This is a genomic window from Streptomyces sp. NPDC050164, from assembly GCF_044459945.1.
GTDB lineage: Bacteria > Actinomycetota > Actinomycetes > Streptomycetales > Streptomycetaceae > Streptomyces > Streptomyces coeruleorubidus_A.
In genome coordinates this window covers 55,317-165,705 of sequence record NZ_JBITJK010000018.1, presented here as the reverse complement: position 1 = coordinate 165,705, position 110,389 = coordinate 55,317, and the positions used below count along the sequence as shown (strand labels likewise).

The window sequence follows — 110,389 nt, the reverse complement described above, 5'->3', positions numbered from 1 at the left end:
CCTGGATGCCGGTCGTAGGTGTCGCAATCCACACCGAAACCAGGGGCCCTCACCCCGTTCAAGGACCACTCAAGGCGTGTCGCCCGTCACCAACGTCCCGGGACAGCACACCTAGGGCGTGAGTGCCGCCGCGGTGGCCTTTGTGAAAGCTTCCGGGTTGTCCAGCATGACGTTGTGGCCGCAGTCGGGGATGGGGACGACCGATACCCCCGCCTCGGTGAGGGCGTCTGTGCCCGGGAGAGGGCCGTCCGCCTCGGGGAACAGGAAGGTGCGGGGCGTCTTCAGCTCCTGGAGGAGTTCGCGCATGGTGGGGGTCGTGCCGCGGGTGAGGTGGTACGCGCTGCGGTGGAGGGCCTCGCGGCCGGCCAGACGCATGGTGGACCACCAGTGGGTGCCGGCCCGGTCGCGGACCTCCTCCCATCCGCCCGCCAGGAACTCCTGCTCCGAGTAGGCGGCGATGCCGCTGCTGCCCGACGCGCCCGGCCTGCGCGGGATCGGGTCCAGGTTGGCGTCGATGAGCACCAGCCGGGAGACCAGGTGGGGGTGGCGTGCGGCCAGGACGATCGCGACCGAGCCGCCCATGCTGTGGGCTATCAGCTCGGCGCCCGAGACGCCCGCGGAGGTCAGGGCACCGGCGAGCGCGTCGGCGTGGGATTCCAGGGTGTAGTCGAAGCCCGTCGGGCGGTCGCTGATGCCGTGGCCCAGGAGGTCGATCAGCAGTGAACGGCGTCCGGCCAGCCGGGGATCGACCGCGACTTCCGTGAAGTAGGCGGGCGATGTGGCGCCCAGCCCGTGCACGTAGACGCGCGGCGGTTCCTGCCCCGGCAGTTCGACCCAGCGGATCTGATCACCATCGGGCGTTACGGCGACGCTGCGCACTGTCGGCTCTCCTGCGGTCATGATGACGGGAGAGACGAGAGTAGCCACCCGGGACGGATACGCCATGGAGTTCTTCTGCTATCACCGCGATCGACCCGGCTCCCTGCCGTTGCGTGAGGGGCTGGGGGAAGCGCACTGGGCCTATATGGACCACTACGCCGCGGGTTGATCGCCCGTGGACCCACCTTCGGCAGTGACGGGGAAACGCCCACCGGCAGCGTGCACATCGTCGACCTCCCGGATGCCGCCGCCGCTCGCGCGTTCGCCTTCGACGAGCCCAACTACCAGGCCGGCGTGTACCGGGACGTGCTGCTGCGGCGCTGGCGCAACCTGCTGGGCCGCACCATGTGGGACTTCCCCGGCGGCCCGACGACCGGCAACCGCTACCTCGTCCTCGGGCTGGGCCCGGACCCGGCGGCCGACATCGGCACACCGCCCGACTCGGACGACCTGATCGCCTACGGCCCCCTGCTGTCCGACGACGGCTCCGCCTGGCTGGGCACGGCAGCGCTGGTCCGGGCCCCGGACGGGGAGACGGCGCGCGGTGTCCTGACGCGGGGGCGGTATGCCGACGTGGAGGTGCACGCCTGGGAGTTCGGCGGACGACGGTGACGAGCGGGACCCCGGCGCTCAACGTTTCCTCAATCCCCGTTCCACGCCGGCGCAGAAGACTCCCCGCGCATGAGCAAGTCATCGACCGATGCCCGCGGAATGTCCTTCGACGAGGTGTTCTGTGGGCTGTTGCCCAAGCTGTACGCCCGGGCGGCCGCCCTCACCGGGGCCGCGCAAGGGGGTGAGGACGCCGTTCACGAGGTGTATCTGAAACTGGCCTCGCGGCCGCGACGGTTCCTTGAGCATCCGGAACCGGCCGCGTACGCCTTCGCCGCGCTGGCGAGCACGACCCGCGACACCTGGCGTCGGGAGCGGAGGCAGGTGCCGACCGCGGAGGGGACGGCAGCCGTCTGGGACGGCGGCGTGGAGCGACGTACCGCCGAGATCGAGGCCGTCCGGCTGCTGGACCAACTGCCGCGTCAGCAGGCCGGCGTGGTGATCCTCGTCGACCTGGACGGCTACACGACCGAGCAGGCGGCGCGGATCCTGGGGATAGGGCGGGGGACCGCCGCCCGGTACCGGACGCGGGCCGTGCGCCGGCTGCGTCGTCTTCTCGGTCGCGACGCCGACACCGGCGGCGAGCCCACGAGTGACGCGCGTCACAGGAGCGCCGGACATGCGGGGCGGCGGCCTCGGACGTGTACGCGGTGAAAGCCCGAAACGACCACGGGGAGTTGAACATGATCAAGCGTCGGATGATGACCGGAGCCCTCGCCACCGTCGCGGTGGCCGGCCTCGCGACGCCGGTGGCCGCAGCCGCGCCGGCCTCCGCACCGCAGACGAACGCGAAGGCGAAGGCCTGTGAGCTGTACGCCGACAACGTCGTGCAGAACGGAAACGAGCTCTCCGGCGCTGGTGGCCGCCGGGGCTGTGCCGGTGACGACTCCCAGACCGTCACGGTGACGGTCTACAAGTGGGTCGACATCGGCCGCGACGAGAAGGTCGGTTCCGCCACCCGGTCCGCCGCCAACGTCGACCTGACCGCCCGCGGCGCCTGCCAGGGCAAGGGTTTCTACTACACCTACACGCAGGACAGCGCGGGCGGTGAGAAGTACAGCCCTCGCGTCGAGATGTGCTGACCGGCTGAGATCGGCGCGACGCGGCATACGTGCGGAGGTGGCGGCCGGGCTGTCACCTCCGCACGGGTCCGGGCCGGCTTTCACGTCAGGTCCTCAGGCGGTCGGGCACCGGTGTCGAGGCAGATGGCCCGGGCCCGCCTCCGAACCGGCCCGGCAGTGGGGTCGTCGAGGGCGTGCAGGGCGCGGCCGAGGGCGGCCAGGGCTCTGGCTTCGCCCAAGCGGTGGCCGGTGCGGCGGTGGAGGGCGACGGCAAAGTGGGCGCGGGCGCGTGCCGCGGACGGGCGTCCGCGCGCGATGTGGATCGCCGCCAGCTCCGTCAGGGCACGGGCCTTGACGACGTCGAAGCCGCCTCGGTGGGCGAGGGCGAGGGCGTGGCGGGCGTGAGCCAGGGCTTCGTGGTGGTGTCGCCGTACGCGATGAGCCTCGGCGAGGCCGAGCAGGGTCTCGGCCTCGGTGCGCTGGTTGCCCACCTCGCGGGCGATGGACAGGGCGCGTTCGTGGGTGCGGGCGGCATCCTCGGCCCGGCCCATGCGGAGGCGGGCGTCGGCCAGCGTCGTCAGGGCGATCGCGAGCAGTCGGCGGCGCCCGGTGTTCTCGGCGAGGCGCAGGGAGCGTTCGGCGTACTCCAGCGCCTCCTCGTAGTGGCCGAGGTCCAGTTCGATCCTGGCCGTGATGTCGAGGGTGGTGGGATTGGCGCTCCGGGGCTCGGGCCCTTTCGCCTCTGCCCTGCCCGCCCGCAGCGCCTCAGCCGCCTCCTCCAGCCTGCCCTGCTCCCAGTACACCGCGCTGAGCGCCGGCAGCCGGTGGGTCTCGTCACCCGCTCCGGCCCTGCGCAGTATGCGCAGCGCCTGCTCCAGGTGGCCGGCGGACAGCTCCAGCCGGCCCCGGTCCCGGTACGCCAGGCCCAGACCGATCAGGGCCTGCGCCTCGGCGTCCGGGCGGCGGGCCTCGCGGGACAGTCGTAGCGCCTCGGTGAAGTGCTCCAGGGCGTCGTCGAGGCGGGCCGCCTCCGTGTCCACCAGGCCGAGTCCGTTCAGGGCCAGGCCCTGGCCCAGCGGGTCGCCGGTCTCGCGGTGCAGTCGCAGTACGCGGGTGTGGTGATGGACGGCCTGGGTGTGGTGGCCCATGTCCCAGTGGGCGATGCCCAGGCTGCGGTGCATGGCCGCCTGACCGCGCTTGTCCCCGTCGGCCTCAGCCGCGTGCAGGGCTGCCCGGGCAGCGGTCTGCCAGGCGCCGCGTGGCAGGCCGAGCCAGCAGTAGCGCAGCAGTGCGGCGGTCAGGCGCCAGGCGAAGTGCCGTGGGCCGGAGCCGGCGGTGTGCTCGATGGCGGCCAGGAGGTTGGCCTGCTCCGAGTCCAGTCGGGTGAGGGCGGTGGTGACCTCGTCCGGGGTGGCGGGTGTGCCGGCGGGGCCTGCCGGGTCCCGCGGGAGCTGTGGGTACTGCCAGGGCAGGGCGCCGCCGGCGGTCTCGGCGGTGCGCAGGTAAGAGGCGAGCAGTCGTTCCTCGGCAGCCGCCCGCCGCGGCGGTGGCTCCTCGGCCGCGGCCCGCTCGCGGGCGTAGTCGCGCAGGAGGTCGTGGAAGCGGTACCGGTCGGGTGCGGGGGACTCGATCAGGTGGGCCGTCGCCAGGGTGGTGAGCAGGGTGCCCGCGCGGGACTCGGAGGTGTCGAGGAGCGCCGCCGCGGCAGGGCGGGTGATGTCCGGGCCGGGGATCAGGCCGAGCAGGCGGAAGAGCCTGCGGGCGTCCGGGGCCAGGGCCCGGTAGGAGAGGCCGAAGGCGGCGCTGACGGCGGAGGAGCGGTCGTCGTCCAGTTCCAGTGCCGCCAGCCGGTCGCCGTCCGCCAACTCGGCGGCCAGGCCGGCGATGCGCCGGTGCCGGTCGCCGAGCAGTTGCGCTGCGGCCACCCGCAGCGCCAGGGGCAGGTGGCCGCAGCGGCGGGCCAGTTCCTCGGCCGCCTCCGGTTCGGCGGCCACGCGCCGCTCGCCCAGGACGGCGGCCAGCAGTGCCCGCGCTTCCTGCGGGGCGAGGACGTCGAGGCGCAGCGGCTCGGCGCCGTTCCGGGCGACCAGGCCGGTCAGGCGGTGGCGGCTGGTGACCAGGACGCGGCAGGTCGGGCTGCCGGGCAGCAGCGGGCGGACCTGCGGGACGCAGGCGGCGTCGTCCAGCACGATCAGCATCCGCCGCCCGTCCAGCAGGGAGCGGTAGCGGCGGGCCTGCTCGTCCGGGTCGGAGGGGATCTGCCGAGGTGTCAGGCCCAGGCTGCGCAGCAGCTGGCCCAGGGCCTCCCGCGGGGCCACGGGGGCGCTCTCGTGATCGTAGCCGCGCAGGTCGACGTACAACTGGCCGTCGGGGAAGCGATCGCGTACCCGGTGGGCCACGTGCATGGCCAGCGCGGTCTTGCCGACTCCCGCCGCGCCGCTGATCACCGAGATCATGGCTGGCTCCCCGGCAGACGTGTCGAGCAGTGTGCTCAGACGGGCCGTCGCCTCCGCGCGGCCGCTGAATCCGGCCACGTCGTGCGGGAGTTCGGCGGGTACGACGGGTGGGCCGGTGCCGGGTGCCCGGGCGGGCGAGCCCCGCAGGATCTGCTGGTGCAGGGATCGCAGTTCGGGGCCGGGGTCGACGCCCAGTTCCTCGGCGAGCCGACGGCGGGTCTCCTCGTACGTCTCCAGCGCCTCGGCCTGGCGGTCGCCGTGCCAGAGTGCGGTCATCAGGTGCCGTACGACCCGCTCGTCCAGGGGATGGGCCGTGGCCAGTTGCCGCAGTCGCTCCAACGCCTGGTCGTGACGGTCCAGCCGTAATCCGACTTCGTGGTAGCGGAGTTCGGCTGTGAGGTGCTCGTCGCCCAGCCCGGCCCGGGTCTCCTCCGCCCAGGCGCCGGTCAGGCCGGACAGGGCCTCCCCCTGCCACAGGGCGAGGGCGTCGCGCAGCAGGTCGGCGGCCTGCCGGTCCTCGGCTGTCCTACGGGCCTCGGCCACGAGTCGGCGGAAGCGGTGGACGTCGACCGACTCGGGGTCCGCGTCGAGCAGGTAGCCGCCGGAGCCGCGCACCAGAGGCACGCCGTGGGCTCCTGCGGAACGCAGGGCGGTGCGCAGCCGGCCGACATACCCCGACAGGATGTTGCGGACCGAGCCCGGCGGGTTCTCGCCCCACACCCGGTCGATCAGCCGCTCCGCCGGGACGACGCGGCCGGCCTCGCACAACAGCACCGCCAGTACGCACCGCTGCTTCGCGTGCCCGAGAGCCACCGGGTGCGCACCGGCACGCGCATCCACAGCTCCGAGCACACGGAACTCCACAGGGCCACCCACCCCCTTCGTGACGAGCCCGGGGTCACCCCTCAGCCTCGATCGTCCGGCGCGGGCCTAAACGGCCCCTCAACGGATCTTCAACGGATCTCCCCTGCCGGTCACAGTTGTTGCTGCGCGAACCATTGACGCGCAAGAAGTTCGATTCTACGGTCCGTTCGAACTTGCGATCGCTGTTCGAGATACCGGCCAGCTGTCACCCCCACCGCAAGGAGGACCGTATGAGCCGCTCCATCCTGCGCAAGAGAACCGCCCTGCTCGCCCTCCCCGCCGCCGCACTGCTCGCCCTGATGCCGAGTGCGGCGTCCGCGTACCCCAACCCCGGCCGGGTCACCGGCGACATCGTCACCCACGACCCGTCGATGATCCGCACCTCGTCCGGCCAGTACCTGCTCTACGCCACCGGCGGCGGCATCGCCAGCAAGACGTCCGGTGACCGCACCGCCTTCCGGAACGGCGGCGACGCCTTCTCCAGCAGGCCCGGCTGGTGGCGGAACTACTCCTCCGTCCCGGAGGCCTGGGCGCCGGACATCTCGTACCACGGCGGCAAGTACCTGATGTACTACTCCGTCTCGAAGTTCGGCTCGAACACGTCCGCCATCGGCCTCGCGACCTCCAGCACCGGCCAGCCGGGCAGCTGGACCGACCAGGGGACGGTCTACACGTCGAACTCCTCCAGCGACTTCAACGCCATCGACCCGAACCTCTTCGTGAACGACGACGGCAAGTGGTGGCTGTCCTTCGGCAGTTGGTGGACCGGGATCAAGATGATCCAGATCAACCCGTCCACCGGGAAGCAGCTCTCCTCCAACACCACCCGCTATTCGCTCGCCTCTCGCCCCACCGGTACCAAGGCCGTCGAGGCGCCCTTCATCGTCAAGCGGGGCGGGTACTACTACCTCTTCGCCTCGTACGACACCTGCTGCAGCGGCACGAGCTCGACGTACAAGGTCAAGGTCGGGCGCGCCTCCAGCATCACCGGGCCGTACCGCGACAAGAACGGCGTCGACCTGATGAAGAACGGCGGCACGCCCGTGCTCGAGTCGCACGGCAACGTCATCGGCCCGGGCGGGCAGTCGATCACCAAGGACTCCGACGGCGACCTGATCGTCTACCACTACTACGACGGCAACGCGGGCGGCACGCCCAAGCTTGGCGTCAACCTCCTGAACTGGAGCAGCGGATGGCCCGTCGCCTACTGACCCTGCTGGCCGTACTGCTGCTCGCCCTCAGCCTCGGCCAGCCCACCGCGAGCGCCGCCTCGTTCGCCAACCCGGTCAAGTCCGTCAAGGGCGCCGACCCCTGGATCTCGTACCACGACGGCAACTACTACATGGTGACGACCAGTTGGACCGACGTCATCACCATCCGCAAGTCCGCCACCCTCGCCGGGCTCTCCACCGCGCCCAGCGTCCAGGTGTGGAAGGGCGACGCCGCCTCCCGGTGCTGCAACATCTGGGCACCGGAGCTGCACTTCGTGGGCGGTCGCTGGTACCTGTACTACGTCGCCGGGCAGAACGTGTCCGACTACAACCCCACGCAGCGCAGCCACGTGCTGGAGAGCACCGGGTCCGACCCCATGGGCCCCTACACCTACAAGGGGCAGCTCAACTCCGCCTGGATGCTGGACCCGAGCCTGATGAACGTGGGCGGCCGGTTGTACATGCTGGGCAGCGCGATCACGGGCGGGACGCAGAACCTCGTCATCGCGCCGATGTCCAACCCGTACACCGTCAGCGGCTCCTACTCGACGATCTCGACGCCGACGCACGCCTGGGAACGGCAGGGCGGCACCGTCAACGAGGGCGCGGAGGTGCTGCAGCGCGGTGGCCGGACCTTCCTGATCTACTCCGCGAGCGGCTGCTGGACGCCCGACTACAAACTCGGGCAACTGGAGCTGACCGGCTCCAACCCGCTGTCCGCCTCCTCCTGGACGAAGAAGTCCACGCCCGTCTTCCAGCGCAGTGACGCAAACGGGGTGTACGGGCCCGGCCACAACGGCTTCTTCACCTCACCCGACGGCCGCGAGAACTGGATCGTCTACCACGCCAACGACTCCGCCTCCGAGGGCTGCGACAACGGCCGTACGACCCGGGCCCAGAAGTTCACCTGGAACTCCGACGGCACCCCGAACTTCGGCACGCCCGTCCGGCTCGGGGCGAGCATGCCAGGGCCGTCCGGCGAACCGGCGTCCGCCTCGACGACCTACACCGTCTCCAACCGCAACAGCGGCAAGTGCCTGGATGTCGCCGGCAGCTCGTCGGCCGACGGCGCGGGCGTCGTGCAGTACACCTGCAACGGCGGGACCAAGCAGCGCTGGCGCCTGGAGGACCTGGGCGACGACACCCACAGGCTCGTGAACGTCGCCACCGGCAAGGTCCTCGACACCGCCGACTGCTCAACTGCCGACGGCGCCGACCTGCGCCAATGGTCCTGGCTGAACAACACCTGCCAGCGCTTCCAGTTCGTGGCCACGGACGCCGGCTACGTCCGCATCGTGAACAAGGCCACCGGCAAGGTGGCCGACGTGGCGAACTGCTCGACGGCGGACAGCGCGGACGTACGCCAGTGGTCGTGGCTCAACAACGCTTGCCAACAATGGAGGTTGAACCCGGCTTAGTACGACGTCCCTAGGGGTGCGGGGCTGTGTTTGATCTGCGGCTGCGCCGCGTGGGCGCGACAAGCCACAACGGACCCGCACCCGCCGCGCACGGAAACCAGCTACGGCGAGAAGGCGCTACCCGGCCTGCCCCATCCCCGCCGCGTTGGGCCAGGCCTGAGCCCCCGGCCACCCGGTAGCCGGCGCAGGCGACAACCCGTTGGTCCCCCTGACCTGCGCGGCGGTCAACCCACCCCGCGCGGGAACCCCCGGCGGGGTGGGCCCGGTAGCGGCCGGCATGGGAACCGGCGCCGGAGCAGGGACCGGCGCCGGTGCCGGGACCGGTGCCGGTGCCGGGACCGGTGCCTGCGCCGCGGGCGCCAGCGGTGGCGCGGGCGCGGCCATGGGCTGCGGTGCCGGCTGCGGCACCGGCTGGGGCGCGGGCTGAGGGACAGGCTGGGGCACAGACTGAGGCATCTGCTGCTGCCCCATCTGGCCAATCTGCCCCATCTGGCCCTGCCCCACCTGGCCCAACTGCCCAACATGCCCCATCTGCCCAACCTGCGCAGCCGTCGGCATCGGCATCCCCACACCCGCCCCCGCCGGCACGGCCGACGCGGCGGCGGGAAGCGGCACCCCGGTACCGGTGCCCGGGGCCGACGGCCCCGGCCCACCCGCACCGACGGCCTGAGCGGCAAGGCCCCGCATACCGGATCCGTTGGTCTCGCTCACCAGACGGTCCACTGCCGCCGTACCCGAGCTGTAGCTGGTCCCGTTGCCCAGCTCGGGTACGGCGGCTCCCCTCCTGGACGTCCCGTAGAGCACCTGTTCCAGGCCGGACACCAGGCGACGCACGTCCACCTGGGGGCGCACCACGAGACGCAGGAAGCGGCTGGACGAACCGATCTTGTTGCCGCACTCGCGGACCAGGATCCGGTGCTCGGTGAGCATCCGGTCCCGGACCACGGTGCCCTCGGCGCCCACGGGGAGGCGCACGAAGAGGAAGTTGCCCTGCGACGGGTAAACCGTCAGCCCGGGCAGGGAGGAAAGCTGGCTGGCCATGTCGAGGCGGTCGCGGCGCACCTGCTGGAGGCTCTGCGCGTACTCGGCGCCGTGCTCCTTGAGCATGAACACCACGTGCTCGGCGAAGGAGTTGAGGTTCCACTTCGGGAGCATCGACCGCACCCGCCCGGCGAGGGCCGGGTTGGCGACGAGGTAGCCGAAGCGGATGCCGTGCAGGCCGAAGTTCTTGCCGAGGCTGCGCAGCACGATGACGTTGGGCCGCAGCATCGCCTCCTGGACGACGGACGGTTCCGCCTCGGCGTCCGCGAACTCCAGGAACGACTCGTCGATGACGATCAGGTCGAGGTCGGCCATCGCGTCCATGAACTGGACGATGGCGTGCTTGTGCAGGAAGCCGCCGTCGGGGTTGTTGGGGTTGCAGATGACGGCGACGCGCGTGCCCCGCGCGCGGATGAACTCGGCGTACTGCGCGAGGTCGAGGGCGAAGCCGCTGGACTCCTGGAGCGGGAACATGTCGACCCGCTTGCCGGTCTCCATGGGCTGGTCGGTCCAGCGGCCGAAGGTGGGGACGGGGATGGCGAGGGACTCGCGGACGAGCAGGTGGTCGATCCAGGTGATGAGCTCGGTGGAGCCGTTGCCCATCGCCACGCACTGCGGCGGCAGCTGGAGCAGGCTGCACAGCTCGGCCGTGATGGTGTCGGCGCTGCTCGGGTAGTACGTGATGATGTCGCGCAGTCTGGCCGACATGTCGTCGAACATGGCCGGGGTGGGGAAGTACGGGTTGCAGGGGATGCAGAAGTCCACCGGCCCGGCGCCGTCGCCGCCCTCACGTGTCAACGCCGCCATCGACGGGCTGTGCGCCGCGGTGCTGCGGAACAGCGACGTGACGTTGTCGGCCATGGAACCTCCGTATAGGGCGGGTCCGTTGGGGACGGCCGGACCCGGCGTTCAAAGGCGGCCCGCGCGGGGGAGCGCGGGCCGCCCTTACATACGGAGGCTGCGGTGGTGCTGTTCAACCGCTGAGGCTTCCCTCAGAAAATTGTGTGCCACCTGTGAAGGCGGTCAGCAGCCGAACGTGTGGACCGTCGTCGTCCGGTACGTCCGCCCGGGCCGCAGCACCGTCGACGGGAACGACGGCTTGTTCGGCGAGTCCGGGAAGTGCTGCGTCTCCAGGCAGAGCGCGTCGCCCTGCCGGTAGATGCGGCCGGACGGGCCGGTCAGCGTGCCGTCGAGGAAGTTGCCGGAGTAGAACTGCAGGCCCGGCTCGTTCGTGGCGATCTTCATCGTGCGGCCGGAGGCCGGGTCGCGCAGGGTCGCGACGTGCTCGGGGCGGGCGGTGATGCCCTTGTCGAGGACCCAGTTGTGGTCGAAGCCCTTGGCGGTCACCAGCTGGGGGTGCGAGACGCGGATGTCCCGGCCGATCGGCTTGGCCTTGCGGAAGTCGAAGGGGGTGCCCGCGACCTTGGCCAGCTCACCCGTGGGGATCAGGCCCGAGTCGGTGGGCGTGTAGCGGGAGGCCGCGAGCTGGAGCTCGTGGTCCTCGATCGTGCCGCTGCCCTCGCCGGCCAGGTTCCAGTAGACGTGGCTGGTGAGGTTGACGACGGTGGCCTTGTCCGTGGTGGCCTCGTAGTCGATGCGCCAGTCGCCGTGCCGGGTGAGGGTGTACGTCACCTTCGTCTTGAGCGTGCCCGGGTAGCCCATCTCGCCGTCGACGCTCGTGTAGTACAGGTACAGGCCGACGTCGGAGCCCTTGGTGAACGGCTCGATGTCCCACACGCGCTTGTCGAAGCCCTTGGCGCCGCCGTGCAGGCTCTGCTCGCCGTCGTTGACGGAGAGCTGGTGGTCCTTGCCGTCGAGGGTGAACTTGCCCTTGCCGATGCGGTTGCCGTAGCGGCCGATCAGGGCGCCGAAGTACGGGCTCTTGGCGACGTAGTCGTCGATGTTGTCGAAGCCCGCCGAGACGTTGGCGTAGCGGCCGCGGCGGTCGGGGATCTCCAGCGACTGGACGATGCCGCCGTAGGAGAGCACCTTCAGACGGGTGCCGCCGTTCTCCAGGGACCAGCTGTAGATCTTGGTGCCGTCGGCGAGCTTGCCGAAGAGCGTCTTCACCGGCTTCCTGCCTCCCGTGGCGTGCGCCGTGCCGCCGAGCGTGGTCGCGGCTATGCCCGCCGCCGCGGCTCCCGCGATGACGGTGCGTCTGTTCAGTTCCATGAGTGCGCCTCCCCCATAAGGAGTGGGCCCCGCCTTCCGGCGGGGCCCCAGGTGACTTACGAACCGACCTTGCGCTTGTTCCACACGTCGAACCCGACCGCCGCCAGGAGCACCAGGCCCTTGATGACCTGCTGCCAGTCGGTGCCGATGCCGACGAGGTTCATACCGTTGTTCAGCACGCCCAGGACCAGGCCACCGATGATCGCGCCGAGGACGGTGCCGACACCGCCGCTCATCGACGCGCCGCCGATGAACGAGGCCGCGATCGCCTCCAGTTCGAAGTTGAGGCCGGCCTTGGGAGAGGCCGCGTTGAAGCGGGCGGCGAAGACCAGGCCCGCCAGGGCCGCGAGCATGCCCATGTTCAGGAAGACCAGGAAGGTGACCTTCTTGTCCTTCACGCCCGACAGCTTGGCCGCCGGGAGGTTGCCGCCGATCGCGTAGATGTGGCGGCCGATGATCGCGTTGCGCATCACGTAGCCGAAGCCGACGAGCAGCACGCCCAGGACGAGCAGCACGATCGGGGCGCCCTTGTAGCTGGCCAGCAGCATGGTCAGCGTCAGCACGGCGGCGGAGATCGCGACCAGCTTCAGCAGGAACAGCTTGGTGGGCGGGACGTCGAGCGAGAACTCCTGCTGCCGCCTGCGGTCACGGACCTCCTGGAAGATCACCAAGGCGATCATCGCGAAGCCCAGCAGCAGCGTGAGGTTGTGGTAGTTGGTGTTCGGGCCGACCTCGGGCAGGAAGCCGTTGGCGGCCTTCTGGAGGCCCTCCGGGAACGGGCCGAGGGTCTGGCCCTCCAGGAAGATCTCGGTCAGACCGCGGAAGATCAGCATGCCCGCCAGGGTCACGATGAACGACGGTATGCCGCCGTACGCGATGAAGAACCCTTGGATGGCACCCGCGACCGCGCCCACGGCCAGGCACAGCACCACGGCGAGCGGCCAGGGAATGTCCTGTTTGACCATGAACACGGCGGCCATCGAGCCGACGAACGCCGTCAGCGAGCCGACCGACAGGTCGATGTGGCCCGCGATGATGACCAGCATCATGCCGATCGCGAGGATCAGGATGTAGCTGTTCTGGAGGACCAGGTTGGAGACGTTGCGCGGCAGCAGCAGGTCGCCGTCGGTCCACACGGCGAACAGCGCCACGATCAGGCCGAGCGCGATCAGCATGCCGTACTGGCGCATGTTGCGTCGCATGCCGTCCAGCACCAGCTGCAGGAGTCCGTCGCCGGTGGCCGCCCCTCCCTTGCCGGGCGGCGCGGGGGCCGGCGTCTTGGCGGTCACGTCCGTGCTCATCGGGTTACCTCTTTGTCCTTCGTCATCTGACGCATCAGCGATTCCTGTGAGGCCTCGGCCCGCGAGAACTCACCGGTCAGCCGCCCGGCGGCCATCGTGTAGATGCGGTCGCACATACCGAGCAGTTCGGGCAGCTCGGAGGAGATGAAGACGACCGCCTTGCCCTGGGCGGCCAGCTGGTCGATGACCGTGTAGATCTCGTACTTGGCACCGACGTCGATACCGCGCGTCGGCTCGTCCAGGATCAGCACGTCCGGACCCGAGAAGATCCACTTGCTGAGGACGACCTTCTGCTGGTTGCCGCCGGACAGCTTGCCCACCGGCTCGAAGACGGTCGGCGCCTTGATGTTCATCGACTTGCGGAAGCCCTCGGCGACCTGCCGCTCCTCGTGCTCGTCGACCACACCGCGCTTGGCGACCTTGCCCAGGGCGGTCAGCGAGATGTTCCGGTTGATGGTGTCGATGAGGTTGAGGCCGTAGTGCTTGCGGTCCTCGGTGACGTACGCGATCCCGTGCTTGACCGCCTCGGGGACGGACTTCGTACGGATCTCCTCGCCGTCCTTGAGGACCGTGCCGCCCGCGTACCGGCCGTACGTCCGCCCGAAGACGCTCATCGCGAGTTCGGTGCGGCCGGCGCCCATCAGGCCCGCGATGCCGACGATCTCGCCGCGCCGCACCGCCAGGGACACGTCGTCGACGACCTTGCGCTGCTGGTCGATCGGGTGGAACACGGTCCAGCCCCGGATCTCCAGGGCGGGCGCCACGCCCTCCTCGGGCTGGTGCGGCGACCGCTCCGGGAAGCGGTGCTCCAGGTCGCGGCCGACCATGCCGCTGATGATCCGGTCCTCGGTCGTCTCCGGGGCCTTCACGTCGAGCGTCTCGATGGTCTGGCCGTCGCGGAGGATCGTCACCGAGTCGGCGACCTTGCGGATCTCGTTGAGCTTGTGGGAGATGATGATCGAGGTGATGCCCTGCTTCTTCAACTCCAGGATGAGATCCAGGAGTTTGTCGCTGTCCTCGTCGTTCAGGGCCGCGGTCGGCTCATCCAGGATGAGCAGCTTCACCTTCTTCGACAGGGCCTTGGCGATCTCCACGAGCTGCTGCTTGCCCACGCCGATGTCGGTGACGCGGGTGTCGGGGTGGTCGCTGAGCCCGACCCGCCGCAGCAGCTCGGTGGCGTGCCGCAGCGTCTCCCTCCAGTCGATGAACCCGCCCTTGGCGTGCTCGTTGCCGAGGAAGATGTTCTCCGCGAGGGAGAGGTACGGCGACAGCGCCAGCTCCTGGTGGATGATGACGATGCCGCGCTCTTCGCTGGCCCGGATGTCCTTGAACTCGCAGACCTCACCTTCGAAGAGGATGTCCCCCTCGTAGGTGCCGTGCGGGTGGACGCCGGAGAGGACCTTCATCAGGGTCGACTTACCGGCGCCGTTCTCCCCGCAGATGGCGTGGACCTCGCCCTGCTGGACGGTCAGCGTGACGTCCGACAGCGCCTTGACGCCGGGAAAGGTCTTGACGATCGAGCGCATTTCCAGGACGGGTCCCGCCATGGTCGTGCCTTCCAATCAGAGTGTGCCGGCGGTTCTTAGAGGTCGCTTGCCTTGATGTAGCCGGAGTCGACGACTTCCTTCTGGTAGTTGGTCTTGTCGACGGCGACCGGCTCGAGCAGGTAGGCCGGGACGACCTTCGAGCCGTTGTCGTAGGTCTTGGTGTCGTTGACCTCGGGCTTCTTGTCGTTCAGCAGCGCGTCGACCATGTTCGAGGCGACCTTGGCGAGCTGGCGGGTGTCCTTGTAGACGGTCATCGACTGCTGGTCGGCGATGATCGACTTCACCGAGGCGAGCTCGGCGTCCTGGCCGGTGACGATCGGCAGCGGCTTGCTCTTGGAGCCGTAGTCGTCCGACTTCAGCGCCGAGAGGATGCCGATGGAGATGCCGTCGTAGGGGGAGAGGACCGCGTCGACGCGGTCGCGCTTGTAGGCCGAGGTCAGGATGTCGTCCATGCGCTTCTGGGCGGTGCCGCCGTCCCAGCGCAGGGTGGTGACCTGGTTCAGCTTGGTCTGCTTGGAGCGGACGACGAGCTGCTTCTTCTCGATGTAGGGCTGCAGGACGTTCATCGCGCCCTGGAAGAAGTAGCGGGTGTTGTTGTCGTCGTTGGAGCCGGCGAACAGCTCGATGTTGAAGGGGCCCTTCTTGGAGCCGTCCTTCAGGCCGAGCTTCTCGACGATGTAGTTGCCCTGGAGCTCGCCGACCTTCTCGTTGTCGAACGACGCGTAGTAGTCGACGTTCTGCGTGCCGAGGATCAGGCGGTCGTAGGAGATGACCGGGATGTTGGCGTCCTTGGCCTGCTGGAGCACGTTGTTCATCGACTTGTTGTCGATGGCCGCGATGATCAGCGCCTTGACACCCTGCGTGATCAGGTTCTCGACCTGTGAGACCTGCTGGTCCGGGTCGTCCTCGCCGTAGACCAGCTGGGTCTTGTAGCCCTTGGACTCCAGGTCCTTCTTGACGTTGTTGCCGTCGGCGATCCAGCGCTCGGAGGACTTGGTGGGCATCGCGATGCCGATGGTGCCGCCCTTGGCGCTGTCCCCGCCCTCCTCGCTGCCGCCCTCGCTGTTCTGGCCGCAGGCGGACAGGGTCAGGGCGAGGGACGCGGCTCCGGCTATGGCGGCGAGGGCGGCTCTGCGGTTACGCATGATCATCATCCTTGATGTGTGTGCAGGGCTCGGTCTGGGGGTGCGAAGTCGCTCCGGGGGGTCGGGCCGGAAAGACCGAGAAGAGATGTGTCGGATTGTGGTCGGCTGTGTCTTCTTTTGTGAAGGCGAGTATCCGGAACGTTATGACGAGATTTCGAACCGTTGTAGATCGCCAGGCAGCCGCGAACCGAGCGGCGCCATGTCGCCGTCGGCCCCGTGGCGGGCCAGAAGATCCAGAGCGAGCCGGCCGCGCCGCACGCGTTCCTTGGCCGTGGCCAGGGTCAGCTCCCGCATGTGGTGCCCGTAGGGGTAGATTCCGGGCGCCTTCGACAGGCCGAACTTCAGGTAGAGCGGTGCGCCGCGCCGGATGAGCTCGGCGACCTCGTACATCCGGACGTAGCCGCCGAGGTCGTCGGGGGCCTCGATGTACATGTCCATCGGAGCGCCGGAAACCCGGCGGATCTCGGTGAGGTGATCGAGCGTCAGGTCGCTCGGCACGTTGACCGAGTCGGCGCCGAGCCGCTCGTACACCGCGTACGCCGCCGGGTTGACCGGACCGATGAGCGCACTCACCTTGAGGGTCGTGTCGGCCGGGATGATCCCGGCGGCTCTCGCCCGGTGCAGCGTCCACAGCACGCCCTCGTCGGCGACGAGCAGGCACTTGACGCCCAACTCCGTTGCGCGGACGGCGTCTTCGACGCATCCGGCGACGGCGTCGTGGCCGCGGGCACGCAGCCCGGCCCCCCGCGAGTCGGTGCGCGTCGAGCCGCCGATGTCCCACGTGCCGCGCGGGCCGGTGAACAGGCAGAGTTCGATGTCGCGCTCGCCGGTCGCCTCGACCATCTCGGTGATCTCGGCGTCGGTCAGCATCCACACGCCGCTGCCCTGGCTGATCCGGTGGATCGGCACGTCCAGCCGCGAGGCCTCCTTCAGGACCACCGCCAGCGCCTCGGGACCCTCGCACGAGGGGATCTCGGTGCGCCAGCGGCCGCCGCCGGGGAAGGAGTGCGGCGAGGCGTCGGCGGGGTCGAGGGCGGGCGTGTTCAGGCCCAGCGTGGTGAGCGCCTGCTCACCGGGCCTGCGGGCTGCCGTGACGGAAGCGTCGGTCACAGGAATGTCCTTTGGTTCGATATTTCGGACGAGGTTCGCGGCTCTGGGTAGGGCAAGGCTGGGTGTACGCCGGTACGGGAGCCGTCAGGTTGCCCCCGTACCGGCGTACGTCTAGGGGCGGAGCAAGACCTTGCCCACCTTCGGATCGCCGGCTCCCACCAGCTCGATGGCCTGCGAGAACTCGGCGAGCGGCAGCTCGTGCGTCACCAGCGGCAGCGGGTCGAGCAGACCGGCGGCGAACACCCGCACCGTGTGCGCCCAGGCGTCCGGCGGAGCACCGAAGACGGTGTGCACCTCCAGCTGCCGTACGACCAGATCGGTCGGGTCGAGACCGTCGGCACCCGGCGCCGGGATACCGGTCAGGACCAGCCGGCCGCCGCGCCGGAGCAGGGCGGCGGAGATCCGGGCGGCGTCCGCGGACCCGGCCGTCTCGATCACCACGTCGAAGTCGTCCGGAAGCTCCTGGTCCTTCGTCCGGAAGTCCGTCGCGCCGTACTGCCGCGACAGCGCCTCACGGTCCCGGCGGGTGCCGACGACCAGCAGCTCCGCCGGCGAGTTCGCCTTCAGGAACTGCACGGCGAACATGCCGAGCGTGCCGGTGCCCACCACGGCGACGCGCTCGCCGGGCTGCGCGTTCCCCTTCAGCGCGGCCGCCGCGATGCACGCGGCGGGCTCCAGGAGGGCCGCGGCCGTGAGGTCGCAGTCGTCCGGGAGGGCGTGCAGGAGACGGGCGGGGAGCGTCAGCGTGGTCGCCATCGCACCCGGCTGGGTGAACCCGGTCTCCTCGTAACCGGCCGTGCACAGGGTCGTGTCGCCCGCGTGGCAGCGGTCGCAGACCTGGCAGTTGCGGAAGCCCTCACCGACGACCTTGCGGCCGACGAGGGACCCGGGGACACCGGCGCCCACGGCCTCGACGGTCCCGGACCACTCGTGGCCCGGGGTGAGCGGGTAGCGCACGTAGCCCTCGGGGCGGTTGCCCTGGTAGACCTCGCGGTCGCTGCCGCAGATGCCGGAGGCGTGGACGCGCACCAGTGCCTCGCCGGCCCCGGGCTGCCGGGGCTCGTGCGGGACGAGGCGGTGCTCGCCCGGGGCGTCGATCACTACGGCGGTGCTCACGTCGCTCCTGAAGGTTTCGAAGCTTTCGGTTGCCGGTTCCGGGTTTCCGGGGGCCGGACGGTCACTGGGCGCCCTTGGGCTTGCGCTGCTCCCAGCCGTCCGCCCACAGGTCGAAGCGGGCCTGCTGCTGCGGGAACTCGGCGGCGGCGTCGACGTCCAGTTCCACGCCGAGCCCCGGGGCGTCGGAGAGGTGGAAGCAGCCGTCCTCCGGGTTCACCTGCGGAGCACCCTTGACCACCTTCTTGATCTCCGCGTCCGCGAAGTCGTTGAAATGCTCAAGGATCTTGAAGTTCGGGGACGTGAACCCGACCTGGAGGGACGCGGCGGTCAGCACCGAGCCACCCACATTGTGGGGAGCCACCAGCATGTAGTGGGTCTCGGCCGTCGCGGCGAGCTTCCGGGTCTCCCAGATTCCACCGATATGGCCGACGTCCGGCTGGATGATGTCCACGGCCTGGCTCTCGAACAGCTCGCGGAACTCGATCCGGTCGTGGATGCGCTCGCCGGTGGCGACCGGCATGTCGACCTTGGCGGCGACCTTCTCCAGGGCCTTGAGGTTCTCCGGCGGGACCGGCTCCTCCAGCCACGCCGGCTTGAACGGCGCGAGCTCCTTGGCCAGGCGGACGGCCGTGGCGGGGGAGAAGCGGCCGTGCATCTCCAGCATCAGCTCGGCCTCGGGGCCGATGGCGTCCCGGACCGCCTCGATCAGGGAGACGGCGTACAGGGTGTCCTTGTGGTCCAGCTCGAAGTGGCCGGTGCCGAAGGGGTCGATCTTGAGCGCTCGGTAGCCGCGCTCCATGACCCCCTGGGCCGCCTTGTGGTACGCCTCCGGGGTGCGTTCCGTGGTGTACCAGCCGTTGGCGTACGCCTTGACCTTGTCGGTGACCTTGCCGCCCAGCAGCTGCCAGACGGGGACGCCGAGGGCCTTGCCCTTGATGTCCCAGCAGGCCATCTCGATCACGGCGATGCCGGACATCACGATCTCGCCCGCGCGGCCGTAGTCGCCGTACTTCATCCGCTTGACGAGGTCCTCGACAGCGAAGGGGTCGGAGCCGAGAATGTGATTGGCCTCGGCCTCCTTCAGGTAACCGAGAAGGGCGTCGGTGTGTCCCAGCATCCGGGTCTCGCCGACTCCAGTGATCCCCTCGTCGGTGTGCACCTGGACGTACGTCAGGTTGCGCCACGGCGTCCCGACCACGTGTGTGCTGATTCCGGTGATGCGCACGGCGGTTTTCCCTCGCAGCTTCGTCGGCTCGGTTCTGTCAGTCGCTCAGTTCGACGTGTTCGAGATTTCGGCACACGTTCGAAATGCTGGCGTGACAGTAAGGATGCGGCGGTGGGGGTGTCAATGGGTCGCACGCATAACGGTTTCGACAGTTTCGAAACCATGGTGGCGGCATGTCCCTACAGAACCTTCACAGCTGGATCTAGGAACGTGACCGGCGCGGAACTTAATCTTCCCGCGTCATGGACTACTGCGACCCGTGCCGACGGCACCTCAACGGCGCGCTCGCCTGCCCCGGGTGTGGCACCTCGGCCGATGCGCTGCGCTGGCGTGAGCCGGACTACGGCGGGTACGAGGCTGTTCCCGAGGGTCGCGAGGGCGATCACGACGGCTCGGACGGGTCGGACATGTCGGACCGGTCTGACGATGATGGCGACGACGGTGAGCCGTTGGGGCGTGCTACCCGACGGCGTGAGCGTGGGCGTGGACGTGAGCATGGCCCGGTCGCCGATGGCCCGGGTGGCGGGACGAGCAGGCGGGACCGGAAGGCCGCGGCGCATCGTCGGCGGCGGCGCCGGACGCTGTTCGTCGCGGCGGGGTTCGTGCTGGCGGCGGGTGGACTGAGCCTCGCGGAGCTCGGCATGGACGCGCCCAAGTCGACGCCGAAGCCGGCGGCGGCCGGAGGTGAGTCGGCGGACGGCGACGCGTCGGTGGAGGCGGGCGAGACGGGCAGCCTCCCGAGTGACGAGGCGTCAAGCTCTCCCTCTCCGGCTGCGTCTGATTCCCCGTCGGCTTCCAAGTCCCCGAAGGCCGACAAGTCCAAGGACGCCAAGGACGCCGAGACGCCGAAGGACTCCGACTCGACCTCGGCGGACACGCCCCCGGCCCGTCCGACATCGGCCCCTACGGCCGCCCGGCCGGCCCCGGCCCCGACGCGAACCCCGGATCCGACGACCGCACCCCCAAAACCGGAGCCGTCCCCCACAAAGACCTGCAACCGCTTCCTGTGGTGGTGCACGTAGCGCCTGCGCGGTGGTGGTGGGTCGGGGCCGCGCCGGGGGTGTCCGCTCAGCTGCGGGCAGTCGTGCCGCTGGGGCGATGGGGGCCCCCTCTGCTCGAGCGAAGCCGAGAGCTTTGGGGGAGGGCGGGCGCAGCGGCACCTCGCTCCGCCGGGCTGCGGACCCACCCGGCCTCAGTGACAACGCCGAGCACCCCGCAACGCCCCGCACCACCCCGACCTCACCCCAGCATCCCCCGCAGCGCATCCCGCAAAGCCACCCTCTCCCCCTCGGAAAGCCCGGCCAACGGCTCCCGAGCGAACCGCAGCGACTCCCGCAGGCTCCGAGCCACCCGCCGCCCCTCACCCGTCGCCGCCGCCACCTTCACCCTCCGGTCCGCAGGATCCGGCCGCCGCTCCACCAGCCCCCGAGCCTCCAGCCGGTCCACGATCCCCGTGACATTCGACGGCTCGCACTTCAACTTCTGCGCAAGCCTCCGCATCGGCAGCGGCTCAAGGCACAGCAGACTCAGCAACCGCGCCTGCGCCCCGGTCAGCGCATGTTCCGCCGCCGCGTCCTCGTAGTCCTGATGGAACCGCGCCACGACCTCCCCGATGAGCTCGACGACCTCAAGGGTCAGCGGATCGGGGCGATGGCTGTTCTGGGAGGTGGATGTGGTGGAGGCCATGAAATCGAGGGTACCCGGTTATTTGACAACCTGAAATTTTCAGGAGCATGGTTGTTTCAGGTACTGAAACAACCGCATCGAGCCAATCGAGTCAGTGGAAAGGCGCATCATGACCGACACCTCCGCCCTCCCCGCCGTCAGCCGCGAGTGGCACCTCGCCAGCCGCCCCGTCGGCTGGCCGAAGCCCGAGGACTTCGCCTTCGTCGAGGCGGAGGTTCCGCAGCCGGGTGAGGGGCAGGTCCTCGTGCGGAACAAGTACCTCTCCGTGGACCCGTACATGCGTGGCCGTATGAGCGACGCGAAGTCCTACGTCGCCCCGTTCGAGCTCGGCAAGGTCATGCAGGGCGGTGCCGTCGGCGAGGTCGTGGCCTCCAACGCGGAGGGGCTGGCCGTGGGTGACCACGTGCTGCACTTCCTCGGATGGCGCGAGTACGCCGTCGTGGCCGCGAAGAACGCCGTCAAGGTGGACCCTGACGCCGCGCCGCTGTCGACGTACCTCGGCGTGCTGGGCATGACCGGCCTCACCGCCTACGCGGGGCTGCTGCGCGTGGCCTCCTTCAAGGAGGGCGACACCGTGTTCGTGTCCGGTGCCGCCGGTGCCGTGGGTGGCCAGGTCGGGCAGATAGCCCGGCTGAAGGGTGCCTCGCGGGTCATCGGGTCCGCCGGGTCGGAGGAGAAGGTGAAGCTGCTCGTCGACGAGTACGGCTTCGACGCCGCCTTCAACTACAAGGACGGCCCCGTGAGCAAGCAGCTGCGCGCTGCCGCTCCCGACGGGATCGACGTCTACTTCGACAATGTGGGTGGCGATCACCTGGAGGCCGCCCTCGGCGCGCTCAACGAGGGCGGGCGGATCGCCATCTGCGGGATGATCTCCGTCTACAACAACACCGAGCCCGTTCCCGGCCCGAAGAACCTCCCCCGGCTGATCGCGACCCGTGGCCGTATGGAGGGCTTCCTCGTGAGCGACCACTACGACCTTCAGCCGCAGTTCGTGCAGGAGGTCGCCCCCTGGGTCGCCTCCGGTGAGCTGAAGTACCGCGAGACCGTCGTCGAGGGCATCGAGAACAACCTCGAGGCGTTCCTGGGGGTGCTGCGCGGCGACAACACCGGGAAGATGATCGTCAAGCTCTGACACCTTCTGTCGATTTCCGGTATGCGGTAAGTTTTTTCCGAATCCGCTCGGCCCGGGCGCGAGCCGCGGCGGGCGACAGAAGGAACACAACCGCATGCCCATCCAGCAGTCCGACGTCCTGTACACCGCCGTCGCCACCGCCGAGGGCGGGCGCGACGGGCGGGTCGCCACCGATGACGGCAAGCTCGAGGTCGTCGTCAACCCGCCGCAGGAGATGGGCGGCAGTGGCGCCGGGACCAACCCGGAACAGCTGTTCGCCGCCGGCTACAGCGCCTGCTTCCAGGGCGCTCTCGGCGTCGTCGCCCGCCAGGAGGGGGCCGACCTCACCGGGTCAACTGTCACCGCGAAGGTCGGCCTCGGCAAGAACGGGGACGGGTTCGGGATCATCGTGGAGATCTCCGCCGACATCCCCAAGGTGGACCGGGGTACCGCGCGGTCGCTCGTCGAGAAGGCCCATGACGTGTGTCCCTACTCGAAGGCGACCCGCGGGAACATCACCGTGACGCTGGTCTGACGACAGTCGTTGCGTACGCGGAGGCCGCACCCTTGGACGTGGGGTGCGGCCTTCGCCCGTGCCCGGGGGTCACAGGGCGAGCGCCGCCCTGTGGATCGCCAGCGCCAGGCGGTCGTTCTCCGGGGCCGCACCGCCCGGGAAGGCGAAACGGCGGCGTGTGTAGCCGTACGCGAGGCCGCTCCACGGGTCCGCGAAGGCCTGCGAGCCGCTCGCGCCGCTGTGCCCGATCGTCCCGGCGCCGAGGAACGGGTGCCACGCGTCGGCCGTGATCTGGAAGCCGAGGCCGAACGACTTGTGGGCACGTGCCACCAGGTCGTAGCCGACCGAGTGGAACTGGCCGAACTCCGCCACCGTGTCCGGCTTCAGCAGCGGCGCCTGCCCGCCCACCTCGCTGATCGCCGCCGCGTACATCCCGGCCAGGCCCCGCGCCGACGCCACTGCGCCCACCGAGGCCGGGCCCTTGGCGCGGATCAGCGGCATGTTGGGCAGCGAGGCGAGGTCGGTCGGTTCCGTGGCGTTGCGGTTGAAGGCGATCGAGGTGAGCGTGTGCGGACCCGTGGGCTCGGCGTCGAGGAGGGCCTGCTGGCCCGGGGTCGGGGCCATCGGCTGGGTGGTGCGGAAGCGGGGCTCGTGGGGCGCGGGCAGGCCGAGGTGGAAGTCCAGGGCGTACGGGGTCCTGATCCGCTCCTGGTAGACCTCCTGGAGCGTGCGGCCCGTGGCACGGCGCACGACCTCGCCCACCAGGGCCCCGCTGACCAGCGCGTGATAGCCGAAGGCCGTGCCGGGACGCCAGAACGGCCGCTGGTCGGCGAGGCGTTCGGCGAGCTGGCGGTCGTCGGCCAGCTCCGCGAGAGTGAAGCCGCTGTCCGTGCCGACCACGCCGGCCCGGTGCGCGAGCAGATCGCGCAGGGTCAGGGCGCCCTTGCCCTCGGCCGCGAACTCCGGCCAGTAGTAGGTCACCTTGCGGTCCAGTTCGAGCGTGCCGTCCTGGACGAGGAGGGCCACGACCAGGTAGGCGGCGCCCTTCGTGGACGAGAACACCCCGTAGAGGGCGTCCGCGTCGGTCCCCGCCCACAGGTCGACCACCCTGCGGCCGTGGACGTAGGCGCACAGCTGGCCCTCGTAGTCGGGGCGCTCCCCGGCCACGAACGCGGCGAACTCCTCGCGCACCCCCTGGAAGCCGTCGGCCACCGTGCCGTGGATCTCCTGCGTCATCCGCTCTCCTCAACTGAACCGCTGTGTGCCACTGTGAACAATGCCATCGCCACCTGCGGGAATTCCCCCTTGGGGTGGTCCCGGAAGAGCGGTTCGGTGCCGAACAGGACCGTCCGGCCACCGCTGACCACCGAGGCCTGTCCCGCTGCCGCCGCGGGCCCGCCGGTGCCGTCCCGGAGCGGGCGCCAGTGCCCGGAGACGAGCGGGTTCCCGGTCGCGTACGACTGCTCCACCCGCACGCCGGGGCCGAGGTCGGTGAACCACAGCGGGGCGTAGACGAAGGCGTGCGCGGGAGCGTCGTGCGTGACGCTGCCCGTGTTCTGCGTTCGCACGACACCGTTCGCGTCCGTGTTGCCCTCGACCGGCTTGACGGCCAGCCGGTCCGCCGCCACGTTCAGGGCCGCTCCCCTCGCGCCCCGGCCGACCAGGCCGTGGTCGTCGAGGAAGGCGTCCAGGGCCCTGCGCGCGGGGGCGGTCAGGGCGGCGTGGTCCAGGCCGGCGGACACGAACAGCACGTCCGTGCCGGACCAGTCGAAGCCCGCGTTCAGGACGGCCGTCGAGACCGGCGTGACATCGAAGTTCATCTCCCGCAGGGCGAACAGCTCACCCGGCGTGACGGCGGCGGCGACCCGGAGACGGTGCAGGGGTGTGCCGCCGGTGAGGCGCGTCGCCGTGAAGGAGACGTCGTGCGTGCGGGCGGCCGCGACCGCCTCGCGGCGGGCCGACGCCGGGACGATCGCGCTGCCGTCCGGCCCCTGGCGTACCGCAACGCCCTGCCGGAGAAGGGCGTTGAGGGCCGCGATCTCGCGCGGATCCGTCAGGCGCAGACGGAGGTTGCCGACCGCAGCCGTGTGGGCGACGGGGGCCGCCTCGGTGACCGGGCGCAGGGACGCGCCCCGCAGGCTGCCCGAGGGCACCTGCTCGACCGTGGCGCCCCACAGGCGGCCCAGGCTCCAGCCCGAGATGTCGTACATCACCGAGACCTTGCCGCTGATGTCCCGCCCGTCGGCCAGCAGCGCGTTCGCCATGCCGCGCTTGGGCTGGTGCATGTCGACGACGTACGAGCCCTGGGGGTACGTCCGTCCGGCGAGCCGGAAGGGGCGCGTGGCGCGGCTGACGCGGACGTCGTTGGCGAGGAGGTGGTCGACGAGACGGGCCGCCGCCGGGGCCGAGCGCTGGGCGCGGGAGTCGCCGGGCGGGATGACGTAGGCGCGCGGGAAGGTGGTCGTGTAGACGTCCTCCGGGCCGATGCCGGGGACGCCGGGTACCGTCCGCGGTGACACCGGTACCTGCGGGGCGCCGGCCGCGCCGCGGCGGAAGGCCTCGATCTGGTCGGTGAGGAGCGAAGTGCGGTGTTCCCGGACGTGGTTCAGGGTCGCGCGGATCGCCGCGCCGGCCACGGCCGTGTTGACCGCCGAGCGGCGGCGCAGCTCCGGGACGGGGAGTTCGTCGTACTCCTCGTTGTTCACCGCCAGCGGGATCTCCACCGTGTGCGCGGCGACCGTGCCGTGGAAGGCCGCGTACTGCGGGGTGAAGATCGGCGGCCAGTCGTCCCAGCCCTCCTCCTGGTCGCGGAAGGGGATCTGGACCGGTTCCACGCCGTCCTTCGCCGGTGTGTAGCCGAGGGCGTTGACCGCCGACTCCATGCCGAGGGCGCCCGCGTAGCTGTTCTTCAGGAACAGGTCGTACTCGTAGTTCTCGCCGTGCGGGGGAGTGGTGGGCTCGATGAGCGTGCCGTTCACGTAGCCGTGCAGGTCGAGCAGGACGGCCGGCTGCTTGTCCAGCTCGATCTGCCGCATCGCGCGGGTCTCGGGCTGCGAGGCGGTGACGAAGTCGCGGTTCAGGTCGAAGCCGTTCGCGTTCGCGCGGGTACCGGCGATACGGCCGTCCGGATTGGCCGTGATGTTGAAATACAGGCGGCTGTGCGCGAGGAGGTCGCGGGTCCTGGCGTCCTTCGCCGTCGCGAGCTTCTCGACGATCTTCAGGGAGGCGTCCGTGCCCTCCCACTCGTTGCCGTGGATGTTGCTGTTGACGAAGACCGGCGTCTTGTAAGAGTGCTTGATCCCAGGGGACTTCGCGGCCGCCGCGGGCGCGTTCTCGATCAGCTCGCGCATGCGCTCCTGGGCGCGGGCCTGGCGGGTGGTCTCCGGGGCGGTGACGGTGACGAGGTAGAGGCGGTGGCCGCCGGCCGAGCGGCCGGTCACCTCCACGCTCACCCGGTCGCCGAGGCGTTGCAGGGCGTTCAGCTTCGGGGCGATCGCGTGGTACGGAGTCAGGCCCAGCTTCAGGGACTTGTCGCCCAGGTTCTCCGGGGCGGGGGAGAGGAACTGGCGGCGGGGATAGCCGCGGGCGGGCGCTGCGGTGGAGGTCTCGCCCGGTGTCTTCGCGGTCAGTGCGCGCCGGGCCGCGCTCGCGGGAGCCTCGGCCGCGCGGTCGTCCACGGCGGCGCCCTCGCGGGTGACGGGCTTCGGGTCCGCGCGGGCGGCGTCGGGGCCCAGCAGAAGCGAACCCGCCGTGGCGAGCGTGAGCATGACGATCAGTACAGGTCTCGCAGGAACGGTTCTCGTGGTGCGCACGCGTACCTCCAACGGGGCTTCCTGAGATCGGTACGGCGAGGTGTACCGGTTCGACTCAACGGCAACAAGGCCGCCTTGGTGTCACCGGTGACCCGTACGGCCCTGTCGGGGAGTGTCCCGGCCTGCCCCGATAGGGTTTTCCCATGCGCGATCTCGGGGTGGGTTTCCGGTACCTGCTGCAGGGCCAGCGATGGGTGGCCCGGCACGGCAGGAGTTTCGGCTTCGGGCTGCTCCCGGGCCTGATCACCCTCGTCCTGTACGCGGCGGCGCTCGTCGCGCTGGCGCTGTGGGGCGAGGACGCCGTCGCCTGGGCGACTCCGTTCGCCGACGACTGGTCGAGCCCCTGGCTCGGGCTCTTCCGCGGCTTCCTGACCGCCGTGCTGTTCGCCCTCGCCCTGCTCCTCGCCGTCGTGACGTTCACCGCGGTGACGCTGCTGGTCGGGCAGCCCTTCTACGAGAACCTCTCCGAGAAGGTCGACCGGGACGTGTCCCCGGACGGCCACGCCCCCGAGTCGGGCCTGCCGCTGTGGCGCGAGTTGTGGATCTCCGCCCGGGACAGCCTCCGGATCGTCGTACGGGCCGCCGTGTGGGGCGTGCTGTTGTTCGCGTGCGGTTTCATCCCCGTCGTCGGTCAGACGGCCGTACCGGTGATCGGGTTCTTCGTCACCGGGTTCTTCCTCACCGAGGAACTGACCGCCGTCGCCCTCCAGCGCCGCAGTGTCGAACTGCGCACCCGCCTCGGCCTGCTCCGCTCTCGCAAGACCCTGGTCTGGGGCTTCGGGACGCCGCTGGCCGTGGCCTTCCTGGTCCCGTTCGTCGCGGTGTTCCTGATGCCGGGCGCGGTCGCCGGCGCCACCCTCATGGCGCGGGAACTGCTCGGTGAGGAGATCCGGGAGGACGGCGAGGAGGGCGACGGGGCCGTCACGACTCTTCCGCAGCCACCCTCAGGATCGTCCTCACCTGCGCGATGATGTCCAGCCGGTTGCGCACGAACTCCGGGTCGGTGACCTCGGTGGTGTTCCCGGCGCCGAACTGGAGCACGGGCGTGTGCACATGCCCGCCCGGCAGGACGTCGTGCAGCCCCAGCCGGTCCCGCAGCAGCGTCGCCCGGTAGGCGATCTCGTTGGACAGGTAGTCACCGCCGCCGCCCGCGCGAGCGGTCGAGCCGGGGGTCGGGCCCTCCGGGCGTACGACCGGCTCGGTGCCGCCCGCCGGGATCTCGGTGACACTGGTGTTGTCGTACACCGGGAAACGGCCGGTGTCCGCGGCCACGATCGCCCGGAACGGCAGCGTGGTCGTCGTCCACTGGGGCTGTGAGGCCGGGTCGGTGACGGGGATCGTCTCGGTGCGGCCGACGTTGTCGTTGTCCCCGAAGCCGCCGCGCCAGGCCCCGTTGGTCCGCTCGATGTCGAACCGGCCGACCCGGCCCTGGCTCACGGTCATGAACAGATCCACCTTCTCGAGATGGGGCCGCAGGATCCGCTCCACCGTCCCTCCCCCAGTGCCGAAAGCCTGGGAGGTGCCCCCAGTGAAGTCCCGCCAGCGCACCGGGAACACGGCCGTCTCGATCCGGGCCGGGCCGTCCGCCGTCTCGATCACCGTGCCGTCGAGGGCGAGCGCGGTGGCGCCGGACGGGTTGGAGATGCGGATGTCGCGGTCCAGGGTGAACGGGTCGAAGCCGGTGACCAGGATTCGCTTCAGGCCCTTGCCCTGGGGGTAGCTGACGGCCGTCTGGCCGCGCGAGGTGCGCTCCAGTTCGTCCAGCAGCGCGGCCCGCTGCCGGTCCGTCAGACCGAACTCCGGCTCCCACATGCGCACTTCACGCGTCATGCCGAGCCGCGCCCAGTACAGCGGCCGGTCGTCGTCCCGGCTGAGGCCCGCCCGTCGCCCGCCACCACCCTCCCCAGGAAGCGCTTCGCGCCCTTCATGTTCCGCCGGGCCGCGTCCCTGCGCCCGGTCGACGGCCCGCCGCCACAGCGCCGATCCTTCGCGTACTACGATCCGACGGGCCTCGGCATAGGAGCGGGCCGCGGTGAGGGTCCTCGCGAACTTCCCCACCGTTGCGTCGAATCCGGAACGTCTGAGGATCTCCTGGGGCACGGCCCGGTCGAGCCGCCGCTCCTCGACGGTGGGCGAAGGAGCGGTGTCGGCCGTCGCCGTGGTCGTCGGCGCCGCCAGCCCCGCCAGCAGGGCCAGCCCGAGCACGCCGATCCGAACGCGTATGGAAGTCAAGGCAGTTCAGGTCCTTCTGTCGCCGTGGGGAAGCGCTGATACCGAACGGCGGCAGTATCGCGTGACAGAAGTGGTCTACGCCATGGGGTGTGGGCTCAGGACGGCGACATCAACATGGCGAACATGAGCGACGGAACCACCTGGAACGCCGCGGCTCCACGCAGCCTGGCCCGCCACAGCCCGACACCGATGGCCGCCACCACCCCGCAGGTCGTGCCCAGTTCGGCCGGCGGCGGCTCGTACGGCTCGTCGAGGGCCGTTCACTCCTCGCCCAGCAACCCCAGAAAGTCCCGGAACGCCCCCGCCATGTCCACCGACTCCGGGTCCAGCAACCACTGGTACTGCAGCCCGTCCATCACCGCGACCAGCAGGGGAGCCGCGCGCTCGGGCGTGAGGCCGTTCGGCAGCCGGTCGCCGTACTCGGTGCGCAGGACCGTCGCCATCGACTCCCGCACCCGGCCGTACCGCTCGGTGAAGTACGCCCGCGCCGGATGCCCCTCCGTCACGCTCTCGCCGAGCAGCGCCGAGAAGGTCTGGATGATGCCGGGCCGCATGGCGTTGTACTCGACGAGTGACGCGAGCAGGTCGGTCCGCCACGGCCCGACGGGCACCGCGTCCCACTTGTCCCGCTCCTCCAGGACGGCCACGAGCAGCGCGTCCTTCGTCGGGAAGTAGTGCAGCAGGCCCTGTTGGGTCAGCCCGACCCGTTCCGCCACGGCGGCCAGGCTCGCCCCCCGGTAGCCGCGCTCGGCGATGACCTCCAGGGCGGCTCCGACGATCTCGGCGCGTCGTTCCGCACTCCTGGTCCTGGCGTTCATGGCGTCACCGTACGGCACTGCGAACAGCAAAACATAACGCCAAGATAACGAAACCTACCGACCTACAAGCAGCAAGTGCACGATGGGTAGGGCACCGAACGGACTTCAACGAGGAGGCACCGATGGCGGCACCGCAGGAAACGGCCGACGAGACCCGCGAGGCGGCCGTCGAGGCCGCCCTCCGCAAGCTCGACCTGGACGCCAAGGCCCGGTTGCTGGCCGGCCAGGACATGTGGTCCCTGCCCGCACTCCCGGAGATCGGCCTGAAGTCCCTCGTCATGTCCGACGGCCCGATCGGCGTCCGCGGGGTGCACTGGAGCGCCGACGACCCGTCCGTCGCCCTGCCCTCACCGACCGCCCTCGCCGCCACCTGGGACCCGGGGCTCGCCCACCGGGCCGGCGTGCTGCTGGCCCAGGAGGCCCGCCGCAAGGGCGTCCACGTCCTGCTCGCCCCCACGGTCAACCTGCACCGCTCCCCGCTCGGCGGCCGCCACTTCGAGGCCTACAGCGAGGACCCGCACCTCACCGGGCGGATCGGCACCGAGTACGTCCGGGGGGTCCAGTCCGGCGGCGTCGGCACCACCGTCAAGCACTTCGTCGCCAACGACGCCGAGACCGACCGCCTCACAGTGAACAACCTCCTGAGCGAACGCGCCCTGCGCGAGCTGTACCTGGCCCCCTTCGAGGCGATCGTCGAGAACGCCCACCCCTGGGGCATCATGACGGCCTACAACACGGTCAACGGCACGACGATGACCGAGCACCACCACCTGGTCAACGAGGTCCTGCGCGGCGAGTGGGGCTTCGACGGGATCAACGTCTCCGACTGGACCGCCGCCCGCTCCACCACCGGCGCCCTCGCCGGCGGCCTCGACATCGCCATGCCCGGCCCGCAGACCGTCTACGGCGAGGCCCTCGCGCAGGCCGTACGGGACGGCCGGGCCGACGAGACCCAGGTCGACGAGGCGGTCCGCCGGGTCCTGCGCCTCGCCGCCCGCGTCGGCGTCCTGGAGGGCGCCGAACCGGCCGTCACCGACCTGCCCGGGCCCGTCCACGGCGAGTCGCTCGCCCGCGAGATCGCCCGCCGCTCCTTCGTCCTCGTCCGCAACGACAACGGCGCGCTGCCGCTGAAGCCCGGCAGGATCGCGCTGATCGGCGCCGCCGCCCGCGACGCCCGCGTCCTCGGCGGCGGCTCCGCCACCGTCTTCCCGGCCCGGGTCGTCTCCCCGCTCGACGGCCTCACCGCCGCCCTCCCCGACGGCAGCCTCACGTATGCCCTCGGCGCCGACCCGAACACCGAACTGCCCGTCGCCGACCAGGGCTTCGAACTGCGCGCCGTCTGCCGCGACAGCGAGGGCACCGTCATCGGCACCCGCTCGGCCCCCAGCGGCCACATCCAGTGGATGGGCGACGACCTCCCAGGCGGCGTCACCCACGAAACCCTGGCGACCGTCGAGCTGACGGGCAGCTTCACCCCGCGCGAGACCGGCACGCACACCTTCGGCATCAAGGGCCTCGGCCCCTTCCGGCTGACCGTCGCGGGCACCACGTACTTCGACGACGTCCAGCGCCCCGCCGAGGACGGCGACCCCTTCGCGGCGTTCTCCGGCGCCCCGGTGCCCCACGCCCGGGTCGAACTGACCACGGGCGAACCGGTCGAGGTCTCCCTGACCTACGCCGTCCCGCCGCCCAGCGACCACCCCATGCGGACCATCGGCTTCACCCTCGCCCACCAGGACCCGCAGCGCGACCCCGACGAACTGATCGCCGAGGCCGCCGCGGCCGCCCGGGCCGCCGACACGGCCGTCGTCGTGGTCGCCACCACCGACCGCGTCGAGTCCGAGGGCTTCGACCGCACGGACCTGCGCCTGCCCGGCCGCCAGGACGACCTGGTCCGCGCCGTCGCCGCCGCCAACCCCGACACCGTCGTGGTCGTCAACTCCGGCTCCCCGGTGGAAATGCCGTGGCACGACGAGGTCGCCGCCGTGCTCCTCACCTGGTTCCCCGGCCAGGAGGGCGGCGCGGCCCTCGCGGACGTGCTCACCGGCGCCCACGAGCCCGGCGGCCGCCTGCCCACCACCTGGGGCTCCCTGACCGACGCCCCGGTCACCCAGGTCGTCCCGGTGGATGGCGAACTCCCCTACGACGAGGACGTCTTCATCGGCTACCGCGCCTGGGAGAAGCACGGCCGCACCCCCGCCCACCCCTTCGGCCACGGCCTCGGCTACACCGACTGGACCTACCAGTCGGTCGAGGTCGAGGGCGCCGCCGACGGGGCCACCGCCAAGGTCCGCCTCCGCAACACCGGCGACCGCCCCGGCCACGAGGTCGTCCAGCTCTACCTCGCCCCGAGCGAGCCCGGCCCCATCCGTCCGGCCCGCTGGCTGGCCGGCTTCGCGGGCGTGGACGCCGGACCCGGCGAGAGCGTCGAGGCGACCGTCGAACTGCCGCGCCGGGCCTTCGAGATCTGGGACGATACGACCAAGTCGTGGTCGTTTGTGAAGGGTTCGTACGAGATCCAGGTGGGGCGCTCGATCACGGACCGCAGGATCACTGCGACGATTAACGTCTGATCCGGGACGAGTTCCCCACCGAGCAGCCCCGGTCCGGGACCTGACCCCTGGACCGGGGCTCGTGATCCGCCCACCCGCGGGCGCTCAGCGCGTGCCGAACCCGTACACCGTCTCCGAGCGGTACACCTCGCCCGGCCGCAGCACCGTGCTCGGGAACTCCGGCCGGTTCGGGGAGTCGGGGAAGTGCTGGGTCTCCAGCGCGATGCCGTCGCCGGGCGCGAAGGGCTCGCCCAGATGGTCGGCGGTGTACAGCTGGAGTCCGGGCTCGGTGGTCGCCACCGTCAGCACCCGCCCGGACGCCGGGTCGTGCAGCTCCGCGACCTCGGCCGGAACGTCCGTCAGACCCTTGTCGAGCACGAAGTTGTGGTCGTAGCCGGCACCGACCTTGCGGGCCTCGCGGAAGTCGAAGCGCGTGCCGGTCACGTCGTCCAGGCTGCCGGTCGGGATCAGGTCCGCGTCCACCGGCGTGTACCGGGAGGCGGCCAGCCGCAGCTCGTGGCCGCCGGCGTCGCCGGCACCGGCCAGGTTGAAGTAGCTGTGGTTCGTCAGGTTCACCACGGTCGGCGCGTCCGTCACGGCCTCGTACACGATTCGCAGCGCCCCGCTCTCCAGGAGCGTGTACGTCGCCGAGACCTCCAGCCGCCCCGGGAAGCCCTCCTCCCCGTGCGGACTGACCCGCTCGAGCCGCACACCGTGCTCGACGGGCGTCCCCTCCCACACCCGCTTGTCGAACCCGCGCACTCCACCGTGCAGCGCGTTCGGCCCGTTGTTCGGTTCGAGTGCGTACGTCAGTCCGTCCAGCGGGAACCGGGCACCGGCGATGCGGTTGGCGTACCGCCCGACCAGGGCGCCGAGGTACGGATCCGGGTGAGTGAGATAGCCGTCGAGGTCGCAGAACCCCAGCACCACGTTCCCGGCCCGCGTGTCCCGGTCCGGCACCTCGACGGACTGCACGATTCCGCCGTACGACAGGATCCGCACCCGCACGCCCGCCCGTTCCAGGGTCCAGCGGTGCACCGCAGTGCCGTCGGAAAGTGTGCCGAAGAGTTCGTTCATGTGCGGAACTCTAAGTCAGGCCCTGGGTCAGGGGCGTTCCGCCGTGACGGTCCGGTACGCGATCTCCGCCAACCGGGCCTGTCCGTTCACGCTCGGGTGGAAGTAGTCCCAGCGGCTCAACTGGGCGGTGCCGAAGCGGTAGTCGTACACCGCGCCCCCGTCGTAACGGCACCGCTTGTCCTCGGCGCAGACCTCCTTCAGGACCTTGTTGTAGTCCTCCACCCGCTTCTGCACCGTGTTCCGCCGCAGGTTCGCCGCCGAGTCCAGGGCGTCCGCGTCACCCAGCATCGACGGGCAGATGCCGAGCTGCCAGACCTGCTTGCCCATCGGGCTGGTGCGGCCCTCGGACCACAGCCGCTTCAGGTTCGGCACGCTCGCCACGAACACCTGGGCCTTGGGCAGCGCCTTGCGCAGGCTGCGCAGGGAGTCCTCGAAGTCGGCACGGAACTCGGTGACCGGGGTCATCGCCGAGGGGGTGGCCCGGCAGGCGTCGTTCGCCCCGACCATCACCGTCACCAGCTGGGGCTTTTGCCGTACCGCCTGGGCGATCTGCCCGGGCAGGTCCGCCATCCGCGCCCCGGTCACGGCGTAGTTCCAGCTCCGCTCCGCGGCCCCGGCCCGCCCCAGCAGCCGGACGGCGAGGGAGCCCACCTCGGGGCTCGCACCGGTCGCCCAGGACGCCTCGGGGCAGTCCTGCAGCACGTCACAGGCGTCGAAACCCCGCGTGATGGAGTCGCCCACGGCCGCGAGGGAACTCGGGCTGCGGTCCCACAGGGGTGTGGGCTTGGGGGACGGCTTGGCGGTGCCGGACGGGGCGGGGGAGTCGCCCCCGACCGCATCACACCCGGCGACACCCAGGGCAGCCGCCACGGCCACGGCAAGAACGACGCGTGAGCGGTGGCTTCGCTTCCGCATCCCTGGTCCTTCCCCTCGCCGCGCCGTGCCTGTCTCCCCAACCAATAACAACGCACGCGGGTTCCCGACCGATCAGGTGCAACGGCTCACACCCGTACAAGCGTCCCCCTGGGTGAATGGCGGGCGTTTCCCGGCACCGGGAGCGACCGTACGTCACACTCCTTGCGTCACCGCACGGTAGCCTCGCCATCAACGTGACCCGCCCGGTCACAGCCGTTCCGTCCGTTTCCAAGATGTCCCGCTCTGCCCGGAGGTTCCGGTGACGACACGTGGAGTTCTGTACGTGCACTCGGCGCCGCGCGCGCTGTGCCCGCACGTCGAGTGGGCCGTCGCCGGGGTGCTCGGTACGCGCGTCAGCCTGGACTGGATCCGTCAGCCCGCCTCCCCGGGCACCTGGCGCTCGGAGTTCTCCTGGCAGGGCCAGGTGGGCACGGCGTCGAAGCTGGCGTCGGCGCTGCGCGGCTGGCACCTCCTGCGCTTCGAGGTCACTGCGGAACCCTGTCCCACCGCCGAGGGCGAACGCTACAGCTGCACTCCCGACCTGGGCATCTTCCACGCCGTCACCGGCATCCACGGCGACATCCTCATCCCCGAGGACCGCCTGCGCGCCGCCCTGCAACGCAGCCAGGGCGGCGAAACGGACCTGGAGGCCGAGCTCAACAAGCTCCTGGGCAAGCCCTGGGACGACGAGCTGGAGCCCTTCCGCTACGCGGGCGAAGGCGCCCCGGTCCGCTGGCTCCACCAGGTGGTCTGATGACTTTTCAGCACGCGTGAAGGGCCCTCACCGAGCGGTGAGGGCCCTTCACGTCGTATGGGTGGACAGCAGGCCTTCTCAGATCGTCCGGAACGCCAGCACCACGTTGTGCCCGCCGAACCCGAACGAGTCGTTCAGCGCCGCGATACGCCCGTCGACCGACAGCTTCCGAGCCTCGCCCCGGACGACGTCGGCGTTCGCCTCGGCCTCGGGGTCGAGGTTCTCCACGTTGATCGTGGGCGGAGCCACCCGGTGGTACAGCGCGAGCACGGTCGCGACCGTCTCGACACCACCCGCACCACCCAGCAGATGCCCGGTCATCGACTTCGTCGCGGACACCGCGAAGTGGTCGGTGTCGTCACCGAACACCTTCCGCAGCGCCTTCAACTCGGCGATGTCACCGGCCGGCGTCGACGTCGCGTGCGCGTTGACATGCACGATCTCCGCCGGATCCAGGTCGGTCCGCTCCAGCAGGTTCTGCAGGGCGTGCGAGATGCCCCGCCCCTCCGGCTCCGGCTGCACGATGTCGTGGCTGTCGGCGGAGATGCCCTGCCCGACGGCCTCGGCGTACACCCGGGCACCGCGCTTGGCGGCGTGCTCGGCGGACTCCAGGACGACGACACCGGCGCCCTCGCCGAGGACGAAGCCGTCGCGGGCCACGTCGTAGGGACGCGACGCACCCTGCGGGTCGTCGTTGTTCTTGGACATCGCCATCATGTTGCCGAACGCGGCGATGGGCAGCGGGTGGATCGCCGCCTCCGTACCACCCGCGACGACGACGTCGGCGCGGCCGGTGCGGATCATCTCGATGGCGTAGCCGATGGCCTCGGCGCCCGAGGCGCAGGCGGAGACCGGCGTGTGCACGCCCGCCCGGGCACCCACGGCCAACCCCACGTTGGCCGACGGGCTGTTGGGCATCAGCATGGGCACGGTGTGCGGGGAGACGCGGCGGACGCCCTTCTCCTTGAGCACGTCGTACTGGTCGAGGAGCGTCGTCACGCCGCCGATGCCGGAGGCGATGACGGCGCCGAGCCGGTCCGGGTCGACGGCCGGGTCCTCGCCGGCCTTCGCCTCGAAACCGGCGTCCGCCCATGCCTCCTTGGCCGCGACCAGCGCGAACTGCGCCGAGCGGTCCAGTCGGCGGGCCTGCGGCCGGGGGATGACCTCGGTCGGCTCCACGGCGACCGAGGCGGCGATCCGGACCGCCTGCTCGGCGGCCCAGTCCTGCTCCAGGGGCTTGACGCCGGAACGTCCGGCGACCAGGCCCTCCCAGGTAGAGGCTACGTCGCCACCCAGCGGTGTGGTTGCGCCGATACCGGTGACGACCACGGTGCGATTGGTCGAGCTCACGGGAATTCTTTCTCCAACGGATACGAGGATTAAGCGGCGCCACCGCCGGGTGGCGGGGCAGTCAGCCAGGCGGCCTGATCGGTCGATCAGCCCTGGTGCTTGAGGATGTAGTCGGTCGCGTCGCCGACGGTCTTGAGGTTCTTGACGTCCTCGTCCGGGATCTTGACGTCGAAGCGCTCTTCGGCGGCGACGACGACCTCGACCATGGACAGCGAGTCGACGTCCAGGTCGTCGGTGAAGGACTTGTCCAGCTGGACGTCCTCAACCGGGATGCCGGCGATCTCGTTCACGATCTCGGCGAGACCGGCGACGATCTCTTCCTGAGTGGCGGCCATGTCGGCGCTCCTTCGTAGATGTTCCAGAGGGTGTGGCAGGTGTTGCTCCCGTACCGGACCGCATGATCCGGCACGGAGTGCCTAGGGGAGGGTAACGACAGTCGCGGCGTAGACGAGACCCGCCCCGAAGCCGATGACGAGCGCGGTGTCGCCGCTCTTCGCCTCACCGGTCGCCAGGAGCCGCTCCATCGCGAGCGGGATCGAGGCGGCCGAGGTGTTGCCGGTGGTGCGGATGTCACGGGCGACCGTGACGTGCTCCGGCAGTTTCAGCGTCTTCACCATCGAGTCGATGATCCGCACGTTGGCCTGGTGCGGGATGAAGACATCCAGGTCGTCCACGGTGATCCCGGCCGCGTCCAGCGCCTGCTGGGCGACCTTCGCCATCTCGAACACGGCCCAGCGGAACACCGCCTGGCCTTCCTGGGTGATCGCGGGGAACTTCCCGACCGTCCCGTCGCGGTAGTCCGTCCACGGCACGGTCTGCTTGATGGTGTCCGACTTGTCGCCCTCGGAGCCCCACACGGTCGGGCCGATCTCGGGCTCCTGGGACGGGCCGACCACGACCGCGCCGGCACCGTCGCCGAACAGGAAGGCCGTGGCCCGGTCCTCCAGGTCGGTCAGGTCGCTCAGCCGCTCGACACCGATCACCAGGACGTACTCCGCCGAGCCCTCGACGATCATGCCCTTGGCGAGCGTGAGGCCGTAGCCGAAGCCCGCGCAGCCCGCCGAGATGTCGAAGGCGGCGGCCTTGTCGGTGCCCAGCTTGTCGGCGATCTCGGTGGCGACGGCCGGGGTCTGCTTGAAGTGCGAGACGGTCGAGACGATCACGCCGCCGATCTGCTCGACGGAGATGCCCGCGTCCGCGATGGCCTTCCCGGAGGCCTCCAGCGACATCGCGGCGACGGTCTCCTCGTCCGAGGCCCAGTGCCGCGTCTCGATGCCGGAGCGCGAGCGGATCCACTCGTCGGACGACTCGATCGTCTCCAGGATCACCTCGTTCGGCACGACACGGGTCGGGCGGTAGCCGCCGACGCCGAGGATGCGCGCGTACGGGGCGCCCTTGCTGGGCTTGATCTTCGCCATGCTCTCGGGCTCCTTGTCAGGCACTGTGCTCGGCGATGAGCTCGCGAGCCGCGTCGAGGTCGGCGGGGGACTTCAGGGCCAGCGTCTTCACACCGGGCAGGGCCCGCTTGGCCAGACCGGTGAGGGTCCCGCCGGGGCACACCTCGATCAGGGCGGTGACGCCGAGCTCCTTGAAGGTCTCCATGCACAGGTCCCAGCGCACCGGGTTGGCGACCTGGCCGACCAGACGGTCCAGCACCTCGGTGCCGGCGGCGACGGCCTGCCCGTCGCTGTTCGAGACGTAGGTGACCTTCGGGTCGCCGGGCGTGAGGGCTTCGGCGGCCTTCGCCAGCGTGTCGACCGCGGGGGCCATGTGGTGGGTGTGGAAGGCGCCGGCGACCTTCAGCGCGACGACCTTGCGCACGCCCTCGGGTTTGTCCGCCTCCAGCGCGGCGAGCTGCTCCCTGGTGCCGGCCGCGACGATCTGGCCCGCGCCGTTGATGTTCGCCGGGGTCAGGCCCAGCTTCGTCAGATGCGGAACCGTCACGTCTGGGTCGCCGCCGAGGAGGGCGGCCATGCCGGTCTCGGTGACGGCGGCGGCCTCGGCCATGGCGAGTCCGCGGGTGCGGACCAGGCGGAGCGCCTCCTCGTGGGGGAGCACCCCGGCGAGCGAGGCCGCGGTGAACTCGCCGACGCTGTGACCGGCGATGGCGCCGACCTTCCGCGGGAAGTCGGCCGGGTCCTCGAAGAGCATGGACGCGGACGCCAGTCCGGCCGCGACCAGCAGCGGCTGGGCCACCGCGGTGTCGCGGATCTCCTCCGCGTCGGCCTCGGTGCCGTAACGGATCAGGTCGAGTCCCGCGGCGTCCGACCAGGCCTCTAGGGCATCGCGGACACCGGGGAAGTCGAGCCATGCAGTCAGGAAGCCGGGCGTCTGGGCGCCCTGGCCGGGAGCGACGAGTACGAGCACTCTCACACTCTCTCTTGGGGACGGGCGCGGCCGCCCGTGGGGACAGGGACGAAGAACACGAGGGGGTTTTGTCGAGCCCCGACAAAACCTTAGGGCTGGAGATCTCCATCGACCAGACGCCCCAGGATCAGCGCGATCCGCAGTGTGAACGCAGAGCGTACATCGGAGGGTGACCAGCCGGTGACGTCAGTCACACGTCGAAGCCGGTAGCGGACGGTGTTGGGATGGACGAACAGCATCCGGGCGGCGCCTTCGAGGCTGCTCGCCTGTTCGAGATAGACGCTGAGGGTCTCCAGGAGCGCGGCCCCGGCCTCCTCCAGTGGTCTGTAGATCTCCTCCACCAGTTGCTCACGGGCCGAGGGGTCACCGGCCATCGCCCGCTCCGGGAGCAGGTCGTCGGCCAGGACCGGGCGCGGGGCGTCCTGCCAGGCGGAACACGCCTTCAGCCCCGCCGCGGCGGCCTGCGCGGACCGGGTCGCGGCCTGCAGGTCCGGCACCACCGGGCCCGCCACGACCGGCCCGGCCGCGAACGGGCCGATGAGCGACTTGGCGACGGCCAGAGGGTTGTCGCTGCCGCCCGCGATGACGACCAGCCGCTCGCCGAGCACCCCGGTGAGCACCTGGAGCTTGGCGTGCCGGGCGGCGCGCCGTATGGCCTCGACGGTCAACTCGCTGTCCCCGTCGGGCGCCGTCCCGAGCACGACACACACGTGCTCGGGCGAGTTCCACCCGAGGGCGGCGGCCCGAGACACGGCACCCTCGTCGGCCTCGCCGCTGAGCACGGCGTTCACGACCAGGGACTCCAGCCGGGCGTCCCAGGCACCGCGAGCCTCGGCGGCCTGCGCGTACACCTGGGCGGTGGCGAAGGCGATCTCCCGGGCGTACACGAGCAGGGCCTCGCGCAGCACGCTCTCGTCGCCCGGGGCCGCGACCTCGTCGATCGCGGACTCCATGACCTCGATGGTGGTGCGCACCATCTCCACGGTCTGCCGCAGCGTGATCGCCCGGGTCAGCTCGCGCGGCGCGGTTCCGAACACGTCGGTGGAGATGGCCTGCGGGGCGTCCGGGCGCCGGAACCACTCGGTGAACGCGGCGATACCCGCCTGCGCGACCAGACCGATCCAGGAACGGTTCTCCGGGGGCATGGCCCGGTACCAGGGCAGCGTCTCGTCCATCCGCGCGATGGCCTGCGCGGCGAGCGAGCCGGACGACTTCTCCAGCCGCTTCAGCGTCGCGGCATGCGGATGGACGTCGTGGGCTGCGGCCTGGCTCTTGCTGGTTTCGGGTTCGGGCACGGGACAAGACTGCCTTATCCGGACGGGAAGGTGCGTCGCCGGGTCTACGGTGGACTCCGTGATGGATATTCGGCGCGCCGAAGAGCGCTACCAGGGCGGTGACCCGGCGGCCGGAATCGAGAGCTGGCACGCCTTCTCCTTCGGGCCTCACTACGACCCGGACAACCTCCGTTTCGGCGCGGTGATCGCCTGCAACGAGGAGCACCTGGCGCCCGGCGCCGGCTTCGACGAGCACCCGCACAGCCACACCGAGATCGTGACGTGGGTGGTCGAGGGCGAGCTGACGCACCGGGACTCCACCGGGCACGAGTCGGTGGTGCGCCATGGAGACGTGCAGCGGCTCAGCTCGGCGGGCGGGGTGCGCCACGTGGAGCGCAACGACGGCCCCGGCCCCCTCACCTTCGTCCAGATGTGGCTGGCCCCGCTCCGGCCCGGCGGCGACCCGTACTACGAAGTCGTCCACGGCATCGCCGACTCGACGCCCTACGCCGTCCCGGAGGCCGGCGCGATGCTGCACGTACGGCGCCTGGGGGCGGGGGAGCGGACGGCGGTACCGGACGCGGCGTACGCGTACGTGCACGTCGTACGCGGTGATGTACGCCTGGACGGCGAGACGCTGGGCGCCGGCGACGCGGCCCGGATCACCGACGCCAAGGGCCTGGAGGCGGAGGGCGTGACGGAGGCGGAGCTGCTGGTCTGGGAGATGGCCTGAGCTATAGGTCGGCCAGTACCGCGTCCGTGAACACCGGCCACGCCTCGATCGCCCACGGCCCGAACGCCCGGTCCGTCAGCGCGACGCACGCGGCCCGCGCGTCGGGGTCGATCCACAGGAACGTCCCGGACTGCCCGAAGTGCCCGAACGTGCGCGGCGAGGACGTCGAGCCCGTCCAGTGCGGCGACTTGGAGTCGCGGATCTCGAAGCCGAGCCCCCAGTCGTTGGGGTTCTGGTGGCCGTAGCCCGGCAGGACGCCCTTCGTGCCCGGGTAGTGCACGGTCATCGCCTCGGCGACCGTACGGGGGTCCAGCAGGCGCGGGGCCTGCACCTCGGCCGCGAACCGCAGCAGGTCCTCGACCGTGGACACCCCGTCCTTGGCCGGAGAGCCGTCGAGGGTCGTCGAGGCCATCCCCAGCGGCTCCAGCACGGCCTGGCGCAGGTACTCCCCGAACGGGATGTCGGTCGCCTTCGCGACGTGGTCGCCCAGCTGCTCGAAGCCGGCGTTCGAGTACAGCCGCCGTTCCCCGGGCGGGGCCGTGACCTTGTGCTCGTCGAAGGCGAGGCCCGAGGTGTGCGCGAGCAGGTGCCGGACCGTCGACCCGGCCGGACCGGCGGGTTCGTCGAGCTCGACGGCCCCCTCCTCGTACGCGACGAGCACCGCGTAGGCGGCGAGCGGCTTGGTCACCGACGCGAGCGGGAACCGCTGTCCGGCCGCTCCGTGGGTGCCGAGGACGGTGCCGTCGGCTCGTACGACACCCGCCGCGGCGGTGGGAACCGGCCAGTTCTCGATCAACGCGAGGCTCTTCAACGACATGCGTTCGAGCCTATGCGCTCAGAGCGTCAGCTCCAGCAAGGGGTCGGGCTTGGGCCGGAAACCGAGGGAGACGTACAGCGGCTCGGCCTCCGGCGAGGCGGTGAGCTGCACGCGCCGGGCGCCGCGCTCGCGGAACCACTCCAGCAGCGTGGTCATGCACGCGCGCGCGTACCCACGGCGCCGGGCGTCCGGGTCGGTGGCGACACTGAAGACGAAGCCCACCATGCCCTGCGGGTCGCCCGACTTCCCGATGCGGTAGTCGATCGTCCCGGCCACCAGCGACGCCAACGCCCCCGGCCGCTCGGGGTGGTCCACGACGAATGCCGTGAAGTCCCCTTCCGATTCGCCCAGTTTGGCTCTCAGTGTGGGGAGGGACTCCCCGTGCCAGGCGGTGGCGGGATCATTGAACAACGAGTCGATCATGATCTGGCGCAGGCGGAGGACTTCCTCGGCGTCCTCGGGCAGGGCGCGACGTACGACACTCATGACGCCCCACGCTAACCAGCCGGGTCAAGAAGTGTCCTGCCGATTTCTTACCGTCGGCGCTTGCTTGGAGTGCACTCCAAGGTTCTAGCGTTGGGGTCATGACGGTGATGGAGACCACGGGGACCAGTGCCGACACCTGCGCCGGCCCGCCGCAGCAGAACCGGCGCCCGGACGGCCAGGACAGGTACACGATCAGCGAGGTCGTCGCCCTGACCGGCCTGACGGCACACACCCTGCGCTGGTACGAGCGCATCGGCCTGATGCCGCACATCGACCGGTCCCACACCGGCCAGCGCCGCTACACCAACCGCGACCTCGACTGGCTCGACCTCGTGGGCAAGCTCCGCCTGACGGGCATGCCGGTCGCCGACATGGTCCGGTACGCGGAACTCGTACGTGAGGGTGACCACACCTACGGCGAGCGCTTCGAGTTGCTGAAGACGACCCGCGAGGACGTGCTGGCCAGGATCGACGAACTCCGGGGCACGCTCGCCGTGCTCGACCGGAAGATCAGTTTCTACGCGGACGCCGGGCGTGCACTGGCGTCGGAGAGGTCCCGATGACGGACGGCAGGATCACGACGGCGAAGCTCGGCGACCACGGCCCCGAGGTGGGTGTCCAGGGCCTCGGCTGCATGGGCATGAGCTTCGCCTACGGCCCCGTGGACGCGGACGCGTCCCGGGCCACTCTCGAACGGGCGCTCGAACTGGGCGTCACCTTCTACGACACGGCCGACGCGTACGGCGCCGGCGAGAACGAGCGGTTCCTGTCGCCGTTCTTCAAGGCCCACCGCGACGAGGTCGTCATCGCGACCAAGTTCGCCCTGTCGATCCCCCCGGACGACCCGACGCGACGCGTCATCCGCAACGACCCGCCCTACATCCGCCAGGCCGTCGAGGCCAGCCTGAAGCGCCTCGACGTCGACGTCATCGACCTCTACTACATGCACCGGCGCGATGTGAACGTGCCGATCGAGGAGAGCGTCGGCACCATGGCCGACCTGGTCCGCGAGGGCAAGGTCAAGCACCTGGGCCTGAGCGAGGTCACGGCGGACGAACTCCGCGCCGCCCACGCGGTGCACCCGATCGCGGCCGTGCAGTCGGAGTGGTCACTGTTCAGCCGTGACATCGAGCCGAAGGTCGTCCCCGCGGCCCGCGACCTGGGCGTCGCCCTGGTCCCTTACTCCCCGCTCGGCCGCGGCTTCCTCACGGGCTCCTTCGCCAAGGCCGAGGACCTGACCTCCGACGACTTCCGCCGCCAGCAGCCCCGTTTCACCGGGGACAACGCGGCGAGGAACGCGGCCCTGCTGGAGCCGATCCGCACGATCGCCTCGTCCCACGGCGCGACCCCGGGCCAGATCGCCCTGGCCTGGGTCCAGCAGCAGGCAGCGGTCCACAACCTCCCGGTGATCCCGATCCCGGGCACCCGCAAGCCGACGAGGGTGGAGGAGAACACGGCGGCAACCGGGATCGTCCTGACGGACGAGCAACTGGCCCTGCTGGACGGCATCGCGGCCCAGGTGGCGGGCAACCGCTACGCGGACATGGCGTTCACTTCGGCGGGCCGTGAGTAGAGGTTTTCAGGGGCGCGGGGAACTGCGCGAACAACCACGCACAACCCGCGCCCGCCAACTCACCGAACCCGGCAGACGCTAAAGCTCCGCCAACAACTCAGCCTTCTTGACCGAGAACTCCTCATCGGTCACCAACCCGGCCTGATGCAACTCCCCGAGATGCCGAATCCGCTCGGCGATATCCGCAGGATCCCGGCGCGGCCCGGCCGCGGACACGGCCGCCACCGGACTCGACGTCCGCACCGCCGCCAACACCGCCGCAGCGAACGGCAGTGACTCATGCACAGGCCCATACCCCAGACCGAACACCACCGCGGCAGGATCCTGGTCAGCCTGCGCAGCTTCCCCGGCTCCGTCGCGCCGCAGCAACCGCAGATGCCCCTCGAAGACCTCGGGCGACCGCCACTCCACCCCGTTCAGCTCCCCGACGGAGAAGCTCTGGTCCCCGGCCTTCCACTTCGCCGACGACGCCCCCGTCCAGAACCACCGGAAGTTCACGGTCCGCCCGTCGAACGAGGCCTTCCCGTCGTACGCCTTGAACGACAACGGCCCCTTGGGCGGCTCCACGAGGAACCGGTCCGAGGGTCCGGACTCCGTCAGCAGCCCTTGCAGTTCCTCGGCGTAGTACTCCGCGAGGACCTCCCGCTCGGCGGGCAGCACCAGCCGGTAGGGATCGCCGCTGTCCTTGAGCTGCCCGGCGGCCGCCTCCATCAACGGATCCGCACCGGGCCGCGGCTCGACACGCAGCACCACCGTTCCGCGTTTCCCGCGCGTCAGTGTCACCCCGGCGATCGCCTCCAGGGGCACGCGGCGTTCCCCCAGGGCCTGGAAGAGCTTGGGTGCTCGAATCCCCCGTTCGTAGCGGATGAGCACGGAGTCGGACTCGAACTCCCAGGCGGCATGAAATCCGGCCAGTACGTCACCCATGCGGCTCATCGTATGCGGCACGCGCTCCTTCGTCCCCCTCCCGAGCAGACCGCAGTTTCTTCACCTCTACGCGCGTCAGGCCGCCGCCGTGCCGGACAAACCGGTCCGGCAGACGCCGTCTTCGTGCGCGCAGTGCACCGAGCGGTATGCGCCTACGCCGATCTCTGCGAAATTCATCAGACTTGCCGTGCCCGGCTCGAAGTAGCCGGCGTGACCCTTCGCACCCTGCGCCGACAGCACCCGCGCACCGAACCCGGTGGACACCGGATCGGCCCCGTGGCCCAGCCCGCCGACCTCCAGGTACGGCACGTCCTGGATCCAGTCGTCGGCGTCCCGCATCGCCCACACCCGGGCGGCGGTGTGCAGCTGGGCGGCCTTCTCGACGCGCATGCCGGGGCTGCCGGCCACCGCGATGTCGGAGACCCGGCCCGGCAGCGAGCGCGCGGCGACCCCGCACACCACGGAGCCGTAGCTGTGGCAGAACAGCGAGACCGGCGAGCTGCCCGGCAGCGCCCGAACCAGCGCGTTCAGCCGTAGGGCCCCCTCCTCGGCGCGCATCGCCGTGGCCGAGTCGATGCCGAGTCCGCTGGGGGCGGTGTAGTCGGCCCAGGCGATCACGGCCGTACGGGTCGAGGGGCTCGCCGCCCGCTCGGCCGCGTACAGGGACTCGGCCATGCCGACGGGCGCCGAGTACTTGCGCTGGGTGCGCTGGAAGGTGAGCAGGTCGGTGTCCACGCCGGGCACGACGACCGAGACCCGGTCCGCCTCGCCCAGGTCGCCGAAGACCTCCGCCACCCGCCCCGAGCCCTCGGGGTCGAAGGCGAGGATGTGGCGGCCCTTCTCCATGAGGTCCTCGAAGCGGTGCATCCGGCGGCCCGCCTCGTGCTTCCCGGCCGCGGTGAGGCGGCTGTCGTGCGTGCGTTCCCGCTCGACCTCGCGTGCCTGGCCGAGCGCGATGCGATTGGCGCGGTAGCGCAGTTCGACCGGGGCGCCGTTCATGTTGCCGACCGCGAGCGGGTACTTGTGGACCAGGCTCGCGCGGTCCCGCTCGGTGAGCGAGGCGAAGAAACGGGCCAGCTTCGTCGGCTGGGACTGCGGGTCCGGCAGCCGGAGACCGTCGATCCGGCCGTGCTCCCAGGCGGAGAGCGAGGCCTGGAGCGGCGTGTCGCCCCGCTGGTTGCGCAGGGCCGTCCAACCACTGGTCGCCAGCATCACGAACACGACGGCCAGAGCGAGCAGTGCGCGCCAGACGTTCAGTTGCGGGGTGGTGTCGAAGGAAGTCACTGAAAGGACACACTAGGAGAACGAGAGGGTCTCGCGTTAGCCAAGTGACCGGGATCACGTTTCGGTGTATGTGCTAAGGGGACTGTCCCGTACGCCAGTTCCCGGCCAGGGCCGGACCCACCTGATCGAGGTAGGTGGCGGTCAGTTGGCGCATTCCCTCGAGACTGAGGTCGTCCCCCGCGGACCACAGTCGCTCGGTGACGCGAATCACTCCGCCGAAGAGGGCCACGATGATCCTGGGCCGCGGGTCCGCGTCCACGTCGAGCCCCTCGCGCTCGGCGATGATGCGGGCGAGCTCCTCCTCCAGTTCCGCCGCCCGCCGCAGATGGGCGGCGAGCAGCGCGGGCGTCGACTCGATCACCCGGTACACGCGCATATGGAGGTCGACCGGCACGATCTCCTCGATCGTCTCGTTGATCGCGTCCCAGCTCTCCAGTACGGCCCGGCGCAGCGCCTCCAGCGGGGCCTCGCCCGGCGGCCGGGCCCGTACGGCCTCGACGACCTGCGTCTCGGCGAGCCGCGGCACGTAGAACGCCGTCTCCTCCTTGCCCGCGAAGTAGCGGAAGAAGGTGCGCTGCGAGACGTCGACGGCGGCGGCGATGTCGTCCACGGTCGTCTCGTCGTACCCGCGCGTGGCGAACAGTTCCAGGGCGGCCCGCAGCAGCGCGTCCCGGGTGCGTTGCTTCTTGCGTTCGCGCAGGTTCAAGAGGTGCCTTTCTCTGAAGGGTTTGCCCAGTTCAGGCTATAGCGGAGTGTCGTGTCAGTTACCGACTTGTGAATTGGTTTGTCAATTGTCAGTGGCTGTCATTAGCCTCGAAGCATGACTAGTCAGACCACCATCGACACGACGGGGTCGGGGGGCAAGGCACCGGCGACGCCGTCGGGCGCGACGCCGGGCAAGGGGCTGCGAGGGCATCCCTGGCTCACCCTCATCACCGTCGCTGTGGGGGTCATGATGGTGGCCCTCGACGGCACCATCGTGGCCATAGCCAACCCCGCCATACAGAAGGACCTCGGCGCCACGTTCGCCCAGGTCCAGTGGATCACCAACGGATACTTCCTCGCTCTCGCGGTCTCCCTGATCACCGCGGGCAAACTCGGCGACCGCTTCGGTCACCGGCAGACCTTCCTCATCGGCGTCGTCGGCTTCGCCGCCGCCTCGGGCGCCATCGGTCTGTCCGACAGCATCGCGCTGGTCGTCACCTTCCGCGTCCTGCAGGGTCTCTTCGGCGCGCTGCTGATGCCGGCCGCACTCGGCCTGCTGCGGGCCACCTTCCCGGCCGAGAAGCTCAACATGGCGATCGGCATCTGGGGCATGGTCATCGGCGCGTCCACCGCGGGCGGCCCGATCCTCGGCGGTGTGCTCGTCGAGCACGTCAACTGGCAGTCGGTGTTCTTCATCAACGTGCCGGTCGGTGTCCTCGCCGTCGTCCTCGGCGTGTGGATCCTGCTCGACCACCGCGCCGAGAACGCCCCGCGCTCCTTCGACATCCTGGGCATCGCCCTGCTGTCGGCCTCCGTGTTCTGCCTGGTGTGGGCGCTCATCAAGGCCCCGCCGTCCGAGTGGGGCTGGGGCGACGCCAAGACGCTGGCGTTCCTCGGCGCCTCCGTGCTGGGCTTCGCGCTGTTCGCCTTCTGGGAGACGAAGGTGAAGGAGCCGCTGATCCCGCTCGCGCTGTTCCGCTCCGTGGCGCTGTCCGCGGGTGTCGTCCTGATGGTCCTGATGGCCATCGCCTTCATGGGCGGCCTGTTCTTCGTGACGTTCTACCTCCAGAACGTGCACGGCATGGGCCCGATCGACGCGGGTCTGCACCTGCTGCCGCTCACCGGCATGATGATCGTCGGCTCGCCGCTCGCCGGCGCGATGATCACCAAGTTCGGCCCCCGCGTCCCGCTCGCGGGCGGTATGGCGTTCACCGCGATCGCCATGTTCGGGATGTCGACGCTGGAGACGGACACCGGCAGCGGCATCATGTCGCTCTGGTTCGCCCTGCTCGGCCTCGGTCTCGCGCCGGTCATGGTCGGCGCGACCGAGGTCATCGTCGGCAACGCCCCGATGGAGCTGTCGGGCGTGGCGGGCGGTCTTCAGCAGGCCGCCATGCAGATCGGCGGCAGCCTCGGTACGGCCGTGCTGGGCGCGGTGATGGCCTCCAAGGTCGGCAGCGACCTCGCGGGCAACTGGACGAAGGCGGGGCTTCCGCCGCTGACGCCGGAGCAGGAGCACCAGGCGGCCGAGGCCGTCCAGGTCGGTGTCCCGCCGGTCGCGCCGGGGACGCCGGACGCGATCGCCGCGAAGATCACGGGCGTCGCGCACGACACGTTCATCTCCGGCATGAGCGCGGCGTCCCTCGTCGCCGCCGGCGTTGCCGTGGTGGCGGTGCTGGTGGCGTTCCTCACCAAGCGCGGTGAGAACGCGGGCGCCGGCGCGGGCGCGGCGCACATCTGACGGTCTCTCCCGGGTGTTCGCCTATCAGGGTGAACAAGACCGCCGATCCCTCCCCTCCGGCGGGCATCGCAGGTCACAGTGGGTCAAGTCCTCCGCAGGGCATGGAGGACGGACGCTGCGGCGCGCTGCTGGAGGGGGGCAGCGCGCAAGCAGCGGGATTGAGGCCCGTTTTGGGGGTACTCGCCATGTCGTACCCGAACCGAACCCCAACCGACTGAGGGTTTACGGGAGTTGATGATGGCGAGCTTCGGACACGGTACGCGCAGGCACCCCCGCTCACGTGGCCGGACGTGGTCACGGACCGGGCCGGATCGCGCGACGCTCGGAATCATCGGAGTCATCTGCGCGGTCGCCGGATTCTTCGTGCTGGGGATCATCCTCGGCCCCGTGGCGATCGTCTGCGGCTGGCTCGCCATGGGCCGCACCTGGTCGGGCTCCCGCCCGGCCGCGGCCGTCGTCGCCCTCATCCTGGGCGTCATCGACACGCTCCTGGCCATCATCTGGCTGTCCGGAGCGGCAACCCCGGGCAACGGCATGCTGTTCTGACCCGGGGAAGTGAGGGAAGGGCCCCCGGCGGTTGAGCCGGGGGCCCACCCTTGGCTGCGGGCAGTCGTGCCGCTGGGGCGGCACGGGTGGGCGCTGGGGGTACCCCCTGCTCGAAGAGCTTGGGGGAGGGGCCACGCTCCGCCGGGTTGCGCAACGCCCCGAGCTCAGTCGCAGAGGACAGTGGCTACTCGGCCGGCGTCCCCTTCAACGCCGCCAGCTCCCCCCGCAATGCCCGCACCTCCTCCGTCAACTCCCGTATCGCCTCCGTCTGCCGCCGCTCCTCCACATCATCCTTCTCGAACCGCGCGATGAACCACGTCGCGATGTTCGCCGTCACCACACCCAGCAGAGCGATCCCGGACAGCATCAATCCCACCGCCAGCATCCGCCCCAACCCGGTGGTCGGCGAATGATCCCCGTACCCCACGGTCGTCATCGTCGTGAACGACCACCACACCGCATCACCCAGTGTCCGGATGTTCCCGTCCGGCGAGTCCCGCTCCACCGACAGCACCGCCAGCGACCCGAACATCAGCAGCCCGACCACCGCACCGCCGACATAGGTCGTCAGCCTTATCTGCGAGGCCATCCGAGCCCGCTGCCCCACCAGCAGCAGCGTCGACACCAACCGCAGCAACCGCATCGGCTGAAGCAGCGGCAGCAACACCGCGCCCAGGTCGAGCCAGTGCGTCCGTACGAACGCCAGCCGCTGCTCGGCGAGCGCGAGCCGTACGACGTAGTCGAGTGCGAACGCGCCCCACACCACCCACTCGACGGCCGTGCACACCTCCACCACGTCCCGGTCGGCGTCGGGCCGGACGATCGGCACGGCATAGGCGACGGCGAACGCCAGGGCCAGGCCGAAGAGGGGCCGCTGCGTGTGCTGTTCCCAACGGAGTTGGGCCGACTGCTGCTGCATGGCCGAATCGTAGAAAACGTGAAGGGGTGGTGTGCCCACGGTCTACCCGTGAGGCTCACCACCCCTTGTCAGGGCCTGGCCTGACGCGTTATGCGTCGCCGCCCGCGACCCCCGGGTCGGCCGCCGACACGTCGAGCAGCTGGTACCGGTCGATGGCCTGCTTGAGCACCGACCGGTCGACCTTGCCCTCACGGGCCAGCTCGGTCAGCACCCCCACCACGATCGACTGCGCGTCGATGTGGAAGAAGCGGCGGGCCGCACCTCGCGTGTCGGCGAAGCCGAAGCCGTCGGCGCCGAGCGACTGGTACGTCTGCGGCACCCAGCGCGCGATCTGGTCCGGAACCGAGCGCATCCAGTCGGACACGGCCACGACCGGACCCTCCGCGCCCGCCAGCTTCCGCGTCACGTACGGCACCCGCTGCTCCTCCTCGGGGTGCAGCAGGTTGTGCTCCTCGCAGGCCACTGCCTCGCGCCGCAGCTCGTTCCAGGAGGTCGCCGACCAGACGTCGGCCTTGACGTTCCAGTCCTCGGCGAGGATCTTCTGCGCCTCGACCGCCCACGGCACCGCGACACCGGACGCCATGATCTGCGCCGGGATCGAGCCGCCCGTGCCCTCGCTGAAGCGGTAGACGCCCTTGATGATGCCCTCGACGTCCACGTTCTCGGGCTCGGCCGGGTGCTGGATCGGCTCGTTGTAGACGGTCAGGTAGTAGAAGACGTCCTCGCCGTGCGGATGCTCCTCGGAGCCGCCGTACATCCGGCGCAGGCCGTCCTTCACGATGTGCGCGATCTCGAAGCCGAACGCCGGGTCGTACGCCACGCAGCCGGGGTTCGTGGAGGCCAGCAGCTGCGAGTGGCCGTCGGCGTGCTGGAGGCCCTCACCGGTCAGGGTCGTACGGCCGGCGGTCGCGCCCAGGACGAAACCGCGCGCCAGCTGGTCGGACATCTGCCAGAACTGGTCGCCGGTGCGCTGGAAACCGAACATCGAGTAGAAGACGTAGACCGGGATCAGCGGCTCGCCATGGGTCGCGTAGGCCGAGCCGGCGGCGATGAGCGACGCCGTGCAGCCCGCCTCCGAGATGCCGTCGTGCAGCATCTGGCCGTTCGGCGACTCCTTGTAGGCGAGCAGCAGGTCACGGTCGACCGACTCGTACTGCTGGCCCAGCGGGTTGTAGATCTTCGCGCTCGGGAAGAACGAGTCCATGCCGAACGTGCGGTACTCGTCCGGCGCGATCAGCACGAACCGCTTGCCGATCTCCTTGTCCCGCATGAGGTCCTTGAGCAGGCGCACGAAGGCCATCGTCGTGGCGATCGACTGCTGGCCCGAGCCCTTCTTCACGGTCGCGTACGTCTTGTCCTCGGGCAGCGGCAGCGGCTTGGACCGGACGACGCGCGTGGGGACGTAACCGCCGAGCGAGCGGCGGCGGTCGTGCATGTACTGGAGCTCCTCCGACTCCGGGCCCGGGTGGTAGTACGGCGGGACGCCGGACTCCAGCTCCTTGTCCGAGATCGGCAGGTGCAGGCGGTCGCGGAAGCGCTTGAGGTCGTCGACCGTCAGCTTCTTCATCTGGTGCGTGGCGTTGCGGCCCTCGAAGTTCGGGCCCAGCGTCCAGCCCTTGATCGTCTTGGCGAGGATCACCGTCGGCTGGCCCTTGTGCTCCACGGCCGCCTTGTACGCCGCGAAGATCTTCCGGTGGTCGTGGCCGCCGCGGCCCAGGTGCAGGATCTGGTCGTCGGTCATGCCCTCGACCATCGCGCGCAGGCGGTGGTCGTCACCGAAGAAGTGGTCGCGGATGTACGCGCCGGTCTCCGTGGCGTACGTCTGGAACTGCCCGTCCGGCGTGGTGTTCATCTTGTTGACCAGCACGCCGTCGCGGTCCTGCGCGAGCAGCGGGTCCCAGGTGCGGTCCCAGACCAGCTTGATCACGTTCCAGCCGGCGCCGCGGAAGACCGACTCCAGCTCCTGGATGATCTTGCCGTTGCCGCGCACCGGCCCGTCGAGGCGCTGGAGGTTGCAGTTGACGACGAAGGTCAGGTTGTCCAGGCCCTCGCGGGCGGCGAGCGTGAGCTGGCCCAGCGACTCCGGCTCGTCCATCTCGCCGTCGCCGAGGAACGCCCACACGTGCGACTTGGACGTGTCCGCGATCCCGCGCGCGTGCATGTAGCGGTTCATCCGCGCCTGGTAGATCGCGCCGATCGGGCCGAGGCCCATCGACACCGTCGGGAACTCCCAGAAGTCCGGCATCAGGCGCGGGTGCGGGTACGACGACAGGCCGTACGGCGCCTTCGACTTCTCCTGGCGGAAGCCGTCCAGGTGCTGCTCGCTGAGCCGGTCCAGCAGGAAGGCGCGGGCGTAGATGCCCGGCGAGGCGTGCCCCTGGAAGAAGACCTGGTCGCCGCCGTCGCCCTCGTCCTTGCCGCGGAAGAAGTGGTTGAAGCCGACGTCGTAGAGGGAGGCGGAGGACGCGAACGTGGCGATGTGGCCGCCGACGCCGATGCCGGGGCGCTGGGCGCGCGAGACCATCACGGCCGCGTTCCAGCGGGTCGCGTTGAGGATCTTCCGTTCGATCTCCTCGTTGCCCGGGAAGAACGGCTCGCTCTTGGTGGGGATGGTGTTGACGTAGTCCGTGCTGCGCATCTCCGGCACGGCCACGCGCTTCTCGCGGGCCCGCTCGATCAGTCGCAGCATCAGGTAGCGGGCGCGCTCGCGGCCGCGCTCGTCGACGGCGGCGTCGAGGGAATCGAGCCACTCCTGCGTCTCTTCGGGATCGAAGTCAGGAACCTGACTCGGAAGGCCGCCAATGATGATCGGGTTGCGATCGGATGCGGAAGCCACGCTGTTCCTTACCTGTCAGAGGGCCTGCGAGGGCCGCTGTTTCGCTGGGGTCGCCGGTCGTTGTCGCTCTGGCCGCGCCGCTCCCCATGGTCCACCTCGGGGCCGTAAACGTCATCTCTACCCAGCGGTAACCCGGGCGTGGGACCGGCTCCGTGACGTATGGGGCGAATACCTTCGAGTCTCGTACCCACAGACGATTTCCAAACGCCCAAACAGGGCAGAAAGGTGTGGTGTGCGTCACCTTGGTCCATGATGGTGTGCCTGCGGTTGCGGCGACACCGCCGGGATCGTCACCGTTTCGGCGGTCTGAACGGTCGGGTACTTGCGCGATCCGTCCCGCCCGTGTGGACTACGGCCAATGCTTCGCGCACGCGCGTGGCTGAGATATTCCCAAGACATGATCAGGAGGCACCCCGTGAGCGCGACCGCGGACCACGCGGAGGAGCGGACGAACCCTGCCGCCAGGCTGGGGTTCCAGCCCGGGCAGGTGGTCCAGGAGATCGGCTACGACGACGACGTGGACCAGGAGCTCCGCCAGGCCATTGAGGCAATCGTCGAGGGCGACCTGGTGGACGAGGACTACGACGACGTGGCCGACGCCGTTGTGCTGTGGTTCCGTGACGACGACGGCGACCTGACGGATGCGCTGGTCGATGCCACCACGTACATCGAAGAGGGCGGCGCGATCCTGCTCCTCACCCCGAAGACGGGCCGTTCGGGCTATGTGGAGCCGAGCGACATCTCGGAAGCCGCCACGACGGCGGGCCTGACGGCGTCGAAGAGCGTCAGCGTCGGCAAGGACTGGAGCGGCAGCCGGCTGGCGACGCCCAAAGCCGCCAAGTCGAAGCGTTAGCCGTAAGGCACGTCCACACGTCAGTGGTACGGAAAGGGCGGGCCGGCATCGTCGGCCCGCCCACCGGTCTGCGCCGGTCCCTGCGTAGGGTGGGGTCCCATTCGAGAAGCCCCACGAAGGGACCCACAGCGATGGCGATCCAGGTCGGCGAGAAAGCCCCCGACTTCGAGCTCAAGGACAACCACGGCGCGAGCGTGAAGCTGTCCGACTTCCGCGGTCGGAAGAACGTGGTGCTGCTCTTCTACCCCTTCGCCTTCACCGGCGTGTGCACGGGCGAGCTGTGCGAGCTGCGGGACAACCTGCCGCAGTTCTCCGACCGCGACACCCAGCTGCTCGCCGTCTCCAACGACTCCATCCACACGCTGCGCGTCTTCGCCGAGCAGGAGGGTCTGGAGTACCCGCTGCTGTCGGACTTCTGGCCGCACGGCAACGTCTCGCGCGCCTACGGCGTCTTCGACGAGGACAAGGGTTGCGCCGTGCGCGGCACCTTCGTCATCGACAAGGAGGGCGTCGTGCGCTGGACCGTCGTCAACGGCCTGCCGGACGCGCGCGACCTGAACGACTACGTGAAGGCGCTCGACACCCTGTGACGCCGGTCGGGCGTCATGCGCTCGACACCCGCTGATTTGTCGGCTTCAGGGCCTGCGGGGGGCGGGAACCCGTCACTAGGATCGACTCGTTGATCCGACATCCGAGCACAACGGGGCATCCCGCCCCTGAACACCAATGGAGGACTCGTGGGAGTCAGCCTCAGCAAGGGCGGCAACGTATCGCTGACCAAGGAAGCGCCGGGCCTGACCGCGGTCATCATCGGTCTGGGGTGGGACGTCCGCACCACGACCGGCACGGACTTCGACCTGGACGCCAGCGCGCTGCTGCTGAACAACTCGGGCAAGGTCGCCAACGACCAGCACTTCATCTTCTTCAACAACCTCAAGACGCCGGACGGCTCCGTGGAGCACACCGGTGACAACCTCACCGGTGAGGGCGAGGGCGACGACGAGCAGATCAAGGTCAACCTGGCCACGGTCCCGGCCGACGTGGAGAAGATCGTCTTCCCGGTCTCGATCTACGACGCCGAGACCCGCCAGCAGTCCTTCGGCCAGGTGCGCAACGCGTTCATCCGCGTCGTGAACCAGGCCGGCGGCGCCGAGATCGCCCGGTACGACCTGAGCGAGGACGCCTCCACCGAGACCGCCATGGTCTTCGGTGAGCTCTACCGGCACGGCGCGGAGTGGAAGTTCCGCGCCATCGGCCAGGGCTACGCCTCGGGCCTGCGCGGCATCGCGCAGGACTTCGGCGTGAACGTCTGAGCCACTCAAAGGTCTCTCTGTCCGGCGCCGCACGGTTTACGTGCGGCGCCGGACGTGCAGGACCACCTGAGAAACACCACCCGGGGAGGGAACCATGGGCGTCACGCTCGCCAAGGGAGGCAACGTCTCCCTGTCCAAAGCCGTACCGAACCTCACTCAGGTGATGATCGGGCTCGGCTGGGACGCGCGCTCCACCACCGGAGCCCCTTTCGACCTCGACGCCAGCGCCCTGATGTGCAGCGGCGGGCGCGTGCTCGGGGACGAGTGGTTCGTGTTCTACAACCAGCTCAAGAGCCCGGACGGTTCCGTGGAGCACACCGGTGACAACCTCACCGGCGAGGGCGACGGCGACGACGAGTCGCTCCTGATCGACCTCTCCAAGGTGCCGCCCCAGTGCGACAAGATCGTCTTTCCCGTCTCCATCCACATGGCCGACGAACGCGGCCAGACCTTCGGCCAGGTCAGCAATGCCTTCATCCGCGTGGTGAACCAGGCGGACGGCCAGGAACTCGCCCGCTACGACCTCAGCGAGGACGCCTCCACGGAGACCGCGATGATCTTCGGCGAGGTCTATCGCCACCAGGACGAATGGAAGTTCAGGGCCGTCGGGCAGGGGTACGCGTCGGGGCTGCGGGGCATCGCTTTGGACTTCGGAGTCAACGTCTCGTAGCGCGATATGAGCAAAAGCCGGGGCCCGGTGGGGTGCGAAGGGTGGCCGACTAGACTTCGGCTTCAAAAGTTCGTAAAGCCGGGTACGGCGACGCGGGAGAGACCCGTACACACACGATTGGGTAGCCAGTGGTTCTGAAAACCTTCGGGTGGTCGTTCGCGGTCACCGCGCTCGGCCTGGTCGCAGCGGTCTTCTACGGAGGGTGGGCCGCCTTCGGGCTCGTAGCGATCCTGTCCGTCCTCGAGATCTCGCTGTCCTTCGACAACGCGGTGGTCAACGCCGGAATCCTGAAGAAGATGAGTGCCTTCTGGCAGAAAATCTTCCTCACGATCGGCATTCTGATCGCGGTGTTCGGCATGCGGCTGGTCTTCCCTGTCGTGATCGTCGCCCTCAGCGCCCAACTCGGGCCGATCGAGGCCGTCGACCTCGCGCTCACCGACAAGGACCGTTACCAGGAGCTCGTCACCGACGCCCACCCGTCGATCGCCGCGTTCGGTGGCATGTTCCTGCTGATGATCTTCCTGGACTTCATCTTCGAGGACCGGGACATCAAGTGGCTGGGCTGGCTGGAGCGGCCCCTGGCCAAGCTCGGCAAGGTCGACATGCTGTCGGTCTGCATCGCGCTGATCATCCTGCTGATCTCCGCGATGACCTTCGCGACCCACGCCCACCAGCACGGCGGCATGCACGTCGACAAGGCGGAGACGGTCCTCCTCTCCGGCGTCGCGGGCCTGATCACGTACATGATCGTGGGCGGTCTCTCCGGCTACTTCGAGGACAAGCTCGAAGAGGAGGAGGAACGCGAACACGAGCAGGAGGAAGAGGCCGTCCGGGCCGGCAAGCCGCGCTCCGCGGTGGTCGTGGCCGGCAAGGCCGCGTTCTTCATGTTCCTCTACCTGGAGGTCCTGGACGCGTCCTTCTCCTTCGACGGCGTGATCGGCGCCTTCGCCATCACCAACGACATCGTCCTGATGGCCCTCGGCCTCGGCATCGGCGCCATGTACGTCCGGTCGCTCACGGTCTACCTGGTCCGCCAGGGCACCCTCGACGAATACGTCTACCTGGAGCACGGCGCGCACTACGCGATCGGCGCGCTCGCCATGATCCTGCTCGTCACCATCCGGTACGAGATCAACGAGTTCATCACCGGCTCCGTCGGCGTCATCCTGATCGCCTGGTCCTTCTGGTCCTCCGTCCGCCGCAACCGCGCCCTGGCTGCGGCAGAGGGAAAAGCGGCGGGCTCGGGCGACAAGACTGAGGTCTCGTCCGGGGTGTGACACCCCTCCGGGCGAGGAACGCTCTGTGCGGGGCGGCCACCGAGGCGACTCCTCGGCGGCCGCCCCGTCGGTCGTCAAGGGCCGCGGGTACGGCGAGGACCCGCGGTCACCAAGTGAACGTGGGGGCGGAATGGGCCTGTTCGACGGACTCCGGCGTGGCGATGTGCAGTTCGACTCGGGTCACGCGGCAACCAACGCGATCGAACTGACCAAGCGGCGCGCGCAGATATCACTCAGCAAACAGGACGCGGCCACCGGCCATCTCCGCGTCAACCTGAGCTGGCGGATGCGCACCTCCGACATCGGCGGCCCGCAGCGCGAGAGCCTGCTGCGGCACCCCTTCAGGGCCCTCAAACCGCCGGAGGTCATCGGCCACAGCCAGAGCGTGGTCAACGTCGACCTCGACCTGGGCTGTCTGTACGAACTCCAGGACGGCAGCAAGGGCGTCGTCCAGCCCCTCGGCGGCTACTTCGGCGACGTCAACGCCCCGCCGTACGTCAAGCTCAGCGGCGACGACCGCTTCGGCTCCGGGTCCGGCGAGACGATGTACATCAACCTCGACCACCGCGACAGCATCAAGCGGCTCCTGATCTTCGTCTACATCTACGACGCGACACCCGCCTTCGACCGCGCCCACGCCATCGTCACCCTCTACCCGAGCAACGGCCCCCGCATCGAGATCCACCTCGACGAACGCCAGCCGCAGGCCCGCTCCTGCGCCGTCGTCATGATCGAGAAGGTCAAGGACGAGATCATCGTGCGCCGCGAGGCGAAGTTCGTCTACGGGTTCCAGGCCGAGCTGGACCGGCTGTACGGGTGGGGGCTCCAGTGGGGCCGGGGCTACAAGACGAAGGTCCAGCGCTGAGGCCGGGACGAGGGCGGGGCCGAGGGCCGGGCCCTTGCGGGTGTCGGCCCCCGGTCCTGCCTAGGCCCTGTCGTCAAATTCCCGCCTGCCCCGCGACGCCATGCACGCACTCTGACGCCGCGGGGCCCGCCCTTCGGGCGGACGACGGGAATGTGACGACAGGGCCTAGCGACCGATGAACTGCGGGCCCTGCGGGGGCAGACGGAAGTCCGGGTCGGGGGCCGCGGCTGCGACCGGCTGCGGGTAGCCGTAGCCGGACTGCGCCCCCGTGACGCCCGCCGTCGCCGGTGCCTGGGGGTAGCCGTACGCGGGCTGGCTGGTGGGATGCGGGTAGCCGTACGCCGGCTGGGTCGCCGGGGGCTGCTGGGGCGGATATCCGTACCCGGACTGCGCGGGCACCACGGTCGGCTGCTCCGGCGGCAGCGGCCGGGACACCTCGGGGGAGGGCGGGGCCGGGGCCGGGGGCTGCTGGGTGGGGGCGGAGGTCGTCGGCTGTGCGGGGCCGGCGGTCGTGGGCTGGGCCGTGCCGGCCGTGGTCGGTTGTCCGGCCGTCTCCTCCAACGCCTCCGACTCGTCCACCGAGATGCCGTAGTCGGTCGCGAGCCCCTGAAGCCCGTTCGAATAGCCCTCGCCCAGCGCCCGGAACTTCCAGCTCTCCCCGCGCCGGTACAGCTCGCCGCAGATCAGCGCGGTCTCCTCGCCCGTCTCGGGCTTGACGTCGAAGTACGCCAGAGCTTCCGCGCCGGTGCCCGCCGCGTCGTACAGCAGAATGCGCAGGGCCCGTACGCGGTCGAACGTGACGCCGTCCGCCGATGCGACCAGCAGAATCCGGCTGACTTCCGACTCGACACCGGCGAGATCTGTCTGGATCGTGTCGGTCAGGCCCTCGGCGACCCGCTTCTTGCCGAGCCGCCACACCTTCCCGGAAGGGTGCCGGGGCTGGTTGTAGAAGACGAAGTCCTCGTCGGAGCGCACACGACCGTCGGGGCCCAGGAGCAGCGCGGAGGCGTCGACGTCCGGAACCCCCTGCCCGGGTGTCCAGCGCAGCACGGCGCGTACCGTGGTGGCTTCCAGCGGGACGTTCGACCCCTTCAGCATCGCGTGCGTCATGCGGTCATCCTGCCTTCTCGGTCCTGCTCACGACAACGCGGGGGCCCGCGCTGCCACGAGCGGCGCCGACGGCCCTCGCGGACTACCGTCGTGATGGCCGGGCCTGGCTGTGCTTGCCCGCGTTACCTGAAATTCATGCCTGACGGGAACCTCTGCCATGGACTTCTACGTACTATTACCGGCCAGCTTCCGACGATTCGCAGGTCGCACAACCATCACGGGGGAGTTTCATGCGTCATTTCGGGCACATCGCCCCTGAGGTGCGGAAGCGTCTCTTCTACCGCGAGCCGTGCACGTTCACCGCGGATTCGCCGGCCGGGCTGCTCTCGGCCGCCCTCGGCGCCACGCTCTACAGCCCGGCCACCCGGGAACGCCTCGCCGACGACATCCTCAAGCAGGCCGGCCGCGGCGTGGTCTCCATGGTCCTGTGCCTGGAGGACTCGATCGACGACGCGGACGTCGGCCCGGGCGAGGAGAACCTCGTCCGCCAGCTCACGGCCCTCGCCGACCTCCCGGGAGCGGACCTGCCGCTGCTCTTCATCCGGGTCCGCGTCCCCGAGCAGATTCCCGACCTGGTACGACGCCTCGGGCCCGCCGTCCGGCTGCTGTCCGGATTCGTACTGCCGAAGTTCACCGAGGAACGCGGCATCCCCTTCCTGGAGGCCCTGGCGACCGCCGAGGCCGAAGGCGGCCACCGCCTCTTCGCCATGCCGGTGCTGGAGTCGCCGGAGCTGCTCTACCGCGAGTCGCGTGTGGCGACCCTGGAGGGCATCTCCCGGGCGGTCGACAAGTACCGCGACCGCGTGCTCGCCCTGCGCCTCGGCGTGACGGACTTCTGCTCCTCCTACGGGCTGCGCAGAGGCCCCGACATGACGGCCTACGACGTGCAGATCGTCGCCTCCGTGATCGCCGACGTGGTGAACATGCTGGGCCGCGTCGACGGGACCGGCTTCACCGTGACCGGGCCGGTGTGGGAGTACTTCCGGGTCCAGGAGCGCATGTTCAAGCCGCAGCTGCGGCAGAGCCCCTTCCTGGAGGTGCAGGCCGCGGAACTGCGCGAGAAGCTGATTGAGCACGCCATGGACGGCCTGCTCAGGGAGATCTCCCTGGACCACGCCAACGGACTGCTGGGCAAGACCTGCATCCACCCCTCGCACGTGCTGCCCGTGCACGCCCTGTCGGTCGTCAGCCACGAGGAGTTCTCGGACGCCCAGGACATCCTGCGCCCCGAGCGCGGCGGCGGGGGTGTGCTGAGATCGGCGTACACGAACAAGATGAACGAGGTGAAGCCGCATCGGGCCTGGGCCGAGCGGACGCTGCTGCGTGCCGAGGTTTTCGGTGTGGCGAACGAGGACATCGGCTTCGTGGAGCTGCTCGCGGCCGGCTTGTGCGACTGAACACACGGCATCCGAACACACGGCATCCGAGGAACGCAGGCTCGCCGGAGTGACCGGCGACATCGACGCAGGGAATTCATGGAGAAGGCAGTGAACGAGGGGGTGCACCACCAGGTGCGCGACGGGGTGCGGGCCGCGACGGCCGGCGGTGCCGAGGGTGTCTGGCCGGGCAGCTGGGTCGCCGAGCGGCTCGGCGTCGAGCTCGTGGGCGACGACCGGCTGACCGACCTGCTGGGACTGGCCCTGCGCCGCAACCCCAAGCGTGCACATCTGCTGGTGTCGAACGTGCTCGGCAAGCACGTCCCGCAGTCGCCGTCCGTGGTCTACGGCTACGGCTTCGAGCTGGGCCGCCGGGTGCGTGACCTGCTGGGCGCCGACGAGGCGCGCCGCGCGGTCGTCCTCGGCTACGCGGAGACCGCGACCGGCCTCGGCCACTGTGTCGCCGACGGCCTGGGCCTGGCCCCCTACCTGCACTCCACCCGCCGCCCCGTCGCCGGCGTCGCCCGCGCGGGCGGCTTCGAGGAGTCCCACTCCCACGCCACGTCTCATCTGCTGCTGCCGGAGGACCCGGCCCTGCTCGTCGGCGACGGGCCGCTGGTCCTGGTCGACGACGAGTTCTCCACGGGGAACACGGTGCTGAACACCGTCCGGGATCTTCATGAGCGGTATCCGCGGCGGCGGTATGTCGTGGTGGCGCTGGTGGACATGCGGTCGGTTGCCGACGCCCGCCGGCTGGAGGAGTTCGCCCGCGCGATCGGCGCGCGGGTGGATCTCGTGGCAGCGGCTTCGGGGACCGTGCGGCTGCCCGAGGGGGTGCTGGCGAAGGGGCAGGAGCTGGTGGCGCGGCACGAGGCGGAGAGTGCCGCGGAAGGTGCTTTGTCGTCCGCGGGCGCGTCGTGGCCGGTCGCGCAGTTCCCCGCGCCCCTTGAGGGCGTCGGCCCGCACCCGGACGGAGTCGGCACCCACCCCCACCTCACCCGCGTAGACCTGCGCTGGCCCCACGACCTGCCGGACGGCGGACGCCACGGGTTCACCCCCGCGCATCGGGAGCGCCTGGAGGCCGTCCTGCCCGCGATGGCGGCCCGGATCGCCGACGCGCTGCCCCAGGGGGTCCGGCGCGTGCACGTACTGGGCTTCGAGGAGCTCATGTACGCCCCGCTGCGGCTCGCCGAGGCCTTGGAGCGGACCACGGACGCCGAGGTCCGCTACTCCACCACCACCCGCTCGCCCGTCCTCGCCGTCGACGACCCCGGCTACGCGATACGCACCCGACTGGTCTTCCCCGCCCACGACGACCCCGCCGACGGTCCCGGCGAGCGGTACGCCTACAACGTCGCGGGCGCCGGCTTCGACGCGGTGATACCCGTCGTCGACTCGGCCGCGGACACGCCCCCGCTGCACGCGCCCGACGGCCTGCTGGCCCAGCTCGCCGCGCACACGCCGCAGGTCCTCCTCGCCGTCGTGCCGTCGTACGTCCCCGAGACCTCGCCCGTCCGCGCGACCCCGCAGCCTTCCGAAAGGCCCTCCATGCTGCCCGAGCCCCTCCGCGGCCCCGCCTTCTCCTCGTACGCGCCCGAGGAGGTCGGCTGGCTGCTCCAGGACCTCTCGGACGTGACGCTGGAGGCGCCGACCGAGGAGCGCGAGGAGGCGATCCAGAGCGGCGGCGCCCACTACGCCGAGTCGCTGCCCGTGGAGTACCAGCCCAGCGAGCAGTACCAGGAGCTGTTCCACGCCGCGCTGGAGGACTCGGCGGCCCGCATCGCCCAGGCGGCCGGCGTGGTCACCGAGACGGTCCTCGCGGAGCGGTCGCCGCGCCCCGTCCTGGTCTCCCTGGCCCGTGCCGGGACACCCGTCGGCATCCTGATGCGCCGCTGGGCTCAGCACCGGCACGGTCTCGACCTGACGCACTACGCCGTGTCGATCGTCCGCGGCCGCGGCATCGACGCCAACGCCCTGCGCTGGCTCGCCGAGCACCACGACCCCCGGGACGTCGTCTTCGTCGACGGCTGGACCGGCAAGGGCGCCATCACCCGCGAACTCGCCCAGGCCCTGGAGGAGTTCGAGAAGTCCGACGGCATCACCGGCTTCAGTCCCGAGATCGCGGTGCTGGCCGACCCGGGCTCCTGCGTACGGACCTACGGCACCCGCGAGGACTTCCTCATTCCCTCCGCCTGCCTCAACTCGACCGTGTCCGGCCTGATCTCGCGGACCGTCCTGCGGGCGGACCTGGTCGGACCGCACGACTACCACGGTGCGAAGTTCTACCGCGAACTCGCCGGCGCGGACGTCTCGGTGACCTTCCTGGACGCCGTCTCCGCCCGCTTCCCCGAGGTCGCGGACGCGGCCTGCGCCCAGGCCAAGGAACTGCTCGCCGCCGACCGCTCGCCCACCTGGGAGGGCTGGGCCGCCGTCGAGCGCATCAGCGAGGAGTACGGCATCCACGACGTGAACCTCGTCAAGCCCGGCGTCGGCGAGACCACCCGGGTGATGCTGCGCCGCGTGCCCTGGAAGGTCCTGGCACGCGCCGGGGCGGGCAGCGACCTCGACCACGTACGCCTGCTGGCCGAGCAACGCGGCGTACCCGTCGAGGAGGTGGCCGAACTGCCCTACACCTGCGTCGGCCTGATCCACCCCAAGTACACCCGGGGCGCGACCGGCGCCGACGGCAAGGCGGTGACGGTCTGATGCCCGCCCTCGTCGCGAGCGACCTCGATCGCACCCTGATCTACTCCGCTGCGGCTCTGGCGCTGACCATGCCGGACGCACGGGCGCCCCGGCTGCTGTGTGTGGAGGTGCACGAGAGCAAGCCGCTGTCGTACATGACGGAGACCGCGGCCCAGCTCCTGACCGACCTCGGCGACGCCGCCGTGTTCGTGCCGACGACGACCCGTACGCGCAAGCAGTACCTGCGCATCAACCTGCCGGGCCCCGCGCCCACCTACGCGATCTGCGCGAACGGCGGCCACATCCTGGTGGACGGCGTGTCCGACCCCGACTGGCACGCACAGGTGACCGCGCGGCTGGCCGACCAGTGCGCGCCCCTGGCCGAGGTGCAGGAACACCTGCTGAGGGCCGCCGACCCGGTCTGGGTGCGCAAGCACCGCGTCGCCGACGACCTCTTCGCCTACCTCGTCGTCGAGCGTGAACTGCTGAGCGAGGACTGGGTGAAGGAACTGGCGGTGTGGGCGGAGAACCGCGGCTGGACCGTGTCCCTCCAGGGCCGCAAGATCTACGCCGTGCCCAAGCCGCTCACCAAGAGCGCGGCGATGCGCGAGATCGCCCGTCGCACCGGCGCCGATCTCACCCTCGCCGCCGGCGACTCCCTGCTCGACGCGGACCTGCTCCTCGCGGCCGACCAGGGCTGGCGGCCCGGCCACGGGGAGCTGGCCGACACCGGCTGGACGGCTCCCGGGATCAGGGCGCTTCCCGAACGGGGCGTCCTCGCGGGGGAGCGGATCCTGCGGGAGCTGGCCGCTGCCGCTGGGCTTGGCCGGTTCGCCTAGGAGCTCGGGGAGTGCGGTGGTTTTGCGGGTGCGGGTGCGGGTGCGGGTGTGTTGTGGCTTGTCGCGCGGTTCCCCGCGCCCCCTGGGGGCGTTAGCAGCCGTGCCCCGGCAAAGACCGCTACTGCCAGCGCGGCCAGGGCCAGGACCACCTTCGAGTAGGTGGAGACGACGGCCGTGACCTCGTGCCAGTTCGCGCCGAGCGCGTAACCCGCGAGCACGAACACCGTGTTCCAGATCGCGCTGCCCAGGGTCGTCAGCCCGAGGAACACCGGCAGGCGCATGCGCTCCACACCCGCCGGCACGGAGATCAGGCTGCGGAAGATCGGGACCATCCGGCCGAAGAACACCGCCTTGGTGCCGTGCCGCAGGAACCACGCCTCCGTCTTCTCGATGTCCGCGACCTTCACCAGCGGCAGCCGGGCCGCGATCGCCACCGTCCGGTCACGACCGAGCAGCGCACCGATCCCGTACAGCGCGAGCGCGCCGATCACCGAGCCGGCCGTCGTCCACAGCAGGACGGCGAGCAGGCTCATCCGGCCGCTGCTCGCGGCGAATCCGGCCAGGGGCAGGATCACCTCGCTGGGCAGCGGCGGGAACAGGTTCTCCAGGGCGATGGCGAGACCGGCGCCAGGCGCGCCCAGCGCGTCCATCAGGTCGTTGACCCACTGCGGTCCCGTGTCCGCTGCGATGGCTGTCATGCCGCCACGCTAGGAAACCCAAGCTGAAGGATTCCTGAGGAAAAGCGTCAGCCGCAGCAGCCGCCTCCGCAGCAGCCGCCGCCTCCGCCGCCCGCGCGGGGGGCCGGTGCCGGGGCGGAGGCCGAGCCGCCCACCGCGACCGTGGAAAGGAGCTTCACCGTGTCGTCGTGACCCGAGGGGCAGGCCGCGGGAGCGGAGGACTCCGCCATGGGACGGCTGAGTTCGAAGGTGTCGCCGCAGGTCCGGCAGCGGTACTCGTAGCGAGGCATGCGCACAGGTTAACCGGCACGGTCAATGGCCGGCGGCGCCCCGTTCCTCGCGGATCCGGGAGACCACGTGGGAGACGGCCCGGCGTACGGCTTCGGTCTCCGTGAGGAAGTGCCAGTAGTCGGGGTGGCGGCCCTCCAGGGTGGCGATGGCGCGGTCCAGGCGGGACACCGCGTCGTCCAGGGGACGGGCGTGGCGCGGGTCGGGGGTGTTGCGGCCGGCCATGGCGAGGCGCTGGGCGTCGCGGATGGCGAAACGGGTGCGGTCGATCTCCTGCTGGGGGTCCTTCTGCACGGCGTTCAGGCGGCGCAGGCGGTCGCCGGCGGCCGAGACGGCCTCGTCGGTGGTGTTCAGCAGGGCTCGTACGGTCGACAGCAGGGCCGTGGCGTCGGCCCAGCGCTGTTCGTCGCGGGCGGTGTGGGCCTCGGCCAGTTTCGTCTCGGCCTGGCGTACGTTCTCGGCGGCGATATCGGGGACGCGTTGCAGGTCCTGCCAGCAGGCCACGGTGAAACGGCGGCGCAGTTCGCTCAGGATCGGTTCGACCTGCTCGGAGCGGGTGGTGAGGGCCTGGGCGCGGGTGCGCAGGGAGACGAGCCGGTGATCGATCTCGGCGGCGCGCTCCGGCAGCCGCTCGGCCTCCACGCGGACCGCTTCGGCCCCGCGCGTGACCCGCTCGGCCCGCTCCAGGGTCTGCGGTACGCCGTGCTGCCCGGCGCCCTGGTTCAGCTTGGTGAGCTCGGGGGACAGGGCGGCGAGACGGGCGGCGAGGTCGTCCGCCTTCAGCCCTGTCGCCCGGACGGAGTCGAGGGCGTTGGAGGCGGCGAGCAGGGCCTGCCGGGCGCGCTCGACCGCGGGGGCGAGGCGGGCCAGCTGGGTCTCGGCCTTGCCGAGCAGCGGGCCGAGGCCGTCGGTGAACCGGTCCAGCTCCTGCTTGACCCGGCCGAGCTCCTCCTTGGCGGCGGTCAGCTCGCTGCGGGCGCGGGAGGCGACCGAGGCCTCCAGGTCGTCGCGGTCGAGGTCATGGGCGTCGACGGCGCTGATGTACTGGTGGCTGGCCTCGTCGATGCGCCGGCCGAGCGCGTCGAAGTCGGCGACGGCGCGCCGGGCGGCGGGGGAGTCGTCGACGGCGGTGATCGTCTCGATCGAGATGCGCAGGTCGCGCTGCGCGGTGTCGAGCTCGTAGAAGGCGGCCGCGGCGGCGTCCTTCGCGGCCTGCGCCTCGGCCCGCTGGCCCTCGGCACGACCGCCGAACCAGCGCCGGGTGCCCCCGCCCGCGAAGGCGGCGGGCAGCGCCAGCGCGGCCAGCAGCGGCAGCCCCATCAGGGTGAGCGCGTCACGGAACGGGCCGGGAGTACGGGGGAGGCGGCGGCGCGGGCGGCGAGCGCGCGACACCGACGGCGAGTACGGCTGCGCTGGAGTCGCCGTCACATCCCTCTCCCGTGCTGTGGTCCACCCTGCCCGGTGTCATTCTCCCACCGGTTAAGGACGAACACACGGGCCGGTTAGTTCGCCGTTCGGACCGTCACTTTGCCGTCGCCGGTGCGGGCGGACACCACATGGGAGCTGCTCTCGTCACGGGGGACGGACACATCCACGCCGCCGTCACCGGTCTCGGTGGTCACCCGGTAGGTGGCCTTGGGCAGCGCGATGGTCACGGAACCGTCGCCGCTGCGGGACTCCACGCGGTCCGGTACGGCGCCGAGTTCCAGGCGGACGGAGCCGTCGCCGGTGTGGGTGCGGACGTCACGGGAGGAGACGTTGGCCCGGATGGATCCGTCGCCGGTGCGCAGCTCCAGAGGGCCGGTGGTGTCGGTGACGCGGACGGAGCCGTCGCCGGTGCGGATGTTCAGGGGGCCGGTGGAGCCGGTGACGCGGACCGAGCCGTCGCCCGTGCGGATGCTCAGCGGGTCCCGGAAGCCGCGGGCGTGCACGCTGCCGTCGCCGTCCTTGACCTTCACGGTGACGCCGCGCGGTACCTCGATGCGGTGCTTGGCCGAGCAGTCGACGACGACGCCGGAGCACTTCAGCCGCAGCACCAGCCGGTCGTCCCGCATGGACCAGGTGGCCTTGGGTTCCTTGCCGACGACGACCGAGCCCTGGAACCACCGGGTGACCTCGATCCGGCCCGCCGGGTTCGAGTCGGCGGCGACGATCTCGAGGGCCGAGTCGTCGGAGTCGACGGTGAGCGTGCGGCTCTCCAGACCGAAGGACCGGTGGTCGGGATCGGTGTCGTCCCCGGCGGACGCGCCGCAGGCGCTGAGACCGGCGACGAGCACGACCAAGGCACCGGCGACGGCGACCGCGCGGGCAGAGACTGGGCGGGTGGTGCCAGTGGTGCCAGTGGTGCCAGTGGTGCCTGTAGTGCCGGTGGTGCGAGTGGTGCGGGCCATGACGGTCTCCCCCCGGGCGGACGACGAGCGCTCTCGAGCGCTCTACGACCGTATGGACCCAGGGCCCGCTCGGGGATCCGGGCCGCTCCCGGATCCAAGGTGGGGTTATCCCCCGGGCCGGCCCACGGCTACGGGTTTGCGGGACCGTGCCCCGGGCAATGTAGGCTGTCGACTCGTCCTGGGCGTATGGCTCGGGAGCCGGGTGCGTAGCTCAGGGGTAGAGCGCCTGCCTTACAAGCAGGATGTCGGCGGTTCGAAACCGTCCGCGCCCACGGGATTAGTCAGCAGGTCAGAGGCTCTCCAGGGACTTCCCTTGAGAGCCTCACCTGTGATCGAAGTCCACAAAGAGTCCAGACAAGACGAGGACGGCGCGGGACAAGCGGCACCGCCTCGGATCACCAGCCGATGGTCTGACCCTCCGGGGTGACGGTGACGGTGAAGTCCTCCAGCATCGGTGCGCCGGCCGCACACCAGCGGCCGAACTGCTCCTCCACGGCGTCCCACAAGGGCTCCGGTCCGCCCTGCCGGACGCGCCACCGGCCGCCGTCCTCGAATACCGCGGCCCATGAGCCGGTGCCGACGTCGACCAGAACGTCCTCGGTGCGCCCGTCCCGCTGCATCGTCAGCCGTTGGGCGCCCGGCACGGCGAGCTGCACGACGAACCGGGAAGACCAGTTGTCCAGCACCTCGGCGCCGGTGACGGTCTCCCGTTCCTTGCCGTCGTCGAGGTCTGGGAGCAGGCCGAGCGGTGGCGGCATGTGCGGGCGCGCGAGCATGAAGTTCACCCCGCCGCCCAGCAGCGGGCCGGCCGCCGTGCCGTCCTCATGGACGGTCAGGCGCGCGAGTTCCGAGGAGCCGAGCCATCCGCAGATGGTCGCCAGGATCAGGCCGCCGGGCCGGGTCTGCTCGATCCACCGCTGAGGCACCGTACGTACGCCGCACGTGGCGATGACCCTGTCGTAGGGCGCTCCCGCGCGGTGGCCGAGGAGCCCGTCGCCGGTGACGAGGGTGGGGTACGTCTCGAGGTGGCCGAGTGCGGCCCGAGCCCGCGACGCTACGCGCGGGTCGTACTCGATCGAGGTGACGTTTCCTGCGCCGAGCCGCGCGCAGAGGACGGCGGTCGAGTAGCCGGTGCCGGTCCCGATCTCCAGCACCTTGTGCCCGTCCTCGACCTCGAGGTCCTCCAGCATGCGCAGCACGAGGGAGGGCAGCGTGCTGGAGCTGGTCGGCTCGCGCATGATCCGGCCGTGGATGTCTTCCGGCACGATCGTGCCGGCGATCTGGGTCACCCAGCGACTCGTCCGCGTAGCAGCCTTCCAGCCAGCCCGCGTCACCTTCCCGTACGGGCTCCCACGCGGTGAACTCCGTGCCGACCGCCCGCCGGAAGTACCCGTGGCGCAGGAAGTCGTGCCGCGGGACGGCCTCAGCGGCCTGCTTCCACGACTCGGTGCGGAGACTGCCGGACGCCGTCAGCCTGTCGAGCAGCTGCCGGTGAAGCTGTGCTTGATCGGTCACGTCTTCCTCTCAAGAAGGGTCGTCAGGGCCGCGCACATCGGCAGGCCGGTTTCGGTCTCCAGCCAGTGCCACTGGCCGCTTGGGTTGCACTCCAGGAACCACCATCGGCCGTCCTCGCCCACAGCGAAGTCGAAAGCCCCGAAGGCCAGTCGGAAGTGGTTCATGTAGCGGTGGAGCGCCGGCCGGATGCCGGGCGGTGCTTCGACCGGGGTGTAGGCCAGCCGGCTGTAGTCGGTGCGCCAGTCGAGGAGGTCGGAGTCGATACGGACGCAGAAGACGTACCCGCCGATGACGGTCACCCGGACGTCGGCGGTCTTGACGACGCGCTGCTGGAAAAGGTGCGCCGTGCCCGCGACGTCGTCGTCGATGTCCGCTGCGGACACCTCGGCGACCTTGACGACGGACGAGACGCCGTCGACGCGGTACACCGGGTTGTACAGCGGCTTGTAGATCACCGAGCCGTGCGCCTTGATGAAGGCCCGGGCCGCGTCGGGGCTGGAGGTGATGAGCGTGGGTGGCACCAGGAACCCGGCGGCTGCTGCTGCGGCCAACCCGGATGGTTTGAACTCGGCGTCCCCGATGCGGTGCGGGTGGTTGACGTAGAGGCAGCCGGGCAGTGAGGCCAGGACTCCGCCGAGTCCATACCGGGCCTGGGTGATGGCGAACCGTGCGTCCTGCTCGTCGAGGTGCGGGAACGCGAAGCCGCTCGGCCGGCGGTAGTAAAGGGCCCGGACATGCGCCAAGTCCGCGGTGCGCGACGGCGTGCGGAGACTGCCCTGCAGGCCGTGCTCGGTGATCTCTGCCTCCACCGACAGTGATGCGGGGAAGTCCCCCGAGTCGAGCCGCACGACCGGGACACCCCGGTCGTGCAACTCTCCGATCACCACGTCGGCGGTGGGGTCGTGCAGGCTGGTGACGACCAACACCGGACGCGGATCACTTATCTCCAGCACCTGGCCGGCGCCGTCGTAGAACCGGGCGGTCTGCGTGGCCGGGTCCAGCTCGGCGTGGGCGTAAGCGGGGGCCATGGTGGGGTAGGGCGCCATGCGACCGAGCCCTCATGGGCGGGCGGTGACGAGGCCCTGCGAGATCGCGGGGCTGGTGGGCAGACGGTCGGTGTGAACGAACATGCCTCTCCCAGTGTCGTAGGTGTGGAGCGTGCAACCTGCCCCGGGCTTGACGGTCCAAGGTGGGGGCCCAGGGCGGGAGTCTCAGGCGGTGACGGCGCGGTGGACGCGGCTCACCGGTTCTTCCTCTCAGGCTTCGACCCCGGGCGCTTCGGGGCACTTGGGGCCGCAGGCGTACACCTCGACGTCGAGGTCGTAAGCGGCCACGCCGCCACGGGAGAAGCCCACGCTGACTCCGCCGTTACGGAGGGAGGCGTTGCACCAGACGCAGTTCCAACCCGCGTACTGCAGATGCGTCAGATCGGTGGGATGCGGGAGAACGGGGCTCATGACGCGCCCTCCGATGCGAGACGGCGCAGGCCCGTGCGTTCAGGGCGGGGCCTGTTACGGAGGCACGAGCCGCACGCCGAGACATGGATCTTGTACACGTCAGCCGCTTTGGCTCGGACGCAGGTACCGCAGCCGCGGGGGAAGATGGTCACCCCGTTCGGGCCGGGCCGGATGCCGAGGTCCCGCGCCGTGTACGGGACCAGGCTGGCGCCGCACCACACGCAGATCGTGCCCTCGGAACCCCGACAGCGTGGAGACGTTCGGCAGCGGCAGCAGGGCGAGGGCCGCAGCGCCGGCACCTTCCACGGTCGTCATCAGCTTGCCTGCCCAGCAGTCGGCGTGGGCACCCTGTGGCATCCGCAGGACACGATGTTCCACGTACGGCCAGCCCTTCGCTGTGCGCGGCCTGCCGGGGAAAGAGCTCGGCTGACGGCCCCGCAGTACCAGCAAGCCCGCCCATGTAGACGGGCGATACTTACCGGACCGTGAACCCTGACCAGCGGCTCGGTGCGGCTGCTCATCACCGGCTCCCATCTGCCTGTTCGCTGACTACGGACAGATGATGGGCCGCTACGAGAGGCACAAGGGATACAGCGTGTATCCCCTCAGATGGCGCCGATCCATTCCGCGAAGCTGGTCAGCGACTCGGCGTCTGACCGCTTCAAGCGGCGCACCGTCGCAGCGGCTTCGCGCGCCCATGGGTGCTCGCGGGTGTGCTGGGGTGCGATGGACCTGGCCACCTTCAGCGACTCGAAGGCATCGTCGGGGCGACCGGCCCAGACCTGGGCGCGAGCGAGTTCGATCCAGAATCCCGACTGTCTCTCGGCCGGCATGTCCTTTGGAGGAGTCCACTCGTCCGCGATGTCCAGCGCTCGCTGGAGATGCTCTTGGCCCAGGCTGACCGCTACGGACACTTCGTGCGCGCGCACCGTGTCCGGTCCGAACTGCGTGCCGCCGTAGGCGTCTTCCGGCAGCGAGTCGCCGAGGCGGTGGGCTTCGCGGAGGTGAAGCGCCGCGGCGTCGGCGTCACTCGCCCGGGCTGCGATCACGGCAGCCCGCATGTGCAGTGCGCCGCGGGCCGCCGCCGCGGCCCGGCTCAACGGGCTGGGGCTGGTGTCGATGGCCTGCTCCAGGGCCGTGAGGCCCTGTGCGTGGGTGCGAGCAGCGAAGAACGTCTCGGTGCGCACGTATGCGGCGGTGGCCTGGGCGATGCGGTCCTCGGTCTGTTGGGCGGCCCATCGCATCAGCTCGATCAAGCGGGCAGACAGGTCGTGGTACCCGAACTTGTAAGAGACCGCATCGGTCGACCGTGCGGTTACGGCGAGGAGCTGGGCGACGCGGAGCCGGTCGGCGCCCGAGTCGTGATGCAGCGCGGCGAGAGAATCGCAGAGGAGGTGCGGGGCCCGCTCGGCGATCCGCGCGTACTGGGCACCCAGCCGCCACTGCACCAGCACGCCGACGGCGGAGTCGAGCTCGGGCAGTGGACGGGGCATGGTGTCCGTTGGGATGTCGCCGGGCTCAAAGGCGCCGTCCTGCCAGGCCTTCGCGCACAACACCGGGCCGGTCAGCGGGGGATCAGGTCAGCAGGACTCCTCGAACTTCACCGCGGTGAGCGTCACAGGCTGGCCGTCCAGCTTGGCGCCGGCGGCGGGCTCCTGGCTGCACACCTTCCAGTTCGACTCCATGAGGACCATGCGGTCCTGGCCGGAGGCATCGTTGACGGTGATGCTCGTCGAAGCGTCGAGGCCCTGGCGGGCGACCTTGATGGCCTTGCCCTTGAAGTCGGGCATCGTGCCGCCGGCCTCCTCAGGGGCGGCGCCCTCGTCCTTGGCCGGGCAGTCCTCTTCGAGCTTGACCGTGGCGAAGTCGACCTTGGTGTCGGTGGAGTGCTCGCCGGCCTGCGGGGCCTGGGAGCACACCTTCCAGTTCCGGTCGAACGCCTGCATGCGTCCGCGGCCGAGGGCGTCGTGCGAGGTGAGGCTGTAGAACCCTGCCTCTTGGGCCTGGTCCTGCGCGGACTGAAGGCCCTTGCCGGTCATGTCGGGCAGCGAGACGGTCTCGGCCTTCGTGGTGTCGTTGCTGGTGTCGGCCTTGTCGTTGCTGCCCTGGCTGGGCTTGGAGCTGTTGCCGCTGCTCGTGTCGGTGCCTTCGCAGGCGGTGAGTGTGAGCAGGGCGGCCGCGATGAGTGCGGCTGTGGTGGTGCGCTTGATCATGGTGTCCCCCTTGTGTGGTGCAGGTGCTGAGGGAGCATCATGCGCCGTGTGGAGGAGGCGTGGATGTGGAGTGACGTTTCCGTGACACGAATGGGTGTCAGTTGCGTCCGTTTCCAGGCATGCCGAAGGGAGTGGAGGCCTTGCAAGCAGGATGTCGGCGGTTCGAAACCGTCCGCGCCCCGCATCCTGCAGGGCAGGATCCCGCACCACCAGCAGGCCATCGGGAACAGCGGCCGACCTTCAGCCGCTACGACGTCCCGTCGGTCTCCTCCGGCGGAGCCTCGTGCGCGTGTTTCAGTGCCGAGCGGGCCGACACCCGCTCGGGACCCGTGAGTTCGGACCAGTAGCGGTGCGTGCTGACGAACACCGCGAGCTCGTGTTCACGCCGCCGGAGCTTTTCCACTTCGGCCTGTTCGTCGGCTGTCCAGCCGGGGGAGGCGGGGCGCTCCACCTTGCGCCAGCCGTTGTCGTCGCTGAAGCCGTCCAGTGGTTCCACCGACCAGGGGAGTCGCTTCAGCAGGGCCGACAGCTCGGCCCGGACCTGATGGAGTTCCTCCTGACCGGCGAGGAGGTCACTCGGAAAGTCATAGGTCGTTGCCACGGCCCAATGATACGCCTGTTCGAATTGAGTGGGCGAGTTTGCTCCCGTGGTTCATGCGAACGAGTGTTCCTCGTTCGTTCCCGGCAGAGGGGCGCAGGGGTGAGACTGGAGGCATGTGCCGGAGTATCAAGACCCTTCGTCCGCCCGTGATGCCCGAAGAGGCCACGGAGGCGGACATTCGGGCTGCCGCGTTGCAGTACGTGCGGAAGGTTTCGGGCTTCCGCGCCCCCGCCGCTCACAACCAGGAGGTGTTCGACCGCGCCGTGGAGGCCATCGCCCAGGCCACGGCCGAGTTGCTGGACGGGCTGGAGGTCCGTGGCGCCCGGGCCCAGCGGGCAAGCTAGCGCCGACTGACCCACAGGGCACCTCCCAACCCCAGGTCTACGACGCCCGCGGCTCCCTGCGCATCAGGTACGCCGCGCCCGCCCCCGCCCCGAACAGCGCCCCCACCGACACCGCCGTCCCCAGCCAGCTCGCGCCCAGCCATTGGGCTCCGAACCAGCCGAGGGCGACGCTGTACGTGGCCCAGGTGAGGCCCGCCAGGGCCGACCAGGGCAGGAAGTCGCGGGCGCGGCGGTGGGCGGCGCCTGCGCCGAGGGAGACGACCGAGCGGCCGGCGGGGGCGAAGCGGGCGAGGACGACGAGGGCGCCGCCGCCCCGCGCGAGGGCCGTGCCGAGACGTTCCTGCGCGGTGGTCAGGCGCCGGGAGCGGGAGATCGCCCGGTCCAGACGTTCGCCGCCGCGCCAGGCGAGGCGCCAGGCGGCCAGGTCACCCAGGACGGAGGCGGTGGCCGCGCAGAGGGTCAGCACCAGGATGTCGGGCACGTCGGCCGCCGAACCCGCGGCCGCCGCCGTCGCCGCCGTGATCACCAGGACACCGCTGGGCAGCACCGGCAGGAACACGTCGAACAGGACCGACAGGGCCACCACCGCGTAGATCCATGGGCTGCCAAGCAGCGACCCCACATGCTCCAGCACCGCAACTCCCCGTTGGTCCCCCGTGGGCCAGACCGTGCCGCGGTGGCGCGGCGGAGCGGCAGGAGTGGCCGATGACAGCCATGCAGCGTACGCCTGGGGTGTGACGGGCGGTTCACGGGGGGCTCGTACGTTCGGTACCGAGTGTTCACCTCGTCCCGAGTCGTCACCCGGCTGCCGTGTCCCGGCGTATACGCCAGAGCGGCGCCTCCCCGCACGCAAGGGGAGGCGCCGCTCTGCCCGGCGCGGTGCGGGCGGGTCAGGCCACCACCGGTGTCTGGTCCGTGGACTGCCGTCCCTGCGCCGACGTTCGCCTGGCCAGCAGCCGGTCCACGCCGAACGCGCCGGAACCCGTGAAGATCAGCAGGAACATGGACCAGCAGTACATGGCCGCGCCCTCGCCGCTGTTCTCGATCGGCCACAGTCCCTGCGGCTGGTGGACCTTGAAGTACGCGTACGCCATCGCGCCGGAGGCGATGAACGCCGCGGCGCGGGTGCCCAGGCCCAGCAGCACCAGGCTGCCGCCGACGAGTTCGATGACGGCCGCGTACCAGTTCGGCCAGGCGCCGGTCGCCGCCGTGCCGCCCTTGCCGTCCGCACCTCCGAGGACACCGAAGAGCGCGACGGCGCCGTGGCAGGCGAAGAGCAGGCCGATGACGATCCGGAACAGTCCGAGAGCGTACGGCTGCGCGCCGTTGAGGCGTGCGGTCATGTGGGGGTCTCCTTCGGTCGGCCGGCCAGGGGAGGGCCGGTCGGGGGACGGAACCGATGAGTAACCCACGTTAGGTGCGCCTAATCGATGCTTGCAAGTTCAACATTGGGCCAATGGTTTACCTGCTGTTGGGGCTCACTTTCGGTCGCAGTCGCACGTAGAGCCGCTCTCGCCACCGCGTCCGCGTCCGAAAGCATGACTGAATCCACACCCGGACGAGCCCCCGCCGCCGTCACCCAGTGCACGCCCTCCGTCGGCACGCCCAAGGCGAACCGCCTGGCGTGCGGGCCTCCTTGGCGGTCTATCAGGTGGTAAGGGCGTGGTGTGACATCCAACCCGCCTGTCTCATAACCGTCGACGGTGTGCGGACGGCACTGCCCGGTCCGCAGCAGCCCCGCGAGGAGGGCGTCGGCTGTTCTCCGCAGGTCGGTTTCCGGCAGACGGGCCTCTATGAGGGTTGTCACACGGACGACCGAACCCGGCACGTCGGGTGAGTGTGCCGCCCAGGCTCCGTCCACCTCCGTCACCTTCAGGCGCGGCCCGAGCACGCGCACCACCCCCGCCTCCACCAGGGCCGCCAGCTCCTCGATGCGGCGCCGGGGCGGGCCGATGGACAGGAAGGCGTTGAGCGGGGTGTACCAGCGGTCCAGGTGGTCCCGGCGGGAGAGGCCGGCCAGGCCGCCGTGGTCGACGATCAGCCGGAGCTCGTTGCGCAGGTCGCGCAGCACGTCGAGGGCCGCCTTCAGCGGGCCGCGCACATTGCCCAGGGCGGCCTGCGCGGCGTCCTCGCGCAGGTACGACAGCAGCCAGTCACGCCACTGGCCGGGATGCGCGAAGTCCCGTCCGGCATACGGCCGGGAGATCCGCTCCCAGGACCAGCGGTCGGCGTCCGCCACGCCGAACTCGCCCAGCAGCACCGCCTCTTCGGGGTCGCCGTGCGGTACGGACAGGAAGTGACCGGTGAACTCCTCGCACCGTCGCGCGGAAACTCCCGCCCGCCGGAGCAGCGCGGTGCAGTACACCGTCTCCACCTCCTTCGCGACCAACGGCCATATCTCCGCCAGGAAGTCGGGCGCCTCCCCGGAGTCGGCGCGCTTGCGGAAGCCCGCGATCACCTCCGGTGTGAGGACCAGCGGGACGTGCCGGCCGTACGCCCCCTTCGCGTTGTCGCCGCGGGCCTGGTACGGGACGCCCCGCCGGGAACCGGCGTACAGCCGCGGCTCGCGGCCGGAGGGGAGGTAGCGCAGGCCCTGGGCGTCCCGTACGAAACGGCCGCCGCGGCCGGTCGTCAGCAGGGCCGTGTGGTCGAAGAAGTTGAGGCCGAGGCCGCGCAGCAGGACGGGGTCGCCGGGCGGTACGGAGGACAGGTCGACGTCGGCCGGGTTGGCGGGCGGCACGTGGCGCAGCCCGTGGTGTGCGGCGTGGGCCGCCAGGCGCCGCTGGACCGGGTCCGCGGTCGTCGGCAGGTGCCCCTGGGTCAGGACCACGGCGGACAGGCCGGTCAGGATGCGGCCGTCGTCGAGGGCGAGGGCCTGGCGGCCGCCGGGGGTGTCGTCGAGCCGTACCGCGCGTGCCCGGTGCGTCTCGACGCGGACGGTCGCCGGCGCGTCGCGTACGACCTGCGCGAACACCCACTTCAGATAACGGCCGTAGTCAGCCCGGGTCGGGTACTCGTCCGGGCCGAGCGTGCCGCGCGCCCACTCATGCAGGCTCGGGCCCGGGCGGATCGGGCCCGAGCAGTCCACGCTGTCGTCGGTGAACAGGGTCACCTGGCAGGCCACGGTGTTCATCAGCAGCTCGGGCGACTGGTCGGTACGCCAGACGCGGCCGGGCCCCGGCGGATCCGGGTCGATGACGTGGACCGTCAGCCGGGCCCCGGGCGGGAGGAGTTCCGGTGCACAGGCGCAGAGGCGTTCCAGGACGCTGGTGCCGCGCGGCCCGGCGCCGACCAGGGCAATGGAGAACGGTGCGGGTTCCTCGGCCGGTGCGGATCCCTCCGGCAGGGTCTCCTCCGGTACGGATTCCTCGGTCGACGCAGGCAAGGGTGGTACTCCCGGGCGTGTGGGGCGCGTTCGGCGGTCCGCCGGTGGGGAAGCGGACGGTCCGCCTCATCATGCCGTCGCCGGAGTGGGAACCGAGGCTCGTGGTCAAGGATTGACGTTCGCTGTGGGATGCGTCACGAGCATCACGGGGCACAGGAGCAGTAAACGGGCGGAACGGGTCCGTTACGGGGCAAGCTCGGAGTCGAGGAGCGTCGTCAGGCGTGGGCCCTTGCCCTCCCGGGCGCGTGCCTGCTCCAGTCGCAGCCGTGCCGAACGGCCGCGCAGGGTCAGCGTCATCAGCTGGTTGCCGAACCAGGGGCCGCCCGTCTTGCGCCAGCCGACCGGCGGCCGGGGGAGGCGTCCGTGCCGGGCGAGGCAGCGGCCGAGCGCGCGTGCCACCGCGGTCCAGCCGACGCGGAAGCCCATCCGGATCGACAGGGGGACGGAGTTGTGGACGGGCGAGCAGACGAGCTGCACCACCCGGGCGTCGGGGCCCGGCCCGGGCCACGAGGGCTCGGCGATGTAGGCGTGGTGCACGTCCCCGGACAGCACGCACACGGTCGCAGGGGCGCCTCGCCCCGAGCCGGCCTCGGCGATCAGCTCCGCGAGCCCGGCGAACGACTCGGGGAACGCCGACCAGTGCTCCAGGTCGGCGGCCCGCCGCACCTTCTCCCCGAACCGCGCCCAGCGCTCGCCGCGCTCGCCCCGGCACAGCGCCGCGTTCCAGCCCTCGGCGTCGTGCACCAGATGCGGCAGCAGCCAGGGCAGCGAGGTGCCGAGGAGGAGGTGGTCGTACGACCCGGGGCTGTCCAGCACCTGCTCGCGCAACCAGGCGTCCTCACCCGGGACGAGCATCGCGCGGCTGCCCTCGTCGAGGACCCGGGCCGCCCGGCTGTCGACCATCAGCAGGCGGACGCGCCCGAAGTCGCGCCGGTAGCTCCAGCGGGCCGTGGCCGGATCGGCGTCGGCCCGGGCGGCGAAGGTGCGCAGCACCTCGGTGCCGTCGGGGACCTTGCGGACGGCCTCGTACACCGGGTCGGCCGCCAGCTCCTCCGGTGAGAGGTTCCCCAGGTGCTGGTGGACCCAGTACGACATCAGCCCGCTCAGCAGCCGCTCCCGCCACCAGCCGGTGGCCCGCATGTCGGCGAGCCAGGCGGCGGAGGTGTTCCAGTCGTCGACGACGTCGTGGTCGTCGAAGATCATGAAACTGGGCACGGTGGACAGCAGCCAGCGGATGCGGGGGTCGAGCCAGGACTCGTAGTAGAGGTGCGTGTATTCCTCGTAGTCCGCGACCCCGTTGCCCGGCGGGTCGTTCAGGTCGCGGCGGGCCGCCAGCCAGCGCTGCGTCGTCTCGGAGGTCTCGTCGGCGTACACCTGGTCGCCGAGCAGCAGCAGGACGTCGGGCCGCTCGCCCTCCGGGGCGGCCACGAGGCGGGTGGCCAGCGCGTCCAGGGCGTCCGGGCCGACGGGGTCGTGTCCGCCGGCGGGAGGGGCGGCCCAGCGGCAGGAGCCGAAGGCGACGCGGAGGCCGCCCTCGCCGCCCGGCGCGTGGATCGCCGAGGGCGGGAAGGGGGAGTCGGGCAGCGGCCACACGGGGGTGTCGTCGAGGAGGACCTCGTACGTCGTGGACGTGCCGGCCGTGAGCCCGGTCACCGGGATCAGCGCGTAGTGGTGGCCCGCCACCTGGAAGGTCGGGGCCGTGCCGCCGGCGCCGTCGGCGCAGCGCACCGCGGCCGTGCACGGACGGCTCGTCTCGACCCATACGGTCGCGGACGAGCCGTCGGTGTACCTCAGCAGCGGTCCGAGCCGCAGTCCGGCCATCGTGGCCCCCTCTCCGTCGCCCCGTACGGTACGGAACGACGGAGGTCAGCGGGGAGGTCCCGACACGTAAATCGCGTGTCAGCAGTTCGCGAGGTGGTTCTGGAGCGCGGACTTCTCGGCCGAGTCGACGGAGAGGTCGTAGTAGTACTTCACCTGGACCCAGGCGCGGACGTAGGTGCAGCGGTACGTCGTCCGGGAGGGCATCCAGGTGGCCGGGTCCTGGTCGCCCTTGGCCTGGTTGACGTTGTCGGTGACCGCGATGAGCTGCGGGCGGGTCAGGTCGTTGGCGAAGGACTGGCGACGGGAGGTCGTCCAGGAGTCGGCGCCGGAGTCCCAGGCCTCGGCCAGCGGGACCAGGTGGTCGATGTCGACGTCGGAGGCGGCGGACCAGGTCGCGCCGTCGTAGGGGGAGTACCAGCTGCCGCTGGTGGCGGCGCAGGAGGAGTCCTGCTGGACGTTCGAGCCGTCGCGCTTGAGGACGACCTCGCGGGTGTTGCAGGAGCCGGACTGGGTGATCCAGTGCGGGAAGAGGTCGCGGTTGTAGCCGGTGCGGTCCTCGGTGGCCACGGTGAGCGAGGCGAGGTAGGAGCGGGCGGTGGCCCCGCTGACGGGGGTGGGCAGGGCGGCGGAGGCGGCCGGGCCGTTGAGAAGGCCGGCCGAGGCTATGAGACCCGTGAGGCCCGCGAGTATGCTGAGCCGTCGACGCGCGTAGAACTTCGGCATGCGAACTCCCTTGTGGGGTGGGGGCGTTGGGCTGCGAGCGAGGGAATGCTCGTCGCGCCTTGTTGCGGGGAGGTGTGCGCCCGGTGAGAAGTTAGTGACGCGGTCATGACATGACAAGGTTCACGGCGGAACTTTTCGCTCCAGGGGTCTCCACCTGCTGGTCCTCGAAGTCGGGTAAGTGAGCGTGACCATGTATGAGTGAGTGTCGTTGTCAGAGCGTGAATCTGACGGAATGGGCGAAGACGCAGGGCGTGCATCCGCAGACCGCGTATCGCTGGTTCCGTGAGGGGACGTTGCCGGTACCGGCTCAGCGGGTCGGGCCACGCACGATCCTGGTGAACATCGACGCGAACACCACGCCCGAGGCCATCGGCGGTCTGGGTCTGTATGCCCGCGTGTCCTTGCACGATCAGAAGACGGATCTGGAACGCCAGGTCGCTCGGCTGTCGGCGTGGGCAGCGAAGGCCGGTCACCGAGTCGTTCGTGTTGAGGCGGAGATCGCTTCCGGGATGAACGGCTGCCGTTCCAAGGCCCGGCGTCTGCTGGCCGACCCGAACGTGACCTGTGTGGTGGTGGAGCACAAGGACCGGCTCGGCCGGATGAACGTCGAGCTTGTCGAGGCTGCCTTGTCCGCGACGGGCCGTCGGCTGCTGGTCCTGGACGACGGCGAGGTCGAAGACGACCTGGTGCGGGACATGGTGGAGGTGCTGACCTCGTTCTGCGCCCGCCTGTACGGGCGCAGGTCGGCGAAGAGCCGCGCCCGCAAGGCACTGGAAGCCGCCGAAGATGGCTGACCTCCGCCCGATCGCCGCGCCGTTCGTCGCTCTCGGCCCGTCCGGTGTGGCGGTACGTACCCGGCTGAGGGGCCTCACGCCCGAGGATGAGAAGGTTCTGCGCTTGGTGGGTGCGCACCTGGGCTCGCTCGCCTCGAAGGACCTCAAGGCGCGTTGCATGGAGGGCCTGGAGCACTCCACCGAGTCATGGGCGGTCCGCAAGCGGGACCTGACGGCCGAGTCGTCGTCCAGGTGGGCCGGGTCGATCACGAAGGCCACGCATGAGCAGTGGGCACTCGCCCGGCGCGGCCAGGCCGCACACGTGCAGTCCCTCGAAGCCGGTATCACGACGATCCGACACCGGCTGTCGCTGCCGGTCGGGCACAAGGGCACCAAGCCGGCTCCGGGCGGCTACCGCTCCGCGCACGAGTGGTTCCACAAGACGCGACGGCTGCATGTGCTGGAGGACCGGCTGGAGCAGGTCCGGGCCGACCGGGCAGCGGGCCGGGTGCATGTCGTGCGTGGCGGCAAACGTCTGCTGGGCACCCGCCACAACCTCGATGCGGCGCAACTCACCGAGGCCGGGTGGCGTGAGCGGTGGGAAGCCGAGCGCTGGTTCCTTAAGGCGGACGGCGAGTCGGGGAAAAGGTTCGGCAACGAGACGATCCGCATCACGCCCGAGGGTGAAGTATCGATCAAGCTCCCGGCCCCGCTCGCCGACCTGGCGAACGCCAAGCACGGCCGGTACGTACTCGCTGCGCAGGTGCGGTTCCCTCACCGGGGGCAGGAGTGGGCCGACCGCGTGGAGGCCAACCGGGCCGTGGCCTACCGCATCCTCCCCCACTCTCGGCTTCGCTCGAGCGGGGGCACCCCCATCGACACGCAGCGCGGGCGCTGGTACGTGAACGCCTCCTGGCAGATCCCACCCACCAAGACCATCCCACTCGAAGCCGCCCTTGCCGAGGGCGTGATCGGCGTGGACACCAACGCCGACCACCTCGCCGCATGGCGCCTGGACACTCACGGCAATCCGATCGGCCGGCCGCGCCGGTTCTTCTACGACCTGTCCGGCACCGCCCAGCACCGCGACGCCCAGGTACGGCACGCCCTCACACGGCTGCTGAACTGGGCCAAGACCTGCGGCGTCAAGGCCATCGCGGTCGAAGACCTCGACTTCCAGGCCGAGAAAACCAGAGAGAAGCACGGGCGCAAGCGCCGATTCCGCCAGCTCATCTCCGGCATGCCGACCGGCAAGCTCCGCGCCCGGCTGACCTCCATGGCCGGCGCCACAGGTATCACGATCATCGCCGTGGACCCGGCCTACACCAGCAAGTGGGGCGCCCAGCACTGGCAAAAGCCGATGGCCGGCCCCACTCGTAAAACCACCCGGCACGATGCGGCGAGCATCGCGATCGGACGACGCGCCCAGGGACACCCGATCCGGCGACGGACGACACCGCCCCGTGCACACCAGAGCGATGTGCACGGGCATCGGACCGTCCAGGCCGACCGGCGCGCCCCTGGGCGTGAGGGACCCCGCCCCCGCATCCCCGGACCACGGACACGATCCGTGCCGCCAGACGCGGCGAGTACGCGGGCGACCAGGACACCCAAAACCGTTCGGAGTGTCCGCAGTGACCAGGTATGAGTCCAAGACTCACTCCTGCTCACTGATTAGGAACGGTCTCGCGTACCATGGACGGCGCAGAAGGGGAGTAGCTCTTCGCCGGACCGTCGACATACTGCTCAGCCCGCCTGAGCCGGCGCCCGGAGGCAGGTCCTACTGGTCCGTCCAGGGGCCCCGCCAGCGAGACCTTCGGCAAGCAGTGCACGCCCGTGCTCCACGGCACGGGCGCCGAGTGTGCTGCCGTGCCGAGGTGTCCAGCGTGAAGATCCAGCACTCTCGGTGGGGCGGCCCCGACCGATTGAGGAACCCTTGATCAGCCTGACCGTGACGGCCGTCGTCTTCGGCGTCGTCTTTCTCGCCGAACTGCCGGACAAGACCGCCCTGGCCGGCCTCGTCCTCGGCACCCGCTATCGCGCCTCCTACGTCTTCGCCGGTGTCGCCGCCGCGTTCGCGCTGCATGTCGCGCTCGCCGTCGCGGCCGGCAGTGTGCTGACGCTGCTGCCGCAGCAACTCGTGCACGCGCTCACGGGTGTGCTCTTCCTGGGCGGGGCCGCGATGCTGCTGATGAAGAAGGACGAGGGCGAGGGGGAGGTCCGCAAGCCGGAGGACCAGTCCTTCTGGAAGGTCTCGGGCGCCGGCTTCATGCTCATCCTGGTCGCCGAGTTCGGCGATCTCACGCAGATCATGACGGCGAACCTGGCCGCCCGCTACGACGACCCGCTCTCCGTCGGCCTGGGCGCGGTGCTCGCGCTGTGGGCGGTGGCCGGGATCGGCATCGTCGGTGGAAAGGCGCTGATGAAGAAGGTGCCGCTGCGGCTGATCACGCAGATCGCGGCGCTGGTGATGCTGGCTCTCGGGGTGTGGAGCCTGTGGGAGGCCGTGACCGGGTGAGCCGGGGCTAGGGCCTGTCGTTTGGATCACGCCGCAGACGCGGGGTCTGGCGCGCACCTCTACGGCGTTGTCATCGGTTGCCGACGCTCCGCGTCGACGCCCTCCTCCGCCTTGCAGCTGCATGCACCAGGCCCCGCTCACCGGCGCTGAAGAGGTGCCGTCGATTCCCTGCGACCTGATCCAAACGACAGGCCCCAGGAGAACGGTGGGTGAACGTCTGCGGGGGGCCTGGCGCGATCCGGGGATGTTTTGTACCGTGGAGAAACAAAGTGGCCCTCGCCCGTTTTCCCTGACCGGCGGGCGGGGCCGCCTTGTTCCTCCGGGGGCTGCCGTGTGCCCTCGTCCGCGCCCTGAGCCTTGGAGCTGCCGATGACGGCCACCCCCGTGCTCACCGCCCGCGCCCTCCTGCTGGACATGGACGGCACCCTCGTCAACTCCGACGCCTCGGTCGAACGCGTCTGGCGGCGCTGGTCCGAGCGGCACGGGCTCGACGCGGACGAGGTCATGAAGGTCGTCCACGGACGGCAGGGATACGCGTCGATGGCGCTGCTGCTGCCCGGCCGGCCGATGGAGCAGAACTACGCGGACAACGCCCGGATGCTCGCCGAGGAGACGGCCGACACCGAGGGTGTCGTCCCGATCCCCGGGGCGCCGGAGTTCCTCGCCTCGCTGCGGGGGCTGCCGCACGCGCTCGTGACCTCCGCCGACGTTCCGCTCTCGACGGCGCGGATGGCCGCGGCCGGGCTGGACCTGCCCCAGGTGCGGGTGACCGCGGAGTCCGTCGGGGCGAGCAAGCCCGACCCGGAGGGCTTTTTGAAGGGCGCCGCCGAGTTGGGTGTGGCGCCCGCGGACTGTGTCGTGTTCGAGGACTCCGGGGCCGGGATAGCGGCCGGGCGTTCCGCCGGGATGACGGTGGTCGGGGTCGGGTCCCGGGCCGCGTTCCACGCGCCGGACGTGGTGGTGGAGGACCTCACGCAGGTGCGCGTCCAGGCCGCGGAGGACGGGACGATCCGCCTGTACGTCGGGTGACGAACGCTACGCCGTGCGACGAGCGCTACGTCAGGTGACGAACGCTCGGGGACGTCGTCGGGTCGGTCAGACGTGGGCGGCGATGGTGCGCGCACACACCAGGGACTCGGTGTGTGTGGTGTCCACCTCCAAGTCGTAGCACACGCCCTCGTGCACCAGGTGTGCCTGTGACGCGGCCATGCCCCGGACCCGGTCGCCCCGGGCGATCTCACGCCCCGCGGCGACCGCGCTGTCGCATCTGACGCCGACCCACAGCACGTCGAGTCCGGCCAGGGCCTTCTGCCAGCGCTGCCGGGAGTGCGGTCCGCCGAGGAAGACGTCGTCGACGATGATTCTGGCGCCGGCGCGGGCCATCGCGGCGATGCCCTCGGTCCAGGCCGCGTCCAGTGCGCGGAACTCCGCGCCCACGCTCACCCCGCCGTCCGCCGCGAAGCTGATGCCGCCGTCCGAGCCCCGCATCTTCGCGGGCAGCGCCTCGACGAACGAGTCGATGCCGAAGGCCGGCCACGGATCCGGCAGCACCTCTTGCAGGCACCGTACGATCCCGGACTTGCCCGAGCTCGAACCGCCGTTGAGAACGATCACCTGAGTAGCCACGGCGTCACAGTACGGCGGCCGGGCCGGTCACGGATCCTCGGTTTCCGACTCCAGCTTCGCCCGCGTCTCCCGGTCGTAGACGCCGAGGTCGTCGGTCTGGATGCCGCGCGACCACTGGTAGGTACGGACGGCCTCCTCCAGCCGGCTGTCGTAGTCGCCGTCGGTGTCCTCGTCGTAGAGGTACAACTGGCTCAGCCGGAGCTGGAGTTCGGTGACCTCCGGGCCGCGGTCGCCCAGGCGCAGGACGGTGGGACCGCCGCTCTGGCGGGAGTTGCCCGGGGGCCCGTTCTCCGGGCCGGTGGCAGTGGCGGACGTCCGGGGTGCCGACGGGGTGGCCGACCGCGACGGGCTCGGCGAGGCGCTCGGCGTGGACGGCGACGGGGAGGCCGACGGGCTCCCGGTGGCCGACGGCGCCGGGGGGGCCGACGGGGTGGCCTGTGCGCTACTCACCGGTGGCGTGGACGCCGCGCTGCTCGACGGCGCGTCCGGCACGCTCGCCCGGAGGTCGTCCGGCAGCGCGGAGTTCCGGGACGGCGCCTCGTAGGAGAACAGCCCGCTCGCGTACCCGGCCGCGGCCACCACGGCGACACAGGCTCCGGCGGCCGCGGCGAGCAGCGCGGTACGCCGCCGACGCCGGGGCCTCCGGCCGGCCTCGTCCAGTTCCGGCACGCTCCGGTCCCGTCCCCCCGCACCGTCGAAAAGACGCAGGTCGGTGACGCTGGGTTCGGTCGCGGCGGGGGCCAGGGGCGTCGGGAGTGTCGGGAGTACGGAGGTGTCCGGGGAGGCCGGCAGCCCGGGAGTGGCCGGCGAGACCGGCAGCACGGCGGTCGCGTCCGGGTCGACCGGGCGCAGGGGCATGGTGGCGTCGGTGGGGGAGGGCGGGGACGCGGCACCTTCCGCGCGCGGGGCTTGCCCGGAGGTCGTCACGGGCCGTCGCGGGGCGCTTTCGGGCGTCCGCGCGGGGCCGTCGGTACGTGGGGGCTCCGCCGGGTGGGTCTGGGGCGGCTGCGGGGTGTCGTCGGCTGCCCACCCGGGGCCGTCGGTGTGCGGGGGTTCCGCAGGGTGGTTCTGGGACGGGGGCGGGGCGCTGTCGGCCGTCCGCCCGGAGGTCCACCGCGGGGGCTCGTCAGCCGTCCGCGCGGGGGTCCGTCGCGGAGCGCCTTCGGTCGCCCGCGCGCGGGTTTGGGCGTGTGAGGCCTCCGCGTGCGGGGGCGCGGTCGGACCGTCCGTGTGGGTTGGTCGCGGGGTGCCTTCTCCTGCCCGGGTGGGAGCGTCGGTGCGGGAGGTCTGGGCGTGCGGGGGCGAGGTGGAGTGGTCCGCCGGGGACGGCTGTGCGGGGCCGTCTGGGCGCGGGGGCTCCGCAGGGTGTGTACGGAACCGTCGCGGGGCGCCTTCGGTCGCCCGGGTGGGCAGCTCGGGGCCCGGGGCCTTCGGGTGCGCGGGCGTGGGCGGGCCGTCCGTGTGGGTTGGTCGCGGGGTGGCTTCTCCTGCCCGGGTGGGAGCGTCGGTGTGGGAGGGCTCCGCAGGGTGTGTCTGGGACGGTCGCGGGGTGGCTTCTCCCGCCCCGGCGGGAGCGTCGTCAGGTAAGGCCTGGTCATGGCGGGGCGAGGCGGAGTGGTCCGCTGGGGACGGCTGTGTGGGGCCGTCGGCGTGTCGGGGCTCCGCAGGGTGGAGACGGGACGGTCGCGGGGCCTCGTCGGCCGCCCGGCCGGGGGTTTGCCGCGAAGTGCCTTCCATCGCCCGCGCCGGGGCCTGGGCGGGTGCGGGCGGGCTGTCCGCGCGGGTGTGCCGTGGGGTGCCTTCGGACGCCTGAGTGGGTCGCTCCGGGTCCGCGGCCGTCGCGTGCGGGGGCGTGGGCGGGAGGTCCGTGCGGGTGCCTCGCGGGGCGCCTTCGGCTGGCCGCGCGGGTGCGCCGGGGTGCGAGGGCGACGTGGTCCGGGCCTTTGCGGAGGGGCGTCGTGGGGTGTCGCCGTGCTCGGGGGACTGCGGGAGTTCGACGTAGGGGCGGATCCGGAGCGGGTCGAAGTCCTCCGCTGCTGCCGCCTCGGTCGTGCGGGCGTTGCGGAGGGCCTCCGCGGCGCGCTGGGTGCAGGTGCAGGACGGGGTGTTGTCCGGCTGTCTGGGCGTGCCGCACTCCGGGCACGGGTGGCCGTTCGGCTGTTCCACGCGTTCCTCCCTCCCCTCGCGAACTCCAGAGAATATCCAGATGTTCTCCACAGTGTGGGCGGCGATCCCCGGAATGAAAGCTTCCAAAAGGACTCGGCGGGCCATAACACGTCACACCGGTCACGATGGAAAATGTCACAGGACCCTCGGGAGGTCGCATGGCTGGGCATGCGCACGTCACGAAGGCGCCGGACCAGGGCGCCGCCGTCCAGGAGCAGGTGTCCGGGAACGTACTGGTCTCCATCGGCGCCCTGCTCCTCGGGATGCTGCTCGCCGCCCTCGACCAGACCATCGTGTCGACCGCGCTGCCCACCATCGTCAGCGAGCTCGGCGGCATGGATCACCTGTCCTGGGTGGTCACCGCCTACCTGCTGGCCGCGACCGCCGCGACCCCGCTGTGGGGCAAACTCGGTGACCAGTACGGCCGCAAGCGGCTGTTCCAGACGGCGATAGTGATCTTCCTCGTCGGCTCCGCGCTGTGCGGCACGGCGCAGGACATGACCCAGCTCATCGCCTTCCGGGCCGTGCAGGGGCTCGGCGGTGGCGGGCTGATGGTGCTGTCGATGGCCATCGTGGGCGATCTCGTCCCGCCTCGCGAACGAGGGCGCTACCAGGGGCTGTTCGGGGCCGTGTTCGGGGCGACGAGTGTGCTCGGGCCGCTGCTCGGCGGGCTGTTCACCCAACATGTGAGCTGGCGTTGGGTGTTCTACGTCAACCTGCCCGTCGGGATCGTGGCGCTCGCCGTGATCGCGGCCGTACTGCACATCCCGCGCCGGGCGCAGCGGCACGTCATCGACTACCTCGGCACGTTCCTCATCGCGGCCGGCGCCACCTGCCTGGTACTCGTCGCCTCCCTCGGGGGCACGACCTGGGGATGGGGGTCCGCGCAGATCGTCGGGCTCGCGGTGCTGGGCGTCGTCCTCGCCGCCGTCTTCGTGGCCGTCGAACGTCGGGCCGCCGAACCCGTCCTGCCGCTGAAGCTCTTCCGCGTCCGCACCTTCACGCTCGCCGCCGTGATCAGTTTCGTCGTCGGCTTCGCCATGTTCGGCGCGATGACCTACCTGCCGACGTTCCTCCAGGTCGTGCAGGGCGTGAGCCCGACCATGTCCGGTGTGCACATGCTGCCGATGGTGCTGGGCCTGCTGCTGGCCTCGACGGCCTCCGGGCAGATCGTCAGCCGGACCGGCCGCTGGAAGGTGTTCCCGGTCGCGGGCACCGGCGTCACCACCCTCGGGCTGCTCCTGCTCCACCAGCTCGACGAGCACAGCTCCACCGCCGAGCTGAGCGGTTTCTTCTTCGTCTTCGGACTCGGACTCGGCCTGGTGATGCAGGTCCTCGTGCTCATCGTGCAGAACGCCGTCCCGTACGAGGACCTGGGCGTCGCCACCTCCGGCGCCACCTTCTTCCGCTCCATCGGCGCCTCGTTCGGCGTGGCCGTCTTCGGCACGATCTTCGCGAACCGGCTCGGCGACCAGCTCACGGACGCCTTCCGGGGAGCCCGGCTGCCGCCCGGCGTCTCCGTGGCCGCGCTGGAGGCCGACCCGCGCGGCATCGCCGCCCTGCCGCCCGGCCTGCGCCCGCCGGCCCTGCACGCCTACGCCGTGTCCATCACGGACGTCTTCCTGTACGCCGCCCCCGTCGCGCTCCTCGGTTTCGTGCTGGCCTGGTTCCTGAAGGAGGACCGGCTGCGCGGCTCGGTCACCGCACCCGACGTCACCGAGACCCTGGCCAGCAACCCCGTCCAGCGGTCCTCGTACGACGAGGTGTGCCGTGCGCTGTCGGTGCTCGGCACCCGCGCGGGGCGGCGCGACATCTACCGGAAGATCACCGCCCGGGCGGGCTACGACCTGCTGCCCGCGGCGAGCTGGCTGCTGCTGCGGATCAGGCGGTACGGCTCGGTGGAGCCGGCTGTGCTGGCCGAGGGGGTGCCCGTGTCGCTCCCCGTGATCATGGAGGCCACCCGGCAGGTCGAGGAGCGGCGGCTCGCCGTGCGCCGGGGCCTGGACATGGTCCTGACCGACCGGGGACGCGAGGTCGCCGAGCGGCTGGCCCAGGCCCGTGAGGAGTCCCTCGCCGAGCTGCTCGGCGACTGGTGGGGGCCGGAGCGGCCGACCGATCTGGTGCAGCTCGTGCGGGAGCTGAACGGCGAGCTGTGCGGCTCCAGGCGGGAGCGGCCGTCCGAGGCGCGTGCGGTGGAGCACCTCGTGTGAGGCGCCGTCGGCCGGGCGGGGTCGGGTGAGGTGCTTGGAAGCCAGTGCCCCGACCGGGAGCGCGGCGCTCGCGCCCCCGGGGGCGGTCCGGGCGCCGTTTGGCGGCCTGCTTCCGGGCTACCCGGTCGGCGAACCGGCTCGCGAGGAGAGCCGGTTGGGCCGAGAACCCGGAAGGCATTCATGTCCACTGGCCTGATCATTGCTCTGATCGTGATCGCGGCGGCCGTCGTCATCATCGCGGCCGTCATGACCCTGCGCGCCCGAGGGGCTCGGCGTGGCCCGAGCCTGAAGCGGCGCTTCGGACCCGAGTACGACCTGGCCGTCGCCCGGCACGACGGCGACGCCAAGGCCGCCGAGCGCGAGCTCGCCGAGCGCGTGGAGCGCCACGGCGACCTGCGCGAACGAGCGCTGGAGCCGGCGCAGCGCGAGCAGTACGAGGCGCGCTGGACGGCCGCCCAGGAGCGGTTCGTCGACTCGCCGCGGGAGGCGGTCGCCGAGGCGGACCGGCTGCTCGCGGAGCTCGCCGGTGCCCGGGGCTTCCCGGACGGCGGGCAGTACGAGGAACAGCTCGCCGCGCTGTCCGTGCACCACGCCCACCACGTGGACGGCTACCGGCGCGTGCACCGCGCGGCGCACCTGCGCGCGGACGACGCCCGGGACGGCGGCACCGGTACGGAAGACATGCGTGAGGCCATGGTGGCGGCCCGCGCCCTGTTCGAGGAGCTGGTGCGGCCGGCCCGCCACGACGGCGGAAGCCACGCCGCCGGCCCGCACCTGGGCGGACGCCATGAGGGCGGACGGCACAAGGCCGGGCTGAACGGCGGCCGCAAGGCTCCGGCCGGCCGCGGCGGGCACATGCCGTGGGCGCTGCACCGACGTCAGGCGAAGGAGAGTTGAGATCCGATGTCCGACATGATCCGACCGCCCGGCGACGACACCCCCGAGGCACGAGGCTCCGCCCACCCCTCCGCCCGCGGCACCGCCGGCCCTGACGCCCGCGGCACCGTCGGCCCTGACGCCCGCGGCTTCGACACCCCCGACGCCCGAGGCGAGACCGCCCTGGGCACCGGCCACGGCACAGCTCCCTCTGGTTTCCCGGAACGGGAAGGCGCCTCCCACGGCACGCACCTGCTCCCCCACGACGAGTCCGACAAACTCGTCTCGCAGTTGCACCACGCCGTCGCCGAGTTCGTCGACGCGCCCCGGGCCGCCGTCGAGGAGGCCGACCACGTGCTGGAGGAGATCGCGGCCCGGTTCACCGAGGCCGTGACGCAGCGCCGCCGCACCCTGCGCCACTCCTGGCAGTCGGTGGAGGGCGGCGAGGGCAAGCCCGTGTCGAGTGGCGACACCGAGCAGCTCCGGCTGGCCCTGAAGGACTACCGGGAGCTGGCGGAACGGCTGCTGCACGTGTGAGCGGCCCCGTTCATTCGTCCGCCCGGCGCTCCCGCCACTGCCGTACGACGTCCTCGACGTCGTACGGCTTTTTGCCCAGCGGGGGCCCGGGCGGCGGTTTGAACATCATCTCGCGGATCTTGTCGTTGATCTCGCCGATGATCTTCCTGACGGCCTGCTCCGAAGGAGCCGCGTACGCGGTCAGGAGCGCGTCCTCCGCCTCCTTGCGCAGCGCCAGCGTCGGCGGCAGGACCGAGATGCCCTCGCGGGCCATCTTCCGCTTCACCCACCACAGTTCGTCGTAGGTGGCGTCCACATCGGCCGGCAGCGGTTTGCCCGCCCCCGGCAACCGTTCGAACTCGCCGCGTGTCTCCGCATCACGGATCTGCTTGTCGACCCAGGACTCGAAGTCGACGCCGGGTGGCTTTCGCTCGGTCATGAACCCATTGTGCCGGACACCGCGCAGCCGGGCGTTCTATCATTCGGCGGGCTTGCAGACCCACCAGGACGTCTCAGGAGGAGCGCACGTGCTCGAACTCACCATGGCCGCCGTGTCCGCGGCGGAGGAGGGTGCCACGGCCGGAATGCTCATGGCCGACGCGCCCAGCGAGCCGGGCGCCGTGCTGCGGATGGGCCGCGACAAGTCGGTGTGCCGGCTGTCCACGCCGGACGACTGGCTGTTCGTCTCCCGCGTCCACCTGGAGTTCCTGTGCGGGTCCGACGGGACCTGGCAGCTGACCTGGCTGCGCGGCTCCCAGCCCGACCCGTCCTCCGAAGTCCGGCTCACGGTCGGGGAGTACGCCCAGCCCCTCGCCTACGGCGGCACCGTCCCGCTGCCCAGGGGCGGCAGCGGCGAGGTCGTCGTCCAGGACCGCACCGCCCCGCGCAGCGTCAACGTGGGCTTCTACCACGAGGTCTGACAGCCGTCAGGCACGCTCAAGCCAGCACCCGTGCCAGCGCGAACCCGTCGTACCCCTTCATGCCGACCGTCTGGATCGCCGTGCCGCTCAACCGCGGGTGGCTGCCGATCAGTTCGATCGCGGCGCGGGTGCCCGCCACGTCCGGGGCCGTGCTCTGAGCGTCGGTCACGCGGCCGCCGCGGACGACGTTGTCGAGGACGATCAGGCTGCCCGTGCTGGTGAGCTTCAGGGCCCACTCCACGTAGTGCGGGTTGTTGACCTTGTCGGCGTCGATGAAGACCAGGTCGAAGGGGGGCGGGTTCTCGTCGGCCAGCTTGGGCAGCGACTCCAGGGCCGGGCCCACCCGGACCTCGACGAGCTTGTCCAGGCCGGCGCGGGCGATGTTGCGGACGGCGACCTCGGCGTGCTTGGGGTCGTACTCCAGGGAGACCAGCCGCCCGTCGGCGGGCAGGGCGCGGCCCAGCCAGATGGTGCTGTAGCCGCCGAGCGTGCCGATCTCCAGGATGTGGCGGGCGCCCTGGATCTGGGCCAGGAGCTGGAGGAGCTTGCCCTGATTGCCCGCGACGTTGATGTGCGGAAGCCCGGCGGCGTCGCTGTCGCGCAGGGCGGCCGCCAGGGCTTCGTCGTCCGGGGCGAGGCGGGCGGTGAAGTAGGCGTCGACCTCGTCCCAGACGTGCGACTCGCTCATGCACCTCTACCTTTCGTACGCATAGTTAGCATGCCTAACTAGTGGCGAGACGAAGATACGTGGTTCACCGGTTCGCTGTCAGTGGGATTTCGCCCGGCGTGTCTCATCCGGCCACCGAGGGTGCCGAACCCGGCAGCGGACGCCCCGCCGACTCGGCCATGCGCCACACCGCGAAACCGCCGATGACGGCCGCGGCCATCATGTAGTACGCGGGCATCATCATGTTCCCGGTCGCGCCGATCAGGGCCGTGACCACCAGCGGCGTGGTGCCGCCGAACAGGGACACGGAGACGTTGAAGCCGATGGACAGGGAGCCGTAGCGGACCTTCGTCGGGAACAGCGCCGGGAGCGCCGAGGGCATGGCCGCCGTGAAGCAGACCAGCAGCAGGCCGAGGGCGCCCATGCCGAGGGCGACCGCGAGCAGACTGCCCTCGCGGATCAGCAGCAGGGCCGGGACGGACAGCAGCAGGAAGCCCGCGCAGCCGGTGGCGATCACCGGGCGGCGGCCGACCCGGTCGGTCAGCGCGCCGACGAACGGCTGGGCGATCATCATCAGGGCCATCACGCCGAGGACGACGAGCAGGCCGTGCGTCTCGTCGTAGTGGAGCTGGCCGGTCAGGTAGCTCGGCATGTACGACAGCAGCATGTAGTCGGTGACGTTGAAGACCAGCACCAGGCCGACGCAGAGCAGCAGCGCGCGCCACTGGCCGGTGATCATCTCGCGCAGCGGAACCTTGGGGCGGTCGGTCTCGGCCTTCTCGACCTCGGCCGCGAACGCCGGGGTCTCCTCCAGGCGCAGCCGCAGGTAGAGGCCGATGATGCCCATCGGGCCCGCGATCAGGAACGGGATGCGCCAGCCCCAGGAGGTCAGGTCGTCGGCGGAGAGCAGGGCGGTCATCAGCGTGACCAGGCCCGCGCCGCCGATGTAGCCGGCGAGGGTGCCGAACTCCAGCCAGCTGCCGAGGAAGCCGCGCCGCTTGTCGGGGGCGTACTCGGCGATGAAGGTCGAGGCACCGGCGTACTCGCCGCCGGTGGAGAAGCCCTGCACGAGGCGGGCCACGAGGAGCAGGATCGGTGCGCCGACACCGATCGTCGCGTACGACGGGATCAGACCGATCGCGAAGGTGCCCGCGGCCATCATGATCATGGTCAGCGCGAGGACCTTCTGACGGCCGACGCGGTCGCCGAGCGGGCCGAAGACCATGCCGCCGAGGGGGCGGACCAGGAAGGCCGCGGCGAAGGCGCCGAACGTGGAGAGCAGCTGCGCGGTGGGGTTGCCCGAGGGGAAGAAGACCTTGCCCAGCGTGACCGCGATGTAGCTGTAGACGCCGAAGTCGAACCATTCCATCGCGTTGCCCAGCGCGGCCGCCTTCACGGCGCGCTTGACGAGCGCGGGGTCGGTGACGGTGGTGTCGGGGGTTTTCGCTGCGCGGCTCTTGATGCCGGACGCGGGAGCGACGACTGAGACAGTCGACAAGACTCGCTCGCCTACCTTTCGACGGGGACAGGGGCACGGTCCGCGCGGCGGCAATGTCGTACGGGCCGAAAAGCGACGATAGGCGGATAAACGCCCTTTACGGGCAGTGCGCCTTTCGTTGCAGGGTGCATCTAAACACCGGATATGCAGGCACGTATGCCCGGCTGGGAGCGGTTCCCACGGGATCTTGATGTGATCCTTCTCGCGTCACGAGAGGCAACCATCCGTCTCGCGCACTATCGTCAACCGGACAAAGATGTGCATACCGGGTAGAAGGCCGACGGGGCGTGACGAATGCGGACCGCAGCGGACGACCGGCGGAAGCCTTCGGAGCGACAGCCGTCGGCGGAACCCACGCACGCCTGCGCATCGCCTGCCTCGGACTGTGGCTGATCGTCGCGGCCCTCGCCGCACGGCAGGTGGCCGTCGTCCTCGGCAGCCCACGCGGCGAGCGGCTGACGGACCTGGAGACCTGGGCCGGGCCGAACGGCGTACTGCACGTGACCGGCTCGCTCTACGACTCCACCCGCTTCACCGGCACCCCCTTCGGCGGCCTCGTCCTCAAGCCCCTCACCCGTGCGGCCGAACAGGCCCTCGGCTGGGGCTGGACCTTCGGCACGCTGCTGCTGGTCGTCGCCCTCGGCCTGGTCGCCGCCCGCGCCCTGCCCCAGCCCATCGGCCGCCGCACGGCCCTGCTGGCCGCCCCCGTCGCCATCGGCCTGCTCATGCTGTCCCTGCCGGTCCGCAACACCCTGTGGCTCGGTCAGACCAGCATCATCCCGGTCCTGCTCGTCCTGCTGGGCTGCTTCGCCGCCCACGGCCAGCGGACCAGCGGCCTGCTCATCGGCGTCGCGGCCGCGCTCCAGCCCACCCTGCTGCTCTTCACGCCCCTGCTGTGGTTCACCGGCCGCAGACGCGCCGCGCTCTCCACCGGCGTCACCTTCGCCGCCTGCACCGCGCTCGCCTGGGCGGCGATGCCGCACGACTCCCACACCTACTGGGTCCATCACATGGCCGGCGTCGGCCTCGGCGGCCGGGCCGACGACCTCGGCAACCAGTCCCTGCACGGCGCCCTGCTGCGGCTCGGCCTGAACGGCCCCCTGGAGGTCGCGCTCTTCGTGGCGCTCGGCGCGGCCGTCGCCGTCCTGGCCCTGCGCCGCGCCGTGCGCTACGTCGACGACGGCCAGCTCCTCCTCGCCGTCGCGATCACCGGCTGCGCCGCGATCGTCGTCTCGCCCACCGCCTGGCAGCACCAGCTGCTGTGGGTGCTGCTCGCGGTCGTCGGCCGGGCCGGCAGACGCGCCTCGGACCGGTACGTCTGGCCGGTCACCGTCGTCCTGGTCATGACCCTGCAGGCCAGGATGATGCTGCCGGACATGCCGTCGCTGGACCCGCTGCGCACCAACCTCGTCCTGCTCGCCGCCCTCGCCGCCGCCACGGCCGTGCCGTTCCTCTCCCGCACCTCCCCGCACCACCAGTCGCCGACACCGACCGAGTACGCCCCCGCCGCCCCGGCCCGCTTCCGGCACGTCCCGCTCGTGCCCTTCCTGCGCCGGGTCCTCACACGACCGAACCTCCTCCTGGAGCTCCTCCTCATCCGGGTCACCTACGCCGCCTACTCCCAGGTCCGGCTCGCCGCGACCGGCGGCAGCATCTCGGCCGGCCGGGCCGAGGCCGAGGAGAACGGCCGGGAGATCCTCGGCCTGGAACGCGCCCTGCACATGGACATCGAGCACTGGGCCAACCACACCGTCGTCAAGATCGACTGGCTGCGGAACTTCTCCGACTTCTACTACGAGTCGTTCCACTTCGTCGCCCCGCTGACCGTCCTCGCCGTCCTGTACTGGCGCCGCCCCGCCGACTACCGCTGGGCCCGCTCCGCCCTGGGCCTCGCCACCCTGCTCGCCCTGATCGGCTTCTGGCTCTACCCGCTGGCCCCGCCCCGGCTGATGCCGACGCTCGGCTTCGTCGACACCGTCCACGGCGTCCAGGACTTCTCCCAGCCCGACTACGGCACGCTCACGTCCCTGACCAACCAGTACGCGGCAATGCCGTCCCTGCACTTCGGCTGGTCGCTGTGGTGCGGGGTGGTGATCGCCGTCCTGGCGCGCCGGTGGTGGATCAAGGCGCTGGGGATGCTGCACCCGCTGTTCACCGCGACCGCGATCGTCGTGACGGCGAACCACTGGGTGCTGGACGCGGCCGGGGGAGCGGTGGTGGTCGGGGCGGGCTTCGCACTCACCTATCTGCTGTCCGGCCCCCGGGCCGCCACCGCCGCGGCGGCCGAGCGGGAACCCACACCGACCCGAAAACCCGTACACAGTTGACAAGTTGACCCCACAGGCATCCCGACGGCGTTCATGAACCGGGTGCTGTCTCGGCCACGCATTCGAACCACACGGTCTTCCCGCCCTCGCGCCACAGCGACACGCCCCACTTGTCGGTCATCGCGTCGAGCAGCAGCAGTCCACGACCGCCCTCGGCTTCCGGCTCCAACCGGGTGGGGGAGGCGGGCAGTTGATCGCTTCCGTCCGACACCTCCACCCGTACCCCGGCCGGCTGCCGCAGCAACAGCAGCGCGCAGCGGCGGTCCGGGACGTGCTGTACGACGTTCGCCAGTAGCTCGGTCACGCCCAGCTCGACGGCGTCCGACAGCTCGGGCATGCCCCACTCGCTGAGGAACGAGCGGACGATACGGCGGATGTGCCGGGCGTCGTGCGAGCCGACGGTGAGACGCATCGAGTACTGGGCGGGAATGTATTCGTTCACGGGACGAGGCTGACGTGCCGTGACTACTCTGGGCTACGGAACGGATACAACCGGTCCCATAGTGGGCCGAGTTGCGTGAGAGGGGCTTCTGCCGTGACCCACATCAACGCCCTTGACCCGGGTGCGTCTCCGCTCGACTACTACGGCTTCGAGCTGAGGAGATGCCGGGAGGCCGCGGGGCTGACACAGAAGCAGCTCGGGGAGATCCTGAACTACACGGGCTCGCTCGTCGGCCAGATCGAGACGGCCAGGAAACTTCCGACGCCGGAGTTCAGTGAACGGGCGGATGCGGCGCTGGGGACGGACGGTATGTTCTCCCGTCTCGTCGAGCTGGTGCTACGGAGTCGGCTTCCGGCCTGGTTTCAGCAGGTGGCGGAGCTGGAGGCGCGGGCGACGGAGATCTGCACCTTTCAGATGGGCATGGTTCATGGCTTGCTCCAGACCGACGCGTACGCGCGTGCCACCCTCGGTGCGCTGGACCGGACCGACCTCGACGACCGCACCGCCGTTCGCCTGGCCCGTCAGCGCATCTTCGAGAAGGACGAGCCGCCGGTCTTCTGGATGGTGCTGAGCGAGGCCGCGCTGTACCAGGAGATCGGCGGCCCCGAGACCATGCGCGGCCAACTGGCCCACTTGTTGGCCTTCGAGAGCAATCCTCGGATCAACGTCCAGGTACTTCCGTTTTCGGCCGGGGCGCACGCGGGACTGACAGGCTCATTCACCCTCTTCCACTTCACGAGCGACCCGGCCATCGTCTACACCGAGGGCTACGGCAGCGGGCATCCGACCGCGAACCCGGACACCGTCAAGGACTGCTCGCTCCGTTACGATCATCTTCAGGCCGCCGCGCTCTCCCTCAGGGATTCGGCGGAGTTGATCCGGCGAGTGATGGAGGAACGCTATGGCGAGCATCGCGATTCCGGCGGGGACTCAGTGGCGTAAGTCCAGCTACAGCAGCGATCAAGGTGGCGAATGCGTCGAATGCGCGCCGATCGGGGCCCTGGCCTGGCGCGCGTCCACGCACAGCGGCGATCAAGGCGGCAGCTGCGTAGAGATCGCCGAAACCGCGCGTACTACGGTCGCAATACGCGACTCCAAGAACCCGGCGGGACCGATCCTCACCCTCGATCCCGCCACGTTCACCACCTTCATCAACTGGACGACGACTACAACCGTTGAATGATCGTGCCGGTGGCCAAACCGCCGCCCGCGCACATCGTGATCAGCGCGAACTCCTTGTCCGCGCGCTCCAGTTCATGAAGCGCCGTCGTGATGAGCCGGGCCCCGGTGGCTCCCACCGGGTGCCCGAGCGCGATCGCGCCACCGTTCACGTTCACCTTCTCCAGGTCCTGCTCGAAGACCCGCGTCCAGCTCAGTACGACCGACGCGAACGCCTCGTTGATCTCGACGAGGTCGATGTCCTTGAGGGACATCCCGGCCTTGCCCAGCACGGCGTTGGTCGCGTCGATCGGCCCGTCGAGGTGGAAGTGGGGGTCTGCTCCGACCAACGACTGAGCCACGATCCGGGCCCGGGGCCGCAGCTTCAGGGCCCTGGCCATCCTCTTCGACGCCCACATGATCGCCGCCGCCCCGTCGGAGATCTGCGACGAGTTTCCGGCCGTATGGACCGCCGTCGGCATGATCGGCTTCAACGCGGCCAGCGCCTCCGCCGTCGTGTCGCGCAGGCCCTCGTCCTTGTCGACCAGGCGCCACATGCCCTGCCCGGCGTGCTGCTCCTCCTCCGTCGTCGGCACCTGGACCGCGAACGTCTCTCGTTTGAAGCGCTCCTCCGCCCAGGCGTGGGCGGCCCGCTCCTGGGAGGCCAGGCCCAGGGCGTCGACGTTCTCGCGGGTCAGGCCACGGTGGCGGGCGATGCGCTCGGCGGCCTCGAACTGGTTCGGCAGGTCGACGTTCCACTCGTCGGGGAACGGCTTGCCCGGCCCGTGCTTCGAGCCCGACCCGAGCGGCACCCGGGACATCGACTCCACGCCGCAGGAGATGCCGACGTCGATCACGCCCGTGGCGACCATGTTGGCCAGCATGTGGGAGGCCTGCTGGGAGGACCCGCACTGCGCGTCCACGGTCGTCGCGGCCGTCTCGTAGGGAAGCCCCATCGTGAGCCAGGCCGTGCGCGCGGGGTTCATGGACTGCTCGCCGGCGTGGGTGACCGTACCGCCGACGATCTGCTCGACGCAGTCGGCCGGGATACCGGTGCGGCCGAGGAGCTCGCGGTAGGTCTCGCCCAGGAGGTAGGCGGGGTGCAGGTTGGCGAGCGCGCCGCCGCGCTTGCCTATGGGGGTGCGTACGGCTTCGACGATCACGGGTTCGGCAGCCATGGGTGCGGGTCCTCTCCGGGAGGCTACGCGGAACTAGTACGCGTTCTAGTTCTGTCAGCAGTGTGCTGAGGGCTGCTTGTCGACCGCAAGGGTCATGCGGGCAATTGGGGGGTCCGTGCCTCTTGCTACTTGTAGAACCCGTTACTACCGTCACCGCAACTCCGCACAGCTGATGGGCCGTCAGAATCAGAGTCGGTACGAGTGGTGGGAGCCGCCATGTCCTGTCCCGCGCTGCCCGAGGGGTTCGACTTCACCGACCCGGACCTGCTGCACAGCCGCGTGCCGCTGCCGGAGTTCGCCGAGCTGCGCCGGGTGGAGCCGGTCTGCTGGGTGCCGCAGCCGGCGGGTCTCGCCGGTTTCCAGGACGAGGGATACTGGGCGGTCACCCGGCACGCCGACGTCAAGTACGTCTCCACGCACCCGGAGTTGTTCTCGTCGTACCTCAACACGGCGATCATCCGCTTCAACGAGCACATCGAGCGCGACGCCATCGACGCGCAGCGGTTCATCCTGCTGAACATGGACCCACCGGAGCACACGCGGGTGCGGCAGATCGTGCAGCGCGGGTTCACGCCCCGGGCGATCCGCGCCCTGGAGGAGCGCCTGCGCAACCGGGCCCACTCCATCGTCGAGGCGGCCCGCGCGCACACCGGCCCGTTCGACTTCGTCACCCAGGTCGCCTGCGAACTGCCCCTCCAGGCGATAGCCGAGCTGATGGGCGTGCCGCAGGAGGACCGGGACAAGATCTTCGACTGGTCCAACAAGATGATCGCCTACGACGATCCCGAGTACGCCATCACCGAGGAGGTCGGCGCCGAGTCGGCCACGGAGATCATCGCCTACGCGATGAACATGGCCGCCGACCGCAAGCAGTGCCCCGCCCACGACATCGTCACGCAACTGGTCGCGGCGGAGGACCAGGGCAACCTCAACTCCGACGAGTTCGGCTTCTTCGTGCTGATGCTGGCCGTCGCCGGCAACGAGACCACCCGCAACGCCATCACGCACGGCATGCACGCCTTCCTCACCCACCCCGAGCAGTGGGAGCTGTACAAGAGGGAGCGGCCGTCGACGACGGCGGAGGAGATCGTGCGCTGGGCGACCCCGGTCGCCGCCTTCCAGCGCACCGCCACCCAGGACACCGAGCTGGGCGGCAAGCTGATCCGCAAGGGTGATCGCGTCGGCCTCTTCTACGCCTCCGCCAACCACGACCCTGAGGTCTTCGACGAGCCGGACGACTTCGACATCACCCGCGACCCCAACCCCCACCTCGGTTTCGGGGGCGGCGGCCCGCACTACTGCCTGGGCAAGTCCCTCGCCGTGCTGGAGATCGACCTCATCTTCAACGCCGTCGCCGACGCCATGCCGGGTCTGCGACTGGTCGAGGATCCACGCCGGTTGAGGTCGGCGTGGATCAACGGGGTGAAGGAGCTCAGGGTCAGCACGGGCTGACGCGCCCGGCCGGGCGGGGTGAAGGCGACGGCCCCGGGATCAGGGGGCCGCCGCCTGGCCGTCCAGAGAAACAGGGCTTCAGCGCTGCCCGGAAAGCCCCCTGTTACTAGGTCTGGCCGCATGTGCGGGAAGGGTCTGCCCCGTGACCGGGGCTTGTTCCTACGGCCCCGCTTCGTACGTGACGCGGGTCATGTGGGGGGCTTCACGTCCGGGGCGCCTCGAATGTGACCGGCGTCTCGAAGGCGGCCCGGCGGGTGGCGCGGCGCAGCGCCCGGAGGACCGCGGGGCCGAGCGTGAGTGTCAGTACGACCGTGATCACGGCCCGGCCCAGGTCCCAGCCCAGCGAGGTGGCCAGGCAGTACGCGAGGAAACGGGCCAGGTTGGCGGCGACCGCCGCGTGTGGATCGAAGGCGACGTTGGAGGCGAGGGCGCTCATGAAGGGCCAGCCGGCCAGGTTCATGACCGTGCCGTAGGCGAAGGCGGCCAGGAAGCCGTAGGCCGCGAGCAGCACGCGTTCCGCCCGGCCGCGCAGCCGGTCCGGGCCCGGCAGCAGGCCCGCGCCCATCGCGAACCAGCCCATCGCCAGCATCTGGAACGGCAGCCAGGGGCCGACCCCGCCCGTGAGCAGCGCGGACGCGAACATCGTCACCGAGCCGAGGACGAACCCGAACCCCGGGCCGAGGACCCGCCCGCTCAGCACCATCAGGAAGAACATCGGCTCGATCCCTGCGGTACCGGCGCCGATCGGCCGCAGGGCCGCACCCGTGGCGGCCAGCACGCCGAGCATCGCGACCGCCTTCGGGCCGAGCCCGGACTCCGAGATCGTCGCGGCCACCACCGCCACGAGCAGCACCAGCAGGCCCGCGAAGAGCCAGGGCGCGTCCTGCGCGTGGGCGCTGAGCCGCGAGGCGGGCGGGGTCAGGAACGGCCAGCCGAAGCCGACGGCGCCCACGGCGCTGACCAGGGCCAGGGCGGCGACGGAGCGGGGGCCGAGACGGACGGCCCGGGCCTGACGCCGGGGGTTGCTCCGGGTGTCCATCAGCCGGCCTCGCGGAGGGCCGCGCGGACCTGGGAGACCGTGAGCCAGTGCTGCGGGGCCAGGATCTTGGTGACCTGCGGGGCGAAGGAGGGGGAGGAGACCACGATGTCCGCCGTCGGGCCGTCGGCGATCACCTCGCCGTCGGCGAGCAGCACTACCCGGTGGGCGATCTCGGCGGCCAGTTCCACGTCGTGCGTGGCCAGCACGATGGCGTGCCCTTCGGCGGCCAGAGCGCGCAGCACACCGACCAGACGGGCCTTGGCCGCGTAGTCCAGGCCACGGGTCGGCTCGTCCAGCAGGAGCAGCGGAGGCCGGGCGGTCAGCACCACGGCCAGGGCGAGGGCGAGCCGCTGCCCCTCCGAGAGGTCCCGGGGGTGGGTGTCGTCGGTGACGCCGGGGAGCAGTTCGGTGACCAGGGCACGGCAGGTGCCGGGTTCTGCGTCCGCGTCCTGGTCGGCCGCCGCGCACTCGGCGGCGACGGTGTCGGCGTAGAGGAGGTCGCGGGGTTCCTGCGGCACTAGGCCGACTTTGCGGACGAGGTTCTTCGGGGTGGTGCGGTGGGGGACGGCTTCGCCGAGCCGGACGGTTCCCGAGCTGGGGGTGACCAAGCCGACCAGGGAGTTGAGCAGGGTGGACTTTCCTGCGCCGTTGCGGCCCATGAGGGCGATGGTCTCGCCGGGGGTGATGGTGAGGTCGATGCCGCGGAGGGCTTGGATGCGGGCGCGGGTGACCGAGAGGGAGCGGAGTGCGCCTACCGGGGTGGGCTGTTCGGACAGTTCGCGGGTGCGGGTTGTTCGTGGTTGATCGCGCAGTTCCCCGCGCCCCTTCGGGGCGCTCTCCAACTGTTGCCTCAAATCTGCTGCCCTGCGCCTGGCGTCGCGGACCGTCATCGGCAAAGGGCTCCAGCCCGCCAGGCGGCCCAGGGCCACCACCGGTGGGAACACCGGTGACACGGTCATCACCTCGGCCGGGGTGCCCAGGACGGGGGGCGCGCCCGGGGCGGGCAGGAGTACGACCTGGTCGGCGTACTGGATGACGCGTTCCAGGCGGTGTTCGGCCATGAGGACCGTCGTGCCGAGGTCGTGCACGAGCCGCTGGAGGACCGCCAGGACCTCCTCGGCGGCGGACGGGTCGAGCGCGGAGGTCGGCTCGTCCAGGACGAGGACGCCCGGGTGCGGAGTGAGGACCGAGCCGATCGCGACGCGCTGCTGCTGGCCGCCGGAGAGCGTGGCGATCGGACGGTGGCGCAGGTCGGCCAGGCCGAGCAGGTCGAGCGTCTCCTCGACGCGGCGCCGCATCACGTCCGGGGCGAGGCCCAGCGACTCCATGCCGTAGGCGAGTTCGTCCTCGACGGTGTCGGTGACGAAGTGGGAGAGGGGGTCCTGGCCCACCGTGCCGACGACGTCGGCGAGTTCGCGCGGCTTGTGGGTGCGGGTGTCGCGGCCGGCGACCGTGACCCTGCCGCGCAGGGTGCCTCCGGTGAAGTGCGGCACGAGCCCGCTGACCGCGCCCAGGACGGTGGACTTGCCGACACCGGACGGCCCGGCCAGGAGGACGAGTTCACCCTCCGGGACCTCGAAGTCCATGCCCTGGACGGTGGGTTCGGCGGCACCGTCGTACGTCACGGACACGTCCTCGAAGCGGATCACGACGGCTCCTTGGGGTCGGGGGCGACGAACGCGGGCAGCAGGCCGAGGAGGATCGCCGCCGCGGGCCAGAGGGGGAGCGTGGGGGCCACGAGCGGCACCACGCCGGGGTGCAGGGCCGCGGGGTCCCGGGCGGCGGCGAGCGTGAGGAGCGCGGCGACCGCCACGCCGGAGGCCACGACCAGCCAGGCGCGCACGTCCCAGCGGTCGGGGCGGTAGCGGGTGCGCGGCGAGCGCCGTCCGCCGAGCCGGAGACCCGCGAGGGCGGCGGCGAGGCCGATGAGGAGTACCGGGATGCCGTAGGTGGCGCCCTCGGCGGTGAGCAGACCGTACGTTCCGGCGCACACGCCGAGCAGACCGCCGAGGGTGAGGGCGGCGGTGGTGCGGCGGACGGCGGCGGGGACCTGGGCGGTACGGCCGTAGCCGCGGGCGTCCATCGCGGCGGCGAGCGACACCGAGCGCTCCAGCGCACCCTCCAGGACCGGCAGGCCCACGTGCAGCAGGCCCCGGACTCCCTTGTCCGGGCGGCCGCGCAGGCGGCGGGCGGCGCGCAGGCGCTGGACGTCGGCGATGAGGCTGGGCGCGAAGGTGAGGGCTACGACGACCGCGACGCCCATCTCGTACAGGGCGCCCGGGAGGGACTTGAGCAGGCGGGAGGGGTTCGCGAGGGCGTTCGCGGCGCCGACGCAGACGAGCAGGGTGGCCAGTTTCAAGCCGTCGTACAGGGCGAAGGCGAGGGCCTCGGCGGTGACCTCGCCGCCGAGGCGGATGCCCTGGGCCCAGTCGGGGAGGCCGGCTTCGGGGAGGGTGAGGAGGGTGTGCGTGCCGGGGATGGGGGAGCCGAGGATCGTGGCGAAGAGGAGGCGGATGAGCAGGACGGCGAGGGCGAGTTTCACGAAGGCGCCGTAGGAACGGGACCAGGGGGTGTCGGGGCGGCGGGTGGCCACGACGTAGGCGGAGACCGTGATGAGGAGGGTGAGGAGGAGGGGGTTGGTGGTGCGGGTGGCCGCGGTGCCGAGGGAGAGGGACCAGAGCCACCAGGCGCCGGGGTGCAGGAGTGCTCGGTGTTGGTGCTGGGGGCGGGGCGTTGGCGCAGCCGCCCGGCGCTGCGGGGTGGCGCTCTCTTCGGAACGGGTGCCGCCCCAGCGGCGCGGTTGCCCGCAGCTGAGCCGGCTAAGACCGCCCACGCCGCCGTACCTGCCAGATTGCTGCCCCGCCCAGTACCGCCACCACGGCGATTCCCGCCACCAGGCCGAGGGACGGCCCGTCGCCCGAGGTGTCCTTCTTCTGTGCGGACGGCTTCTGCTTTTCGGCCACTTGCTCCCCGCACCCCTTCTCCGGGTAGCCCGAGATGGCACACAACAGGGCGTTCGTGTCGTAGCGCAACGGCTTGGCCACCGTCGCCAGGGCCTTAGCCGTTGTCGCGTCGGGGGAGACCTGGGCGCAGGCCGTTCGGGGAGCGGGCGGGGTCTCGCCGGGCGGGGCGTCCGTCGTCGTGCCGAAGTCGAGGACCAGGGCCACTCGCTTCCTGCCGTCCTGCGCGGGTGTATTGGCACAGATGGTCTTGAAGTCGGCCTTGCCGCGCGGGCGGGCCGCGTCGGAGGAGTCCTCGCTGACCGCGAAGCGGAAGCCCTGGACGTCGCCGTCCGAGGGGCGGGTCGTGGACGGGCCCTGGGTGGCGTAGACCCAGTCGTCGCCGTCGCGGTCCCAGAACGACCAGTACCGGTAGCCGGCGGCCTGGGCCGCCTGGCCCGCTCCCGCGCACAGCAGGAGCGAGGCCAGGAGAAGGAGGACGGCCCGGCGGATCACAGCTGCTGCCTGTTCCTGCGGCCGCTGAAGAGGAATCCGATGCCGACACCGGCGGCGAGGCAGACACCGACGTACCACCAGACGCCGAAGAGGTCCGAGTCCGAGTCGCCCTTCTCGTCCGCCGCTTGCGTCTTCTCGGCGGACTGCGGGGCCGGGCCCGTCGCGTTCAGCCGCTTCACCAGGTCGGTGCCGCCGAAGTCACGCGGGTTCGTGCCCGTCGCGTGGGCGGCGAAGATCAGCTGGGCGTAGGCGGCGGGGCCGTTCTGGGCGGCCCAGGTCGCGGAGTTCTTCTCCAGCCGGCGCAGGGACTTCTCCGCCTGCCCGGTGTCGCCCTGCGCGGCGAGCGCGACGACCGCGTCGGCGGTGTTGCCGTAGTCGGGCTGGGGGTCCGAGCCCGCGAGGGCCGAGGTGAGGTGGCCGTCCTTGGCGAGGGCCTTGACGAGGTAGGCGGCACCGTTGGCCGCGCCCCGCTCCGGCGTGTTCGGGTCCTCGCAGGATTCGCTCCTGGTGGCCTTGGTCTTCTCGCCGGGCTTCACCACCATGCCCTTGCCCAGTGCGCCCAGCACACCCGCAGCCGTGGCGTCCGCGTTGGCGGCCAACTCGCCCTTCCCGTCCGGCTGGAACGCGAAGGCACCCGCACCGTCACCGTCACAGCCGAGGGCCAGCTTCAGCAGCGCGTCGTAGGGCGACTTGCCGCCCTTCTCGACCTGTTCCGGCTTCTCGCCGACGGCGGTCAGCGCGCCGATGACGACGGACGTGGAGTTGGTGTCGCTGGCGCCGCCGCGCGAGTAACCCCAGCCGCCGTCCTTGTTCTGGACGGACTTCAGCCAGGTGACGGCCTTGCCGGTGACGGCGTCGTGCCCGCCGAGCGCGGTGAGGGCCTGGACGGCGGCGGCCGTCTGGTTCGTGTCGACCATGGTCTTGGCGTCGCAGGACGTGGTCGGGTCGGCGCGGTACGGGGCGAAAGAACCGTCCGCGCACTGCTGGCGCACCAGCCACTCCACGGACTTCGCCGCGGGCTTCACACCCACCGTGTCCAGCGCGAGCAGCGCGAGCGACTGGCGCCAGACGCCGTCGAACTTCGGGTCCTTGCCGCCGTACAGGGCGGAGGGGAACGCCTGGGACGGCGAAGGGGACGGGTCGGCGGCGGCCGGTGTGGCGGCGCCGAGCACGGCGACGGCGGCCAGGACCGCGGCGCTGCGGCGGACGTTCATGATCGGCGGGTGCCTCTCCCTGTGGGGAGCCGGGCAGCACGGGGCACCCCCGGCGGCTCGGCTCCGTATACCTCGACGGTGCCGTGCACCGGCGGGCCGCCGGGCACGTGAGCCGGTCACGATCCGTACGGGGCGATCCGGCTCACCGCCCTGCGGGCGGTACACGATAGGGGTCTCCCCTGTTCGAGCGAAGTCGAGAAACCTGGGGAAGGGTCAGCGCCGGAATTGCACCGGCTTCCCCCTGTACGGGTGTGATGACGACCTGTCTACTGTACCGGCACGTCCAAAAACGGGCCGAGGGCGCCGGGTGGGCCGGGGGCTGGGCCGGGGTAGCTTCGGCCCATGTCGACGACACCACCTGGGAGACTGCTCGGCTCGGGCCGCCGCGCCGACGTGTACGAGATCGACGAGGCCTGGGTGCTGCGGCGTGAGCGGGAGGGCGGGGGAGACGCGGCGGGCGAGGGCGCGGTGATGGAGCACGTGCGCGCCCACGGCTACCCGGTGCCCCGGGTCCGCCCGTCCGGCTCGCGCACGGACCTGGTGATGGAACGGCTCTTGGGCCCGACCATGCTCCAGGCCTGCCTGGCGGGCACGCTGGACGTGACGGAGGCGGGCTCGGTCCTCGCCCGGCTGCTGCGCCGCCTGCACACCATCCCCGCCCTGCGCTCCAGCGACCCGGCCGTCCGCGTCCTGCATCTGGACCTGCACCCGGAGAACGTGATCCTCACGCCCGACGGTCCCCGCGTCATCGACTGGTCGAACACGGAGGAGGGCGACCCGGCCCTGGACTGGGCGACGTCCGCCGTGATCCTCGCCCAGGCCGCCGTCGCCGGCGATGCTCTCTCCGCCCCGGCCCGCACCATGCTGACCGCCCTCCTGGCCGACCCGTCCCCCCTCACCCGGCCCGCCCTGACGGAGGCCCTGCGCCGCCGGTCCGCCAGCCCGACGATGAGCCGGACGGAAGTGGAACTCCTGGGCGCGGCCGAGGAGTTGATCCTGTCTCAGAGGCAAACACGCTGACAATCAAGCTAACGTGGGCCTCCACGACCACACGCAGGAGCGTCCATGACTGATCAGGCGGGGAACTCCGGGCAGGAGCCGCTCCCCAAGATCGACACCTCCGTGCCGCACTCGGCCCGGATCTGGAACTACTGGCTGGGCGGGAAGGACAACTACGAAGTCGACCGCGTGGCCGGTGACGCGTTCCGCGAGATATTCCCGGGGATCGAGACCGGAGCCCGCGCCGCCCGCTACTTCCTCGCCCGCGCCGTCCGCCATCTCGCCGCGGAAGAGGGCATCCGCCAGTTCCTGGACATCGGCACCGGGCTGCCCAACGTGGACAACACCCACCAGATCGCCCAGCGGGCGGCTCCGGACAGCCGGATCGTCTACGTCGACAACGACCCGCTGGTGCTGGCCCACGCCCGCGCGCTGCTCACCAGCACCCAGGAAGGCGTCACCAACTACGTCGACGCCGACCTGCGCGAGCCGAGCACGATCATCCGGGAGGCCGGCAGGACGCTGGACTTCGACCAGCCCGTCGCCCTCATGCTGATGGGCATCCTGGGCCACATCGAGGACCACGACGAGGCACGCTCGATCGTGCGGCAACTGGTGGACGCCCTGCCGTCCGGCAGCTACCTCGTCCAGTACGACAGCACCGACACCAGCGAGGACTACGTCCGGGCCATCCAGCAGTACAACGACGGCGGCTCGATCCCGTACATCCTGCGCAGCCCCGAGCAGATCGCCCGCTACTTCGAAGGGCTGGAACTGCTCGAACCGGGCGTGACGTCCTGCTCGCGCTGGCGCCCCGACGCCGCCGCCCTGGATCTCCCCGCGGAGGTGCACCAGTACGGCGGTGTCGCCCTGAAGCGTTGACCCCTCAGGTCTCCTGGAGGATGCGGTGGAGGATGGTCGGAGTCTCGTCCGGTGACTCGGCTTCGACCACCAGCCGGTTCATCGCGTCCCAGTAGCACTCGATCTCGGCCGGCCGGTCGGGATAGAGCCCGGTGGTGAGCTGTTCGAGGTAGACCACGTCGGGCAACTCGCCGCCGGGCAGGCGCAGAATCGTGACCGGGCCGCCCTCCGCGGCGTGGCCGCCGGCGCGGAAGGTCAGGATCTGGACCGTGACCTGCGGGAGTCCGCAGATCTCGATGAGATGCCTGAGCTGGGCGCGCATGACGGCCAGGCCGCCCACCGGGCGACGCAGCGCCGCCTCGTCGATCACCGCCCACAGCCGGGCCGCCGGCCGCCGGTGCAGAATCCGCTGGCGGGTCATCCGCAGCGCGACCCGGCGGTCCGTCTCCTGCGCGCCGGCGTCCGGGTGGGCGAGCCGGATGGAGGCCCGTGCGTAGTCGGCGGTCTGGAGCAGCCCGGGGACGCGCTGGACATGGAAGCAGCGGATGACGCTCGCCGCCTGCTCGGCGCCGAGATAGGTCTGCATCCAGGCGGGCACCACATCGCTGTAGTACTGCCACCAGGCGGGGGTGTTGGCCTGCTCGGCCAGCGCCAGCAGGGTCGCGCGCTCGGCCTCGTCCGTGACGCCGTAGAGCGTGAGCAGATCGGCGACGTCCCGCAGCTTGAACCCGTGCCGGCCGGCCTCCATCCGGCTGATCTTGGACGAGGAGGCCCGGATGACGTGCCCCGCGTCCGCCCGCCCGATGCCGCGCTCCTCCCGCAGCCGGCGCAGCCGTGCGCCCAGCGCCAGCCGCGGCGCCATGGGCCCGGCCGATCTGCCGTCCAGGGCTCCGCAGCCGGGCGTGGTACGAGCGGCCTCTTGGGTGCCCATGGGCATGTCTCCTTGCGGTGGAACGCACTCCGCAGGCCTGCGAGCTCCGCGGCGCATTCATCCTAGGGGCCCCGCCACGACGCCATCCGGCTTATGCCAAAGGCGAGTTCGCCCGCGGGGTGGCTCCGCCGAAGGGCAGGTGCAGCGTCCGGCAGGCGAGCAGCCAGGTGCCGTCGGCCTTGTGGAACGTGTCCTCGTAGTGCCCGATCTGGACCGGCGGCCCGGCCGGGACCATGCCGCCGTCGTAGCCGTCTACGCGGTACGTGGTGAAGTACGAAATCGCCGTGGCCGCGTCCGGGGACGTCACCGTGACCAGGACGTTGGACATCAGGCGGCGGGACAGCCGGTCGGCGGGGCGGGAGCCGAAGTAGGTGCGCAGGGCGTCTCGGCCCTTGACCAGCCGCTCGCCCTCCGGCCACCGCCAGACGCCGTCCTCGGTGAACAGGTCGGCGACGGAGGAGGGTTCGCCGAGGTCGAGCCGGTGGACGAAGTCGAGGATCAGGCGCTCGCAGGCGCGTTCGGCGAGGAGGCGTTCCATGGGACCCATGCCTGTTTCGTAGCACCTCGGCGGCCTGTCCTCCGCCGGGTTTGCCACCCCATTACACCGCCCTGTACGTCACGGGCTCGCTCCCCGGCACCGCCTCCGCCCGGCCCAGCTTGACCAGGCGGCGCAGATGGGACTCGGCCTCCGAGACGGCGATGGTGCGGGAGCCGTGGGGGATGTCGGCCCAGGGGCGGTTCCACTCCATGCGCTCGGCGAGCTGCCAGGGGGTGAGCGGCTCGGTGAGGAGGGTCAGCAGGCCCGTGAGGCGGGTCTCGTGGTGGGCGAGCAGGTCGCGTACGCGGGCGGGGGCGTCGGGGAACGGGTGTTGGTGGGCCGGGAGCACCTCGGCGGGGGCGAGGCGGCCCACGCGTTCCAGGGAGTCGAGGTAGTCACCCAGGGGGTCGGTCACGGTGGTGTCGTCGGGGTCCTCGTAGAGGCCGATGTGCGGGGTGATCCCGGGCAGCAGGTGGTCGCCGGAGAACAGGCGGCCGTGGCCGGGGAGTTGCGCGGGGTGGGTCTCCTCCAGGTGGAGGCAGACGTGGCCCGGCGTGTGCCCCGGGGTCCAGATCGCGCGTAGGCGGCGGCCGGGGAGGTCGAGGAGTTCGCCGGGGACGATGTCGCGGTCGGGCAGGGCGGGGGAGAGGCCGGGCAGGGCGCGGGGCCGGGCGGCGCGCAGCGGGGCGATGTGCTCCTCGGGCGCACCGGCGGCGGTGAGCTTGGCCGTCATGTACGAGAACCAGTGCTCGGGACGGGCCTCGCGGGTTCGCCGTACGACCGCGGTGTCCGCAGGGTGCATCGCGATCCACGCGCCCGAGGCCTCACGGACCCGGCCGGACAGGCCGTGGTGGTCCGGGTGGTGGTGGGTGACGACCACGCCGTGGATCGCGTCGACCGAGGTGCCGCAGGCGGTGAGGCCCGACGCGAGGGTGTCCCAGGACGCCGGGTCGTCCCAGCCGGTGTCGATCAGTACCGGGCCCCGGGCGGTGTCGACGACGTACACCAGCGTGTGGCCGAGGGGGTTGTCCGGGATGGGGACCCGGACGGACCGGACGCCTCCGCCGTGGTCGTACACCGCCGGTGCGGGCTCGCGGTCCTGGCTGTTCCTCATCTGCCCTCCGTTCCACGGCCATTGCCCACTATAACGAGAACTGGTATCAGTTTCTGAAACACCGTCAGATGTGAAGGCAGTCGGCCATGACCGAGCTCGTGGAACACGGACAGCTGTTCGTCGGCGGGGAGTTGACCGACCCCCTGGGTGCGGACGTCATCGAGGTGATCTCGCCGCACACGGAAGAGGTCATCGGGCGCGTCCCGCACGCCTCGACGGCGGATGTGGACCGGGCCGTGGGGGTGGCCCGGCGGGCCTTCGACGAGGGACCCTGGCCGCGCATGAGCCTCGACGAGCGGATCGAGGTCGTGAGCAGGATCAAGGACGGGATCGCCGCCCGGCACGACGAGATCGCCCGCGTGATCTCCGCCCAGAACGGCTCGCCGTACTCCTGGAGCGTCCTCGCCCAGGCCCTCGGCGCGGTGATGGTCTGGGACTCGGCGATCACCGTCGCGCGGAACTTCACGTACGAGGAGCGGCGCGACGGCGTGCTCGGCCGCATCCTCGTCCGTCGGGAGCCCGTCGGGGTGGTCGCCGCCGTCGTCCCCTGGAACGTCCCGCAGTTCGTGGCCGCCGCCAAGCTCGCCCCCGCCCTGCTCACCGGCTGCACGGCCGTGCTCAAGCCCTCGCCCGAGTCACCGCTGGACGCGTACCTGCTCGGCGAGATCGCGAAGGAGGCCGGGCTGCCGGAGGGCGTGCTGTCGATCCTGCCCGCGGACCGGGAGGTGAGCGAGTACCTGGTCGGGCACCCCGGCATCGACAAGGTGTCCTTCACCGGGTCGGTCGCGGCAGGCAAGCGCGTGATGGAGGTGGCGGCCCGCAACCTCACGCGCGTGACGCTCGAACTGGGCGGCAAGTCGGCGGCCGTGGTCCTGCCCGACGCGGACGTCGCGACGGCCGTGGCGGGCATCGCCCCCGCGGCCTGGATGAACAACGGGCAGGCCTGCGTCGCCCAGACCCGCATCCTCCTCCCGCGCTCCCGCTACGACGAGTTCGCCGACGCCCTGGCCGCGGCGGCGGGCGCGCTGACGGTCGGCGACCCGCTGGACCCGGCCACCCAGGTGGGCCCGCTGGTCGCGAGGCGGCAGCAGCGGCGCAACCTCGACTACATACGCATCGGCCAGGAGGAGGGCGCGAAGATCCTGACCGGCGGCGGACGCCCGGCCGGCCTCGACCGCGGCTGGTACGTCGAGCCGACCCTCTTCGGCGACGTCGACAACTCCATGCGCATCGCCCGCGAGGAGATCTTCGGCCCGGTGATCTGCCTGCTGCCCTACGACGACGAGTCCGACGCCGTGAAGATCGCCAACGACTCCGACTACGGA

The 110,389-nt window shown here is 70.8% G+C and carries 100 protein-coding genes, 1 tRNA gene and 1 pseudogene (1 of these 102 running past the window's edge); 42 read left to right on the top strand and 60 right to left on the bottom strand.

The features are described 5' to 3' along the window. Nucleotides 1-111: 111 nt before the first annotated feature. A complete protein-coding gene (locus tag ACIBNA_RS24050; protein WP_399167190.1) occupies nt 112-879 on the bottom strand; it encodes an alpha/beta fold hydrolase in 768 nt (255 codons plus the stop codon). Nucleotides 880-943: 64 nt separating this feature from the next. On the opposite strand from ACIBNA_RS24050, the pseudogene ACIBNA_RS24045 reads away from it, so the two are divergent. The 3 genes and pseudogenes from ACIBNA_RS24045 (at nt 944) to ACIBNA_RS24035 (ending at nt 2,570) form a co-directional block, all read left to right on the top strand. Continuing rightward, nucleotides 944-1,491, top strand: a pseudogene (locus ACIBNA_RS24045) (YciI family protein). A gap of 69 nt (nt 1,492-1,560) precedes the next feature. Further along, nucleotides 1,561-2,142 (top strand): RNA polymerase sigma factor, encoded by a 582-nt coding sequence (locus ACIBNA_RS24040; RefSeq protein WP_399167189.1) that lies wholly within the window; start codon nt 1,561-1,563, stop codon nt 2,140-2,142. Nucleotides 2,143-2,171: 29 nt separating this feature from the next. Beyond that, complete coding sequence (locus ACIBNA_RS24035) at nt 2,172-2,570, top strand: hypothetical protein (protein WP_399167188.1); 399 nt, start codon at nt 2,172-2,174, stop codon at nt 2,568-2,570. 80 nt (nt 2,571-2,650) lie between these two features. Here ACIBNA_RS24035 and ACIBNA_RS24030 read toward each other — a convergent pair whose 3' ends face one another. Beyond that, nucleotides 2,651-5,857, bottom strand: a complete 3,207-nt coding sequence (locus ACIBNA_RS24030; protein ID WP_399167187.1) for a BTAD domain-containing putative transcriptional regulator — start codon at nt 5,855-5,857, stop codon at nt 2,651-2,653. A 242-nt stretch (nt 5,858-6,099) separates the two neighbouring features. Between ACIBNA_RS24030 and ACIBNA_RS24025 the strand changes: the two genes are divergently transcribed. Both ACIBNA_RS24025 and ACIBNA_RS24020 read left to right on the top strand, forming a co-directional pair. Beyond that, complete coding sequence (locus ACIBNA_RS24025) at nt 6,100-7,080, top strand: arabinan endo-1,5-alpha-L-arabinosidase (RefSeq protein WP_399167186.1); 981 nt, start codon at nt 6,100-6,102, stop codon at nt 7,078-7,080. Next, the gene (locus ACIBNA_RS24020; RefSeq protein ID WP_399167185.1) at nt 7,062-8,498 is read left to right on the top strand and encodes a family 43 glycosylhydrolase; all 1,437 of its coding nucleotides are present in this window, start codon (nt 7,062-7,064) and stop codon (nt 8,496-8,498) included. The genes ACIBNA_RS24025 and ACIBNA_RS24020 overlap by 19 nt, the downstream gene beginning before the upstream one ends. 117 nt (nt 8,499-8,615) lie before the next feature. On the opposite strand, the gene ACIBNA_RS24015 is transcribed toward ACIBNA_RS24020, so the two are convergent. From ACIBNA_RS24015 to ACIBNA_RS23980, 8 genes are all read right to left on the bottom strand, one after another. Beyond that, the gene (locus ACIBNA_RS24015) at nt 8,616-10,400 is read right to left on the bottom strand and encodes a pyridoxal phosphate-dependent aminotransferase (RefSeq protein WP_399167184.1); all 1,785 of its coding nucleotides are present in this window, start codon (nt 10,398-10,400) and stop codon (nt 8,616-8,618) included. Between the two features lie 162 nt (nt 10,401-10,562). Further along, entirely contained in the window at nt 10,563-11,711 is a 1,149-nt protein-coding gene (locus ACIBNA_RS24010) for an aldose epimerase family protein (protein WP_399167183.1), read from the bottom strand. Between the two features lie 56 nt (nt 11,712-11,767). Continuing rightward, the gene (gene mmsB, locus ACIBNA_RS24005; protein ID WP_399167182.1) at nt 11,768-13,012 is read right to left on the bottom strand and encodes a multiple monosaccharide ABC transporter permease; all 1,245 of its coding nucleotides are present in this window, start codon (nt 13,010-13,012) and stop codon (nt 11,768-11,770) included. Then, nucleotides 13,009-14,559, bottom strand: coding sequence for a multiple monosaccharide ABC transporter ATP-binding protein (mmsA, locus tag ACIBNA_RS24000; RefSeq protein WP_399167181.1), 1,551 nt, complete (start codon nt 14,557-14,559; stop codon nt 13,009-13,011). Before mmsA ends, mmsB begins: the two co-directional genes overlap by 4 nt. A gap of 35 nt (nt 14,560-14,594) precedes the next feature. Then, nucleotides 14,595-15,704: a multiple monosaccharide ABC transporter substrate-binding protein gene (gene chvE, locus ACIBNA_RS23995; protein WP_399167180.1), complete on the bottom strand. Its 1,110-nt coding sequence runs from the start codon at nt 15,702-15,704 to the stop codon at nt 14,595-14,597. A gap of 141 nt (nt 15,705-15,845) precedes the next feature. Next, on the bottom strand, nt 15,846-16,814 hold the full coding sequence (locus ACIBNA_RS23990; protein WP_399167179.1) for a hypothetical protein: 969 nt from the start codon (nt 16,812-16,814) through the stop codon (nt 15,846-15,848). Between the two features lie 111 nt (nt 16,815-16,925). Then, a complete protein-coding gene (locus ACIBNA_RS23985; protein ID WP_399167178.1) occupies nt 16,926-17,930 on the bottom strand; it encodes a zinc-binding dehydrogenase in 1,005 nt (334 codons plus the stop codon). Nucleotides 17,931-17,991: 61 nt separating this feature from the next. Continuing rightward, a complete protein-coding gene (locus tag ACIBNA_RS23980; protein WP_399167177.1) occupies nt 17,992-19,155 on the bottom strand; it encodes a mandelate racemase/muconate lactonizing enzyme family protein in 1,164 nt (387 codons plus the stop codon). 641 nt (nt 19,156-19,796) lie between these two features. Between ACIBNA_RS23980 and ACIBNA_RS23975 the strand changes: the two genes are divergently transcribed. Next, complete coding sequence (locus tag ACIBNA_RS23975) at nt 19,797-20,177, top strand: hypothetical protein (RefSeq protein ID WP_399167176.1); 381 nt, start codon at nt 19,797-19,799, stop codon at nt 20,175-20,177. A 217-nt stretch (nt 20,178-20,394) separates the two neighbouring features. On the opposite strand, the gene ACIBNA_RS23970 is transcribed toward ACIBNA_RS23975, so the two are convergent. Then, nucleotides 20,395-20,841: a MarR family winged helix-turn-helix transcriptional regulator gene (locus ACIBNA_RS23970; RefSeq protein WP_399167175.1), complete on the bottom strand. Its 447-nt coding sequence runs from the start codon at nt 20,839-20,841 to the stop codon at nt 20,395-20,397. 109 nt (nt 20,842-20,950) lie between these two features. Here ACIBNA_RS23970 and ACIBNA_RS23965 point away from each other — a divergent pair, with 109 nt between their 5' ends. Together ACIBNA_RS23965 and ACIBNA_RS23960 are read left to right on the top strand one after the other, a co-directional pair. Next, a complete protein-coding gene (locus ACIBNA_RS23965; RefSeq protein WP_399167174.1) occupies nt 20,951-21,973 on the top strand; it encodes an NADP-dependent oxidoreductase in 1,023 nt (340 codons plus the stop codon). A gap of 94 nt (nt 21,974-22,067) precedes the next feature. Beyond that, nucleotides 22,068-22,487 carry an organic hydroperoxide resistance protein gene (locus tag ACIBNA_RS23960; RefSeq protein ID WP_399167173.1) on the top strand — a complete coding sequence of 140 codons (420 nt, stop codon included), beginning with the start codon at nt 22,068-22,070 and terminating at the stop codon, nt 22,485-22,487. A gap of 69 nt (nt 22,488-22,556) precedes the next feature. Here the strand turns inward: ACIBNA_RS23960 and ACIBNA_RS23955 are convergent, their stop codons facing one another. Together ACIBNA_RS23955 and ACIBNA_RS23950 are read right to left on the bottom strand one after the other, a co-directional pair. Then, on the bottom strand, nt 22,557-23,702 hold the full coding sequence (locus tag ACIBNA_RS23955; RefSeq protein WP_399167172.1) for a serine hydrolase domain-containing protein: 1,146 nt from the start codon (nt 23,700-23,702) through the stop codon (nt 22,557-22,559). Then, a complete protein-coding gene (locus tag ACIBNA_RS23950) occupies nt 23,699-26,278 on the bottom strand; it encodes a M14 family zinc carboxypeptidase (RefSeq protein WP_399167171.1) in 2,580 nt (859 codons plus the stop codon). Before ACIBNA_RS23950 ends, ACIBNA_RS23955 begins: the two co-directional genes overlap by 4 nt. Before the next feature lie 143 nt (nt 26,279-26,421). Here ACIBNA_RS23950 and ACIBNA_RS23945 point away from each other — a divergent pair, with 143 nt between their 5' ends. After that, a complete protein-coding gene (locus ACIBNA_RS23945; RefSeq protein ID WP_399167170.1) occupies nt 26,422-27,249 on the top strand; it encodes an EI24 domain-containing protein in 828 nt (275 codons plus the stop codon). Here ACIBNA_RS23945 and ACIBNA_RS23940 read toward each other — a convergent pair. Together ACIBNA_RS23940 and ACIBNA_RS23935 are read right to left on the bottom strand one after the other, a co-directional pair. Beyond that, the gene (locus ACIBNA_RS23940; RefSeq protein WP_399167169.1) at nt 27,200-28,510 is read right to left on the bottom strand and encodes a pyroglutamyl peptidase; all 1,311 of its coding nucleotides are present in this window, start codon (nt 28,508-28,510) and stop codon (nt 27,200-27,202) included. The two genes, ACIBNA_RS23945 and ACIBNA_RS23940, sit on opposite strands and share 50 nt — an antisense overlap. Before the next feature lie 260 nt (nt 28,511-28,770). Beyond that, nucleotides 28,771-29,346 carry a TetR/AcrR family transcriptional regulator gene (locus ACIBNA_RS23935; protein WP_399167168.1) on the bottom strand — a complete coding sequence of 192 codons (576 nt, stop codon included), beginning with the start codon at nt 29,344-29,346 and terminating at the stop codon, nt 28,771-28,773. A gap of 104 nt (nt 29,347-29,450) precedes the next feature. Between ACIBNA_RS23935 and ACIBNA_RS23930 the strand changes: the two genes are divergently transcribed. Then, nucleotides 29,451-31,901: a beta-glucosidase gene (locus ACIBNA_RS23930; RefSeq protein WP_399167167.1), complete on the top strand. Its 2,451-nt coding sequence runs from the start codon at nt 29,451-29,453 to the stop codon at nt 31,899-31,901. An 84-nt stretch (nt 31,902-31,985) separates the two neighbouring features. On the opposite strand, the gene ACIBNA_RS23925 is transcribed toward ACIBNA_RS23930, so the two are convergent. Beyond that, a complete protein-coding gene (locus ACIBNA_RS23925; protein ID WP_399167166.1) occupies nt 31,986-32,957 on the bottom strand; it encodes an aldose epimerase family protein in 972 nt (323 codons plus the stop codon). A 27-nt stretch (nt 32,958-32,984) separates the two neighbouring features. Next, nucleotides 32,985-33,872 carry an SGNH/GDSL hydrolase family protein gene (locus ACIBNA_RS23920; protein WP_399167165.1) on the bottom strand — a complete coding sequence of 296 codons (888 nt, stop codon included), beginning with the start codon at nt 33,870-33,872 and terminating at the stop codon, nt 32,985-32,987. A gap of 259 nt (nt 33,873-34,131) precedes the next feature. Between ACIBNA_RS23920 and ACIBNA_RS23915 the strand changes: the two genes are divergently transcribed. Next, nucleotides 34,132-34,626: a DUF3145 domain-containing protein gene (locus ACIBNA_RS23915; RefSeq protein ID WP_399167164.1), complete on the top strand. Its 495-nt coding sequence runs from the start codon at nt 34,132-34,134 to the stop codon at nt 34,624-34,626. Between the two features lie 78 nt (nt 34,627-34,704). On the opposite strand, the gene fabF is transcribed toward ACIBNA_RS23915, so the two are convergent. The 5 genes from fabF to fasR form a co-directional block, all read right to left on the bottom strand. Next, nucleotides 34,705-35,976, bottom strand: coding sequence for a beta-ketoacyl-ACP synthase II (gene fabF / locus ACIBNA_RS23910; protein ID WP_399167163.1), 1,272 nt, complete (start codon nt 35,974-35,976; stop codon nt 34,705-34,707). An 86-nt stretch (nt 35,977-36,062) separates the two neighbouring features. Beyond that, nucleotides 36,063-36,311, bottom strand: coding sequence for an acyl carrier protein (locus ACIBNA_RS23905; protein WP_003989952.1), 249 nt, complete (start codon nt 36,309-36,311; stop codon nt 36,063-36,065). Between the two features lie 81 nt (nt 36,312-36,392). After that, the gene (locus ACIBNA_RS23900; protein ID WP_399167162.1) at nt 36,393-37,394 is read right to left on the bottom strand and encodes a ketoacyl-ACP synthase III; all 1,002 of its coding nucleotides are present in this window, start codon (nt 37,392-37,394) and stop codon (nt 36,393-36,395) included. A 16-nt stretch (nt 37,395-37,410) separates the two neighbouring features. Further along, entirely contained in the window at nt 37,411-38,343 is a 933-nt protein-coding gene (locus tag ACIBNA_RS23895; protein ID WP_399167161.1) for an ACP S-malonyltransferase, read from the bottom strand. 89 nt (nt 38,344-38,432) lie between these two features. Continuing rightward, complete coding sequence (gene fasR, locus ACIBNA_RS23890) at nt 38,433-39,638, bottom strand: fatty acid biosynthesis transcriptional regulator FasR (RefSeq protein WP_399167160.1); 1,206 nt, start codon at nt 39,636-39,638, stop codon at nt 38,433-38,435. A gap of 61 nt (nt 39,639-39,699) precedes the next feature. On the opposite strand from fasR, the gene ACIBNA_RS23885 reads away from it, so the two are divergent. Then, nucleotides 39,700-40,350, top strand: coding sequence for a pirin family protein (locus ACIBNA_RS23885; protein ID WP_399167159.1), 651 nt, complete (start codon nt 39,700-39,702; stop codon nt 40,348-40,350). A 1-nt stretch (nt 40,351) separates the two neighbouring features. On the opposite strand, the gene ACIBNA_RS23880 is transcribed toward ACIBNA_RS23885, so the two are convergent. Both ACIBNA_RS23880 and ACIBNA_RS23875 read right to left on the bottom strand, forming a co-directional pair. Beyond that, on the bottom strand, nt 40,352-41,167 hold the full coding sequence (locus ACIBNA_RS23880) for a serine hydrolase domain-containing protein (protein WP_399167158.1): 816 nt from the start codon (nt 41,165-41,167) through the stop codon (nt 40,352-40,354). 18 nt (nt 41,168-41,185) lie between these two features. Continuing rightward, entirely contained in the window at nt 41,186-41,653 is a 468-nt protein-coding gene (locus tag ACIBNA_RS23875) for a GNAT family N-acetyltransferase (protein ID WP_399167157.1), read from the bottom strand. A gap of 98 nt (nt 41,654-41,751) precedes the next feature. On the opposite strand from ACIBNA_RS23875, the gene ACIBNA_RS23870 reads away from it, so the two are divergent. Further along, a complete protein-coding gene (locus ACIBNA_RS23870; protein ID WP_399167156.1) occupies nt 41,752-42,216 on the top strand; it encodes a MerR family transcriptional regulator in 465 nt (154 codons plus the stop codon). Next, complete coding sequence (locus ACIBNA_RS23865; RefSeq protein WP_399167155.1) at nt 42,213-43,226, top strand: aldo/keto reductase; 1,014 nt, start codon at nt 42,213-42,215, stop codon at nt 43,224-43,226. The genes ACIBNA_RS23870 and ACIBNA_RS23865 overlap by 4 nt, the downstream gene beginning before the upstream one ends. Nucleotides 43,227-43,304: 78 nt before the next feature. On the opposite strand, the gene ACIBNA_RS23860 is transcribed toward ACIBNA_RS23865, so the two are convergent. The 3 genes from ACIBNA_RS23860 to ACIBNA_RS23850 all read right to left on the bottom strand — a co-directional run bounded on the left by ACIBNA_RS23860 (nt 43,305) and on the right by ACIBNA_RS23850 (nt 46,143). Beyond that, nucleotides 43,305-44,153, bottom strand: a complete 849-nt coding sequence (locus tag ACIBNA_RS23860) for a DUF4429 domain-containing protein (RefSeq protein ID WP_399167154.1) — start codon at nt 44,151-44,153, stop codon at nt 43,305-43,307. Between the two features lie 75 nt (nt 44,154-44,228). Next, nucleotides 44,229-45,437, bottom strand: coding sequence for an alpha/beta hydrolase (locus ACIBNA_RS23855; protein ID WP_399167153.1), 1,209 nt, complete (start codon nt 45,435-45,437; stop codon nt 44,229-44,231). A 73-nt stretch (nt 45,438-45,510) separates the two neighbouring features. Continuing rightward, entirely contained in the window at nt 45,511-46,143 is a 633-nt protein-coding gene (locus ACIBNA_RS23850; RefSeq protein ID WP_399167152.1) for a TetR family transcriptional regulator, read from the bottom strand. A 114-nt stretch (nt 46,144-46,257) separates the two neighbouring features. On the opposite strand from ACIBNA_RS23850, the gene ACIBNA_RS23845 reads away from it, so the two are divergent. Both ACIBNA_RS23845 and ACIBNA_RS23840 read left to right on the top strand, forming a co-directional pair. After that, a complete protein-coding gene (locus ACIBNA_RS23845; protein WP_399167151.1) occupies nt 46,258-47,883 on the top strand; it encodes an MFS transporter in 1,626 nt (541 codons plus the stop codon). Between the two features lie 234 nt (nt 47,884-48,117). Next, nucleotides 48,118-48,429, top strand: a complete 312-nt coding sequence (locus ACIBNA_RS23840; RefSeq protein ID WP_399167150.1) for a small hydrophobic protein — start codon at nt 48,118-48,120, stop codon at nt 48,427-48,429. A gap of 184 nt (nt 48,430-48,613) precedes the next feature. On the opposite strand, the gene ACIBNA_RS23835 is transcribed toward ACIBNA_RS23840, so the two are convergent. Both ACIBNA_RS23835 and aceE read right to left on the bottom strand, forming a co-directional pair. Further along, nucleotides 48,614-49,348: a potassium channel family protein gene (locus ACIBNA_RS23835; protein WP_399167149.1), complete on the bottom strand. Its 735-nt coding sequence runs from the start codon at nt 49,346-49,348 to the stop codon at nt 48,614-48,616. Nucleotides 49,349-49,436: 88 nt separating this feature from the next. Continuing rightward, nucleotides 49,437-52,184 (bottom strand): pyruvate dehydrogenase (acetyl-transferring), homodimeric type, encoded by a 2,748-nt coding sequence (aceE, locus tag ACIBNA_RS23830; protein WP_399167148.1) that lies wholly within the window; start codon nt 52,182-52,184, stop codon nt 49,437-49,439. 415 nt (nt 52,185-52,599) lie between these two features. Between aceE and ACIBNA_RS23825 the strand changes: the two genes are divergently transcribed. The 6 genes from ACIBNA_RS23825 (at nt 52,600) to ACIBNA_RS23800 (ending at nt 57,162) form a co-directional block, all read left to right on the top strand. Beyond that, nucleotides 52,600-53,037, top strand: coding sequence for a DUF3052 domain-containing protein (locus ACIBNA_RS23825; RefSeq protein WP_274815996.1), 438 nt, complete (start codon nt 52,600-52,602; stop codon nt 53,035-53,037). 131 nt (nt 53,038-53,168) lie between these two features. After that, entirely contained in the window at nt 53,169-53,627 is a 459-nt protein-coding gene (locus ACIBNA_RS23820) for a peroxiredoxin (protein ID WP_010048511.1), read from the top strand. 147 nt (nt 53,628-53,774) lie between these two features. After that, the gene (locus ACIBNA_RS23815) at nt 53,775-54,350 is read left to right on the top strand and encodes a TerD family protein (protein ID WP_399167147.1); all 576 of its coding nucleotides are present in this window, start codon (nt 53,775-53,777) and stop codon (nt 54,348-54,350) included. Between the two features lie 94 nt (nt 54,351-54,444). Further along, on the top strand, nt 54,445-55,020 hold the full coding sequence (locus tag ACIBNA_RS23810; RefSeq protein WP_399167146.1) for a TerD family protein: 576 nt from the start codon (nt 54,445-54,447) through the stop codon (nt 55,018-55,020). Between the two features lie 128 nt (nt 55,021-55,148). Further along, on the top strand, nt 55,149-56,297 hold the full coding sequence (locus ACIBNA_RS23805; RefSeq protein WP_399167145.1) for a DUF475 domain-containing protein: 1,149 nt from the start codon (nt 55,149-55,151) through the stop codon (nt 56,295-56,297). A 130-nt stretch (nt 56,298-56,427) separates the two neighbouring features. Next, entirely contained in the window at nt 56,428-57,162 is a 735-nt protein-coding gene (locus ACIBNA_RS23800) for a Tellurium resistance (RefSeq protein ID WP_399167144.1), read from the top strand. A gap of 165 nt (nt 57,163-57,327) precedes the next feature. On the opposite strand, the gene ACIBNA_RS23795 is transcribed toward ACIBNA_RS23800, so the two are convergent. Beyond that, nucleotides 57,328-58,272: a TerD family protein gene (locus ACIBNA_RS23795; protein WP_399167143.1), complete on the bottom strand. Its 945-nt coding sequence runs from the start codon at nt 58,270-58,272 to the stop codon at nt 57,328-57,330. A 230-nt stretch (nt 58,273-58,502) separates the two neighbouring features. Between ACIBNA_RS23795 and ACIBNA_RS23790 the strand changes: the two genes are divergently transcribed. From ACIBNA_RS23790 to ACIBNA_RS23780, 3 genes are all read left to right on the top strand, one after another. Continuing rightward, a complete protein-coding gene (locus ACIBNA_RS23790) occupies nt 58,503-59,669 on the top strand; it encodes an HpcH/HpaI aldolase/citrate lyase family protein (protein ID WP_399167142.1) in 1,167 nt (388 codons plus the stop codon). Nucleotides 59,670-59,747: 78 nt separating this feature from the next. Beyond that, nucleotides 59,748-62,354: a phosphoribosyltransferase gene (locus ACIBNA_RS23785; RefSeq protein ID WP_399167141.1), complete on the top strand. Its 2,607-nt coding sequence runs from the start codon at nt 59,748-59,750 to the stop codon at nt 62,352-62,354. Then, the gene (locus ACIBNA_RS23780) at nt 62,354-63,172 is read left to right on the top strand and encodes an HAD family hydrolase (RefSeq protein WP_399167140.1); all 819 of its coding nucleotides are present in this window, start codon (nt 62,354-62,356) and stop codon (nt 63,170-63,172) included. Before ACIBNA_RS23785 ends, ACIBNA_RS23780 begins: the two co-directional genes overlap by 1 nt. Here ACIBNA_RS23780 and ACIBNA_RS23775 read toward each other — a convergent pair. The 4 genes from ACIBNA_RS23775 to ACIBNA_RS23760 all read right to left on the bottom strand — a co-directional run bounded on the left by ACIBNA_RS23775 (nt 63,169) and on the right by ACIBNA_RS23760 (nt 66,527). Further along, nucleotides 63,169-63,870, bottom strand: coding sequence for a DedA family protein (locus ACIBNA_RS23775; protein WP_399167139.1), 702 nt, complete (start codon nt 63,868-63,870; stop codon nt 63,169-63,171). The genes ACIBNA_RS23780 and ACIBNA_RS23775 overlap by 4 nt on opposite strands. A gap of 47 nt (nt 63,871-63,917) precedes the next feature. Next, nucleotides 63,918-64,139, bottom strand: coding sequence for a zinc ribbon domain-containing protein (locus ACIBNA_RS23770; RefSeq protein ID WP_031112023.1), 222 nt, complete (start codon nt 64,137-64,139; stop codon nt 63,918-63,920). Nucleotides 64,140-64,161: 22 nt separating this feature from the next. Beyond that, nucleotides 64,162-65,565 carry a hypothetical protein gene (locus ACIBNA_RS23765; protein ID WP_399167138.1) on the bottom strand — a complete coding sequence of 468 codons (1,404 nt, stop codon included), beginning with the start codon at nt 65,563-65,565 and terminating at the stop codon, nt 64,162-64,164. Nucleotides 65,566-65,639: 74 nt separating this feature from the next. Next, nucleotides 65,640-66,527 (bottom strand): DUF4097 family beta strand repeat-containing protein, encoded by an 888-nt coding sequence (locus ACIBNA_RS23760; protein ID WP_399167137.1) that lies wholly within the window; start codon nt 66,525-66,527, stop codon nt 65,640-65,642. A gap of 200 nt (nt 66,528-66,727) precedes the next feature. Between ACIBNA_RS23760 and ACIBNA_RS23755 the strand changes: the two genes are divergently transcribed. Continuing rightward, nucleotides 66,728-66,799: transfer RNA gene (locus ACIBNA_RS23755), tRNA-Val, on the top strand. Between the two features lie 123 nt (nt 66,800-66,922). On the opposite strand, the gene tgmC is transcribed toward ACIBNA_RS23755, so the two are convergent. The 6 genes from tgmC to ACIBNA_RS23725 all read right to left on the bottom strand — a co-directional run bounded on the left by tgmC (nt 66,923) and on the right by ACIBNA_RS23725 (nt 72,313). Then, a complete protein-coding gene (gene tgmC, locus ACIBNA_RS23750; protein ID WP_399167136.1) occupies nt 66,923-67,816 on the bottom strand; it encodes an ATP-grasp peptide maturase system methyltransferase in 894 nt (297 codons plus the stop codon). Nucleotides 67,817-68,038: 222 nt separating this feature from the next. Continuing rightward, entirely contained in the window at nt 68,039-69,088 is a 1,050-nt protein-coding gene (tgmB, locus tag ACIBNA_RS23745; protein WP_399167135.1) for an ATP-grasp ribosomal peptide maturase, read from the bottom strand. A gap of 210 nt (nt 69,089-69,298) precedes the next feature. After that, a complete protein-coding gene (locus ACIBNA_RS23740) occupies nt 69,299-69,499 on the bottom strand; it encodes a hypothetical protein (protein ID WP_399167134.1) in 201 nt (66 codons plus the stop codon). A gap of 605 nt (nt 69,500-70,104) precedes the next feature. After that, entirely contained in the window at nt 70,105-70,992 is an 888-nt protein-coding gene (locus ACIBNA_RS23735) for a transcriptional regulator (protein ID WP_399167133.1), read from the bottom strand. 87 nt (nt 70,993-71,079) lie between these two features. Continuing rightward, nucleotides 71,080-71,712, bottom strand: a complete 633-nt coding sequence (locus ACIBNA_RS23730; RefSeq protein ID WP_399167132.1) for a hypothetical protein — start codon at nt 71,710-71,712, stop codon at nt 71,080-71,082. Nucleotides 71,713-71,959: 247 nt separating this feature from the next. Further along, nucleotides 71,960-72,313, bottom strand: coding sequence for a hypothetical protein (locus ACIBNA_RS23725; RefSeq protein WP_399167131.1), 354 nt, complete (start codon nt 72,311-72,313; stop codon nt 71,960-71,962). A gap of 113 nt (nt 72,314-72,426) precedes the next feature. Between ACIBNA_RS23725 and ACIBNA_RS23720 the strand changes: the two genes are divergently transcribed. Continuing rightward, a complete protein-coding gene (locus ACIBNA_RS23720) occupies nt 72,427-72,657 on the top strand; it encodes a DUF2277 domain-containing protein (RefSeq protein ID WP_399167130.1) in 231 nt (76 codons plus the stop codon). Between the two features lie 37 nt (nt 72,658-72,694). On the opposite strand, the gene ACIBNA_RS23715 is transcribed toward ACIBNA_RS23720, so the two are convergent. The 5 genes from ACIBNA_RS23715 to ACIBNA_RS23695 all read right to left on the bottom strand — a co-directional run bounded on the left by ACIBNA_RS23715 (nt 72,695) and on the right by ACIBNA_RS23695 (nt 78,586). Beyond that, complete coding sequence (locus ACIBNA_RS23715) at nt 72,695-73,291, bottom strand: DedA family protein (RefSeq protein WP_399167129.1); 597 nt, start codon at nt 73,289-73,291, stop codon at nt 72,695-72,697. A gap of 256 nt (nt 73,292-73,547) precedes the next feature. After that, nucleotides 73,548-74,000, bottom strand: coding sequence for a DoxX family protein (locus ACIBNA_RS23710; protein WP_399167128.1), 453 nt, complete (start codon nt 73,998-74,000; stop codon nt 73,548-73,550). 80 nt (nt 74,001-74,080) lie between these two features. Further along, nucleotides 74,081-76,003, bottom strand: a complete 1,923-nt coding sequence (locus ACIBNA_RS23705) for an FAD/NAD(P)-binding protein (RefSeq protein WP_399167195.1) — start codon at nt 76,001-76,003, stop codon at nt 74,081-74,083. Nucleotides 76,004-76,225: 222 nt separating this feature from the next. Next, complete coding sequence (locus ACIBNA_RS23700) at nt 76,226-77,863, bottom strand: alkaline phosphatase D family protein (RefSeq protein WP_399167127.1); 1,638 nt, start codon at nt 77,861-77,863, stop codon at nt 76,226-76,228. A 78-nt stretch (nt 77,864-77,941) separates the two neighbouring features. Beyond that, entirely contained in the window at nt 77,942-78,586 is a 645-nt protein-coding gene (locus ACIBNA_RS23695; protein ID WP_399167126.1) for an HNH endonuclease family protein, read from the bottom strand. A 218-nt stretch (nt 78,587-78,804) separates the two neighbouring features. Between ACIBNA_RS23695 and ACIBNA_RS23690 the strand changes: the two genes are divergently transcribed. From ACIBNA_RS23690 to ACIBNA_RS23675, 4 genes are all read left to right on the top strand, one after another. After that, nucleotides 78,805-79,380, top strand: coding sequence for an IS607 family transposase (locus ACIBNA_RS23690; protein ID WP_399167125.1), 576 nt, complete (start codon nt 78,805-78,807; stop codon nt 79,378-79,380). After that, nucleotides 79,373-81,007, top strand: a complete 1,635-nt coding sequence (locus tag ACIBNA_RS23685; RefSeq protein ID WP_399167124.1) for an IS200/IS605 family accessory protein TnpB-related protein — start codon at nt 79,373-79,375, stop codon at nt 81,005-81,007. The genes ACIBNA_RS23690 and ACIBNA_RS23685 overlap by 8 nt, the downstream gene beginning before the upstream one ends. A gap of 288 nt (nt 81,008-81,295) precedes the next feature. After that, nucleotides 81,296-81,877 (top strand): TMEM165/GDT1 family protein, encoded by a 582-nt coding sequence (locus ACIBNA_RS23680; protein WP_399167123.1) that lies wholly within the window; start codon nt 81,296-81,298, stop codon nt 81,875-81,877. Nucleotides 81,878-82,246: 369 nt separating this feature from the next. Then, nucleotides 82,247-82,906 carry an HAD family hydrolase gene (locus tag ACIBNA_RS23675; protein ID WP_399167122.1) on the top strand — a complete coding sequence of 220 codons (660 nt, stop codon included), beginning with the start codon at nt 82,247-82,249 and terminating at the stop codon, nt 82,904-82,906. 66 nt (nt 82,907-82,972) lie between these two features. Here the strand turns inward: ACIBNA_RS23675 and cpt are convergent, their stop codons facing one another. Both cpt and ACIBNA_RS23665 read right to left on the bottom strand, forming a co-directional pair. Then, the gene (cpt, locus tag ACIBNA_RS23670; protein WP_399167121.1) at nt 82,973-83,503 is read right to left on the bottom strand and encodes a chloramphenicol phosphotransferase CPT; all 531 of its coding nucleotides are present in this window, start codon (nt 83,501-83,503) and stop codon (nt 82,973-82,975) included. Between the two features lie 27 nt (nt 83,504-83,530). Next, a complete protein-coding gene (locus ACIBNA_RS23665; protein ID WP_399167120.1) occupies nt 83,531-84,361 on the bottom strand; it encodes a peptidoglycan-binding protein in 831 nt (276 codons plus the stop codon). 1,466 nt (nt 84,362-85,827) lie between these two features. Between ACIBNA_RS23665 and ACIBNA_RS23660 the strand changes: the two genes are divergently transcribed. The 3 genes from ACIBNA_RS23660 (at nt 85,828) to ACIBNA_RS23650 (ending at nt 89,292) form a co-directional block, all read left to right on the top strand. Further along, nucleotides 85,828-87,879 (top strand): DHA2 family efflux MFS transporter permease subunit, encoded by a 2,052-nt coding sequence (locus ACIBNA_RS23660; RefSeq protein WP_399167119.1) that lies wholly within the window; start codon nt 85,828-85,830, stop codon nt 87,877-87,879. 180 nt (nt 87,880-88,059) lie between these two features. Next, nucleotides 88,060-88,776, top strand: coding sequence for a hypothetical protein (locus ACIBNA_RS23655; protein WP_399167118.1), 717 nt, complete (start codon nt 88,060-88,062; stop codon nt 88,774-88,776). 6 nt (nt 88,777-88,782) lie between these two features. Then, a complete protein-coding gene (locus tag ACIBNA_RS23650) occupies nt 88,783-89,292 on the top strand; it encodes a hypothetical protein (RefSeq protein WP_399167117.1) in 510 nt (169 codons plus the stop codon). Between the two features lie 10 nt (nt 89,293-89,302). On the opposite strand, the gene ACIBNA_RS23645 is transcribed toward ACIBNA_RS23650, so the two are convergent. Then, nucleotides 89,303-89,710, bottom strand: a complete 408-nt coding sequence (locus ACIBNA_RS23645; protein ID WP_399167116.1) for a DUF1992 domain-containing protein — start codon at nt 89,708-89,710, stop codon at nt 89,303-89,305. Between the two features lie 88 nt (nt 89,711-89,798). On the opposite strand from ACIBNA_RS23645, the gene ACIBNA_RS23640 reads away from it, so the two are divergent. Next, entirely contained in the window at nt 89,799-90,191 is a 393-nt protein-coding gene (locus tag ACIBNA_RS23640) for a hypothetical protein (protein ID WP_399167115.1), read from the top strand. 16 nt (nt 90,192-90,207) lie between these two features. Here the strand turns inward: ACIBNA_RS23640 and ACIBNA_RS23635 are convergent, their stop codons facing one another. Next, a complete protein-coding gene (locus ACIBNA_RS23635) occupies nt 90,208-90,879 on the bottom strand; it encodes an O-methyltransferase (RefSeq protein ID WP_399167114.1) in 672 nt (223 codons plus the stop codon). A 103-nt stretch (nt 90,880-90,982) separates the two neighbouring features. Beyond that, nucleotides 90,983-92,356 carry a glycine betaine/L-proline transporter ProP gene (proP, locus tag ACIBNA_RS23630; RefSeq protein WP_399167113.1) on the bottom strand — a complete coding sequence of 458 codons (1,374 nt, stop codon included), beginning with the start codon at nt 92,354-92,356 and terminating at the stop codon, nt 90,983-90,985. Nucleotides 92,357-92,643: 287 nt separating this feature from the next. Here proP and ACIBNA_RS23625 point away from each other — a divergent pair, with 287 nt between their 5' ends. Further along, on the top strand, nt 92,644-94,683 hold the full coding sequence (locus ACIBNA_RS23625; RefSeq protein ID WP_399167112.1) for a phosphatase PAP2 family protein: 2,040 nt from the start codon (nt 92,644-92,646) through the stop codon (nt 94,681-94,683). 31 nt (nt 94,684-94,714) lie between these two features. On the opposite strand, the gene ACIBNA_RS23620 is transcribed toward ACIBNA_RS23625, so the two are convergent. Then, on the bottom strand, nt 94,715-95,125 hold the full coding sequence (locus ACIBNA_RS23620) for an ATP-binding protein (protein WP_399167111.1): 411 nt from the start codon (nt 95,123-95,125) through the stop codon (nt 94,715-94,717). A gap of 93 nt (nt 95,126-95,218) precedes the next feature. Here ACIBNA_RS23620 and ACIBNA_RS23615 point away from each other — a divergent pair, with 93 nt between their 5' ends. Then, nucleotides 95,219-96,067: a helix-turn-helix domain-containing protein gene (locus tag ACIBNA_RS23615; protein ID WP_399167110.1), complete on the top strand. Its 849-nt coding sequence runs from the start codon at nt 95,219-95,221 to the stop codon at nt 96,065-96,067. Beyond that, nucleotides 96,027-96,308 (top strand): DUF397 domain-containing protein, encoded by a 282-nt coding sequence (locus ACIBNA_RS23610; protein WP_399167109.1) that lies wholly within the window; start codon nt 96,027-96,029, stop codon nt 96,306-96,308. Before ACIBNA_RS23615 ends, ACIBNA_RS23610 begins: the two co-directional genes overlap by 41 nt. Here the strand turns inward: ACIBNA_RS23610 and ACIBNA_RS23605 are convergent. Next, on the bottom strand, nt 96,292-97,461 hold the full coding sequence (locus ACIBNA_RS23605; protein ID WP_399167108.1) for a steroid 3-ketoacyl-CoA thiolase: 1,170 nt from the start codon (nt 97,459-97,461) through the stop codon (nt 96,292-96,294). The genes ACIBNA_RS23610 and ACIBNA_RS23605 overlap by 17 nt on opposite strands. A gap of 216 nt (nt 97,462-97,677) precedes the next feature. Between ACIBNA_RS23605 and ACIBNA_RS23600 the strand changes: the two genes are divergently transcribed. Continuing rightward, nucleotides 97,678-98,913 carry a cytochrome P450 gene (locus tag ACIBNA_RS23600; protein WP_399167107.1) on the top strand — a complete coding sequence of 412 codons (1,236 nt, stop codon included), beginning with the start codon at nt 97,678-97,680 and terminating at the stop codon, nt 98,911-98,913. 202 nt (nt 98,914-99,115) lie between these two features. On the opposite strand, the gene ACIBNA_RS23595 is transcribed toward ACIBNA_RS23600, so the two are convergent. From ACIBNA_RS23595 to ACIBNA_RS23575, 5 genes are all read right to left on the bottom strand, one after another. Next, nucleotides 99,116-99,952: an ECF transporter S component gene (locus tag ACIBNA_RS23595; RefSeq protein ID WP_399167106.1), complete on the bottom strand. Its 837-nt coding sequence runs from the start codon at nt 99,950-99,952 to the stop codon at nt 99,116-99,118. Further along, nucleotides 99,952-101,601, bottom strand: a complete 1,650-nt coding sequence (locus ACIBNA_RS23590; protein WP_399167105.1) for an ABC transporter ATP-binding protein — start codon at nt 101,599-101,601, stop codon at nt 99,952-99,954. The genes ACIBNA_RS23595 and ACIBNA_RS23590 overlap by 1 nt, the downstream gene beginning before the upstream one ends. Further along, a complete protein-coding gene (locus ACIBNA_RS23585) occupies nt 101,598-102,653 on the bottom strand; it encodes a CbiQ family ECF transporter T component (RefSeq protein WP_399167194.1) in 1,056 nt (351 codons plus the stop codon). Before ACIBNA_RS23585 ends, ACIBNA_RS23590 begins: the two co-directional genes overlap by 4 nt. A gap of 118 nt (nt 102,654-102,771) precedes the next feature. Next, nucleotides 102,772-103,407: an SCO2322 family protein gene (locus tag ACIBNA_RS23580; protein ID WP_399167104.1), complete on the bottom strand. Its 636-nt coding sequence runs from the start codon at nt 103,405-103,407 to the stop codon at nt 102,772-102,774. Then, nucleotides 103,404-104,621, bottom strand: coding sequence for a prenyltransferase/squalene oxidase repeat-containing protein (locus tag ACIBNA_RS23575; RefSeq protein ID WP_399167103.1), 1,218 nt, complete (start codon nt 104,619-104,621; stop codon nt 103,404-103,406). The genes ACIBNA_RS23580 and ACIBNA_RS23575 overlap by 4 nt, the downstream gene beginning before the upstream one ends. 342 nt (nt 104,622-104,963) lie before the next feature. On the opposite strand from ACIBNA_RS23575, the gene ACIBNA_RS23570 reads away from it, so the two are divergent. Together ACIBNA_RS23570 and ACIBNA_RS23565 are read left to right on the top strand one after the other, a co-directional pair. Next, entirely contained in the window at nt 104,964-105,641 is a 678-nt protein-coding gene (locus tag ACIBNA_RS23570) for a phosphotransferase (RefSeq protein ID WP_399167102.1), read from the top strand. A 45-nt stretch (nt 105,642-105,686) separates the two neighbouring features. Continuing rightward, entirely contained in the window at nt 105,687-106,502 is an 816-nt protein-coding gene (locus ACIBNA_RS23565) for an SAM-dependent methyltransferase (protein WP_399167101.1), read from the top strand. 4 nt (nt 106,503-106,506) lie between these two features. Here the strand turns inward: ACIBNA_RS23565 and ACIBNA_RS23560 are convergent, their stop codons facing one another. From ACIBNA_RS23560 to ACIBNA_RS23550, 3 genes are all read right to left on the bottom strand, one after another. Beyond that, a complete protein-coding gene (locus ACIBNA_RS23560) occupies nt 106,507-107,412 on the bottom strand; it encodes a helix-turn-helix domain-containing protein (RefSeq protein WP_399167100.1) in 906 nt (301 codons plus the stop codon). Nucleotides 107,413-107,503: 91 nt separating this feature from the next. Next, nucleotides 107,504-107,959, bottom strand: a complete 456-nt coding sequence (locus tag ACIBNA_RS23555; RefSeq protein ID WP_399167099.1) for a nuclear transport factor 2 family protein — start codon at nt 107,957-107,959, stop codon at nt 107,504-107,506. A 52-nt stretch (nt 107,960-108,011) separates the two neighbouring features. Then, complete coding sequence (locus ACIBNA_RS23550) at nt 108,012-109,064, bottom strand: MBL fold metallo-hydrolase (RefSeq protein ID WP_399167098.1); 1,053 nt, start codon at nt 109,062-109,064, stop codon at nt 108,012-108,014. A gap of 86 nt (nt 109,065-109,150) precedes the next feature. On the opposite strand from ACIBNA_RS23550, the gene ACIBNA_RS23545 reads away from it, so the two are divergent. Beyond that, nucleotides 109,151-110,389 carry the 5' portion of an aldehyde dehydrogenase gene (locus ACIBNA_RS23545; RefSeq protein WP_399167097.1) on the top strand. It continues 213 nt past the right edge of the window, so the window shows 1,239 of its 1,452 coding nt (coding positions 1-1,239); its start codon is at nt 109,151-109,153; its stop codon lies off the right edge, out of view.

Bases quoted from the DNA above. Each gene is read 5' to 3' on its own strand.
- ACIBNA_RS24040 (WP_399167189.1), top strand. From the start codon at position 1,561: ATGAGCAAGTCATCGACCGATGCCCGCGGAATGTCCTTCGACGAGGTG.
- ACIBNA_RS24035 (WP_399167188.1), top strand. From the start codon at position 2,172: ATGATCAAGCGTCGGATGATGACCGGAGCCCTCGCCACCGTCGCGGTG.
- ACIBNA_RS24025 (WP_399167186.1), top strand. From the start codon at position 6,100: ATGAGCCGCTCCATCCTGCGCAAGAGAACCGCCCTGCTCGCCCTCCCC.
- ACIBNA_RS24020 (WP_399167185.1), top strand. From the start codon at position 7,062: ATGGCCCGTCGCCTACTGACCCTGCTGGCCGTACTGCTGCTCGCCCTC.
- ACIBNA_RS24015 (WP_399167184.1), bottom strand. From the start codon at position 10,400: ATGGCCGACAACGTCACGTCGCTGTTCCGCAGCACCGCGGCGCACAGC.
- ACIBNA_RS24010 (WP_399167183.1), bottom strand. From the start codon at position 11,711: ATGGAACTGAACAGACGCACCGTCATCGCGGGAGCCGCGGCGGCGGGC.
- mmsB (WP_399167182.1), bottom strand. From the start codon at position 13,012: ATGAGCACGGACGTGACCGCCAAGACGCCGGCCCCCGCGCCGCCCGGC.
- mmsA (WP_399167181.1), bottom strand. From the start codon at position 14,559: ATGGCGGGACCCGTCCTGGAAATGCGCTCGATCGTCAAGACCTTTCCC.
- chvE (WP_399167180.1), bottom strand. From the start codon at position 15,704: ATGCGTAACCGCAGAGCCGCCCTCGCCGCCATAGCCGGAGCCGCGTCC.
- ACIBNA_RS23975 (WP_399167176.1), top strand. From the start codon at position 19,797: ATGGACGCGCCCAAGTCGACGCCGAAGCCGGCGGCGGCCGGAGGTGAG.
- ACIBNA_RS23970 (WP_399167175.1), bottom strand. From the start codon at position 20,841: ATGGCCTCCACCACATCCACCTCCCAGAACAGCCATCGCCCCGATCCG.
- ACIBNA_RS23965 (WP_399167174.1), top strand. From the start codon at position 20,951: ATGACCGACACCTCCGCCCTCCCCGCCGTCAGCCGCGAGTGGCACCTC.
- ACIBNA_RS23960 (WP_399167173.1), top strand. From the start codon at position 22,068: ATGCCCATCCAGCAGTCCGACGTCCTGTACACCGCCGTCGCCACCGCC.
- ACIBNA_RS23955 (WP_399167172.1), bottom strand. From the start codon at position 23,702: ATGACGCAGGAGATCCACGGCACGGTGGCCGACGGCTTCCAGGGGGTG.
- ACIBNA_RS23945 (WP_399167170.1), top strand. From the start codon at position 26,422: ATGCGCGATCTCGGGGTGGGTTTCCGGTACCTGCTGCAGGGCCAGCGA.
- ACIBNA_RS23930 (WP_399167167.1), top strand. From the start codon at position 29,451: ATGGCGGCACCGCAGGAAACGGCCGACGAGACCCGCGAGGCGGCCGTC.
- ACIBNA_RS23925 (WP_399167166.1), bottom strand. From the start codon at position 32,957: ATGAACGAACTCTTCGGCACACTTTCCGACGGCACTGCGGTGCACCGC.
- ACIBNA_RS23920 (WP_399167165.1), bottom strand. From the start codon at position 33,872: ATGCGGAAGCGAAGCCACCGCTCACGCGTCGTTCTTGCCGTGGCCGTG.
- ACIBNA_RS23905 (WP_003989952.1), bottom strand. From the start codon at position 36,311: ATGGCCGCCACTCAGGAAGAGATCGTCGCCGGTCTCGCCGAGATCGTG.
- ACIBNA_RS23900 (WP_399167162.1), bottom strand. From the start codon at position 37,394: ATGGCGAAGATCAAGCCCAGCAAGGGCGCCCCGTACGCGCGCATCCTC.
- ACIBNA_RS23885 (WP_399167159.1), top strand. From the start codon at position 39,700: ATGGATATTCGGCGCGCCGAAGAGCGCTACCAGGGCGGTGACCCGGCG.
- ACIBNA_RS23880 (WP_399167158.1), bottom strand. From the start codon at position 41,167: ATGTCGTTGAAGAGCCTCGCGTTGATCGAGAACTGGCCGGTTCCCACC.
- ACIBNA_RS23875 (WP_399167157.1), bottom strand. From the start codon at position 41,653: ATGAGTGTCGTACGTCGCGCCCTGCCCGAGGACGCCGAGGAAGTCCTC.
- ACIBNA_RS23870 (WP_399167156.1), top strand. From the start codon at position 41,752: ATGACGGTGATGGAGACCACGGGGACCAGTGCCGACACCTGCGCCGGC.
- ACIBNA_RS23865 (WP_399167155.1), top strand. From the start codon at position 42,213: ATGACGGACGGCAGGATCACGACGGCGAAGCTCGGCGACCACGGCCCC.
- ACIBNA_RS23860 (WP_399167154.1), bottom strand. From the start codon at position 44,153: ATGGGTGACGTACTGGCCGGATTTCATGCCGCCTGGGAGTTCGAGTCC.
- ACIBNA_RS23845 (WP_399167151.1), top strand. From the start codon at position 46,258: ATGACTAGTCAGACCACCATCGACACGACGGGGTCGGGGGGCAAGGCA.
- ACIBNA_RS23840 (WP_399167150.1), top strand. From the start codon at position 48,118: ATGATGGCGAGCTTCGGACACGGTACGCGCAGGCACCCCCGCTCACGT.
- ACIBNA_RS23835 (WP_399167149.1), bottom strand. From the start codon at position 49,348: ATGCAGCAGCAGTCGGCCCAACTCCGTTGGGAACAGCACACGCAGCGG.
- ACIBNA_RS23820 (WP_010048511.1), top strand. From the start codon at position 53,169: ATGGCGATCCAGGTCGGCGAGAAAGCCCCCGACTTCGAGCTCAAGGAC.
- ACIBNA_RS23810 (WP_399167146.1), top strand. From the start codon at position 54,445: ATGGGCGTCACGCTCGCCAAGGGAGGCAACGTCTCCCTGTCCAAAGCC.
- ACIBNA_RS23800 (WP_399167144.1), top strand. From the start codon at position 56,428: ATGGGCCTGTTCGACGGACTCCGGCGTGGCGATGTGCAGTTCGACTCG.
- ACIBNA_RS23795 (WP_399167143.1), bottom strand. From the start codon at position 58,272: ATGACGCACGCGATGCTGAAGGGGTCGAACGTCCCGCTGGAAGCCACC.
- ACIBNA_RS23790 (WP_399167142.1), top strand. From the start codon at position 58,503: ATGCGTCATTTCGGGCACATCGCCCCTGAGGTGCGGAAGCGTCTCTTC.
- ACIBNA_RS23785 (WP_399167141.1), top strand. From the start codon at position 59,748: ATGGAGAAGGCAGTGAACGAGGGGGTGCACCACCAGGTGCGCGACGGG.
- ACIBNA_RS23780 (WP_399167140.1), top strand. From the start codon at position 62,354: ATGCCCGCCCTCGTCGCGAGCGACCTCGATCGCACCCTGATCTACTCC.
- ACIBNA_RS23775 (WP_399167139.1), bottom strand. From the start codon at position 63,870: ATGACAGCCATCGCAGCGGACACGGGACCGCAGTGGGTCAACGACCTG.
- ACIBNA_RS23770 (WP_031112023.1), bottom strand. From the start codon at position 64,139: ATGCCTCGCTACGAGTACCGCTGCCGGACCTGCGGCGACACCTTCGAA.
- ACIBNA_RS23760 (WP_399167137.1), bottom strand. From the start codon at position 66,527: ATGGCCCGCACCACTCGCACCACCGGCACTACAGGCACCACTGGCACC.
- tgmB (WP_399167135.1), bottom strand. From the start codon at position 69,088: ATGGCGCCCTACCCCACCATGGCCCCCGCTTACGCCCACGCCGAGCTG.
- ACIBNA_RS23740 (WP_399167134.1), bottom strand. From the start codon at position 69,499: ATGAGCCCCGTTCTCCCGCATCCCACCGATCTGACGCATCTGCAGTAC.
- ACIBNA_RS23735 (WP_399167133.1), bottom strand. From the start codon at position 70,992: ATGCCCCGTCCACTGCCCGAGCTCGACTCCGCCGTCGGCGTGCTGGTG.
- ACIBNA_RS23730 (WP_399167132.1), bottom strand. From the start codon at position 71,712: ATGATCAAGCGCACCACCACAGCCGCACTCATCGCGGCCGCCCTGCTC.
- ACIBNA_RS23720 (WP_399167130.1), top strand. From the start codon at position 72,427: ATGTGCCGGAGTATCAAGACCCTTCGTCCGCCCGTGATGCCCGAAGAG.
- ACIBNA_RS23710 (WP_399167128.1), bottom strand. From the start codon at position 74,000: ATGACCGCACGCCTCAACGGCGCGCAGCCGTACGCTCTCGGACTGTTC.
- ACIBNA_RS23700 (WP_399167127.1), bottom strand. From the start codon at position 77,863: ATGGCCGGACTGCGGCTCGGACCGCTGCTGAGGTACACCGACGGCTCG.
- ACIBNA_RS23695 (WP_399167126.1), bottom strand. From the start codon at position 78,586: ATGCCGAAGTTCTACGCGCGTCGACGGCTCAGCATACTCGCGGGCCTC.
- ACIBNA_RS23685 (WP_399167124.1), top strand. From the start codon at position 79,373: ATGGCTGACCTCCGCCCGATCGCCGCGCCGTTCGTCGCTCTCGGCCCG.
- ACIBNA_RS23675 (WP_399167122.1), top strand. From the start codon at position 82,247: ATGACGGCCACCCCCGTGCTCACCGCCCGCGCCCTCCTGCTGGACATG.
- ACIBNA_RS23665 (WP_399167120.1), bottom strand. From the start codon at position 84,361: ATGCCCCTGCGCCCGGTCGACCCGGACGCGACCGCCGTGCTGCCGGTC.
- ACIBNA_RS23660 (WP_399167119.1), top strand. From the start codon at position 85,828: ATGGCTGGGCATGCGCACGTCACGAAGGCGCCGGACCAGGGCGCCGCC.
- ACIBNA_RS23655 (WP_399167118.1), top strand. From the start codon at position 88,060: ATGTCCACTGGCCTGATCATTGCTCTGATCGTGATCGCGGCGGCCGTC.
- ACIBNA_RS23650 (WP_399167117.1), top strand. From the start codon at position 88,783: ATGTCCGACATGATCCGACCGCCCGGCGACGACACCCCCGAGGCACGA.
- ACIBNA_RS23645 (WP_399167116.1), bottom strand. From the start codon at position 89,710: ATGACCGAGCGAAAGCCACCCGGCGTCGACTTCGAGTCCTGGGTCGAC.
- ACIBNA_RS23635 (WP_399167114.1), bottom strand. From the start codon at position 90,879: ATGAGCGAGTCGCACGTCTGGGACGAGGTCGACGCCTACTTCACCGCC.
- ACIBNA_RS23610 (WP_399167109.1), top strand. From the start codon at position 96,027: ATGGCGAGCATCGCGATTCCGGCGGGGACTCAGTGGCGTAAGTCCAGC.
- ACIBNA_RS23605 (WP_399167108.1), bottom strand. From the start codon at position 97,461: ATGGCTGCCGAACCCGTGATCGTCGAAGCCGTACGCACCCCCATAGGC.
- ACIBNA_RS23600 (WP_399167107.1), top strand. From the start codon at position 97,678: ATGTCCTGTCCCGCGCTGCCCGAGGGGTTCGACTTCACCGACCCGGAC.
- ACIBNA_RS23595 (WP_399167106.1), bottom strand. From the start codon at position 99,952: ATGGACACCCGGAGCAACCCCCGGCGTCAGGCCCGGGCCGTCCGTCTC.
- ACIBNA_RS23575 (WP_399167103.1), bottom strand. From the start codon at position 104,621: ATGAACGTCCGCCGCAGCGCCGCGGTCCTGGCCGCCGTCGCCGTGCTC.
- ACIBNA_RS23570 (WP_399167102.1), top strand. From the start codon at position 104,964: ATGTCGACGACACCACCTGGGAGACTGCTCGGCTCGGGCCGCCGCGCC.
- ACIBNA_RS23565 (WP_399167101.1), top strand. From the start codon at position 105,687: ATGACTGATCAGGCGGGGAACTCCGGGCAGGAGCCGCTCCCCAAGATC.
- ACIBNA_RS23560 (WP_399167100.1), bottom strand. From the start codon at position 107,412: ATGGGCACCCAAGAGGCCGCTCGTACCACGCCCGGCTGCGGAGCCCTG.
- ACIBNA_RS23555 (WP_399167099.1), bottom strand. From the start codon at position 107,959: ATGGGTCCCATGGAACGCCTCCTCGCCGAACGCGCCTGCGAGCGCCTG.
- ACIBNA_RS23550 (WP_399167098.1), bottom strand. From the start codon at position 109,064: ATGAGGAACAGCCAGGACCGCGAGCCCGCACCGGCGGTGTACGACCAC.